We start from the raw sequence: 113,031 nt of genomic DNA on the forward strand, positions 1-113,031 counted from the left end.
GCAACGCCCAGCCCCGTGCTCACCAGCTGTGCAATGGTCGACATGCTGCTGCACTGGTAGCGCGGGCTCAGCCCGGGGTACTGCTGGTTGCGCCAGACCACGGTGGGGTGGTCCTGCATGGAGTCGTCCGGGGCGATCCATGGCACGTTGTGGTGAGACTCGCTCAGGCGTTCGCGCCATTGCGCCTGGCCACAGATCACATAGGACGTCGAACCCAGGCAACGGCCGACCAGGTGCTCAGGCGGCGTATTGGTCAGGCGCAGGGCGATGTCGGCATCGCGCCTGCTGAGGTTGGCGAAGGTGTTGGACGTGCCCATCTCCAGCGACAGTGCCGGGTAATTGGGCATGAACTCGGCCAGGGCCGGCAGCAGCAAGCTGTGCATGACCGCCTCGGTGCACGTCAGGCGCACGGTACCGCTGACCACCTGCTCGCCGCTGGTCATGGCGATGCGCGCGGCATCCAGTGCCTGCTCGGCGCGTTCGGCCTGCTCGGCCAGGGCCTGGGCCGTGTCGGTCGGCAGGTATCCCTTGCGGCTCTTGACGAACAGTGCGGTGCCCAGTGCCGACTCGAGCCGGCGAATCGAACGGAACACGGTCGATACATCGACCTTGAGCAGTTCGGCGGCCTTGGCCAGTGAGCGCCCGCGCTCCAGTGCCAGGACCAGGGAGAGGTCGGCGTGGGTGATCTGATATTGCATTGGTGCACGCTCTACTTGCCGAAATGCCAATGTCTGTTGCATTGAGGCCATTTTATAGTGGAACTGCCCCCGGGAATCAATGCGCTCGGTCGGGTAACCAATCCCCACGATGGGAAAGTTAAAAAAACAACAGCTGCAACCATCGTCGCCCGTGAGGCGCCAGCCGTATCTCCTATCGCCGCAGCCCTTCAAAGGATGTACACCATGACGTCGGTCACCCCGTGCGCCAGTTCTTCCAGCGAGATGAAAGACTTCCTCCAGGCCCATCCGGAAACCCAGTACGTCGATCTGCTGATCTCCGACATGAATGGCGTGGTACGTGGCAAGCGCATCGAGCGGGCCAGCCTGCACAAGGTGTACGAAAAGGGGATCAACCTGCCGGCATCGTTGTTCGCACTCGATATCAATGGCTCGACCGTTGAAAGCACAGGGCTTGGGTTGGACATCGGTGACGCCGACCGGATCTGCTACCCGATCCCCGGGACGCTGTGCAACGAGCCCTGGCAAAAGCGCCCGACCGCCCAGTTGCTGATGACCATGCACGAGTTGGAGGGCGAGCCGTTCTTCGCTGACCCACGCGAAGTGTTGCGCCAGGTGGTGAGCAAGTTCGATGACCTGGGCCTGGATATCTGCGCCGCGTTCGAGCTGGAGTTCTACCTGATCGACCAGGACAACCTCAACGGTCGTCCGCAGCCACCGCGCTCACCCACTTCAGGCAAGCGTCCGCAGTCGACCCAGGTCTACCTCATCGACGACCTCGACGAATATGTCGACTGCCTGCAGGACATGCTGGAAGCCGCCAAGGAGCAGGGCCTGCCGGCCGATGCCATCGTCAAGGAAAGCGCGCCCGCGCAGTTCGAAGTCAACCTGCATCACGTTGCCGACCCGCTGAAGGCGTGCGACTACGCGATCCTGCTCAAGCGCCTGGTCAAGAACGTCGCCTACGACCATGAAATGGACACCACGTTCATGGCCAAGCCGTACCCGGGGCAGGCGGGCAACGGCCTGCACGTGCACATTTCGCTGCTCGACAAGAAGACCGGCAAGAACATCTTTGCCCATGAAGACCCGCTGCAGAGCGACGCGCTGCGCCATGCCATTGGTGGCGTGCTGGAGACCATGCCGGCGTCGATGGCGTTCCTGTGCCCGAACGTCAATTCCTACCGCCGGTTCGGCGCACAGTTCTACGTGCCGAACGCGCCGAGCTGGGGCCTGGACAACCGTACCGTGGCTGTCCGCGTACCGACTGACAGCAGCGAAAACGTGCGCATCGAACACCGCGTGGCGGGCGCCGATGCCAACCCTTACCTGATGCTCGCCGCGGTCCTCGCCGGTATCCACCACGGCTTGACCAGCAAGGTCGAACCTGGTGCGCCGATCGAGGGCAATTCGTACGAGCAACTGGAGCAAAGCCTGCCGAACAACCTGCGCGATGCGCTGCGCGCGCTGGATGACAGCGAAGTCCTCAACCAATACATAAGCCCGGACTACATCGATATCTTCGTGGCCTGCAAGGAAAGTGAGCTGGCCGAGTTCGAAGTATCGATCTCCGACCTCGAGTACAACTGGTACCTGCACACGGTGTAAGCCCATGAGCGCATTTGCGGTCCCCTTGATCGGTGTCAGCGCCTGCCGTCAGCAGGTAGGGAAAAACTCGTCGCACACGGTGGGTGACAAGTATGTCGAGGCGGCCGGCTTTGCCGGGCTCCCGCTGATCCTGCCGGCCCGCGACGGCGGCAGCGACACGCAGGCATTGCTGGCCCGGCTCGATGGCATTCTTTTTACCGGCTCGCCTTCAAATGTCGAGCCGCATCATTACAATGGCGCCCCCAGCGCGGAAGGTACCCGGCACGATCTTGCACGTGACCGGCTGACCTTGCCGCTGCTGCAGGCGGCCATCGCCGCCGGCGTGCCGGTGTTCTGTATCTGTCGTGGTTTCCAGGAATTGAACGTGGCCCTCGGCGGCAGCTTGTACCAGCGCGTGCACGAGCTGCCGGGTTACCTGGACCACCGTGAACCTGAGGACGCACCCCTGGAGGTGCAATACGGCCCTCGTCATCCTGTCGGCATTGTGCCTGGCGGGGTGTTCGAGCGCCTGGGCCTGGCTGCGCAGTTCGAGGTCAACTCGCTGCACAGCCAGGGTATCGACCGCTTGGCCCCGGGCCTGCGTGTCGAGGCGCGGGCCCCGGATGGCCTGATCGAAGCGGTGTCGATGCCTGATGCGCCTGGCTTTGTGCTCGGCGTGCAGTGGCACCCGGAGTGGCGTTTTGCCGAAAACCCGGTCTCCAGGCGCCTGTTCCAGGCGTTTCGCGAGGCCTGCATTGCCCATGCTGCACGGTAGGGTCGTTACCCGAAGGTCTTGGATGACTGATACCGATACGCAAGCTTTCAATGAGTGAAAGCGCCTTGTTCGCAGGGCCTGTGACAACAATTCCAATAGTTACGGCAAATACTCATGAGCAATTACACAGAAGCTGGCCGCCCACCCGATGTGGCCGATTCAGGCAGCACTCAGCGCAGCAAAGGCCTGGCAAAAGGGCGTCTTGGCCTGTTGGCCAGCGTGGTGCTGGGCATCTCCACAATCGCCCCGGTCTACACCCTGACTGGGGCCCTTGGCCCCACCGTGCGGGAGGTCGGCCAGCACCTTCCGGCCGTCTTCATCGTTGGCTTCCTGCCTATGCTGCTGGTTGCCCTTGGCTACCGTGAGCTGAACGCGGCGGAGCCGGACAGCGGTACTTCCTTTACCTGGTCGGCCCGTGCCTTCGGCCCGATGATCGGCTGGATCGGTGGCTGGGGGCTGGTCGTTGCCACCACCATTGTGTTGTCCAACCTGGCCGGCGTGGCCGTTGATTTCTTCTATCTATTCCTGGGGCAGATCACCGGTCACCAGGGGTTGGCTGCCTTGGCGGATAACCTGCTGATCAACATCACCACCTGTTGCGTGTTCATCGCCATGGCCGTGTGGATCTGTTGTCGCGGCATGGCCACCACCATGACCGTGCAATATGGGTTGGTGGCCTTGCAGTTGCTGGTGCTGATCGGCTTTGCCTTCGCCGCGTTCGGTGAGACCACCGCGCCTGCCCCGCTGGAGTTCGACCTGGCCTGGTTCAACCCCTTCGGTGTGGAGTCGTTCTCGGCCTTTGCCGCCGGCCTGTCCTTGTCGATCTTCATCTTCTGGGGGTGGGACGTGTGCCTGACCGTCAGTGAAGAATCGATCGGCAGCGACGAGGTACCGGGCAAAGCGGCGACCTGGACCGTGCTGCTGATTCTTGGTCTGTATCTGCTCACTGCCATCGCTACCCTGCAATTCGCCGGGATCAGCGAGCATGGGCTGGGCTTGAACAATCCGCGTATCCAGGAGAACGTCTTTGCCCACCTGGCCGGGCCCGTCATGGGGCCGCTGGCGATCCTGATGTCCATCGCCGTGCTGGCGAGCACCGCCGCTTCGCTGCAATCGACCTTCGTCTCGCCAGCGCGCACGCTGCTCGCCATGGGTTACTACGGTGCGGTGCCTGAGCGCTTTGCCAAGGTTTGCCCGCGTTCGCAGACGCCACGTTACGCAACCATCTGTGCCGGCGTCGCCGCAGGCCTGTTCTACGTGACCATGCGTACTCTGAGCGAAAACGTGCTGGCGGACACCATCACCGCCCTGGGCATGATGATCTGCTTCTACTATTCGCTGACCGCGTTCGCCTGCGTGTGGTATTTCCGCCACAGCCTGTTCGACAGCCTGCGCCATTTCTGCATGCGCGGCCTGTGCCCGTTGTTGGGTGGGGTGATCCTTTCGGTGATCTTCGTGCGCACCGCCATCGACAGCGCGTCGCCGGACTTTGGCAGTGGCTCGCATGTGGCTGGCGTTGGGCTGGTGTTCGTGATTGCGGCGATCATCTCGGCACTGGGGATAGTGCTGATGATGCTGTCGCGGATGCGTGCGCCGGCTTACTTCCTGGGCGCTACCCTGCGACAGCAGGCGACCCTGCAGCTGCAGGACTGATGCTTGGGGCGCGCTGTGCGCCCCGTTCGCGACACACCTCAGCGCGAAAGGGCCGCACAGCGGCCCAGCTCTCTTCAGCCGATCAACTGCTTGAGCAATGCCCCGTGCCGCGCCTGCTGCTTGTTCAGCAGCAGGCGGTTGGAGCGGAACACCGCCTTCAATTCCTCCAGCGCGGCATCGAAGTCATCGTTGATGATGACGTACTCGTACTCGTCGTAGTGCTGCATCTCGCTGACGGCCTCTTTCATGCGGCCGGCAATGATCTCATCGCTGTCCTGTCCGCGCCCGTCCAGGCGCTGGCGCAGCGCCTCAAGGTTCGGCGGCAGGATGAAGATCGAGCGGGCTTCAGGCATCAGCTCACGCACTTGGCGGGCACCTTGCCAGTCGATTTCCAGAATCAGGTCATCGCCCCGGTCCAGCACTTGCTGCAGCGTGCTACGCGAGGTGCCGTAGAAGTTGCCGAACACTTCGGCGTGTTCAAGGAAATCGTTCTTGTCGATCAGCGCCTTGAATTCGTCATGACTGACGAAGTGGTAGTTGACGCCATGCTCCTCGCCCGGGCGCTTGCCGCGTGTGGTGTGCGAGACGGAAACGCTGATGCGTTCGTCTTCCTTGATCAGGGCGTTGACCAGGCTGGTCTTGCCGGCGCCTGACGGGGCCGAGACGATATAGAGGGTGCCGCTGCTGTGGTTCATGGTAGGGGTGGCCTTACTCGATGTTCTGTACTTGTTCACGCATTTGTTCGATCAGTACCTTCAAGTTGACCGCCGCTTGCGTGCTACGCGGGTCGAAGGCCTTGGAGCCCAGGGTATTGGCCTCGCGGTTGAGCTCCTGCATGAGGAAGTCCAGGCGCCGGCCAGCGGCCCCTCCGGACTTGAGCACCCGACGCACTTCATTGACATGGGTGCTGAGGCGGTCCAGCTCCTCTGCGACGTCGCTCTTTTGTGCCAGCAGCACCATCTCCTGCTCGAGCCTTTGCGGGTCGAGCTCGGCCTTGAGGTCGCCGAAGCGGTCGATGATCTTCTGCCGTTGTGCGGCCAGCATCTGCGGTACCAGGGCACGCAGTGTGGTGACCTCGCTAGCCATGCTGTCGAGCCGCTCGTTGATCAGGCGGGCCAGCTCTTGGCCTTCGCGCAGGCGCCCGGCTTTCAATTCGGCCAGGGCCTCGTCGAACAGTGCCACCGCTTCGGCATTGAGCGCCTGCGGGTCGCTGGCGTCGGCCACCAGCACGCCCGGCCAGGACAATACCTCCAGCGGGTTGAGCGGTGCCGGCTGCTTGATCAGGCCGGCCACTTCTTCGGCGGCGGCAACCAGTTGCGCGGCACGCGCGTGGTCGACCTTCAGGGGTTTGCCGTTGCTGTCTTCGTGCAGGCGCAAGGTGCATTCAACCTTGCCGCGCGACAGGCCTTGGCGCAGCCCCTCACGCACCGCCCCTTCCAGGTCGCGCAGGGCGTCGGGCAGGCGCAGATGAGGTTCAAGATAGCGGTGGTTGACCGAGCGCAGTTCCCAGACCAGGGTGCCTTGGCTGCCTGCGCGCTCGACACGAGCAAAAGCGGTCATGCTGTGCACCATGGTGAGTACCTCGCGTAGATGATGTGAACGGGAAAGCCTTTCGGCTGCAAGGCGCAGGATTGTAGCGCAGTGTGCCCTTGGCGCCCAATCCGCCCATGTTACAGAGCCCTCGTCTGCCGGTGGGAAAAGGCGACAGGCTGTGCGCGGCGCGACGATAAGCATGTCCTCACCGGGCTACGGGCTTTATAATGCCCGGCAGATTCAAAGTCCCAGTACAGGTATCCCAGATGAAACGTCCAAGTGGTCGCGCCGCCGATCAGCTCCGCTCGATCCGCATCACCCGCAACTACACCAAGCACGCCGAAGGGTCGGTACTGGTCGAGTTCGGTGACACCAAGGTCATCTGCACGGTCAGCGTTGAAAACGGTGTGCCGCGCTTCCTCAAAGGCCAGGGCCAAGGCTGGCTGACCGCCGAGTACGGCATGCTGCCGCGCTCCACCGGTGAGCGTAACCAGCGCGAAGCCAGCCGTGGCAAGCAGGGTGGTCGCACCCTGGAAATCCAGCGCCTGATCGGCCGCTCGCTGCGCGCCGCGCTGGACATGAGCAAACTGGGTGACATCACCTTGTACGTCGACTGCGATGTGATCCAGGCCGATGGCGGCACCCGCACGGCCTCGATCACCGGCGCCATGGTCGCCTTGGTCGATGCCCTGGCAGTGATCAAGAAGCGTGGTGGCCTGAAGGCCGGCAACCCGCTCAAGCACATGATCGCCGCCGTATCGGTGGGTATGTATCAGGGTGAAGCCGTACTCGACCTGGACTATCTGGAAGACTCCGCTGCCGAGACCGACCTGAACGTGGTCATGACCAGTGCCGGTGGTTTCATCGAAGTGCAGGGTACTGCAGAGGGTGCGCCGTTCCAGCCCGAAGACTTCAACGCCATGCTGGCGCTGGCGCAAAAGGGCATGAACGAGATCTTCGAACTGCAGCAGGTCGCTCTGGCCGACTGATTGAGCCTGCAGGTACAAAAAAGCCGACATCGATGTCGGCTTTTTCGTGCCTGAGCAGTGCTCAGATGGTCAACGTCCAGTCATAGTCGACGATCAGCGGCGCGTGCTGCGAGAAGCGCGGCTGTCGCGGCAGGCGCGCATTGCGCACGAAGCGCCGCAGGCCTGGGGTGAGGATCTGGTAGTCGAACCGGTAGCCCAGGTTGAGCATCTCGGCCTGCTCGTTGTCTGGCCACCAGCTGTACTGGTCACCCTCACGGCTGACTTCGCGCAGGGCATCCACATAGCCCATGTCGCCAGTGATCGCATCCATCCAGGCACGTTCAGGCGGCAGGAAGCCGGGCGACTGCTGGCTGTCACGCCAGTTCTTGATGTCGAGCTTCTGCTGCGCCACGTAGAACGAGCCGCAATAGATGTACTCACGACGCTTGCGCCGCTGCTTGTCCAGGTACTTGGCGAAGTCGTCCATCAACTTGAATTTCTGGTTCAAGTCGTCGTCGCCGTTCATGCCCGAAGGCAATAGCAGGCTGGCAATACTGACTTTGTCGAAATCTGCTTGCAGATAACGCCCGTAGCGATCGGCTGTCTCGAAGCCCAGGCCGGTGATGACTGCCTTGGGCTGCATGCGCGAGTAAAGTGCCACGCCACCTTGGGCGGGTACCTCCGCGTCGCAGGCATAAAGGAAATAGCCATCGAGCTGGAAAGCTGGGTCGTCGAGTTCAAAGGCCGAGGCGCGGGTATCCTGAAGGCAGATGACGTCGGCATTCTGGGCTTGCAGCCAACTGAGCAATCCACGCTCGGCTGCAGCCTGAATGCCATTTACGTTCACACTGATGATCCGCATAAATGGCCCCAAAAATCTCGTGCGTGTATGATACCCGAGCTCAACCCATTTAGCTAAATCCGTGGTGTCCGGGACTTTCCATGCAGCCGTATCAGCGCGACTTCATCCGTTTTGCCATCGATCGCGGCGTTCTGCGCTTCGGTGAATTCACCCTGAAATCGGGGCGTACCAGCCCGTATTTCTTCAATGCCGGCCTGTTCAACACAGGTTCTGCCCTGGCTCAGTTGGGGCGTTGCTATGCGGCGGCCATCGTCGACAGCAAGATCCCGTTCGACGTACTGTTCGGCCCGGCCTACAAGGGTATCCCGCTGGCTGCGGCCACCGCCGTGGCCCTGGCCGAGCAACATCAACTGGACGTACCGTGGTGCTTCAACCGCAAGGAAGCCAAGGATCACGGCGAAGGCGGCAGCCTGGTCGGCGCGCCATTGGCCGGTGATGTGCTGATCATCGACGACGTGATCACCGCCGGTACCGCCATCCGCGAGGTCATGCAGATCATCAATGCCCAGCAGGCCAAGGCCGCTGGCGTGCTGATCGCGCTCAACCGCGAAGAGCGCGGCAATGGCGAATTGTCGGCGATCCAGGAAGTGGAGCGCGACTTCGGTATCCCGGTAGTCAGCATCGTTTCGCTGACCCAGGTGCTGGAGTTTCTGGCCGATGATCCGCAGCTCAAGCAGCATCTGCCGGCGGTCGAGGCCTATCGGGCGCAGTACGGGATCTGACTGCGGCTCGGAATGAAAAAGGCGACCTTCGCGGGTCGCCTTTTTTTATGCGTTGCCTATACGGGCGCTATCGCCGGCAAGCCGGCTCCCACATGGTGGATTGCGCCGGCTTTTGGACGTTGGGCAAGTCAGTTGCTTCCACAGGTAAAGCGCGGGCCTGAAGAGCTACGCGGTCGTGATGGGAGCCGGCTTGCCGGCTCCACATGGATTGCGCCGGCTTTTGGGCGTTGGGCAAGCCGGTTGGTTCCACAGGTAAGCGCAGGCCTGAAGAGCTACGCGGTCGTGGTGGGAGCCGGCTTGCCGGCGATGGGCTGCGCAGCAGCCCCCATAGCGGAGCTGCAATAGCCCGAGCGCGATCGATCGGGCCAGCGAGCATCTGGAGCCACTTCCGGCGATCAGTGACGCTTGCGGTTGCTGATCAGGGTGCCCACGCCACTGTCTGTGAAGATCTCCAGCAGCACCGCATTCGGTACGCGGCCGTCGATGATGTGCGAGGTCGTCACGCCGCCCTGAACCGCATCCAGCGCGCACTTGATCTTTGGCAGCATGCCGCCGTAGATGGTGCCGTCGGCGATCAGTTCGTTCACCTGCTCGGTGGTCAGGCCGGTCAGGACCTGGCCTTGCTTGTCCATCAGGCCGGCGATGTTGGTCAGCAGCATCAGCTTCTCGGCCTTCAGTGCTTCGGCCACCTTGCCTGCCACCAGGTCGGCGTTGATGTTGTACGACTCACCGTTGGCGCCCACGCCGATAGGCGCGATCACCGGGATGAAGTCGCCTTTTACCAGCATGTTCAGCAGGTCGGTGTTGACGCTGACCACTTCGCCGACGTGGCCGATGTCGATGATTTCCGGCTGGGTCATCTCCGGCGTCTGGCGGCTCACGGTGAGCTTCTTGGCGCGGATCAGCTCCGCGTCCTTGCCGGTCAGGCCGATGGCGCTGCCACCGTGACGGTTGATCAGGTTGACGATGTCCTTGTTGACCTGGCCCCCCAGCACCATTTCAACCACATCCATGGTTGCCGCGTCGGTGACACGCATGCCGTCGATGAAGTGGCTTTCGATCGACAGGCGCTTGAGCAGGTCGCCGATCTGAGGGCCGCCACCGTGCACGACCACCGGGTTGATGCCCACGGCCTTCATCAGCACGATGTCACGGGCGAACCCGGTCTTGAGCTCTTCGCTCTCCATCGCGTTGCCGCCGTACTTGATCACCAGGGTCTTGCCGACAAAACGGCGGATGTAAGGCAGCGCTTCGGACAAAACCTCGGCTACATGGGAAGCGGCATCGCGATCGAGGGTCATGCAGGGCTCCTGTAAGGAACAGATAGTCGGTCAGAACGGCAGTTGCAGCTCAGGGGCAACTCGCAGCAACTGGGCGCGGAAAACATCCTTGATACGTTGCAACTCGGCGTCGGTTTCGGCCTCGAAGCGCAGCACCAGCACCGGTGTGGTGTTGGAGGCGCGAACCAGGCCCCAGCCTTGGGCATAGTCGACCCGCACACCGTCGATGGTGGTCAGGCTGGCTTGGCCCCAGTCGGCGTCGCGTTGCAGTGCATCAATGATGCTGAATTTACCCTCGTCGGTCACATCAATATTGATTTCCGGCGTCGAAATATCGTTCGGGAATGCGGCAAACAGGCTTTCGGCGTCCTGCTCGGCCTTGCTGAGGATCTCCAGCAGGCGTGCAGCGCTGTAGATGCCGTCGTCGAAACCGTACCAGCGCTCCTTGATGAAGATGTGCCCGCTCATTTCGCCGGCCAGCAACGAACCACTCTGCTTCATCTTCTTCTTGATCAAAGAGTGACCAGTCTTCCACATCAAGGCGCGGCCGCCGTGTTGCTCGATCAGCGGTGTCAGGCGGCGGGTGCACTTGACGTCGAAGATGATCTCGGCCCCCGGGTTGCGCGCCAGCACGTCCTGAGCGAACAGCATCAGCAGGCGGTCGGGGTAAACGATGCTGCCGGTGTTGGTCACTACACCGACGCGGTCTCCGTCGCCGTCGAAGGCCAGGCCGATATCGGCACCGGTTTGCTTGACCTTGGTGATCAGGTCTTCAAGGTTTTCAGGCTTGCCCGGGTCCGGATGGTGGTTGGGGAAGTTGCCATCCACCTCGCAGAACAGTGGGATGACTTCGCAGCCCAACGCTTCGATCAGCTGCGGCGCGATAACGCCGGCAGCGCCGTTGCCGCAGTCCACCACCACCTTGAGCTTTTTCACCAGCTTCACGTCAGCGACGATCTGCTGGAAGTAGCGCTCGAGGATCTCGACCTTCTCCACGCTGCCTTCGCCACGGGTCAGGTCATTGGTTTTCAGGCGGGTCAGCAGGGCCTGGATCTGTTCGTTGGCCAAGGTATCGCCGGCGATGACGATCTTGAAACCGTTGTAATCCGAAGGGTTGTGGCTGCCGGTCAGCATCACGCCGGACTTGCCGGCCAGGACGTTGGCAGCAAAATACAGTGCCGGGGTCGGCACCAGGCCAACATCGCTGACCTGGCAACCGGCATCGGCCAGGCCTTTGATCAGCTGTTCGACCAGCAGCGGGCCGGACAGGCGGCCATCGCGGCCAACGGAAATCTGTGGCTCGCCTTGGGCGAGCGTCTGCGCGCCAATGGCGCGGCCGATCCAGTAAGCGGTGTCGGCGTGCAGGGTCTTGCCGACCACGCCACGGATGTCATAGGCGCGGAAAATACTGTCGGGCAGTGCAGGGACCAGTTGGGCCATGTCGTTCATCTCTGGAAGCTCCATTAGTCAAAGGCTGTCTGGGCAGGCGCAAACTGAACGCTTGGACGGTGGTTTCATCAGAGAGTTCGCCATCCATGGCCTGAACGGTCGCCGGTCGGCTCAGTGGCTGCCGGAATGGCCGAAACCGCCGGTGCCGCGCTGGCTTTCGTCGAAGGCCTCGACGACTTCAAAGTGCGCTTGTACCACCGGTACCAGCACCAGCTGGGCGATGCGCTCGCCAACGGCGATGGTGAAAGGCGTGTTGCCACGGTTCCAGCACGACACCATCAGCTCACCCTGGTAGTCCGAGTCGATCAGGCCGACCAGGTTACCCAGCACGATGCCATGCTTATGGCCCAGGCCCGAGCGGGGCAGGATCATCGCGGCCAGGCCCGGGTCGCCGATATAGATCGAAAGGCCGGTAGGAATCAGCAGGGTCTGGCCCGGCTCCAGGACGGTGTCTTCCTTGAGCAGGGCGCGCAGGTCCAGGCCGGCGGAGCCAGGGGTGGCATATTGCGGCAGCGGAAATTCACTGCCCAGGCGTGGGTCGAGGATCTTGGCTTGAAGAGCGTGCATGTAACTTATTGAACCTGGTTGAGCCGTTCGGCGATGAAGGCGACCAGTTGCCGGGCAATCTTGCCTTTGCTGGTCTGCGCGAAGAGGGTTTGATGCTGCTGGCGGTCGATCACGGTCAGGGCATTTTCCTCGCTGTTGAAGCCGATGCTGGGGTTGGCCACATCATTGGCGACGATCAGGTCGAGGTTCTTGTCCTTGAGCTTGCGCGTGGCGTAATCGAGCAGATGTTCGGTCTCGGCAGCGAAGCCGACACTGAACGGGCGGTCGTCGCGGCCAGCAATGGTGGCAAGGATATCGGGATTGCGCACCATCTGCAGCAGCATGCCGTCGCCTGTCGTGGGATCTTTCTTGAGCTTTTGTGTGGCAACGACCTCCGGGCGGTAGTCCGCGACCGCTGCCGAGGCGATGAACAGGTCGCACGGCATGGCCGCCTCGCAGGCTGCAAGCATGTCCCGCGCGCTGACCACGTCGATCCGGTTGACCCGGTCCGGGGTCTGCAGATGCACAGGGCCGGTGACGAGGGTCACCCGAGCACCGGCTTCTGCGGCCGCCTCGGCCAGCGCGAAACCCATCTTCCCGGAGCTATGATTGGTGATGTAACGCACCGGGTCGATGTTTTCCTGGGTGGGCCCGGCGGTGATCAGCACGTGTTTGCCGGTGAGCGCCTGGCGCTTGAAGCTCTCGGCGGCGCACCAGGCCAGGTCGGTGGCTTCAAGCATGCGACCCAGGCCTACGTCGCCGCAGGCCTGGCTGCCGGAGGCCGGGCCGAACACCTGGATGCCACGGGTCTTGAGCAGCTCCAGGTTGGCCTGGGTCGCCGGGTCGCGCCACATGGCCTGGTTCATGGCCGGCGCCACGGCCACGGTGGCGTCGGTGGCCAGTACCAGGGTGGTCAGCAAGTCGTCGGCCATGCCTTGTGCCATGCGCGCCATGAGGTCGGCGGTGGCGGGGGCGATCAGTACGAGGTCGGCCCATTTGGCCAGCTCAATATGGCCCATGGCCGCTTCGGCGGCAGGGTCGAGCAGATCCATGTGTACCGGGTGGCCGGACAGCGCCTGCAGGGTCAGCGGGGTGATGAATTCAGCACCACCACGGGTCATGACGACGCGCACTTGCGCGCCGTGCTCCAGGAGTCGGCGAATCAGCTCGGCGCTCTTGTAGGCGGCAATGCCGCCCCCCACGCCGAGAACGATGCGCTTGCGATACAGCCGCTGCATAGGCTTGCCTTTTTCCAGAGAGAGCGGGCAGCGACGAACAGGATTGCCTGCGGCAGAACGTCGCATGTACGAGGCGAAATAGATTAACACAGGGCCTAAACGTGTCGCAGCAGGGCGCAGAGGAGATGCAATGAAGATAAGGGAGTGGCCAGCCGAGGAGCGGCCCAGGGAAAAGCTGATGCAGCGAGGGGTGGGCAGCCTTTCGGATGCCGAATTGCTGGCTGTGTTTCTCGGCTCTGGCGTGAGAGGCCGCAACGTGGTGGAGCTGGCGCGAGGGTTGCTCGCCAGGTTCGGCGGCTTGCGCCAGTTGCTCGAAGCTGACAGGGAAGCATTCGTGGGGGAGCTCGGGCTTGGGCCGGTGCGGTATGGCCAGTTGCAGGCACTGCTGGAGATCGGCCGGCGCAACCTTGCCACAGCGATCGAGCGCGACTGCGCCCTGGAGAGCCCTTCGGCGGTGCGCAGGTACCTGAAAGCCATGCTGCGTCATGAGCCCAGCGAAGTATTTGGCTGCCTGTTCCTGGATAGCAAACACCGGCCGTTGGCGTTCGAAATCCTGTTCAGAGGGACGATCGACCGGGCCAGCATCTATCCGCGGGAGGTGGTGCGCCGTTCGTTGATGCATAACGCTGCGGCATTGATTCTCTGCCACAACCATCCTTCGGGGAACAGTGAGCCGAGCCAGGACGATGTGCACATGACGCTTGCATTGAAGCAGGGGTTGGCGCTGATCGACGTGCGGGTGCTCGATCACATCATCGTCGGTGATGGGGAGCCGCTGTCGATGGTGGAGCAAGGGTGGATTATCGCTTAGTTGCTGCCTGTCTGCAGGCTCGACCAGCCGCCGGCAAGCCAGCGGTGGGTCGAGCCTGCAAAGCCGAGGGTCAGCGTTTCACCGAAACCTTGCTCAGGTCCAAACGCCCGAACGGGCTTACCTGGTACCCCTCGACCCCGTCGCGCAACAGCGCTGCCGCCGTCGGGTGCGCCAGCGGCACCCAGAGCGCCTGTTGCTGAATCAGCGTCTGCGCCTGCTGGTACAACCGGCTGCGCACGCTCTGGTCGTTGGTGGTGCGCCCTGCACTGATCAACTGGTCCAGCCGGCTGTCACAGAACCGCGCGAAGTTGGTCCCCGACTTGACCGCTGCACAGGAAAACTGCGGGCTGAGGAAGTTGTCCGGGTCGCCATTGTCACCGGCCCAGCCCATGAACAGCAGGTCATGCTCGCCGGCCTTGGCCCGACGGATCAGCTCACCCCATTCGATCACGCGGATTTCAGCCTTGATGCCGATCTTGGCCAGGTCTGCCTGGAGCATCTGCGCGCCCAGGCTTGGGTTGGGGTTGAGCAGGCTGCCCGACGGGCGGGTCCAGATCGTGGTGCTGAACCCCTCTGCGTAACCGGCTTTGCTCAGCAGCGCCTTGGCTCGCTTGAGATCCAGCGGGTAGCCCGGCAGGTCCTTGGCATAGCTCCAGGTGTTCGGCGGGTAGGGGCCGTTGGCGGCGGTGGCGGTGCCTTCGAAAACGGCCTTGAGGTAGGCCTGCTTGTCGAAGGCCAGGTTGATTGCCTGGCGCACTTCAGGTTTGTCCAGCGGCGGGTGCTCGCTGTTGATGGCCACGAAGGCTGTCATGAAGGCCGGCGTCGTGGCGACCTTCAGGTTACCGTCCTTGCCCGCTTCGGCAACGTCCAGGGGCTTGGGCGACAGGGCGACCTGGCATTCCCCACGCTTGAGTTTCTGCAGGCGTACGTTGGCATCGGTGGTGATGGCGAAGATCAGTGGATCGACCGCAGGCTTGCCATCGAAGTAGTCAGGGTTGGCGCGGTAGCGCACCACGGCGTCCTTCTGGTAACGCTGGAAGACGAACGGGCCGGTGCCGATCGGCTGGCTATTGAGCTTTTCCGGGGTGCCTGCCTTGAGCAGTTTGTCGGCGTACTCGGCGGAGTAGATCGAAGCGAAGCCCATGCTCAAGGTGGCCAGGAACGTGGCGTCGGCGTGGGTCAGGGTGAAGCGGACGCTGTTCGGCTCCGGGGCCTCGATCGATTTGATCAGGCTGCCCAGTTGCAGTGATTGGGCGTGCGGGTAGCCACCCGGTGCGGTCTTGTGCCAAGCGTGGGCGGGGTAGAGCATGCGCTGGAAGCTGAACAGCACATCGTCGGCATCGAGCGCGCGGGTTGGTTTGAAATAAGGCGTGGAGTGGAATTTGACCCCGTCACGCAGCTTGAAGTCGTACACCAGCCCGTCAGTCGACACTGTCCAGCTCTGCGCCAGGCTTGGGACGACCTTGCCTTGGCTTGCGTCGAACTCGACCAGGCGGTTCATCAGAACGTCGGCCGAGGCGTTGGTGGTGGTCAGCGAGTTGTACTGGACCACGTCGAAGCCCTCGGGGCTGGCTTCGCTGCAGATACTCAGTGGCGCGGCCTGGGCGATGCCGGCAGCAAGCAGGGTGGTGAGCATTAAGGAAAGGGCGGCGGCACGCATCGTGGCTCCTTGGCTGTCAGTGGCCCATCTGCCAGAGCAGTCTGGAAACGTCCTACCCTAGTGTGCGCATCAGCAAATGACCACCCTCTTTTTATGCGGGTTGGCGACGAGTGGTCGACAGTTCGCCGGGCTAGCCGCTATGCTGCTCGCGCACGATTTGTCTCCGGCAGATGCTCATCAGCAGTTGTTGCAATGCAGTCTTTCTGGTATAAAGCAGCGCTCTTTTCTAGGGGCTCGGCCTGTCGCATCAGCGGATCCGGTCGGTAAGACCTCCAGAATCACGGCGCCTGGCGCCAAAGACTGAGAGATTAAGCGGCCAACCCATGCCGGGTTGGGCATGTGGTTTTAGAGGGCTGAGTCATGTCGAGAGTCTGTCAAGTTACTGGTAAGGGTCCAGTAACCGGGAACAACATTTCCCACGCAAACAACAAAACCCGTCGTCGTTTCCTGCCGAACCTGCAGCACCACCGTTTCTGGGTTGAATCCGAGAACCGTTTCGTGCGTCTGCGCGTATCTGCCAAAGGCATGCGCGTCATTGACAAGCGTGGTATCGACGTAGTGCTGGCCGAGCTGCGTGCTCGCGGCGAAAAGTTCTAAGGAGAACGTCATGCGTGAATTGATCCGTCTGGTTTCGAGTGCTGGCACTGGCCACTTCTACACCACCGACAAGAACAAGCGCACCACCCCGGACAAAATCGAGATCAAGAAATACGATCCCGTTGTTCGCAAGCACGTGGTGTACAAGGAAGCCAAGATCAAGTAATTGATCGGCGACCTGAAAAAAACCCGCATCCGAAAGGACGCGGGTTTTTTTTTACGTGGATGCCAACAGCAGTGGATATCAGCTGATGCGCAGGCCGTCGATGGTGCCGTTGGCATCGACGCTGATCATCACCCGGTCGGAGCGTATGTCCAAGGTGGTGACGTCGCGTGGGCCGGCGGCGCTCAGCAGGCCAGTAAGTTCGAGAATGTAGGGTTTGACGCTTTCTACATACTGCGAGCCAATCACGTGACGAGCACGGTCGAGGATATCGGTAGTCATGGTGTTCTCCTTGAGTTGTCCCGAATTGGACGCATCAAGGATCCCGCCTTTGGCTTGCCGGACTGTGGTAGTTAATCACCACGCTGGCGTCGCAATCATTTCTGCTCGAACATCACATAAATCTTGCGGCACGGCTCCAGCACTTCCCAGGTGCCCTGGAAGCCAGCCGGGATGACGAACCGATCACCGGCACGCAGGGTCTTGGCCCCGCCATCCGGGTCGCGCAATACTGAAACGCCCTGCACGATCTCGCAGTATTCGTGCTCGGTGTAGTTCACCGTCCACTGCCCCACTTCACCTTCCCAGACACCCGCGGCGAACTGCCCGCACGGGCTGGAATAGTGGTTGTAGACAGCCTGGTCTGGTTCGCCCTTGAGGATTTTTTCTGCCGCGGGACGGTAGCGTTCAGCCTCGGTGAGGACCTGGGCGAAGTCGATGATGTTGGCGATGTTCATGGTGCGGCTCCTATTTTTGTTTAATAAAATGCACATCAGTAGGCTTTTGAGCCTCATGTGTCAAATATATTGATAGTTTGCACTGGCTGGTTTAGGGTATCGCTTGCCAGTGTGCGCTTGTCGCCCGGCCAGAATTCTGACAACGCCTGTGAGTTCTCAGTGCGGCGTTGCACCTAAACAAGAGGAGGAGTTTCGTATGACCACCCTGACTCGTGCAGACTGGGAGCAACGTGCCCAGCAATTGAAGATCGAAGGGCGTGCCTTCATCAACGGCGAATACACCGACGCCGCATCCGGTGAAACCTTCGACTGCCTGAGCCCGGTCGACGGACGCTTCCTGGCCAAGGTTGCCAGCTGCGACCTGGCCGATGCCAACCGCGCGGTGGAAAACGCCCGTGCAACCTTCGATTCCGGCGTCTGGTCGCAGCTGGCTCCGGCCAAGCGCAAAGCCAAGCTGATCCGCTTCGCCGACCTGCTGCGCAAGAACGTCGAAGAGCTGGCGCTGCTGGAAACCCTGGACATGGGCAAGCCGATCGGCGACTCCTCCAGCATCGACGTGCCGGGTGCGGCCAATGCCATCCACTGGACCGCCGAAGCCATCGACAAGGTCTACGACGAAGTTGCCCCCACCCCGCATGACCAGCTAGGCCTGGTTACCCGCGAGCCAGTGGGTGTGGTCGGTGCCATCGTACCGTGGAACTTCCCGCTGCTGATGGCCTGCTGGAAGATCGCTCCAGCCCTGGCCACCGGTAACTCGCTGGTACTCAAGCCATCCGAGAAGTCGCCGCTGACCGCTATCCGCATCGCCCAGCTGGCCATCGAAGCCGGCATCCCGGCCGGTGTGCTGAACGTACTCCCAGGCTACGGCCACACCGTCGGCAAGGCCCTGGCCCTGCACATGGACGTCGATACCCTGGTGTTCACCGGCTCGACCAAGATCGCCAAGCAGCTGATGGTGTACGCCGGCGAGTCGAACATGAAGCGCGTCTGGCTGGAGGCCGGCGGCAAGAGCCCGAACATCGTCTTCGCCGACGCCCCGGACCTGCAGGCCGCTGCCGAAGCTGCCGCCAGTGCCATCGCCTTCAACCAGGGCGAAGTCTGCACTGCCGGCTCCCGCCTGCTGGTCGAGCGTTCGATCAAGGACCAGTTCCTGCCCATGGTGGTTGAAGCGCTCAAGGGCTGGAAACCAGGCAACCCGCTGGACCCGCAGACCACCGTCGGTGCGCTGGTCGACACCCAGCAGATGAATACCGTGCTGTCGTACATCGACGCCGGCCACAAGGACGGCGCCAAGTTGCTGGCCGGTGGCAAGCGCACCTTGGAAGAAACGGGCGGCACTTATGTCGAGCCGACCATCTTCGACGGCGTGACCAACGCCATGAAGATCGCCCAGGAAGAAATCTTCGGCCCGGTGCTGTCGGTGATCGCCTTCGATACCGCCGAAGAAGCCATCGCCATTGCCAACGACACGCCCTATGGTCTGGCCGCTGGTATCTGGACCTCGGATATTTCCAAGGCCCACAAGACCGCCCGTGCCGTGCGCGCGGGCAGTGTCTGGGTCAACCAGTACGATGGCGGCGACATGACCGCGCCGTTCGGCGGCTTCAAGCAGTCGGGCAACGGCCGTGACAAGTCGCTGCATGCGCTGGAGAAGTACACCGAGCTGAAGGCGACCTGGATCAAGCTGTAAATCCACAGGGGCTGCGCTACAGCCCCAACAACAGCCGGGCCGGTTCACGCCGTCCCGGCTGTGTCGTTTCTGCTATTCAAGCATTTTGCCTGGGAGGCTGCTATGCGCTGGGGAACCTACTTTGCCGTGCTGGCATCGGTGCTGAGCGTCGGGCTCGCGCTCGGCGTGAGCATGCCGCTGGTGTCCCTGCGGCTGGAGGCCTGGGGCTACGGCAGCTTCGCCATCGGCGTGATGGCGGCTATGCCGGCGCTGGGTGTGCTGCTCGGTGCGAGCCTGGCCAGCCGCCTGGCCGGGTGGGTCGGCGTGCCTGCGGCCATGCGCTTGTGCCTGTGGGGCGGGGCGTTATCGATCGGCCTGCTGGCGGTGTTGCCGAGCTACCCGCTGTGGTTGGCGCTACGCTTGCTGATCGGTATGTCGCTGACCGTGGTGTTCATCCTTGGCGAGAGCTGGATCAACCAGTTGGTGGTGGAGCAGTGGCGCGGGCGCCTGGTGGCGCTGTATGGCAGCAGCTACGCCTTGAGCCAGCTGGCCGGGCCACTGGTACTGGGCTTTCTCGGCTCCGACGATGACTTTGGCTTCTGGGCTGCGACGGGCCTGTTACTGCTATCGCCCTTGCTGCTGTTGGGGCGTGGCGGCGCACCGAGTACCGAGGCCTGCAGCGTTACCTTCCGCGACCTGTTCGCCTTCTGTCGCCGACTGCCGGTGATCGCCTGGGCCATCGCGCTGTTCGCTTCCTTCGAGGCGATGATCCTCACCCTGTTGCCGGTGTATTGCCTGCAGCAGGGTTTCACCACCGAGCTGGCGCTGTTCATGGTCAGTACCGTGGTGGTGGGTGACGCGGTGCTGCAATTGCCGATTGGCGCCTTGGCCGACCACATGTCGCGGCGCGCACTGTTCACCGCTTGTGCGGTGACCTTGCTGTGTTCCAGCCTGGCGATTCCGTTGCTTTTGCACACGCCGGCGATCTGGCCGTTGTGGGTGCTGTTCGGTGCCAGTGCCGGTGGCCTGTTCACTTTGTCGCTGATACTGATCGGCGAGCGGTACCGGGATGATGCCCTCGTGCGGGCCAATGCCCATGTGGCGCAGCTGTGGGGTATCGGCTGCCTGCTGGGGCCGTTGCTGGCAGGTGCAGGTAGCCAGTGGCTCAGTGGCCATGCCTTGCCGCTGCTGATGGCGATTGGGGCGGCCGGGTTGGTGGTGTTGACCCGGCGGCGCGGTGCCTTCGAGCCCGCCGCCGCCTGAGGCCCTGGGCTAGAGCATTTTCTCCAGCCCGACGGCCTTGCTGATCCACGCATTGAACCGCCGCCAGAGCCCACCGGGCTCTGCCGTCAGGGTGTGCAGTCGGCCGTTGTCCTCGGTCACCCAGGCCAGCTTGTCATGCTCGAGCCTGACCTGATAACTGAGCGCTGGCGCCATGCCCTGAACGGCCAGCTCGCGGGTGTATTCGGCCAGCTCCGGGCTGTCCACCAGCACCCCGACCTCGGTATTCCACAGCACCGAACGTGGGTCGAAATTGAACGAGCCGATGAAGGTCTTGCGCCGGTCGAACACGATCGCCTTGCTGTGCAGGCTGGAATCCGAACCGCCTTGGTAACTCAGGCGTCCGGCACTGGGGTCGCCCGGCTGGCGGCGTAACTCGAACAGCTGCACGCCGTGTTCGAGCAGCGCCCGGCGGTAGGGCGCATACCCGCCATGCACCGCCGGTACATCGGTGGCCTCCAGTGAGTTGGTCAACAGCTTGACCGACGTACCGGCGTCCGCACGGCCGGTCAGGTACAGCAGCCCCGGCTCGCCAGGGACGAAATAGGCCGAAACCAGGATCAACTCGTGATGCACGTTAGCCAGGTCAGGGGCCAACTGCTGGCTCATCAGCAGCTGCGGATCCGGCTCGTCGTCTGCCAGCACCTTGCTCGGTGCGTCCCACAAGGCCTGACTGTGGGCCCAGATCAGCTCATTACGCCAAACATCCAGGCGTGGCTCTGACTGATAGGCCATCAGGCGGTCATACAGCGCCTTGTGTTGGACCCGCGCCTCGGCCAGGGACACTTCCAGGCGGTGGCGGCTGGCGGCAAGGTCGGCTGCATCCGGCAGTTGCCAGAGGAAGTCAGTGACAGGCCTGCTCAGGGCACTGTTCCAGTATTGGTCGAAGCTGTGCCCGAGCTGCTCGGCCACCGGGCCCACGCCGAGCATGTCGATGTCAGTGAAATTCAGGTTGGGCTCGGCATCGAAATATTCATCGCCCAGGTTGCGTCCGCCGACGATGGCCATGCTGTTGTCCACCAGGAACAGCTTGTTGTGCATGCGCCGGTGCTGGCGCGACAGGTTGAACAGGCGCCCGAACGCCCGCGTCACCCCTGTGCTGCGGCCCAGGTGCAGGGGGTTGAATACACGGATCTGGATGTTCGGATGGGCATCCAGGGTGCCCATGATGGTATCCAGGCCATCGCTGGTGGTGTCGTCGAGCAGAATGCGCACGCGTACGCCCCGATCAGCCGCGCGCAGCAGTTCATGGACAAGGGCGCGGGTGCTCAGGCCGTCGTGGACGATGTAGTACTGCAAGTCGATGCTGGCCTGGGCGTTACGGATCAGCTCGGCGCGGGCCCGGAAGGCCTCGTTGCTGTTGGGCAGCAGACGGAAACCGGACCGTCCCTCATAGGGTGCGGCCTGGCGCAATACCGAGCGGCCGAAAGCTGAATCTTTGGCCGGCAATGCCTGGCTGGTCTCGCGGGGTGTACCGACGCTGGCGCAGCCTGCAAGGCCTAGCAGCGCCAGCAGCAGGGGCAGAGCTCGCTGGAGTCTCAAAGGTGGATCGTCCTGTGCGGCAAGGGCTTGAGAGGTAGGACCGTCAAGGGCGGCGCAAAGTTACCCGTCGGTGTGACTTTCATCCAGTAGACGAAGGGCGGTTTCCCCCACTTTGCGTACCGCGTCCTCGATTTGCGGGGTTGGCCGCGCGGCGAAATTCATCCGCAGGCAGTGGCGGAACTTGCCAGAGGCCGAAAAGATGCTGCCCACGGCAACCTGCACGCCCTGTTCCAGTAAAGCGCGGTTCAGCCGCAGCGTGTCGAAATGTTCTGGCAGCTCCACCCACAGCATGAAGCCTCCCTGAGGCCGGCTGACGCGTGTGCCAGGCGGGAAGTAGCGGTTCACCCAGTCGCTCATCAGGTCGCGGCCGCGCTGGTACTGGCTACGCATGCGCCGTACATGGGGGTGGTAGTGGCCGCTGGCGATGAAATCGGCGATCGCCAGCTGCGGCTGGGTGGCCGTGCTGCCGGTGCTGATGTACTTCATGTGCAACACCCGCTCCAGATAGCGCCCCGGCGCCACCCAGCCGATGCGCAGGCCCGGGGCGAGCGTCTTGGAGAACGAACTGCACAGCAGCACACGACCGTCGTCGTCGAACGACTTGAGGGTGCGCGGGCGAGGGTAGGTGTAGGCCAGGTCGCCATACACATCGTCTTCGAGGATGGCGACATCATAGCGCTGGGCCAGGTTCAGCAGGGCCTTCTTGCGCGCTTCGGGCATGATGTAACCAAGCGGATTGTTACAGCTTGGCGTGATCTGGATGAGCTTGATCGGCCACTGTTCAAGTGCCAGTTCCAGCGCTTCCAGGCTGATGCCGGTGATGGGGTCGGTAGGGATCTCCAACGCCTTCATGCCCAAGCCTTTGAGGGTTTGCATGGCGCCGTGAAAGCTCGGCGAATCTACCGCGACAATGTCGCCCGGCTCGCAGACTGCGCGGATACTGCACGACAACGCCTCGTGGCAGCCGGTCGTCACCACCAGGTCCGCCGGGCCAAGGCGGCAGCCCGAGTCCAGCACCAGGCGGGCAACCTGCTCGCGCAAGGCGAGGTTGCCGTGGATGTTGTCGTAGTACAGCCCCGGCATGTCCTGGCGCCGGCTGAGCTGGGCCAGGCTGCGCAGCAGGGGCTTCAGGCTCGGGCTGTCGATGTCGGGCATGCCACGGCCGAGCTGTATGACGTCTTGACGAGGCGTGCTGCGTACCAGCTCCAGGACCTGTTCCCACTGCGAAATGTCCACTGGCCGCTGGGCCGGGCGGCTGACGGCGGGCAGTGCGGCGAGGTGGCGATGGTCGTTGACGAAGTAGCCGGATTTGGGGCGTGGCGAAACCATGCCGTTGTCTTCCAGCAGGCGGTAGGCCTGCTGCACCGTACTCAGGCTGACCCCGTGCTCCACGCTCAGGGCGCGCACCGATGGCAGGCGCTGGCCGGGGCGGTAGAGGCCCTGCTCGATACGGGTGCCGAGCAGCTCGGCGAGGTTCAGGTAGAGCGTCACGGCATACTCCTGTGGGCGATTGCCCGCCCGACCAGTACAGTTGCGTTGAAAATACAGCATTCAGGCAGAAAGTGGCCAATTCTGTATGGGAATAATAAGGGTGTATTGAATCTGTATTGCTGGTGCTGGCAACGCGCATGCTTTCTCCACGTAACCACTGAACGGGAGAACGCAGCGATGGGCGGGATGAGCGATGTGCGCTTGCAATTGTTGGCCAGGGAGCTGGAAGCCGGGCAGCAGGCCAAGGTGTTCAACGCCCCGCAAGGGATGGGGCGCTGGGGCCTGATGCTGCATCGCTGGCACACCCGCAGGGCGTTGCTGCAGTTGACTGATGCCGAGCTGCGCGATGTTGGGCTGAGCTGGGAGCAGGCCCTGAGCGAAGGGCGTAAACCCTTCTGGAAAGACTGACCTGCATGACCCTGCGCGGTCCTTGCTGGACCGCTCAGGTTTCAGGCCAATTCTTTGAGCCTGTGCCAGAGCATCCCCAACGCCAGCAGCGGCGAGCGCAGGTATTTGCCGCCAGGGAAGGTGATGTGTGGCACCTTGGCGAACAGGTCGAAGCGCCCGCTTTGCTGGCCGCTGATGGCTTCACCCAGCAGGCGCGCTGCCAGGTGAGTGGCGTTGAGCCCATGGCCAGAGTAGGCCTGGGCGTAATAGACATTCGGCTGGCTGGCCAGGCGGCCGATCTGTGGCAGGCGGTTGGCGCCGATGCCGATCATCCCACCCCACTGGTAATCGATGCGCACATCGGCCAGTTGCGGGAACACCTTGAGCATCTTCGGCTGCATGTAGGCGGCAATGTCCTGCGGATCGCGGCCGGAGTAATGGCAGGCACCGCCGAACAACAGGCGGTGGTCGGCGGACAGGCGGTAGTAGTCCAGTGCCACGCGCTGGTCACACACCGCCATGTTCTGCGGCAGCAGCTGGCGCGCGCGTTCCTCACCCAGCGGTTCGGTGGCGATGATGTAGCTGCCTGCTGGCAGCACCTTGCCGCCCAGCTCGCGGTTCAGGCCGTTGTGGTAGGCATTGCAGCACAGCACCAGGGTTTTGGCGCGCACCCTGCCTTGGGCGGTGTGCACTTTCACTTCAGGGCCGTACTCGATGCGGCTGACGTGCGATTGCTCGAATAGCTGCACACCGAGGCGGCTGGCCACGGCTGCTTCGCCCAGCGCCAGGTTGAGCGGGTGCAGGTGCCCTGAGCCCATGTCGATCAGGCCGCCCACATAACGGTCGGAGCCGACCACGCTGTGGATAGCGTCTTTGTGCACCAGACGCAGTTCGTGACGGTAGCCCAGGCTGCGCAATTCTTCGGCATCTTCGGCGAAGCCTTGCAGCTCGCCGGGCTTGTTCGCCAGGTCGCAGTAACCCCAGGTCAGGTCGCAGGCGATGGCGTGGCGCTCGACCCGCTCACGGACGATGTCCACGGCTTCCAGGCCCATCAGCTTCATGCTGCGCACGCCTTCTTCACCGATCACCGCACGGAACTGATCCAGCCCGTGGCCCACGCCCCGGATAAGCTGGCCGCCATTGCGACCGCTGGCACCCCAGCCGAGCTTGCGCGCTTCCAGCAGGATCACCGACAGGCCACGTTCGGCCAGCTCGATGGCGGTGTTGAGGCCCGAGTAGCCACCGCCAACGATGCACACGTCGGCGCTGTGCTCGCCTTGCAGGTACGGATGATCGGGGTGTGGCGCGCTGCTGGCGGCGTAGTAAGAGGCGGCGTGCTGCGCGCTGTGGATCATTGGCGGGTCCTGGGTGTCGAGACAGAGGAGGGAGGATAAGCCGGGTTTTCGGGGTCGGGCAACCGGCCTCATTCTGGGCAAGCCGGCGATGAGGCCTATAATCGAGCCTCAATCTTCAATGTGTTTGTCACCATGTCCTGCAACCGCCACAAGATCCAGTTCCTGCGTGAACTCATCCCTTCCTTCGAATGCGAGCCCGGTTGTCACGACTGTTGTGGCCCGGTAACCACGTCTGCCGAAGAGATGGCCCGCCTGCCGCGCAAGTCACAGGCTGAGCAGAATGCGGCACTGGAGCGCCTGGACTGTGTGCACTTGGGGCCCAATGGCTGCACCGTCTACGAAGAGCGGCCGATGATCTGCCGCTTGTTCGGCACCACCCCGCGCATGGCCTGCCCACGCGGCCGTGGCCCGGAACAGATGATCGAGCCGCAGGCCGAGGAGCTCGTCCACCGGTTCATCGCCACCACCCGGCAGGTGCTGGTCTAGCGTCAATCCGGGATCGGCAGGCAGAGGCTTTCCTTCACCTCCTCCATCACGATGTAGCTCTTGGATTCACGCACATGCGGCAGCTTGAGCAGGATGTCGCCAAGCAGCTTGCGGTATGAAGCCATCTCCGAAATACGTGCCTTGACCAGGTAATCGAAATCGCCCGACACCAAGTGGCATTCCAGCACGTGGGGCAGCTTGAGTACCGCGCGGCGGAACTCCTCGAACGTGTCGCCCGACTTGTAGTCCAGGCTGATTTCCACGAATACCAGCAGGCTGCCCTTCAGGTGCTGAGGGTTGAGCCGGGCGTTGTAGCCCATGATGATGCCCTCCCGCTCCAGGCGGCGCACGCGCTCGGTGCAAGGGGTGGTGGAAAGCCCGACTTTCTCGCCCAGTTCGGTGAAGGAAATGCGCCCGTCATTCTGCAGGATCCGCAGGATGTTGCGGTCGATCTTGTCCAGTTCACGCTTGCTCTGGTGCTGGGTTCTCATAGGGGATGCCCCTCCGTGAAAGGCGTTTTTGCCGAGAATTCTCGCCAAATATAGGCTTTTATATAGTGAATTGCACTGGCCTGTAATTTTTATACTGCGCGCATCCATGCCATTTCAACAAAAATGCGGTGCGCCGCGTGCGAGGGATCAACGATGCGAGTTCTGGTACTTGGTAGCGGTGTAATCGGAACCGCCAGTGCCTATTACCTGGCCCGGCAAGGTTTTGAAGTGACTGTGGTCGATCGCCAACCGGCGGTGGCGATGGAAACCAGCTTCGCCAACGCAGGCCAGATCTCGCCCGGCTACGCCTCGCCGTGGGCCGCCCCAGGCGTGCCGCTCAAAGCCATCAAGTGGCTGCTGGAGCGCCACGCGCCACTGGCCATCAAGCTGACCGGCGACGTCGACCAGTACCTGTGGATGGCGCAGATGCTGCGTAACTGCACCGCCAGCCGGTATGCAGTGAACAAGGAGCGCATGGTGCGCCTGTCTGAGTACAGCCGCGATTGCCTCGACGAACTGCGCGCCGAAACCGGTATCGCGTACGAAAGCCGCACCTTGGGCACCACCCAGCTGTTCCGCACCCAGGCTCAGGTCGATGCTGCTGCCAAGGACATCGCTGTGCTCAAGCAGTCGGGGGTGCCCTATGAGCTGCTGGACCGCGACGGCATTGCCCGTGTCGAGCCCGCCCTGGCAGGGGTCAAGGACATTCTCGCCGGTGCCCTGCGCCTGCCCAACGACCAGACCGGCGACTGCCAGCTGTTCACCACCAGGCTTGCTGACATGGCCCGCAAGTTGGGTGTCGAATTCCGCTTCGGCCAGGACATCCAGCGCCTCGACTTCGCCGGTGACCGAATCAATGGCGTATGGGTCGACGGCAAGCTTGAAACCGCCGACCGCTACGTGCTGGCGCTGGGCAGCTACTCGCCGCAGATGCTCAAACCGCTGGGCATCAAAGCACCGGTCTACCCGCTCAAGGGGTATTCGCTGACCGTGCCGATCACCAACGCCGACATGGCGCCTACTTCGACCATTCTCGATGAGACCTACAAGGTCGCCATCACCCGCTTCGACAACCGTATCCGTGTCGGTGGCATGGCTGAGATCGCCGGTTTTGACCTGTCGCTGAACCCGCGCCGGCGCGAAACACTGGAGATGATCGTCAACGACCTTTATCCTCGCGGCGGTGACCTGAGCCAGGCCAGTTTCTGGACCGGCCTGCGGCCGGCGACTCCGGACGGCACCCCGATCGTGGGGGCTACCGCGTTCCGAAACCTGTTCCTCAATACCGGCCACGGTACGCTGGGTTGGACCATGGCCTGTGGTTCCGGGCGCCTGCTGGCTGACCTGATTGCGCGCAAAAAGCCGCAAATCAGCGCTGAAGGGCTGGATATTTCACGCTATGGCAACACCCGGGAAGCCGCCAAGCAAGGCCATACGGCGCCAGTGCACCAGTAATCGCCTGGCGTCACCGGCCCATCGCAGGCCTGCCGGCGATGGGTTCAACACTGTTTTCAACCTGAATCACCATAAGGCTGCCGCCATGCGTCCCGCCCGCGCCCTGATCGACCTCCAAGCCCTGCGTCACAACTACCGTCTTGCCCGTGAACTGACCGGCGCCAAAGCGCTCGCCGTGATCAAGGCCGACGCCTATGGCCACGGTGCCGTGCGTTGCGCCCTTGCACTGGAAGCCGAAGCCGATGGCTTTGCCGTGGCGTGCATCGAAGAGGCGCTGGAGTTGCGTGCGGCAGGCATCAAGGCGCCGATGCTGCTGCTCGAAGGCTTTTTCCAAGCCAGCGAGCTTTCCCTGATCGCCGAGCATGACCTGTGGTGCGTGGTGCATTCGCTGTGGCAGCTTGAGGCCATCGAAAATACCCCCGTGCACAAGCCATTGACCGTTTGGCTCAAGCTCGACAGCGGCATGCACCGTGTCGGCTTGCACCCCAAGGACTATCACGACGCTTACCAGCGCCTGCTGGCCAGCGGCAAGGTTGCGCGCATCGTGCTGATGAGCCATTTCGCCCGTGCCGATGAACTGGATGCCGACGCCACTGGGCAACAGATTGCCGTGTTCGAGGCCGCCCGGCAGGGGCTGGCTGCCGAATGCAGCCTGCGCAACTCGCCCGGCGTGCTCGCCTGGCCTCATGCCCCCAGCGACTGGGTGCGCCCTGGCATCATGCTGTATGGCGCAACTCCGTTCGACGTGGCGCAAGCCCGGGCCGAGCGCCTGCAGCCGGTAATGACCCTGCAATCGCAGGTGATCAGCGTGCGGGAACTGCCCGCTGGCGAGCCCGTAGGCTACGGCGCCAAATTCATCAGCCAACGCCCCACCCGGGTCGGTGTCGTTGCCATGGGCTATGCCGATGGCTACCCCCGCCAGGCCCCGACCGGTACCCCGGTGATGGTCGCCGGCAAGCGCAGCCAGCTGATTGGCCGGGTTTCCATGGACATGCTGTGCATCGACCTGACCGACGTGCCCGAAGCGACCATCGGCAGCCCGGTCGAGCTGTGGGGCAAGCACGTGTTGGCCAGTGACGTCGCCATGCACGCAGGGACCATCCCCTACCAGATCTTCTGCAACCTCAAACGCGTGCCACTGGACTACGTCGGCGAATGACACGCTGAAGCGGACAGCCTGAGGGGCGGTGTGTTGTAAATACTGAACGGCATTGCCATCATATCGTTCACATTCACCCCGCCATCTCACCGTTTCAGGAGGCTCCAGCTTTGGACGTCGGCGAACGACTGCAAGCCATCCGCAAGCTCAAGGGCCTGTCCCAGCGTGAACTCGCCAAGCGTGCGGGCGTGACCAACAGCACCATCTCGATGATCGAGAAGAACAGTGTGAGCCCCTCGATCAGTTCGCTGCGCAAGGTGCTTAGCGGCATTCCCATGTCCATGGTCGAGTTTTTCTCCGTGGAACTGGAAGCGCAAAGCCAGGCCCAGATTGTCTACAAGGCCCACGAGCTGATCGACATTTCCGACGGCGCGGTGACCATGAAGCTGGTAGGCAAGTCGCATCCCAACCGCGCGATCGCCTTCCTTACCGAGGTCTACCCGCCGGGTGCCGACACCGGAGCGGAGATGCTCACCCACGATGGCGAAGAGACCGGCATCCTCCTGGAGGGCCGGCTGGAACTGGTGGTAGGCACCGAGACCTTCATCCTCGAAGAAGGTGACAGCTACTATTTCGAAAGCACCCGCCCGCACCGTTTTCGCAACCCGTTCGATGAGCCGGCCCGACTGATCAGCGCGGCAACGCCCTCGAACTTTTGATCCAGCGCAGTGCATTGATTCGGCAATACCCCTTTCCTGAGTAGGGTCGTTTCACGGCTTGTGGGTTCCCGCTATACTTTTCAACGCTCGCATTACCGTGGCCGCGGGCGTGATTAGCCACCATGAGGGTGTTCGCGTGAACCAAACCAAGAAGATGCTGGCCGTACCAGCAGCCGTATTCGCCCTTTGGGCAATGAGCGCAACCGCTGCGACCAATGATGACATTGCCAAACGCCTCGAGCCGGTGGGTCAGGTGTGTGTCCAGGGCCAGGAATGCAAGGGCATGGAGGTGGCCGCTTCGGCTGGCGGTGGCGGTGCCAAGACACCGGATGAAATCATCGCCAAGCATTGCAACGCCTGCCATGGCAGCGGCCTGCTCGGCGCGCCGAAAATTGGCGACACCGCCGCGTGGAAAGAACGTGCCGACCACCAGGGCGGCCTCGATGGGATCCTTGCCAAGGCCATAACCGGCATCAATGCCATGCCCCCCAAGGGCACCTGCGCCGATTGCTCGGATGAAGAACTCAAAGCAGCCATCCAGAAGATGTCCGGGCTTTGAGCCAGCGTTGAATTGCCGATAGCCCGCCTTCCATGGCGGGCTTTGTCTTTGCGCAGGCAACGACCGCTGTCGATTCCTGTCCAACCCCTGAACCTACGGAAGACTCAGGAGGCCAAGATGCACCTCTGCTCCATCGACCAGGCAGTCGAGCAGGTCTTGTCACGCTTGCCCGCCCACATTCACATGGGCCTGCCGCTGGGGCTTGGCAAACCCAATGCCTTCGTCAATGCGTTGTACGCCCGGGTGCGTGACCTGCCAGAGCGCCGCTTGACGATCTACACGGCTTTGTCGCTTGGCCGCCCACCCTTGGGCGACGGCCTGCAACGACGTTTCCTCGAGCCCTTCGTCGAGCGTGTGTTCGCCGATTACCAGGAACTCACCTACCTGGCCGACCTGCGCAACGACCAGCTGCCGCCCAACATCCGCGTCGAGCAGTTCTTCATGCAGCCCGGCGGCCTGCTGCACAGTGATTGCGCGCAGCAAGACTACGTCAGCAGCAACTACAGCCACGCAGCCCGCGACATCAACGCCAAGGGCCTGAACCTGATCGCGCAATTGGTCGCCGCCACGCCGGAAAGGCCGGTGCACTTGAGCCTGGCCTGCAACCCCGATATCACCCTCGACCTGCTGCCGATGATCGCCAAGCGCCGCGAGGCCGGCGAAACCATCCTCATGCTCGGTCAGGTGCATGCCGAGCTGCCCTACATGCCAGGCGATTCGGAGTTGGGCATGGAGGCGTTCGACCTGCTGATCGATCAGGTGGAACAGCGTCGGCTGTTCTCCACACCGAACATGCCGGTAACCACCCAGGACCATTGCATCGGCCTGCACGCCAGCACCCTGGTGCGTGATGGCGGCACCCTGCAGATCGGCATTGGCGCCATGGGTGATGCCGTGACCGCTGCGTTGCTGGCGCGCCAAGGCGACAACCCTGGGTATCGGGCATTGATGGGTGAGCTGGATGTAGGGCCCTGGCACACCCTGATCGAGCGTGAGGGCGGGCTGGATGCGTTCGCCCAAGGCCTCTATGGGTGCAGTGAGATGTTCGTCAACGGCCTGCTGGCGCTGGCCGAAGCCGGGGTGGTGCGGCGCCCGGCTGACGAGCAAGGCGTGCTGGTACATGGCGGCTTCTTCCTTGGCCCGCAGGCGTTCTATCAACGCTTGCGGGAGATGCCACTGGAGCAGCGCGCGCAGTTTGCCATGACGCGTATCAGCTTCATCAACGAGCTGTATGGCCAGGAAGAACTGAAGCGCCGCCAGCGGCGTGATGCCCGCTTCATCAACACCGTGTTCACCATGACCCTGCTCGGCGCGGGGGTAGCCGACCAGCTGGAAAGTGGCCGCGTGCTCAGCGGCGTGGGCGGGCAGTACAATTTCGTCGCACAGGGCCACGCGCTGGAGGGCGGGCGATCCATCCTGTTGCTGCGCAGTTGGCGTGAGGCGGGGGGCGAGGTCAGCTCCAACCTGCTCTGGGCCTACGGCCACTGCACCATCCCCCGGCACTTGCGTGACATCGTGGTGACCGAGTACGGCATCGCCGACTTGCGTGGGCAGACCGACAGCGAAGTGATCGCCCGGCTACTGGCAATCACCGACTCCAGATTCCAGGGCGAGCTGATCGAACAGGCCAAGCAGGCAGGCAAGCTCGCAAAAGACTTTCAACTCGATGCGCGGTTTACCGACAACACGCCTGAGCGACTTGAGCAGATCAGGGCGCGGCATGCACGGCTGTTCCCTGAGTACCCGTTGGGGACTGATTTCACTGCCGAGGAGCGGGACTTGCTGCGGGCGTTGGGTTGGCTCAAAAGCAAGTTCAGGTTGAGCGAGGTGCTGGAGCTGGGCAAGGCAGCGCTGGATGCGCCGGGGCCGGAGGGGTATGCGGCGCAGTTGGCGCGCATGCAGCTCGATGAGCCGCGAGGGCTGAAAGAAGAGCTGTATCAGCGGTTGGTTTTGGCAGGGTTGGCAGCGACGCGATAATTACGGGCCTGCTTTGCAGCGGACTGCCGGCACGCCAGCTCCTTTGGGAGCCGGCTTGGCGACGTTGAGGCCAGTACAGGCTCAATCGATGAAGCTGACCACGCCACCTTCCAGCGACTTCACCCGGGCCAGGGATTCAACGCGGTAACCTTGGCTATCCAGCTCGGCACGGCCACCCTGGAACGATTTCTCGATGACGATACCCAGGCCGGCAACGGTGGCACCGGCTTGCTTGATGATCGAGATCAGCGCCTGGGAGGCCTTGCCGTTGGCCAGGAAATCATCGATCACCAGCACGCGGTCGCTGCTGTTGAGGTGGCGCGGGGAGATGGCCACGGTGTTTTCGGTCTGCTTGGTGAAGGAATACACCGAGGCCGTCAGCAGGTTTTCGGTCAGGGTCAGGGACTGATGCTTGCGCGCGAAGATGACCGGAACGCCCAGCTTCAGGCCAGTCATCACCGCCGGCGCAATGCCCGAGGCTTCGATGGTGACGATCTTGGTCACACCGGCATCGGCGTAAAGGCGAGCGAATTCGTCACCGATCAGCTGCATCAGCGCAGGGTCGATCTGGTGGTTGAGAAACGCATCGACTTTGAGAACCTGATCGGAAAGCACGATGCCTTCGTCGCGAATCTTCTGCTGCAGTGCTTCCACTGTGTATCTCCGATGTAGCAAAGGTGGCCGCAAAGAGCGGCAGAGTTAAAGAGTAATGGTTGATCAGCGTTTGAGCATTGCCCGGATATCGGCCAGTGCGTTGTTGCCACGCGCGGCTTTGACTTCCACTGGCGCATCGTCCAGGCCTTCCCAGGCCAGGTCGTCCGGCGGCAGTTCGTCGAGAAACCGGCTGGGCGTGCAGTCGATGATTTCGCCATACTGCTTGCGTTTGGCAGCGAAGGTGAAGGCCAGGGTCTGGCGGGCGCGGGTAATGCCCACGTAGGCCAGGCGGCGTTCCTCTTCGATGGTGTCGGCTTCGATGCTCGAGCGGTGGGGGAGGATTTCCTCCTCCATGCCCATGATGAACACGTACGGGAATTCCAGGCCTTTGGACGCGTGCAGGGTCATCATCTGCACCCCCTCGGCGTTTTCTTCCTCTTCCTGCTGGCGCTCGAGCATGTCGCGCAGCACCAGTTTGCCGATGGCGTCCTCGATGGTCATGTCACCCTCTTCGTCCTTCTCGAGGGTGTTCTTCAGTGCTTCTACCAGGAACCAGACGTTGCTGATGCGGAACTCGGCGGCTTTGTCGCTGGCCGTTTGCTGGCGAATCCAGTTTTCATAGTCGATGTCGCGGATCATCTCGTGCAGCGCGGCGATCGGGTCTTCCAGGGCGACTTTGTGGCGCACGCCGTCGAGCCAATGCTTGAAACGCTGCAGACGCTCGGTATAACGCGCGTCCAGATGCTCGCCCAAGCCCAGTTCTTCGCTGGCGGCATACATCGACACGCCCCGTTCGGTCGCGTAGTTGCCGAGCTTTTCCAGGGTGGTCGAGCCGATCTCGCGGCGCGGTACGTTGATCACCCGCAGGTAGGCGTTGTCGTCATCCGGGTTCACCAGCAAGCGCAGGTAGGCCATCAGGTCCTTGACTTCCTGGCGGCCGAAGAAGCTGTTGCCGCCCGACAGGCGATACGGCACCTGATGGTGCTGCAGTTTCAGCTCGATCAGCTTGGCCTGGTAGTTACCGCGGTAGAGGATGGCGAAGTCACTGTAAGGGCGGTTGGTGCGCAGGTGCAGGGTGAGGATTTCCATGGCCACACGCTCGGCCTCGGCGTCCTCATTCTTGCAGCGGATCACACGGATCTCGTCGCCCACGCCCATCTCGCTCCACAGCTGCTTCTCGAACGCATGCGGGTTGTTGGCGATCAGCACGTTGGCGCAGCGCAGGATGCGGCTGGTGGAGCGATAGTTCTGTTCGAGCATGACGATTTTCAGGGAAGGGTAGTCCTCCTTGAGCAGCATCAGGTTCTCGGGGCGCGCACCACGCCAGGCGTAGATCGACTGGTCATCGTCACCCACCACGGTGAACTGGTTGCGCATGCCGATGAGCATCTTCACCAGCAGATACTGGCTGGCGTTGGTGTCCTGGTATTCGTCCACCAGCAGGTAGCGCACGCGGTTCTGCCAGCGCTCCAGCACTTCGGGGTGCTCCTGGAACAGCTTGACCGGCTGCAGGATCAGGTCGTCGAAGTCCACCGCGTTGAACGCCTTGAGCGTGCGCTGGTAATGGGTGTAGACGATGGCGGCGGTCTGCTCGCGCGGGTTTCGCGCTTTTTCCAGGGCTTCGGCGGGCAGGATCAGGTCGTTCTTCCAGGCACCGATCATGTTCTTGATCTCGTCGATGCCGTCGTCGCCGGAATACTCCTTCTGCATGATGTCCGACAGCAGCGCCTTGATATCGGACTCGTCGAAGATCGAAAAGCCCGGCTTGTAGCCCAGCTTGTCGTGCTCCTTGCGGATGATGTTCAGGCCCAGGTTGTGGAAGGTACATACCGTCAGGCCTCGGCCTTCCCCCGGGCGCAGCAGGGTGGCGACCCGCTCCTTCATCTCGCGCGCAGCTTTGTTGGTGAAGGTCATTGCGACGATGTACTGGGCACGGATGCCGCAGTTCTGGATCAGGTGGGCAATCTTGCGCGTGATCACGCTGGTCTTGCCGGAGCCTGCACCGGCGAGCACCAAAAGAGGGCCGCCGACGTAGTCACGGGCTTCCTGTTGCCTGGGATTGAGTCGGGACATGCTAGAAACCGGGGGTCGCCAGAAAATAGCCGCGCATTCTAACAGGCATGGGGCCATTGTGGCGCGACCGTCTGACGTCTGAGTCAGACTTTGTGTCGCGTATAGCATTAGTCAGGCTCATGCTATTCATGGAAAAAATCGTATTTGCTGGTTTAACCGCTTTCGAGCAGGATGCACGTCAAAATGCGTCGGGACGCACTGTGGGCAAGGATACGTCTAAAAGTGAAAATCATTTTCATTTATCCAGTAGCATACCCGGCCACCCTTTTGCCACCGTCCTCGCTTTAAGGAGCCCGCTTGTCCACGCCTGTCGAACCTTTGCGTTTGCTGTTGTTGGCTGATGAGCCGGAATGGGCCGCCTTGTTGCGCGAATGCCTGCTGCCGCTGAACGGCACAGCGGTACTGCTGACTGCGCCCAACTGGGCTGCAGTGGACAGCCTGTTCAGCCAAGACCGCCAGGCCGTGATCCTGGCCACCCAGGCCCTGCAACCTGCGCCGGGGCGTTGCGAACTGCCGACCATCCTGTTGCTGGACGAGGAGCCGCTGACCCCACCCACAGGCGTCAGCGACTGGCTGGTGCGCAGCCAGTTGAATACCGATGCGCTTCGCCGTTCCTTGCGCCACGTACGCGAACGTGGCGTGCTGGTGGCCACCTTACAGCGCCTGGCTGAGCAGGACCCGCTGACGGGCATCGCCAACCGCCAGGGTTTCCAGGCCCTGCTGACCGCCCGGCTGGCTGAGAACGACGGGCGCGGAGTAGCCCTCGGGCACCTGGACCTGGACAACTTTCGTCATGTCAACGATGCCCTCGGCCACCAGGGTGGCGACCGGCTGATCCTGCAGGTGGTGTCACGCCTGAAGCAGCAACTGGCGGCCGGCGACCAGCTGGCGCGCCTGGGCAGTGATGAATTTGCCCTGCTGATCGACACCCGCCGCGACAACGGCCGCGCCGAGCGCATCGCCGAAAGCATCGTCGAAGCCCTGGCCGAGCCTTACTGGATCGACGGCGAAAGCCTGTTGCTTGGCTGCAGCCTGGGCCTTGCCCACGCCCGCGCGCAAAGTGGCGCCGACCCATTGATGTGGCATGCGCACATCGCCATGCGCCAGGCCAAAAGCAGCCAGGGCTGTACCTTCCATGTGTTCAATGAGCGAATCAACCGCAACGCCCGCAGCCTCGCCGACCTGGAAGGCGAACTGCGCAGGGCCCTGCGTCGTGATGAGCTGGAGCTGCACTACCAGCCACGGCTGAACCTGGGCGATGGCAGCATCGTCGGCCTTGAGGCGCTGGTGCGCTGGCGTCATGCCGAGCGCGGCCTGTTGCCGCCGAGCGAGTTCGTGCCGCTGGCCGAGCAGAGCGGGTTGATCGTGCCGTTGGGCTACTGGGTTATCTCCCGTGCCCTGCGTGACATGCAGGCCTTGCGCGAGAGCGGCCTGGCCCCCCTGCACATGGCGGTCAACCTGAGCTTTCGCCAGTTCCAGGACAGCCAGCTGCTGGCGACCCTGAGCCGGCTGATCATCGAACATGGCGTCGACGCCCGCTGGCTGGAGTTCGAACTGACCGAAACGGCGGTGATGCGCCGCAATGAGCTGGTCCGCCAGACCATGGATGCTCTGGGGCGCCTTGGCGTACGCTTCTCGCTCGACGATTTCGGCACCGGCTTCTCCTCCTTCGTGCACCTGAACAGCCTGCCGATCACCTTGCTCAAGGTCGATCGCAGCTTTGTCGCCGAAATGGAGATGCGCGAGGAAAACCGCAAGCTGGTGCACGCGATGATCAACCTGGCGCACAACCTCAACCTCGAGGTGGTGGCCGAGGGCGTTGAAAGCCCTGAGCAGATGGCCTTGCTACGCGAGTTCGGCTGTGACCAGGTGCAGGGGTTTCTGGTCAGCAAGCCACTGCCGGTGGATGAGCTGGTGGCGTACCTGCGGCAGGCGTGTGAACGCAAGCTGACGCAAGTGCTCTAGCGCCATATCGCTGGCAAGCCAGCTCCCGCGACTGCCTGGTTCTTCAGGTCTGCGCTTTACCGTTGGGAGCCGGCCTGCCGGCGATGTGGCCCAGCAGTCAGGCCGAAACAGCAGCCTGTGCACCCGCTCCCGCCTTGCCCAGCATCCGCTTCATCCGCCACTCAAAGGCCAGGGTCAGCGCCACCGAAGCACACGCCAGCCCCAATGCCAGCCCCCACCACACACCGACTGCACCGCCACCCAGGTTGAAGGTCAGCAACCACGCACTTGGCGCTCCGACCAGCCAGTAGCAGCAAAGGCCGATCAGGAAGGTGGTCTTTGCATCCTTCAACCCGCGGATCGAACCCATGGCGATGGTCTGCACGCCATCGAACAGCTCGAACCAGGCCGCCACCATCAGCAAGCTCACTGCCAGCTGGTAGATCGGCGCAAACGCTGGATCATTGCCATCGATGAACAGGCTCACCAGCATCTCCGGGCGCAGCCAGAACAGTGCCGCGAAGGCGAACATGATCAGCGCGCCAAAGCTGATGCCTACCCGCCCGGCACTGCGCGCCGCCGGCAGGTTGCCGGCACCGTAATACAGCCCTACGCGCATGGTCACCGCATACGAAAGCCCGGTCGGCACCATGAATGCGGTAGAAACGATCTGCAGGGCAATCTGGTGGGCCGCAAGCTCGGTGCTGCCAAGTACACCCATGCACAGGGCGGCAAAAGCGAACAGGCCGACCTCCACCATGTAGGTGCCCCCGATCGGCAAGCCCAGGCGCCACAGCTCGCGCAAGGCCGGCAGCGAAGGGCGCGACAGGCCCTTGCGCAGCGGGTAGGCGGCATAGGCCGGGTGCCAGCGGATGTACAAGGCCAGCGCGATGGCCATGCCCATCGACACCACGGCGGTGACCAGGCCGATGCCCATCAGCCCAAGCTTGGGCAGGCCGAACATGCCTTCGATCAGCGCGACGTTGAACAGGTAGTTGAGCACCGTACCGATCAGGCTGATGACCATCACCGGGGTCGAGCGGCCCAGGGCGCTGGTGAAGCCACGCAGGGCCATGAAGGTCAGGTAGCCCGGCAGCGCCAGTGGCAAGAGGGTGAGGAATTCGGTGGCCGAGGCGACGTTTTCAGGCTGTTGGCCGAACAGCAGCAACACCGGCTTGAGGTTCCACAACGCCAGCGCGGCCACCAGCGCCAGCCCCCAGGCCAGCCACAAACCGTTTTGCGCCAGCCGGGTGGCGCCTTCGATGTCATTGGCGCCCTTGCGGATCGCCACCAGCGTGCCGACTGCAGCGATCACCCCCAGGCAGAAGATCGACACGAACGAATAGCTCGCAGCCCCCAGCCCACCGCCGGCCAAGGCCTGGGGGCTGATGCGGGCCATCATCAGGGTGTCGGTCAACACCATCAGCATGTGCGCCAACTGCGAGGCAACCAGCGGCCCGGCCAGGCGCAGCAAAGCCTTGAGTTCTTTAGTGGGCGCGACGTGCATGGGGTGGTCCTTCTGACTCTGTGAGCGAGGGACGATTCTGAGGCTTCGGTCAACTTTGCACAAAAGGATAAAAACGATGATTGGCATGAGTTGAACTCATGCATATATGATTCCATGCATCCCCTTTCTGCCCCCGTAAGCAGGTGCCCTATGTCCCGTCAGCTGCCTGCGCTGTATGCGCTGCGCGCATTCGAAGCCGCCGCCCGGCTCAGCTCGTTCACCCGTGCCGGTCAGGAGCTGTCGATCACCCAAAGTGCGGTCAGCCGCCACATCCGTACCTTGGAGGAGCACTTTGCCTGTCGCCTGTTCATCCGCAGCGGGCGCAGCCTGCAATTGACCGAGGCCGCCCGGGTGCTGCTGCCCGGCGTGCGTGAGGGCTTTGCCGCGCTGGAGCGCGCGTGCGACACCTTGCGCGGTGAGGACGACATACTGCGCATGAAGGCGCCGTCGACGCTGACCATGCGCTGGCTGCTGGCGCGCCTGAGCCAGTTCCGGCACTTGCAGCCGGGCAATGAAGTGCAGTTGACCAGCGCCTGGATGGATGTCGACCACGTGGACTTCAACCAGGAACCCTTCGACTGCGCGGTATTGCTCAGTGACGGCGCTTTTCCGCCGGACTGGGAGGTACGCCGGCTGTTTTCCGAGCTACTGATCCCGGTGGGCGCACCCGACCTGCTCAAGGAAGGCCCTTTGGACGAGCGCAGGCTGGCCGGCATCGAGCTGTTGCACCCGACCCCCGACAAGCGTGACTGGCGAGAATGGCTGGAGCGCATGGGGCTGGCAGACAGCGTTTCACTCAAGGGTGGGCAGGTGTTCGACACCTTGGAGCTGGGGATGATTGCGGCGGCCCGTGGCTACGGGATATCCATGGGTGACCTGCTGATGGTCGCCGAGGATGTTGCGCAGGGTCGTTTGAGCCTGCCATGGCCGACGGCGGTGCCCAGCGGCATGGATTACTACCTGGTCTGGCCGAGAACCCGGCCGGGTGGGGAGCGGTTGCGGCGGTTGAGCGTATTTCTGCAGGAAGAGGCCGCGGCGGTGAGCCTGCCGGCTGTGCAAATACTGCCGGCCGTCTGATTGCCTACGCCGGCTCCATCGCCGGCAGTCCAGCCGATGGGGGCCAGCTTGCCAGTGATTAGCGCCGGTACAGCTGTAGAAAACGTTTGCGAATATCCCGGCCCGACACTCAAGTATTTGCCAGCGACGCCGATCTAGTTGCACCAGCGTCCCGGAAGAGGGCGCGATTCTCCGTTGATAACAGCAGGTGGTCGGGGTGATCAGGATGATCCGGGCCGCCTGCCAGGAGCTCCCCATGTCTCAACCGCGTGCCCGAATCGCCTCGCAGCTTGGTATCGCTCTCGCCATCGTGCTGGCGCTGGTGATTACCGGCAGTACCTTGTTCGCCCTGCGTTCCCTGGACGACGCCAACCTGACCACTCGCCAGGAACACCTGGCCAGTGAAGCGCGGCTGTTGGCCGATCAGCTCGACACTTTCCATGGTTCGCTCAAGGACAACACCCAGCGCCTGAGCGGCCTGTTCGAGCGCCGCTTCGCTTCGGGGCTGTCGCTGCATGCCGGCGAAACCGTGCAGGTGGCCGGCCAGCCCACACCGGCGCTGTACCTGGGTGATCAACTGCTCAACAACGACTTCCACCAGGTCGATGAATTTCAGCAGCTGACCGCAGGTGTAGCGACCCTGTTCGTGCGCAGTGGCGACGACTTCGTACGCATCAGCACCAACCTGAAGAAACAGGATGGCAGCCGGGCCATCGGCACCCAGCTCGACCGCCAGCACCCGGCCTACGCAAAACTGATGGCAGGGCAGACTTATGTCGGCCGTGCCCTGCTGTTCGAGCGCAACTACATGACCCGTTATGTGCCAGTGACCGATGGCAATGGGCGGGTGATCGCGGTGCTGTTCGTTGGCTTTGACTATACCGACGCGCAAAACGCGCAGTTCGCCAACCTCAAGCGCTTCCGGATTGGCGATACCGGCTCGCTGGCCTTGCGCGACGAGCAAGGCAAGTGGCTGGTCCCCCCAGCCAATGCCGACCAGCCTCTGTACAGCGCCTCTGCACCCTTTGCCGAAGGCCCTTGGACGGTAGTCGCCAGCATGCCCCTGCAGGAGATCCGTGCGGTGACCTGGAGCGTTGGCTTGCGCCTGGCCATCGGCAGTTTGCTGGCAATGCTGCTGGCAGTGGCCGCCACGCTGTGGCTGTTGCGCCGCAAGTTGCGCCCGCTGGATGACCTGGTGCGCCAAGCCGAGGCGCTGGGTGCAGGCGACTTGAGCGCCCGCCTGGCCGTGACCAGCCATGACGAGATCGGCCAACTGGCACGCAGCTTCAACAAGATGGGCGAAGCGTTGGCGACCATGGTCGAACACATTCGCGGGGCTTCCGAGCAAGTCAGCAGCCGTGCCCGCTCGCTGTCTGGCCTGTCGGCCGGTGCCTGCGAAGGCATGGACCAGCAGTCCGGCGAAATCACCAGCATGGCCGGTGCGGTAGAGGAGTTCAGCGCTACCTCGATGAACATCGCTGACAACATGGCGGGCACCGAGCGCATGGCCCGTGACAATGCCCAGCAGACCCGCATCGGCCGTAGCGCGATGGATGAAGCGTCGAGTTCGTTGCGCCAGATCGCCGAGGCCCTGGGTGGCACTGCAACGGTGATGGACACACTGGGTGCACGCTCCCAGGAAATCGGTGGCATTGTCGGGGTGATTACCGCCATTGCCGAACAGACCAACCTGTTGGCGCTCAACGCGGCCATCGAAGCGGCGCGGGCGGGCGAGCAGGGCCGTGGATTTGCCGTGGTGGCTGACGAGGTTCGTGGCCTGGCGGCGCGTACGCGTCAAGCGACGGATGAGATCTCCGGGATGATCGCCAGTATCCAGCAGCAGACCGGCCATGCCATCAGCACCCTGGAGCAGGGCAACCAGCTGATGCAGGAAGGCCTGACACGCAACGACAAGGTGGCTGAAGCGCTGGCGCGTATTGACGAGCAAAGCCGCGTCGCGGGTGAGCAGTTCACGGTGATCAGCACTGCCACCCAGGAGCAAAGCAGCACCGCAACGGTGCTAAGCCGCAACCTGCAGAGCATTGCCCAAGCCAACAGCGAACAGCGTGACGTGGCCAATGAGCTGGCCTTTACCGCCAAGGAGCTCGAAGGGCTGGCGGCGCAGTTGCGCCAGGAAGTCGACCGGTTTCGTTGAGTAAACCGGGGCCGCGCCTGCGAATCTTCGTAGGCGCGGCCTTGTGTCGCCAAAGGGCGCACAGCGCCCCCAGCAACCCTGAGGCTTACACCAACTCCAGGTTCAATGCCTGCGCACAAGCCTGCACCGAGCGCTGCTCAGTCTGCGCGTACAACGCCAGCTCATCCAGTACCTGCAGCCCCAATGCCGCTTCGAAGGCCTCGCGGTTGGCGTTGCTGCCATACTCGGCCTGGGCATCGTCACCCAGGTTGGACTGGAAGATCCCCGCCGCGCTCACTGGCAGGAAGTCTTCGTAGACCAGCGCCTCGAAGTGCACATGGCCGGCCTCGATCAAGCCCTGCAGAGTGGTCGGGCGCTCAGCCTGCTCGCGTGCGGCCATGCCCTTCTCGGTCGCGAAATAGCGGAAGTACGCCAGCCCTTGCTCACGCATCTGTGCCAGGTCATCCGGAAACGCGGCAAAGTGCTCTTTCAGCAGTGCCATGTAGCGCTCGGCGTTGGCCTCTGCCGGTGCGCCGCCCAAGGCTGCACGGGTAGCGTCGAGCAGCGTGTCATACAGCTGCCGGCCTTTGGGGGTGAGTGCCGCGCCGCGCTGCTCGATCTCGCCGAAACGTGCGGTGTGGCTGCCTTCGCTACCGTGCTGGTCCCTGAACGCAACCTTCTCCTGCAGAGCCTTGAAGCTGGTCTGGCGCAGCAGGATCGGGTGGCGGCGAGTGGGCGGGCCTTCGACAACGGCTTTGGGCGGAATACCTTTGGCCGGCATGCCCAACTGGATCGCATCGATGTCCAGGGTGCGCGGGGTCAGGTGATTGATGTGCGGGCCCTTGAACGCCACCACGTCAGCGATCAGGCGGTGCTGATCGTGTAACTGCTGGTACTGCTCGGCGGTAACCGTAGCCTCCTGGTGCCAGCGGAAGGTGTGCAGGGCCTCCTGCACGAACGCCTCGGCGTCGTTCGCGTTCAGGCCGCCATCGCGCTCGCACTGGGTGATCAGCTCAAGGGCGCGGGCGGTGAAGATCTTGCGTTTGGCCAGGAGGCTCTGTGCCAACTCACGCAGTGCGGGATCGTCGATCAGTTCCAGGCGCAGCAGCGAGGTGAAGACGCGGAACGGGCTGATGTGCAGTGCCTGTTCGTGCACGGCGCGAAACGCGGTGGAGTGCACGGGCACGCCTGCGCTGCTGAGGTCGTAGTACCCAACCGGCTGCATGCCCATCACCGCGAACAACCGGGCGATGGTGGCCAGCTCTTGTGCTGTGCCGACCCGGATGGCGCCGTGGCGCTCCTGGTCCAGGCGCTCCACCTCGCCGGTCCAGCGCAGCGCCTGGGCCACCTCAGGCTGCTGGGCCATGACCTGCTGGTTGATTTCGCTCACCAGCGCCAGCAGCGTGCCGTACAGCGGCACTTCCTGTTTGTACATGAGCGACATGGCGGCAGAGAACTGCGCGCGGATGCTGTCGGGGCTGACGAAATCGTGGGCGGGCATCGCTAGCTTCCTGGTTGGGTTCGGACGCTTACATGAAAGCTGGGAATGCACTATGGCCACAAGCGAAAAAAAGTGGCTGTGTCATTCCTTTTTTGATCGACCTTCGAGGCCTTTCGCCGCAACGGCGATTCTCAAGCCTGCAACTGCTCCAGAACCCATTGCGCCAACGCCCGCACCTTCGGCACCTCTGCCGCATGCTCGGCATAGGCCAGGTAATGCGCCCCGGTACTGTTCATCGCATGGTTCCAAGCAATCACCAGGCTACCTTCGCTCAATTCCTTGGCCACCAGGTAGCGCGGTACCAGCGCTACCCCACAGCCCGCCTGGGCCGCACTCAGCGCCATGTAGAAAGTATCGAACCGTGGCCCGTGGTAGGCGCTGACGCTGTGCAGCCCCAGCTCCAGGAACCACTCGTGCCAGGCTTCGGGCCGCGACGTGCTTTGCAGCAGCACCAGCTCCGCCAGCTCGGCCGCATCCCCCAGTTCACGCCCGGCCAGCAGCTCCGGGGCGCACACCGGCACTACTTGCTCGCGGAACAATTCGATGCAGGTCGCCCCCGGCCAGGTGCCTTGGCCATAGAAAAACACCACATCCGCCGAGCCCTGCAGCAAGGCGAAGGGCTCCATCTCGTTACGGATGTCCAGATGGATGTTGCTGTGGCGCTTGCCGAAGCCTTTGAGGTGGGGGATCAACCAACGCACGCCAAAACTCGGTTGAGTGGCTACCTTCAATATCTCGGTCTGCTCGCCATAGGTCAGCACGTAGCGGCTGGACATGTCCACCTGGGTGAGGATCTTGTTGACCTCGGCCAGGTACAGGCTGCCAGCGGGGGTTAGTTGCAGGCGCCGGCGGATACGCAGGAACAGGTGGTGGCGCAGCATCTCTTCGAGCTGTGCGACCTGCTTGCTGACCGCGCTCTGGGTCAGGTGCAGCTCTTCGGCGGCACGGGTAAAGCTCAAGTGGCGGGCTGCAGCTTCGAAGCACTGCAGGGCGGTCATGGAAGGCACCAGGCGTTTGGACATAGCGGTCTCGGCAGCTCAAATCATTACCTGACGGAATGATATGCGGAATAAAGGTCGTTTGTTGCACTGGTGTGATCGGATTAATACTGATCCACATCATTTTTCCACCCCATCACCCGATGTAGGAGAAGCACAATGGTTGCTGGATTGCTCGAGCGCCTTGGCGTTGCCGCCACGGCTTACACCCAGGGCGACTACCCTGTTCACACCCCGATCAACGGTAGCCAGATCGCCTCGGTGAAACTGCTTGGCAAGGCCGAGACCACCGCCCGCATCGACCAGGCGCAGAGTGTCTTCCAAGCCTGGCGCAGCGTGCCGGCCCCGCGCCGTGGCGAACTGGTGCGCCTGTTCGGTGAGGTGCTGCGTGAACACAAGGCCGACCTGGGCGAACTGGTGTCGATCGAAGCCGGCAAGATCACTCAGGAAGGCCTGGGTGAAGTCCAGGAAATGATCGACATCTGCGATTTCGCCGTTGGCCTGTCGCGTCAGCTGTACGGCCTGACCATCGCATCCGAGCGCCCTGGCCACCACATGCGTGAGAGCTGGCACCCGCTGGGCGTGGTCGGCGTGATCAGCGCCTTCAACTTCCCGGTGGCCGTGTGGGCCTGGAACACCGCGCTGGCCCTGGTGGCCGGTAACGCGGTGGTGTGGAAGCCTTCGGAGAAGACCCCGCTGACCGCACTGGCCTGCCAGGCACTGTTCGAAAAAGCCCTTAAAGCCTTTGGCGATGCCCCGGCTGGCCTGGCACAACTGGTCATCGGTGGCCGCGAAGCGGGCGAAGCCTTGGTCGATGACCCACGCGTGCCGCTGGTCAGCGCCACCGGCAGCACCCGTATGGGCCGTGAAGTCGGCCCGCGCGTTGCTGCCCGTTTCGGCCGCAGCATCCTGGAACTGGGCGGTAACAACGCCATGATCCTGGCGCCGAGCGCCGATCTGGATCTGGCCGTGCGTGGCATTCTGTTCTCCGCTGTGGGCACCGCCGGCCAGCGCTGCACCACCCTGCGCCGCCTGATCGTGCACCGCTCTATCAAGGACGAAGTGGTTGCCCGTGTGAAAGCCGCCTACGCCAAGGTGCGTATCGGCGACCCGCGCAAGGACAACCTGGTGGGCCCACTGATCGACAAATTGTCGTTCGACGCCATGCAGGGCGCGCTGGCCAAGGCCCGCGACGAGGGTGGCCAGGTATTCGGTGGCGAGCGCCAGCTGGCCGACCAGTTCCCGAACGCCTACTACGTGTCGCCAGCTATCGCCGAGATGCCCGCGCAGAGCGACGTGGTGCGCCACGAAACCTTCGCACCGATCCTCTACGTACTGGCCTACGATGAGTTCGAAGAGGCCCTGCGCCTGAACAACGAAGTACCGCAAGGCCTGTCGTCGTGCATCTTCACCACCGACATCCGTGAGGCCGAGCGCTTCCAGAGCGCCTCGGGCAGCGACTGCGGTATCGCCAACGTCAACATCGGCACCAGCGGCGCCGAAATTGGCGGCGCCTTCGGTGGCGAGAAGGAAACCGGCGGCGGTCGCGAGTCGGGTTCCGATGCCTGGAAAGGCTACATGCGTCGCCAGACCAACACCGTGAACTACTCGCGTGAGCTGCCGCTGGCGCAGGGTATCGTGTTCGACTGATGCTGCATGGCCGGGGGCTTTGCCCCCGGTTCGCCGGCAAGCCGGCTCCCAGTGATCGTGCGGGCGATGCGATCCTTGTGGAAGCCGGCTTGCCAGCGATGGGCCGCACAGCGGCCCCAACAAGAACAATAGTGCTGGAGCCGGCCATGTCCGAACTGCGTCAACAATGCTTGTGGGAACACGTCAGCCAACCTACCGTCGCCGCTCAGGCCCTGGCCGGTGAACACAAGGCCGACGTCTGCGTCATCGGCGGCGGCATCACCGGCCTGTCGGCGGCCATCCACCTGCTCGAACAGGGCAAGTCGGTGATCCTGCTGGAGGCCTGGAAGATCGGCCACGGCGGCTCCGGACGTAACGTAGGCCTGGTCAACGCTGGCACCTGGATCCGCCCTGACGATGTCGAGGCAACGTTGGGCCGGAAGCAGGGCAGCCGCTTGAACAAGGTGCTCGGCGAGGCGCCAGGCGAAGTGTTCGCCATGATCGAACGCCTTGGCATCGATTGCCAGGCGCAGCACAAAGGCACCCTGCACATGGCGCACAACGCCACCGGCCTCGCCGACCTCGAAGCGCGCCATGAGCAATGGCGCCGACGCGGCGCCGATGTGCAGCTGCTGACCGGCGCCCAGTGCCAGGAGTACTGCGGCACCGACAAGATTTCCGCCGCGCTGCTCGACCGCCGCGCCGGCACCATCAACCCCATGGGGTACACCCAAGGCCTGGCCGCGGCGGTTGCGCGCCTGGGCGGCAAGTTGTTCCAGCAATCGGCCGTGGAAGGCCTGGAGCGCGAAGACGATGCCTGGCGGGTCAAGACTGCCCGCGGCTCGGTGCGCGCCGAGAAGGTGGTGATCTCGACCGGGGCCTACACCGAGGGTGATTGGAGCAACCTGCAGAAGCAGTTCTTCCGTGGCTACTACTACCAGGTCGCTTCCAAGCCGCTGCAGGGTGCTGCTGCCGACAAGGTTCTGCCACATGGCCAAGGCTCGTGGGACACCCGCACGGTGCTCAGCAGCATCCGCCGCGACGACCAGGGCCGCCTGCTGCTTGGCAGCCTTGGACGGGTGGATAACAAGCCTGCATGGTTCGTGCGCAGTTGGGCTGACCGCATCCAGAGCCATTACTACCCTGAGCTGGGCAAGGTCGAGTGGGAGATGCACTGGACCGGCTGCATCGACTTCACCCCTGACCACCTGATGCGCCTGTTCGAGCCGGCGCCGGGGTTGGTTGCGGTGACGGGCTACAACGGGCGCGGCAATACCACCGGCACGGTGATTGGCCGGGCGTTCGCCGAGTTTCTGCTCAAGGGTGAGGCGGACAGCCTGCCGATCCCGTTCTCGCCGATGACCGGGGTGAGTGCGCCATCGTTGCGCACCGCGTTTTACGAGTCCGGGTTCTCGCTGTACCACGCGGGGCAGTGTTTGCGGGTAGTGCTGTAGGTGTTTGTACCGGCCCTATCGCCGGTAAGCCGGCTCCCGCAGGGTTCTGCGGCGCTGCGGATGGCGCAGGTGGCACAGACTCATTTTGGGCGCCGCTTGCCGGCGATAGGGCCGGTGAATGCGTCAGCATTACCTGTGCAACCAGCTGAGAAAGCCACCTTTCTTGATCGCTGTCGGCTTTTGCAGCAGCAATGACTCCCGGCTCTGGCGCCGGAACCGCTGCAACTTGGTCAACGCCGTCTGCACCTCGCCGCGCTGTACCAGGCAGCTGCGCACCTGCTCCTTCTCGATGCGATACAGCACGCAGCTGGTCAAGGTACGGAATTCGGCAAACGAGTCATCCTCGTCGATGAGGCCCTCGATCCCCAGCACTTCCCCCGGCCCCATGCGCCCGGCTTCCACTAACGTGTCGCCATTGCGAATCGCCGCCGAAACCACGCCGCTACCGATCACCAGCAAGTGATCGGAATGCTCGCCCACGCCCAGAATCACTTGGTCTGCCAGGTACTCGACGGCAGTCATGCGCTGGCTCAAGGCATCGCGCTCCTCGTCAGTCAACGAACGGAACACCCGTACCTCGTCCAGCACTTCACGCTGACGGCTGCGCGGCGGCATGGCCAGGTCGATGTTCCACATCACGCCACTGGCCTCCAGGTGCCGATGTGCAAGGTCGAACAGCTGGTTGCGCGCCTCGGTCTTGCCGCCCATGTCAGCGACGAAGCCGCTGGCTTCGTACTCCACCGATTCCAGCGTCGAGGCCTTCACCGTCACTTTCGGCTTGGGTGATGCGAGTATCGCGCGGGTGCCTTGCAAGGCCTTTTCCAGCGCATCGAAGACCCGCTTCGGCCTTACCTTGGCGGGTACCACCACACTGATCGACACCCCATGCACATCGGCCGGGCGGCTGTGGTTGAGCAACTTGGCCTTGGCCGCCACCGAGTTGGGGATCACCGCCAGGCTGCCGGAGCCGGTGAGTAGGCGGGTGGCCCGCCAGTCGATGTCCAGCACCTTGCCTTCAGTGCCGTCGATCGAGATCGCATCGCCGATCTGATAAGGCCGCGTGGTATTCAGCACGATCCCGCTGAACACGTCGGCCAAGGTGCTTTGCAACGCCAGGCCAATGACGATGGCCATCACCCCGGAGGTGGCCAGCAAGCCCTTTACCGGCAGCTGCATCACATAGCCTGCAGCGGCGACCACCGCCGCCAGGAAGATCAGCGCCCCCAGCACATCCTGCAGCAACCGCCCGCCATGGCTGCCGCGCGCCCCCAGCAGCAGGCCGAACACCACCGTCACCGTGCGTGCGCCGAACAGCCACCAGCCGATCGCCAGCACCGTGGCCATCAGGTTGCGCGACACGTCGTCGACCCAGGGCGGCGGTTGCAACGGGCTCATCCCGGCAGTCAGCAGCACCCAGCTGAACAGCAGGAAAATCGCCAGCCGTGCACCGATACGCCATGCCCTGCGCTGAACAGGGATCAGTTGCCAAAGCACGAGGTCGAGCAGGATCAGGGCACAACCGAGCAACAAAGGGGACGACTGGATGAAAGCCAGCATGGTGGTCTCGGGTGTGAGGGGAGGGCTGTGTGTAGTAATAGAGCAGGTTGAGGTGGCCGGCAATGGGGGCGAGTGAACCTTACAGGCGCATTTCACCCGCGCGCCATCGACGGCTGTGGGAGTGCCGTCCAGCCTCCAGCGTGGCTCGCCTTCGATGATGGCGCCTGGAACCCCGCAATGCGGGCGAAGGTGGTATTTGCGAGCCGGCCCAGGGCCCACAATCATCGTTCACAAAACAGAACGCTAAAGCCAAAAATCACTATCTACCGCTCCAAAGGTGGTGGTTTTAATCTTCTCCCATCAACGCGAAACACCCAACTTACTGAACATCCAAACCCTTAGGAGCACGACCATGACCCACTTCAAATACAACCGCCTGAACAAAGACGACGCCGCCGTTCTGCTGGTCGACCACCAGGCTGGCCTGCTGTCCCTGGTCCGTGACATCGAGCCGGATGCGTTCAAGAACAACGTGCTGGCCCTGGCGGACCTCGCCAAGTTCTTCAACCTGCCGACCATCCTCACCACCAGCTTCGAACAAGGCCCCAACGGCCCGCTGGTACCGGAGCTCAAAGCACTGTTCCCGGACGCCCCTTACATCGCCCGCCCTGGCCAGATCAACGCTTGGGACAACGAAGACTTCGTCAAGGCGGTGAAGGCCACCGGCAAGAAGCAGCTGATCATCGCCGGTGTAGTGACCGAGGTGTGTGTAGCCTTCCCGGCGCTGTCGGCACTGGAAGAAGAGTTCGAGGTGTTCGTGGTGACTGACGCTTCCGGCACCTTCAATGCCATGACCCGCGACGCTGCCCACGACCGCATGAGCCAGGCTGGCGCACAGCTGATGACCTGGTTCGGCGTGGCATGTGAGCTGCACCGCGACTGGCGCAACGATGTCGAAGGCCTGGCGGCGCTGTGCTCGAACCACATCCCGGATTACCGCAACCTGATGACCAGCTACAACGCCTTCACCGCCGGCAAGTAAGCCGACCGCCTCGGGCACCGGCAGCGGTGCCCGCCCAGGGCAGCACACTCATCCAATCATCCGCCCGTCCGCCGTTGCACAGTGGATGCGGGCAAGCTCATCCCAAGGAACGCCGATGAACACCGCATTCCAAGACAACCGCAACGTGGTGACGCTGGTCATCCAGCACAAGGTCCGCGCCCAGGCACTGGCCAGCTACGAGGCTTGGCTCAAGCGTACGGTCAGCACCGCACGGCGCCAGCCGGGGCACCTCGACGTCAACGTGATCCGCCCGGACGACGGCGGGCTGCACTTCACCACCGTGGTGCGCTTTGCAGATGCCAGCTTGTTGCAGGCCTGGGTCAACTCCAGCGAGCGCCAGACGCTGGTCAACGAAGTGCTACCGCTGCTCGACGGCGGCGACCACACCCAGGTGCATGAAGACCCGGAGTTCTGGTTCACACCGCCCAGCATGACGTCCGCGCAACCGCCGCGCTGGAAGCAGGCCCTGCTGACCTACCTGGTGATCTGCCCGATGACCATGATCGTTCCGCAATTGCTGGCGCCGTTCTTCATCCGCTTCCCGCAGTTTGGCGGGATGGTCACAGGCAACCTGATCGTCAACCTGTTCGTGATCCTGCCCGTGGTGTTTTTCATCATGCCCTGGGTAACCCGTCGTTGCGCCAACTGGCTGCGCAGCTGATTCATCTCTCAACCAAGACACTTCAAGGAGATACAGACATGACTACGCTCGTTACCCGCGATGGCACTTCGATCTATTACAAGGACTGGGGCAGCGGCAAGCCCGTGCTGTTCAGCCATGGCTGGCCGCTGGATGCCGACATGTGGGACTCGCAGATGGAGTACCTGGCCAGCCGCGGCTACCGCGCAATCGCCTTCGACCGCCGTGGTTTCGGCCGCTCGGGCCAGCCGTGGAACGGTTATGACTACGACACCTTCGCTGACGACATCGCCCAGCTGATCGAGCACCTCGACCTGCGCGACGTGACCCTGGTGGGCTTCTCCATGGGTGGCGGCGACGTCAGCCGCTACATCGCCCGCCATGGCAGCGCACGGGTTGCCGGGCTGGTGTTGCTGGGCGCAGTGACCCCGGTGTTCGGCAAGCGTGACGACAACCCGGACGGTGTCGACACCTCGGTATTCGATGGCATCCAAGCTGGCCTGCGGGCGGACCGGGCGCAGTTCATCGCCGATTTCGCCACGCCGTTCTACGGGTTGAACCATGGGCAGCAGGTGTCTCAGGGGGTGCAGACGCAGACCCTGAACATTGCGCTGATGGCTTCGATCAAGGCCACACTGGATTGCGTCAGTGCGTTCTCTGAAACCGACTTCCGCCCGGACATGGCCAAGATCGATGTACCGACCTTGGTGATCCACGGTGACGACGATCAGATCGTACCGTTCGAGACTACCGGCAAGCGGGCTGCGGAGTTGATTCGGGGGGCTGAGCTGAAGGTGTACAGCGGGGCGCCGCACGGGTTCGCAGTGACCCATGCGCAGCAGCTGAATGAGGACCTGCTGGCGTTCCTGAACCGCTGAGCAGGCTAGGGCCGCGTTGCGGCCCATCGCCGGCAAGCCGGCTCCTACCTCGGCCGCATCGGCTTCAAGCCCTGTGCGGTGCCTGTGGGAGCCGGCTTGCCGGCGAAGAGGCCGGCCCGGCCAGCACAAAATGTAAACAGGGCTAACCTTCTTCAACCCACCGCACATCCATGCAATCCCTGGCCAGGCTTGAACCGGCATGCTCCGCAGTTGCCGCTGCCGCCGCCGCACCCAGACGGAGAAGACCATGTCCCAGGACCCCAACGACAAGACCCGTCGCCAGTTCCTTGCCACCAGTACCGTGCTCGGTGCCGCCGGCGCGCTCTGGTCCGCATTGCCCTTCACCGGCGCCGCCGGCTCCGCCCACGCATCCATCCAAGGAGGTTCCATGACCGCCGACCTGATCCTGTTCAACGGCAAACTGCATACAGTCGACCGTGAAAAGCCCACCGCCACTGCCGTCGCCATCAAAGATGGCCGCTTCATTGCCGTGGGCAACGACGCCGAGGCCATGGCCCACAAGGGTGCTGCCACGCAGATCATCGACCTGAAGCAGCGCACGGTGATCCCGGGCCTGAACGACTCGCACCTGCACCTGATCCGCGGTGGTCTGAACTACAACCTTGAACTGCGTTGGGAAGGTGTGCCGTCGGTAGCCGATGCCCTGCGCATGCTCAAGGACCAGGCGGCGCGCACGCCAACGCCGCAATGGGTGCGCGTGGTCGGTGGCTGGAACGAATTCCAGTTCGCTGAAAAACGCATGCCCACCCTGGAAGAAATCAACCAGGCTGCGCCCGATACCCCGGTGTTTCTGCTGCACCTGTACGACCGCGCACTGCTCAACCGTGCCGCGCTCAAGGCCGTGGGCTACAGCAAGGACACGCCAAACCCGCCGGGCGGTGAAATTCAGCGCGACAAGTTCGGCAACCCGACTGGCATGCTCATCGCCCGCCCCAACGCGATGATCCTTTACGCAACCTTGGCCAAAGGGCCTAAGCTGCCGCTGGAATACCAGGTCAACTCGACCCGCCAGTTCATGCGTGAGCTCAACCGCCTGGGCCTGACCAGCGCCATCGACGCAGGGGGCGGCTACCAGAACTTCCCGGACGACTACGCGGTGATTCAGGAACTGGCCGACAACGACCAGCTGACGGTGCGCATCGCCTACAACCTGTTCACCCAAAAGCCCAAGGAAGAGCTGGACGACTTCAGGAAGTGGACTTCCAGTGTCAAGCTGCACAGCGGCACCGACTTCCTGCGCCATAACGGCGCCGGTGAGATGCTGGTGTTCTCAGCCGCCGACTTCGAGGACTTCCTCGAACCGCGCCCGGACCTGCCGCAAACCATGGAAGAGGAGCTGGAACCGGTGGTGCGCCACCTGGTCGAGCAGCGCTGGCCGTTCCGCCTGCACGCCACCTACAACGAATCGATCACGCGCATGCTCGACGTGTTCGAGAAGGTCAACCGCGATATCCCGTTCAACGGGTTGCCCTGGTTCTTCGACCACGCCGAGACCATCACGCCTCAGAACATCGAGCGCGTGCGTGCGTTGGGCGGCGGTATTGCCATCCAGGACCGCATGGCGTTCCAGGGTGAGTACTTCGTCGATCGCTACGGTGCGAAGGCCGCCGAGCAGACCCCGCCGATCAAGCGCATGCTCGAAATGGGTGTGCCTGTGGGCGCCGGTACCGACGCCACCCGGGTCTCCAGCTACAACCCTTGGACGTCGCTGTACTGGTTGGTCAGCGGCAAGACGGTTGGCGGCATGGAGCTGTACCCGGAGGGCCTGAGCCGCGATACCGCGCTGCAACTGTTCACCCAGGGCAGCGCGTGGTTCTCCAGCGAGCAGGGCAAGAAAGGCCAGATCAAGGTTGGCCAGCTGGCGGACCTCGCGGCGCTGTCGCTGGATTTCTTCAGCGTTGATGAAGAGGCGATCAAGGGCATCGAGTCGGTACTGACTATCGTCGACGGCAAGGTCGTGTACGGCGCTGGCGAATTCGACAAGCTCGGCCCGCCACAGGTCCCGGTATTGCCGGAGTGGTCGCCAGTGGTCAAGGTGCCGGGGCACTGGCGCGTGGGTACGCCCTCATTGGCTGCAGCGGTGCACCAGTGCAGCGGGCCTTGCGGGGTGCATGCGCACAGCCATGAAAAAGCGCGGCATTCGAGTGTGCCGGTGAATGACTACCAGGGCTTCTGGGGGGCCTTGGGCTGTTCGTGCTTTGCGTTTTGAGCTGATGTGAAGAGTGGCTCCCCAGCGGTTATGCCAGTCAGTTAGGGTTATCAGGGCTGCTACGCAGCCCTTCCCCAACGCGACCGCGCAGTTCTTCAGGCCTGCGCTTTACCTGAGGAAGCGACCGTCTTGCCCAATTGCTAAAGGCCGGCGCAATCCATGTGGGGGCCGGCTTGCCGGCGATGGGCCGCACAGCGGCCCGCAATCGCTTGACTCACCGGTATCAACGCTGTCTGGTCTTGGCGATCTCGATATCATTCAAGGCCTTGGTCTTGAAGGCACCTGCAGTCGTGATGCTCAGGTCAGAAGCTGCCTGTGAGTGGGTATTCGATGATCAGGTAGATGCGGTCAATGTCGTCGCCTGCCTGGGCCTCGTTGGCGCGGTGGCTGACGTGGGAGAACGACAGGCTGAGGTCTTTGGCGGCGCCGGACTGCACCACATACTTGAGGTCGAGGTCGCGTTCCCAGTGGCGGCCACCTTGACCCTGCTGGCCCGTGTAGGCACCGCCTGCCGGAGCATGCGTGCCGTCAATGGCGCTGCCGCTGACATAACGCCCCATCAGGCTGAGGCCGGGCACACCCAGGGTGGCGAAATTGAGGTCGTAGCGCAGTTGCCAAGAGCGCTCGCCTGGGCCGTTGAAGTCGGCGTATTTGATCGAGTTGGCCAGGTAGATGGAGTCGCCCCCGACGAAATCGAACGGGGTGTTGCCCTCGATCTTCTGGTACGCCAGGGTCACGGCGTGGGCACCGAAGCGGTATCTGCCTGAAAGGCTGTAGGCGAGGGTGTCGATGGCGCCGGCACTCGCGCTGCCGGTGTCACGGGTCTGGTACAGGTTGCCGTCCAGGTACCAGTTGCCCTCGGCCAGGTTCAGGTTGAGATAAGCCTGGCGCCAGGTGTCCTGCAGCTGCCCGGCGTACAGCGCGCCGCCGAACGGGCCATCGGGGCCGAAGGTGGCGCCGGCCAGGCTGATGGCGCGGCCTTGGGTGGTGGCGCCATAGCCGCTGAAGTCGTCATGGGCCGAGCTGTTGTCCTGGTTGTTGAACGCGGTGAAGCGCCCCGCCTGCAGGTGCCAGCCGGGCAGGTCGGTGTTCTCCAGCAGCCAGCCGGTGGCGTATTCCGGGTGCAGGCGTTTGTCGCCGGTGTCGAATACCGGGGTTTGCACCGTCAATTCGCCGTAGCGCAGCTGTGTGTTGCCCAGGCGTAACTTCAGCGCCGCGCCGGCGCTGGAGTAGTCGGACTCGGCGCGGCCGTCGCTGTCACGTGGCAGCAACCCGGTGCCAGCATGGCCGCGGCCGCCGTCGAGCTTGAGGCCAAGGAAGCCATGGGCGTCGATGCCCACACCGAGAGTGCCTTCGGTGAAGCCGGAGCGAACCTCGCCGATGAAGCCTTGGGCCCATTCCTGGCGGTAGTTCTGGCCGCTACCTGAGGGCGAGCGGAAGTCGCTGTGCAGGAAATAGTTGCGGCTGAGCAGCGACCAGCCGGGCTCATCTGCCTGGCTGAGCGCGGGGCAAAGGGCGAGGGTGGCGAGCAGGGCGCGGCCTGGCCCGTGAGTGGCGCGGATCATGGGGGCTCCGGGTTGGATGATCCGGGACTGTGCGGCAAGCGTAGAACAGGGTCTTGTAAGCGTGTGCTGGTTCAGGCCATGTCGCTGATCGCGAATTCCTCCGCCAGGTGGTCGATCAGCGACCGCACCGACGGCAACAACCCACGCCGCGAAGGGAAAATGGCATGCACGATGCCGCAACGTGGGTGCCACTGCGGCAATAGCTCCACCAAACGGCCTTCGGCCAGATCTTCGCGCACAGCCACCCGTGGCAAGTGCGCGATACCCACCCCGGCCACCACGAAATGGCGCAGGGCAAACAGGTCATCGGTGACCATGCGCGGTGTGTGACGGATTACGATACTGCGGCTCATGTCCTCGCCCTGGAACAGTTCCCACTGGTAATCGCGCTGGGCGCTACCCCAGTGCACGCTGGGCAGCGTGCCGAGCAACTGCGGGTCGAAGCCCTTGGGCAACTGCTGCAGATACTGCGGGTGCCCCACCAGGCACTGGGTGCTGTTGCTCAGCACCTTCATCACCATGTCGGTGTTTTCCAGTGGCGGGAAGCGCACGCGCAGCGCGACGTCGAAGCCCTCGTGCAGCAGGTCGACGCGGCGGTTGGTGCTCTCGATGAACAGCTCTACCTGTGGGTACTTGAGCATGTAGCGGGTGAGCATTGGCCCGACCCAGGAGTTGAGCAGTGTGGTCGGGCAACTGATGCGCACCAAGCCGCGCGGCTCGCTGCGGTTGCGCTCGATGATTTCCGCTGCACCTTCGGCCTCTACACGCATGGCCAGGCAACGGTTGTAGTAGGCCTGGCCGATCTCGGTGAGCGAGCAGTGCCGGCTGGTGCGGTGCAGCAGGCGCACGCCCAGGCGGTCCTCAAGGTCGGCGATGCGGCGGCTGAGTTTCGACTTGGGCATGTCCAGCGCCCGCCCGGCCGGGGCGAAGCCGCCGTGCTCGACCACCTGGGTGAAATAGTAGAGGGAGTTCAGGTCTTCCAATGATCGTTCTCCAGGTGGAACGCTAAGGGCAATTTTCGCAGTCTACCGCTCTAAAGGTGATGATTTTAATCTGTGCCCATCAACGCGAAACACCCCAGATTGCTGAAAAGTTCATAAACCTCAGGAGCACAGAACATGAGCAAATTCACCTACAACCGCCTCAACAAAGACGACGCCGCCGTGCTGCTGGTCGACCACCAGGCTGGGCTGCTGTCGCTGGTGCGTGACATCGAGCCGGACAAGTTCAAGAACAACGTGCTGGCCCTGGCGGACCTCGCCAAGTTCTTCAACCTGCCGACCATCCTCACCACCAGCTTCGAACAAGGCCCCAACGGCCCGCTGGTACCGGAGCTCAAAGCACTGTTCCCGGACGCCCCGTACATCGCCCGCCCTGGCCAGATCAACGCCTGGGACAACGAAGACTTCGTCAAGGCGGTGAAGGCCACCGGCAAGAAGCAACTGATCATCGCCGGTGTAGTGACTGAGGTGTGTGTAGCCTTCCCCGCGCTGTCGGCACTGGAAGAAGAGTTCGAGGTGTTCGTGGTGACCGACGCTTCCGGCACCTTCAATGCCATGACCCGCGACGCTGCCCACGACCGCATGAGCCAGGCGGGCGCACAACTGATGACCTGGTTCGGCGTGGCGTGTGAGCTGCATCGCGACTGGCGCAACGATGTAGAAGGGCTGGCGGCGCTGTGCTCCAACCACATTCCGGATTATCGGAATTTGATGACCAGCTATAACGCGTTGACTGCTGGGAACTAATACGTAGCAACTTGACGGATGGCTCCTACAAAAGGGGCCATCTTTACTTGATCCATAAGTATTGTCAGCGGCACTAGCTGGTGGAGGAACCCTGTCGATGGCTGGATCATCATCATCGGGTGAGACCTCCACACCCTGGCTTGGGGGTGTATGAATATCAAGCATGATTACAGGGCCACTGGTGACAGTGGCCCTTTTCTTTGTTCGACAGCACACAGTATCGCTTGTAGAGCAGCTTCCCATGTCGATGTTTGTTCAGTGCCTTTGCACCGCACTGCATGATGAAGGCGAGCCTATTGGTGCCATTGGTGTAAGCGACCTCCCGCGCCTCGAACGGCCCGGTTGATGTACCCAGCGCTACTTTCACATATCGCTAACTGGCGTCTTGTCGTTTCTAGAAAATGTGACGGACACCCAAAAGATGGGCTGAGACTAATGCCAGACAGTTAGCGTTATCAGGGCTGCGCAGCAGCCCCCTAGCAGCGCTGTAATAGCCCGAGCGCTCGACGGGGCCAGCGAGTACTTGGGGCCGCTTTGCGGCCCATCGCCGGCAAGCCCGGCTCCCACATGGATTGCGTCAGCTTTTAGAGATTGGGCAAGACGCTTGCTTCCTCAGGTAAAGCGCAGCCTGAAGAACAGCTCGGTCGGGGTGGGAGCCGGCAAGCCCGGCTCCCACATGGATTGCGTCAGCTTTTAGAGATTGGGCAAGACGCTTGCTTCCTCAGGTAAAGCGCAGGCCTGAAGAACAGCGCGGTCGTGGTGGGAGCCGGCTTGCCGGCGATGGGGCGCAAAGCGGCCCCGGATCACTTAACTGGCTGGCATTACGCCTGAGCCCTCTTTGTCTTCGACGTACAAGCCTCAATCCGCATCCGAATCGAACAATCGCTCCAACTCCATCCGCGCTTCCTTGGCCGTCTGCATCACCTTGGCCCGGTCATCACGCACCTGCCCCTGTGCCTCCAGCACTTCCTCGTCATGCTGGGCAAACCGATCGATGCGGTCCGCCGCCTGTTCACTGCTCAGCCCCAACCCGACCAGCGCCCGGCGGGTCATTTCCAGGCTCGAATAGAACGTCTCGCGAATAGGCTCTGCACCAACGTCCACCAGCTTGTGCACATGCTGCCGGTTACGCGCGCGTGCCAGTACTTTGAGGTGAGGGTACAGGCGCTTCACTCGCTCTGCCGTGCGTATGGTCACCTCCGGATCGTCGGTGGTAATGATGAAGTATTCCGCTTCGCCGACCTTGGCAGCGTGCAGCACTTCGGGGCGCTGTGGGTCGCCGTAAAACACCGGCGCCTGTTCGAACATACGGGTCATCTCGATGGCGTCCACCGAGGTTTCCAGGGCCACGAAAGGGATTTTCTGCGCACGCAGGATGCGTGAGACGATCTGCCCCATGCGGCCCATGCCGACGATCACCACGCGCGGGGTACCGGCATCGATGGCTTTGTATTGCTCAGGTACTTCACGCGCAGGCTGCGTGCGCTTGAGGGCACGGGCGCAGCCAAGCATCAGCAGCGGGGTGATGGCCATCGACAGGGTGATGGTCATCAGCAGCAGGTCGTAGGTCTGGGTGTCGAACAGGCCCTGGTCCTTGCCCAGCTTGAACACCACGAAGGCAAACTCACCACCGGCGGCCAGTACCATCCCCAGGCGCAGTGCGCTGGCGCTGTTCAGGCCACCGGCCAAGCGGCCGACACCGATCAGCAGCACCAGTTTGACCGTCACCAACAGCAGGGTCAGGCCCAGCAGAACGAGCGGCATTTCCAGCAGCAGGCGCAGGTTTGCACCCATACCCACACTCATGAAAAACAGCCCCAGCAGCAGGCCTTTGAACGGTTCGATCTGTGATTCCAGCTCATGCCGGTATTCCGAGTCGGCCAGCAGCAAGCCCGCGAGGAAGGCGCCCAGGGCCATGGAAATACCGGCTTCCTCCATCAGCCAGGCGGTACCGATCACCACCAGCAACGCGGTGGCGGTGGACACTTCAGGCAGGCCGGTGCGGGCCACGATGCGGAACACCGGGCGCAGTAGGTAGCGCCCGCCGACGATCACCACTGCGATACTGGCGAAGACATTCAGGCCATGCTGCAGGCTGTCACCGTGGCTGGTGTCCGGGCCGCTGGCAGCCAGCAGTGGCACCAGGGCTATCAGCGGGATCGCGGCAATGTCCTGGAACAGCAGGATGGCGAATGCCAGGCGGCCATGCGGGGCGTTGAGCTGCTTGCTCTCGGCCAGGCTCTGCAGGCCCAGGGCGGTGGAAGACAGGGCCAGGCCAAGGCCGACCACGAGGGCGGCCGAGAGTGACTGGCCGAAACCGAACAGGGCAATGGCGCCGATCAGTGCACCGGTCAGCAGCACCTGTGCCGTACCGACGCCGAACACTGACTTGCGCATCAGCCACAGGCGCTTGGGCGACAGTTCCAGGCCGATGATGAACAGCAACAGGACCACGCCCAGTTCGGAAATGTGCGCCACGCTTTCGGTGTCGCGGATCAGGCCCAAGGCCTGTGGGCCGATGGCCACGCCCGCCAGCAGGTAGCCGATCACGGCGCCCAGTTGCAGGCGTTTGGCCAAGGGTACGGCAAGGACGGCGGCGAACAGGAAGATCACCGCGGTTTGCAGAAGGCTGCCTTCGTGTGGCATTGGCTCGAACTCCATGAGCTGCCGGGGCAGCGTTAGACAGTGTGGCGGGCAATTCTGGGGATTGCGGCTGTCTAAGACAATCTGCCGCAGGAGAGAAACATTGTCCCACCAAGTGTGACAGTTTTACCTGGCGCTTCCCGGGCAACGCGGAACGCTCAGCTCAACTGCCGCCGAACTGGGCCCGGTACTGCGCCGGCGTCATGCCTAGCCGCTCGCAGAACACTTTGCGCATATGCCGGTCACTGCCAAAACCACATTGCGCCGCCACCACCTTCAAAGGACGGTCGCTGCCTTCGAGCAGTTTGCGTGCCTGATCGATACGCGCGTTCTGCAGGTACTGCAACGGCGTGATGCCCACCTCACGCTGAAAGGTACGAGCGAAATTGCGCCCGCTCATTGCCACCAGGTCGGCCATCTTCTGCACAGTGAAGGCTTGGTCGATATGGTCGACGACATACGCTTGTACGCGTGCTATCACCGAGCCATCCCGTGGCACCGCAGCGAGCAGCGGACCATAGGGCGTCTGCCCACCCTGGCGATGACGGGCGACCAGCAGCACCTTGGCCACCTCCAAGGCCAGCGCCTTGCCGTGATCTTCTGCCACGATGGCCAACGCCAGGTCGATACCTGCGGTGATACCACCTGAAGTGATCAGGCCACGGTCGACCACATAGATCTGCTCGGTCTCGACTTTCGCTTCGGGGAATGCGCGGGCCAGGCGTTCCACATAATTCCAGTGGGTGGTACAGCGGTAGCCGCTCAGCAGCCCGGCCCGCCCCAGCAAGAACACTCCGGTGCAGATGGCGCCGAAGCGTTTGGCACTGTGCACGGCGTGCCCAAGCCAGCGCTCCAGCGTGGGCAGGGCGACGTCATAGGCTCCTGGCCCACCGGGCACCAGTAGCAGGTCGACGTTGCCTGGCAGGTCCTCCAGGCGCAGGTCTGCGATGACGTTCAGGCCACAGGACCCCCGAATGGCACTTTGGCTTTCAGCCACGGTGATCAGCCGATAGCGCCTGTCTTCGGGCAAGAACCGGTTGGCGATGGCGAAGGCGTCCATGGGCCCCGTGACATCCAGCAATAGCACATCGTTGAACAGCACCATGGCCACGGTGCGATGAGCGCGACTTTCCTGCATACCTCTTACGCCTTGAATGCTGGCCGCTGCTGCGGCCCGAAGCTGAATTCGGCTTGCATTTTAAGGTATCGGTAAGGCCTTGGGGCCAGCAGTGCACAATTAAGAACTCTTCAGGTTCGGCTCAGGACTTTGTCATGCACCGAGGGTGAGACTTTCTGCATTGAACAGGAGAGTCGCCATGAACCCTGGTTTGCCCGAAGACAACCCTCATTCCCCCGGTGCCCTGACCCCCACACGGTTACGCCAGGCCAAGGAACTGATGCTGCGCAGTTCGCTGTCGATCATAGAGATCGCAGGGGTGTGCAACCTCACCCGGAGCCACTTCTCCCGTGCCTTCAAGGTCAATACCGGCCTTTCGCCCCAGGCCTGGCGACTGCTGGCGCGGATGGAGAAGGCGAAGCGTCTGTTGGCCACCGAGGCGCCCATTACCCATGTGAGCCTTGAGTGCGGTTTTTGCGACCAGGCCCATTTCACTCGCGCCTTCAGCCGCCTGGTAGGCCAGCCGCCCAAGGCCTGGCGCCGATCAGCGCGCATCGATGCCCATCCTTAAGACGTTTTTATCCACAGGTATAAGCCCTCGGAACAGTGCCGAGGCCATTTTCCCTACCCAAGGAGTTACCCCAATGAGCCAACCCGATTACAAGCGCCTGAACAAAGACGACGCCGTGGTGTTGCTGGTCGATCACCAGACTGGCCTTATCTCACTTGTGCAGGACTTTTCGCCAAACGAATTCAAGAACAACGTTCTGGCGCTGGGCGACCTGGCCAAGTTCTTCGGGCTGCCGACCATCCTTACCACCAGCTTCGAGCAAGGTCCCAATGGCCCGCTGGTGCCTGAACTGAAAGAGATGTTCCCGGACGCGCCTTACATTGCCCGCCCTGGCCAGATCAATGCCTGGGACAACGAAGACTTCGTCAAGGCAATCAAGGCCACCGGCCGCAAGCAACTGATCATCGCCGGTGTGGTTACCGACGTGTGCGTAGCGTTCCCCACCCTGTCGGCACTGGCCGAGGGTTTCGAGGTCTTCGTGGTGACCGATGCCTCAGGCACCTTCAATCAAACCGTGCAGCAGGCGGCGTGGGTCCGCATGACCGAGGCGGGCGCGCAGATGATGAACTGGTTCTCGGTGGCCTGTGAGCTGCACCGTGACTGGCGCAACGATATCGAGGGGCTGGGCAATCTGCTGTCACAGCGCATTCCCAACTACCGCAACCTGATGAACAGCTATGCGGCGTTGAGCGCGCGTTGATGTGACGCGAGGGCCGCTAGGCGGCCCAACCGCCGGTCAAGCCGGCTCCCACTTGGATTGTGCCAGCTTTCGGGGGCAGTCCAAGTGCAGGGCCGATCGAGCTTGAGCAACTGGGCTAGCTGAGGGCGCTTGCCGGCCATTGGCCGGTGCCGAAAGGAGAGTTCAGGGCTGCTGCAGCGCGAGGGTAAGCCGAATCCTGCACCCACCCAGTGCCGAAACCTGCGCCTGCAACTGCCCCCCATGGGCCTGTACCACCGAATTGCAGATCGCCAGGCCCATCCCCAAACCGCCGCTCTTGGTCGTATAGAACGCGCCGAATACCTGATCCCGCTCCTCCGGAGCGATGCCCGGGCCGTTATCATCGACGCAGATCTGCACTTTGTCTGCCAGCACCTCGGATGAAATCTGCAGCAATCCATCGCTGCGATAGCCCGCCAGCGCCTCCAGCGCATTGGTGATGAGGTTGAACACCAACTGCTGCAATTGCACGGGGTCGGCCATCACGCTTACCCCGGCATGCAATCTGGTCTGCACCTCCACCTTGCATTTGCCGGCATCCCCAGAGGTCAGCCGCACTACTTGCAGAATCAGGTCGTCCAGCTTCACCGCCTTGAGCTGCATCGGCGTTTGTTTGGCCAGCGAGCGCAGTGCCCGCACGATGTTGGCGGCGCGCTCGCTGTCGTTGCGAATGTCTTCCAGGCCGGCAATGGCTTCCTTCAGATCAGGTGTTTCGCGCTTGAGCCAGCGCAGGCTGGCTGCGGCATTGGCGGCGATACCCAGAAGCGGCTGGCTGATCTCGTGGGCGATGGATGCCGAAAGCTCGTTCATCACCTGCTGGTGCGCACTGCTGGCAAGCTGCGCACGTGAACGGCGCAGTTCGGCTTCCATCTGCGAGCGAGTCTGGTTGTCTTCGGCCAGGCGCGTATAGAACTTTGCCGTTTGCAGCGAAACCGCCGCTTGCGAGGCCAGAATCTCCAGCATGGCCAGGCGCTGGCTGCCGAACAGGTTCGGCACCAGGCGGTTCTCCAGGTAAACCAAGCCGATCAGCACACCCTGGATCACCAATGGCAGGCACAGTACCGAGCGCGCATTGCGCGCCTGCAGTTCTTGGCGGAAGGCTTCTGGGCATTCGCTCAGGGCATCGTCGAGCACCAGTGGTTTCTTGGTGCGCATGGTGGCGTTGATGATCGACAGCGGGGCCTGGGTCAGGAATTTCTGGCAGTTGTCCATCTGCACATGCAGGCCGACATCATCGATATAGGCCAGGGCGGCCATCTGGAACTCCGCGCCGCTGACGATCAGCAGTGCGCCGTGATCGGCGCCGGAGTGCTGGGTCAGGTGGCCCATCAGCGTCTCGATGAGGCCTTCGAGCAACACCTCTTCGGACAGCGCCCGTGCAGCTTCGATACCCGCTTCCAGGTCCAGCCGCGCCTGGCTGGACGAACGGTGGGTTTCTTGTACCGGCTGGGTGCGCAGGAACGGGTGCAGTGTCTCGAGTTGGCGCACTTTGCCAGTTGCGCCCCAGATATGAAAACAGTCGCGGGCAATGCGCAGGTGCAGGTTGGCGCCAGAGATCAAGCCGTTGGGGATGCATACCTCGGCCAGTTGTTCGTGAGCCAGTGCCTGCTCATGAATGAACCCGGCAGTGGTGGCGGCGATCTGTGCCTGATCGAAGCAGCGGATGGCGGCCATGCCGTCGTTATTGAGTTTGGCGATGACCCCTTCTATCAACAGCAGCTTGTTGCGGAAGGTAACCGGGTTGAAGTTCGCCCAACTGGCAAAACGCACGCGCGCGGCCTGCAGCGCGGCCAGTTTGCTGGCAAGGCTGCCAGGTGCCTCGGGGCTGCCCAGCGCCAGGCCATGGAACAGGTAGTAGTCCGCCAGGTTGATGTGCGCAGGTGCCGCCCAGGCATGCTCGCCTGCACAGGCAAGGCTGTGTATGGCCTGCTTGATGTTGCCCAGGTAGAAGGCCGACATGCCGCTGAACAGGTGTTTGAAGAACAGGGTCGTTGGTGATCTTACCTCCCCGGACGAGCCTGAGCAGGGGGTGCCGCACAGGTCGGCGACGAATGCTTGTTGGGCCAAGAGGATATGTTCAATGTCGCTGTAGTTGTACCTGCGCACGGTGGCCAAGCCTTGTGCCACTTCATCGGCAACTTCCGGCAGGTAGCGCCCCATGAACAGCGAGTCCGAGACCAAGTGATTGCAGGCATAGCAACTCATTGCCAGGTCGCCGCTCAAGCGGCCTGAATCAACAGCCTCCAGGGCGGTGCGCCGGGCGAATTCCATGGGGGCAGTCCAGGCACTGACCTGGTCCAGGGCAAGCAGGGCGCTGGTCAGGTCTGCCTCGAAGCCGTGACGCTCGATCAGTTTCAGTGCCGCCAGGCAGCAGGCATGCCCATCGTGGTAGGCACCGAAACGCTCGGCGATCATCACCCCGTACCAGGCCAGCCCATAGGTGCTGCCGGGCGCAACGCCCTGGCTCAGGGACAACTCCACGAGCTTGGCCAAGTGCAGGAAACAAATATCGTCCTGGACGAAAAAAGACGATGAAAGGGTCGCCAGCAGGCCAACGGCGACCGTCACCTCCTGCGCATTGCACCGCGGCAGTGACTCCAGGCAGTGGCGGCCTTTGCGCTCGATCAGGGCCTGCACAACGGCGAAGCTGGCCTCGACCTGAGCCTGATTGCTACCGCGGTCCAGGGTAATGCCCAGTAGCTCGAGGCCGTATAGCGCTGCACTGATGGCCGCCTGGTAGTCGCAGTGCAAGGTATGCAAGCGTGCCTGCAGCCTGCAAACCTGCGCCTGGTCAAGGGGCGTTCTCGCCCGTTTCTGGCAATCGGCGAGACGGGCCTGAGCCTGCGGCATGCGTGACAGCTGCATGTCGCACTCCGCTGCCAAGCAGGCGATGCTAAAAGCGTGTTGCGCATGGGCGGAAGGTGTCCCGCTGACGCGCAGCATATGGTCGGCGGTGTGCAGGTAGCCTGCCGCCTGGTCAATGGCACCACTGTCGCGCGCTCGCAGGGCGGCCTCGCGCAGTAATGGCAGGAAGGCCTCGCAGGTATTCGTTTCAAACGCCTGGCCGCCGGTGCGTTGCAGCTGGTTGGCAATATCGAAGACGGCATCGTTCAGGTCGTCTTGCCATGTGTGCAGCATGGCGTGCGCGATCTGCGCATGCAGCTGTGCCCGTTCACGCAGCGGCGTGAGTGCGTAGGCGGCGCCCTGTACACGGTCATGGGCGAAACCCAGGCCCTTGTTACCCGGCAGCAGGAAGCCCGCGGCAGTCAGTGCTCGGAGCGATTCGGCGCAGAGCCCGGCAGGCAGCCCCAGGATGTGCTCAAGCAGCCGCTCATCGCAACGGTTGCCCACCGCGCTGGCAATGCGCAGCGTATCGCGCTGGTCAGGGGGCAGGCGCACCATGCGCTGAACCATCAGGTCGGCGACGTTATCCGCGTAACGGTGGCGCGACACCGCTTCCAATGACCATGACCAGCGCATGGCTTGGGTGTCGAACGTAAACAGCCCATCCTCGACCATCGCGGTGAGGATCTGGTTGATGAAAAACGGGTTGCCCGCGGTCTTGTCGTGCACCAGTTGCGCAACCTCCAGAGCAGCCTCGGGCTGCACGTGGTAGCGCTCGCCGATAAGCGCTGTCACAGCGCTCACGGTAAGCGGGCGCAGGTTCAAGGTGGTGCTGCGTACCGGGGCTGCAGGCGTCAGGGCATTGCTGCTGGGGTGGGCATCGTTACGCCGGGCGAAAATCAGCAAGAGGTTGCCCGGCGGTTTGGCGAACAGCTCCGCCAGCAAGTGCTGGGTGCCATCGTCGGCCCACTGCATGTCGTCCAGGAACAGCACCAGCGGGTGGCCCGGCCGGCTGAGTACATGGAGGAACTCGACGATGGCCTTGAGCTCTTTCTGCAAGGCCAACCGCGAAGGTTTTTCCGGCAGTTCAGGCAGTGGGCCGATGATCAGGTTGAGGTCTGGCGCCAGCTTGCCCAGCAGGCGGCCACGGCCTTTTAGCCGGCGCAGGATCTCGCGGCGCAGCGTTTCGAGGTCCTGGCTGTTTTTGGCCAGCAACTGCGTGGCCAGCGACCGCAGAATTTCGATCCAGGGCGCGTAGGGCATTGCCTGTTCGAGGCTGTTGCATTTGCCGATGGCCCAATAGCCGTGGGCATCGGCCCTCAGCGCCGTCTCGACAAGGCGCGACTTGCCCATGCCGGTCGCACCGCTGATGAACAGCGCTTGCGGTGTGCTGTCACGGCGCAAGGCTTTCATCAGCAGAGCGATCACCTTCTGCTCGGCATCGCGACCGTACAGGCGTTCGCGGCTGGGCGCGATACCGTCCGCGCTGCCTGGTTCAAAGCCTTCGATGGCCTGCGTGGTGGCCCACTGCCGCTGACAATGGTCAAGGTCGATGGCCAGGGCACGTGCGCTCTGGTAACGGGCATCAGGTTCTTTGGCCAGCGCTTTGGCGAGGATGTCGCTTAGCGCCAGCGGCACCCTGGCATCGACTTCGTTGGCTGCCCGCGGCTGCACGCCGGCATGTAGCTGGCGCCAGTGCAGCTTGTCGCGCCCGCGCAAGGGTAGCTCGCCCAGGAGCAACTGGTAGAGGATCGCGCCCAAGGCATAGATGTCGCTGCGCTGATCGCGGCTAGTGCCATGGGGGCAGAGTTGCTCCGGTGCCAGGTAGGCCCAGTTGCCGATGGGCGTTTGCTGTGCGCTGCCCTGTGCTTGAGTGTCGGCGCTGAAAAAACCAAGCCGCACACGCTGCGCTTTGCCGATGCAGATATGTTCCGGTTGTAAGGCCCCATGCAGCACATTGTGCTCATGAGCCTGCGCCAGAGCCTTCGCAGCGTTTACCGCAACGCCGAGAAAAGTCGAAAGCGCCGCCGGGCCTTGGGCGATGAGGACCGCGACCGAACGGCCTGCCGGGTATACCAGCAATGAGCCTTCGGCGCAGCGCAGAAAAGCCGAAGGGAGCACCGCCCACTCAGGGTCAAGGTGCAGGCGGTAGTCGCGTTCCAGGCGTTGGCAGGCGGCGGGCGCTTCGACCGGGGCGCGCACGGCGAGCCAGGCCAGGCGTGTGACAGGGTCGTGCAGGCGGAAGTAAGTGAGGTCGCCTAGCTGGCCCCGTTGCGTGATGTCACACCGGTTCAACCAGCCTTCGTCAATAGACTGAACGTAGTCGACGTGCCCGTGCACAAGGCGTTCATCGAGCATCCATCACCCCCTGCTTGGCGACATCCAGAGGCGCGAGTATACGCAGCGAAACCCTTGCCCTTGATGCAGGGAGGCAGCTTGGCAGGATTGGGCACCATCTTGACCGTTATGAGTCCCGGTGCAGCGGCGCACGCTTGTATAGTCCTGATGCCAACCTATCCCTCGGGATAATTGTTAGATCGCGCCCGCTGGCCTAGATTGCACAAGGCCGCGCAACCGCCCGTGCCCGCGAGAGAAGCCCATGATCCGATTAGGCAATGCCCAAGTATCGTTGGAGCGGCGAGAAGCCTTCGTCGACGGCAAGCCGGTGCCTTTGGGCGGGCGCGCGTTCGAGGTGCTGGCCACCTTGATCAAGGCCAAGGGCCGCGTGGTCGGCAAGGACGAGCTGTTCAGCCAGGTCTGGGCGGGCACGGTGGTTGAAGACAACAACCTGCAGGTGCAGGTCTCTTTGCTGCGCAAGGCCTTTGGCGCCCCGGGTCTGATCCAGACGGTACCACGGCGTGGCTACCGGCTGGCTGTCGACGTTGTCCTCGATCTGCCGCGCACTGCCCTGGGTAAGCCACCCTTGGAGGACGCGGCAGAGGGCCTGGTAGATCTGGGCCACAGTGCAAGCGTACCGGTGCTGGTGGTGGATGACGACCCGGCGGTGCGCAAGGCTCTGGCGCGGCTGTTCCGTTCACAGGATATCGCGCATCGGTTGTATGCCTCGGCTGAAGAACTGTTCGAAGGCCAGGCAGATACGCCCTACGCGTGCCTGTTGCTGGACATGAACCTGCCGGAGGCCAGCGGGCTGGAGGTCCAGGATGTACTGCGTCGGCTCGACCTGCCCTGGCCGGTCATCTTCATGACCGGTTACGGCACCATCCCCATGACGGTGCAGGCCATGCGCGCAGGTGCGGTGGAGTTTCTGACCAAGCCCTTTGACGAAGCGCAGTTGCTGACGGTACTCGACGCGGCGCGCGCACGGGCCTTGGTGCAAGGTCGCAAATGGCATCGAGCGCGGCAGGTGAAGGAGAAATACCAGCGCCTTACCCAGCGTGAGCGTCAGGTGTTCTCGTTGGTGGTCGATGGCCTTTCGCACAAACAGATTGCCAAGCAGATCGGCACCAGCGAGGTGACCACCAAGGTCCACAAGAAGAACATCATGAACAAGATGCAGTCGCGCTCACTGGTCGAACTGGTCGCCATGCACAACGTCATCGAGTCGTGTGCCGAGGGCCAGGGCCCGGCATGAACGGAGTGGTGTGTATCGTTGATGACGATGCTTCAGTGCGAAAAAGCTTGGCCAACCTGTTGCGTTCGGCCGGGGTTGCCACGTTGCTGTTCGCCTCGGGTGAAGAGTTGCTGGCCTCTGAGCTGGCACCGATGGCCGGGTGTGTGCTGTTGGACCTGAAGATGCCTGGGCTGAGCGGCCTGGAGGTTCAGCGGGAACTGGCGCGGTTGGGCTGGCGGTTGCCGGTGATCTGTATGTCGGCGCACTGGGATGATTTGGCGGTGCAGGCGTCTATGCGCAACGGGGCATTGGCATGCCTTGGCAAACCATTCAGCGAAGAGGTTTTGCTTGGGGTTGTCGAAGAAGCCCTGACAAGTGCAAGGCATTTGTGAACTTCAAGCCAGATGCTTCAGCGTCGACCTGTTCGGCAAGGGTCCCGAGCGCATGCCTCAGGGATAACGCGTTCGTCAAGAACAGCCAGCGTTAACCTTCAGTGCCCCATCGCCGGCAGGCCGGCGATGGGGCGAGGGGCTCAGCCCAGGCCGAGCAGATCCACACCCAACTGGAAGGCCACCCACAACGCCAGCCCGGTCGCGAATGCCAGCGCGATGTTTTCGAACAGGTTGTTGCGGTATTGCTTGCTGAGCAGCGACTTTTGGTTCGACATGATCAGCAGGCCCAGCGAAATGACAGGCAAGCCAATGATGTTCAACGCACTGACGCCAATGGTCAGGGTCACGAAGTCGGGCATGCCCGGGATCGACCAGATCAGCGGCGTCACCAGAATGAACAGCATGAACCACTTGTGCATCGGGTCCTTGTGGAACTCTTTGCCGTAACGCTCACGCCGCTGCGGGCGGACATGCTGGAAGGCATCGGTAATCAGCATCGGGAAGGCCGTGGTCTTGCCGGAAATGCTGGCGAACAGCGTGGCGAACACACCGATGAAGAAGATGTACCAGCCGATCGGGCCGAAGAATATTTCCAGTGCCTTGCCCAGGTCGCCGAGGGTTTTCACTTCGATGCCGTTTGGCCGCAGTATTTCCGCGCCGACGATCCAGATGGCCAGGTTGATGACGATACCGATGAACACGGCGAACAGCAGGTCGTTGCGCTGGATGCGTTTGTGTTGCGGGCCTACCCAGCCCTTCTGGCGCATCACGTAGGGATGCACGAAGTTGGCCACCGAGCCTGCCACCGCGCCGATCACCGACACCGCCACCAGCAGTGCACCGTGCACGCCTTCGTCGGCGGGGATGCTGAAGCCGATGGTGCCTTTGACGATACCGGCCACATCCGGGCCAGACATTACGGCCAGTGCCAGAAACGCCAGCGTCATCACCGCCAGCAGCAGCTTCATCACGCCTTCGATCATCGCGTAGATGTTGCGCCCGACCAGCATCCACACCGCCAGCACCACAGCCATCGAGCACAGCAGCGGGTAGTCGATGCGCAACAGCATCGCCAGCGCTTCGCCTGCGCCCTTGATCATGTAGGCGTTCATCAGGTGGCCCATCAGCAGCGCGTAGGCCAGCATGAACCAGGCAAATACGGGGTGCAGTTGCGCGTACCCCTGGAGAATGGTCATGCCTTGGTTATTGCACAGCTGGAAGCGGGCGATGATGTTGACGATGAGGTATCTGAGCAGCAACGAAACGGCGAGTACCCACATCATGGCGTAACCGTAGTTGGCGCCTGCGACGGACGAGGTTATCAGATCACCTGCGCCAAGCCAGGACAACACCGCGATGATGCCTGGACCCAGCAGTTTGATCAGCCGTGTTACGCGGCTTTGAGAGGGTGCGGCAGCACTGCCCTCGGCCGAATGAATGCTCGACATGGGTATGTCTCCGTTATTGTTCTTGTTTAAACGAGCGCAGTCGAACACAGTAGATAGGATGTCGTACAACCACATTTTGTTTTCAAATGTGTCTAAGTATTACAGGTTTTAGGTAACGCCTTGTCGCTACAGGTCTCGCGAGCAGTTGCTTTGAATATGCCAGTATCCTGCAAATGCAAAAGGCCGCTTGCACGGCCTTGTTCGATCTTGCATGGGCATTCAGTTCTGGTTGCCTTGAGCGTTATCGGGCTGGTAGTAGCGAATGCTCCGGACTTGGCCAGTGCTGTCTCGGTAGGTCATGGTGGCCGTGCTTGGCTGGCCCTGGATCGTGGCCGAGGGGACCAGGCTGATCACCTGCGCGATGTCCAGGTTCATGCCGTAGTGGTAGGGCGTCGCTTCGGTGGACTGAGCAAAGGTACCGGCACTGGTGCCCAGTGCAAGGGTGGCGAGGGTGAGTGCGAATACGGTGCGAAGGGTCATGGTCGTTCTCCAGATTCAGTAAGGGGTGGCGACGATTGCTTTCTGTCTGGAGCTAATATTGCGCGCAATTATTTTGCGCACAAAATATATTGCCGCTATGGCTAGTATTGAGTGCGCATATGAAGGGCCCGCCGCAGGGCTAGTGACTTCCGGGCCGGTACTGCAGGGCTTCGGCCAGGTGCGCCTTGGCAATCGTACTGGCCCCCTCCAGGTCAGCCAGCGTGCGGGCCACCTTCAACAGCCTGTGGGCGGCGCGCAGGGAAAGTGTCAGGCGCTCGCAGGCACTCTCCAGCCAGGCCTGGTCGGCAGCGCACAATTCGCAGTGCCGGCGCAGCCCCTCGAGGTCCAGAAACGCATTGGCACAGCCTTGCCGGCGGTACTGCACCTCGCGTGCCTCGGCCACCTGGGCGGCCACATCGGCGCTGGTCTCGCCGCAAGGTTGGTTGTTGAGCGTGGTGGTTTCACGCGCCACGGTAAGGTGCAGATCGATGCGGTCCAGCAGCGGGCCGGAAAGCTTGTTGCGGTAGCGCTGGATCTGTTCGGTGCTGCAGCGGCAGCGGCCGGTGGGGTCGCCCAGGTAGCCGCAAGGGCAGGGGTTCATGGCCGCCACCAGTTGGAAGCGCGCCGGAAAGCGTACTTTGTCCCGTGCCCGGGCAATCACGATCTCGCCAGACTCCAGGGGCTCGCGAAGCACCTCAAGTACACGACGCTCGAACTCCGGCAATTCATCGAGAAACAGTACCCCATGGTGCGCCAAGGTGATTTCACCTGGTTGTGGCCGGCTGCCTCTGTAGGATTCCTAATTTGCTGCGACACCCCCATACTAGAGGCCTTTAGTCCTCGAAACTGCGTTCGTCAATAGCTGCGACGTAAAACCTAAATAGCTGCGACGGTCCTATAAATGGTCGGAAATAGCCGCGACAAAACTAAGACGGGTTCGGTTCGTCCTATCAAACCCACGAAACGAAGCGTCTCCGGAGTTTTCCCATTCCGCGGGGAAGGTGGCATCCCGTACGAGTCCACGCTGGAACGAGACTTCATTGTTCGAACTGAGTTTTCGAAGGATGTCCGCAGCATCATCTCACAGCCGGTCAGCATTCCCTTCAGCAGCAACGGTCGCCCTTACAAATACACCCCAGATTTTCTCGTCCACTTTGATCTCGGAGATCGAAGCCTCGACAACTGGCCCAAGCCGATGTTGGTTGAGGTAAAGCCAGAGGCCGATTGGCGCAAGAACTGGCGAGCCTGGCTTCCCAAGTGGAAGGCTGCTTGGCGGTATGCAAATGAGCAGGGTTGGATATTCCACATCTATGACGAGTCGAGAATTCGTGATACCGCGCTTCAGAACATCAAGTTTCTGGAGCGTTACGCACGGATGACGTTTGCGCCAGAAGACAGCAACTGGATCATTAACACGGTAAGGGAGATGGGCGTGGCTCCGGTCCATTACCTATTGGCATTGCATTCCTGCGACCGGTATCGAGGCGAGGGGATCAGTCATTTGTGGCATCTCATCGCTACGCGACGGCTGGCCTGTGACATACGCCTTCCGCTAAACAATTTCCTCGACGTATGGGTGGCGTGATGACGGACGACAATTCACTGGATGCGCAACTGACCCCGTACGAGCCTGATCGGCTTCAGGTAATAATCGAGGTGGGGGCGCTTGTCGCTCACGGCGATTCTGCTTACCGGATCTCGCAGATCCTGGATTTTCGAACTGTGGTCGGGATTGAACTGGAGTCGGGTAGGGCCGCTGCGTTGCCAATCGAAGGCATACGCGCGATCAAGCGAGAGAAAGTCGAGGGACTCTACGCCAATTACGATATCGCACTGATCGGCAGTGAGGACTGGTCAGAGGCGCAGAGACGCTTTGCCGCTATCGAGCCGCTTCTGGGGAGCATAGTGATTGGTCGACGGGACGTTGAAGCGAGAAGCGCAGCGGTTGGCGTTGATGTCGCGACCTTGTATCGCTGGATCAAGCGTTACAAGGAGTGGGGAGAGAAGCTCGCTCTTATTCCGCGCCGAAGGGGATGGAAGGAGGGCAACTCACGCCTTTCAGATGAAGCCAACAAGATCATTGAGGATGTGATTCGTAATTTTTTCCTTAAGAATGACCGGCCAACGGTACTAGCGACAATCGATAGAATCGTCGAGACCTGCGAAGCCGCGCAGATCCCTCCGCCGGGAGTGACTGCAATCCGCGCACGAATCAAAGGCATCCCCGACAAGGCCTATCTCCGCGGCCGAGGCTATGCGGAATTGGCGCGGAACAAATACACGCCGACGCCTGGCTCATTTCCCGGTGCGGACTATCCCCTTGCCGTTTTGCAAATCGACCACACACCGATGGATATCATCTTGGTTGATGATGTTCATAGGCGTCCTATCGGTAGGGTGTGGATCACCTTCGCGATTGACGTTTATTCTCGAATGATCACGGGTCCAGTTCGATCAAGGCTGACTTTCGGCCAACGGCCTTTCTGATTGAGCCCGAAGCATTGCCGATCAGTTCATTGGTTTTGTATCGCCTCGTACGCGAGGGCTTTTCTCTGGCTCAAGTGAGAGCCATGGTCGCATCTTCGCCGCTGTACAGCGCTGCCTCGGTGCTGGATCGAATTCTTGGGAGCTCGGACCGGCGCGGCCAACGTCAGAAAAAGCAAGCGCGTCGCGTTCGGCTCAACGCTCGTCAGAGCGCAACCGCTTTCCAATACGCCCAGGCGTTAGAGCGTGCAATAGCAGTTTTTGGTAATCAGCAGTTGGCTGAGCAATGGCTCGGGCGACCTTGTAACTACCTCGCTGGTAAGGTGCCCTTGGACGTTATCGAAAACTGGTGGGGATTTAAGAGCGTTGAGGACTATCTTCAAAAGATTGAGCTCGGCATTTATTGCTAACCGGTGCTGCGACGCGATATCGAGCGAAATCTCGTATTCTGCCGGACGGGTCCACTCCACCAGGCAAACTGGTTGCCCCGCAACAGCTTATCCTCGCTGCCGGTGTACCTAAGGCTGATTCGGAGGTGCGAGAGGCGAGGTGGTGCGAAGCGTTTCAAGTGTTTTTTCTATCCACTTGATTTCCTTTTCGCCAATCAGTGTTGCTGCGTAACAGATAAAGTCGATAGTTGCTGTTCTATTTCTCTCACCTGCTACAACGTACTCGATCACTGCTTGGCAGGGCGTCGTTGTAGAGCGAGTGAGGAGGTTATCATTCTTATCAGGCTCTATGTGCTGAACAGTACTACTCAGCTCAGAATCTTCGGAAGTGAGTATCTCCGACTTTCCCCGTTCAACCAATAGTCCATTGCGGTTGATTTTTACATCGCTTTTGACATCTGTTCCAGATGTCAAATGAACGCGTTTGATCACCAGGTCAACGCCACCATTGAATCGCCCCTGGTTTCCTAGACACTCTCCAAGCTCAGGAAATAGCGTTTCTCATACTCTACAGGAGACAGCTGCATAGCACTGCTGTGTCGACGCTTGGGGTTATAGAACATCTCGATGTAATCGAAAATATCACTTCGGGCTTCGTCACGCGTTGCGTAGATCTTTCGTCGGATTCGCTCCCGCTTCAAAAGCCGGAAAAAACTCTCGGCTACGGCATGTCGTGGCAGTTTCCCCGTCGGCTCATGCTGCTGATCACATTGTTGGCCTTCAGGAAGCTTTGCCAATCTGAGCTACTGAACTGACTGCCTTGGTCTGAGTGAATCATCACTTGCTGCTGTGGCTTGCGTCGCCACACGGCCATCAGCATGGCGTCAGCCTGCTGATCATTGTCATGCTGACGCTGCTCTTGGGGCTTGCTGTAAACCTTGATCCAGGCGTAAAGGCTGTGCACGGACATACCCAGGCGCTGGGCGACCTCGGCGACAGGTTTGCCTTTTTCGGTCACTTGCTTGACCGAGGCGGCTTTGACATGCCTGGCGATCGTTCCTCCAACAAAGTAATGGCAAGGGGCTAGCAGTATACAGACAAGTCTGTATACTTCCGCGATCACGCCAATCACAAGAATGAGAAACATGGAAATGGACTTCTTACTCGATCTGTCCGAGGGACAGACTGTTGCTCCCTGTGCACATCAATCTTTCGTCACCCTGTTACGCCAGCGTGCCGAAGAGACGCCTACTCGGCTTGCTATGACCTTTGGTGATGGCCAAACCCTGTCGGCCAGCCTCACGTACCAAGATCTTGATCGCGCAGCCCGTGCCCTTGCCAGCCGGCTTCAGGCCATGGGGGTAGTGGGTAAGCGAGCGATAATCTTGATGCAGCCCAGTGCGCAATATGTGATGGCGATTCTCGGTTGCTGGTACGCACGACTGACTGCGGTGCCGGTTTATTCACCGAAGATAAATGCGTCCTACGAGCGCGTCCGGCTGGTTCTCGAAGACGCGGGGGCCGAAGTGATTCTGTCGACTCAGTCTGTCATCGATGGGTTGCAGCAAGGGGAGTGGCCGGCTCTGCAAAATGGCTCACTGCGGGTGCTGGCGGTCGATGGTGTTGACCTGCAGTCCCCTGGGTCGTGGGCAATGCCCTACATCGAGCCACAGACATTGGCCGTGCTGCAGTACACCTCAGGCTCCACCGGTAAGCCCAAAGGAGTGCGCCTGCAACACCGGCATCTGCTGAAGAACTCTGAGATGATCCAGCGCGCGATGGCTAGCAGCGAGCATGATATTGGGGTGGCCTGGCTCCCGCCGTACCATGACATGGGCCTGATTGGCAGCTTGTTGCAGCCGCTGTATTGCGGCTTTCCGGTGCATCTGATCGCGCCGGCGACATTCCTCCAGCGCCCGCATCGCTGGCTGGAGATGATCTCCCGGCTCAAGGCCACGGTCAGTGCGGCTCCCAACTTCGCCTACGATCTGTGTGTACGGCGTCTGCGGCCTGAGCAATTGGCCGCGCTTGATCTATCCAGCTGGCGGCTGGCCGCCAATGGGGCGGAACCGATCCGCGCCGCAACCCTCGACGCTTTCGCCGAAGCCTTCGCGCCAGCCGGCTTCTCTCCGGCGGCTTTCCAGCCGTGCTATGGCATGGCTGAAACGACGCTGCTGGTATCCGCCAGTGACCCTCACAGCACGCGCCGGGAGCTGCTGGCTAATCCGCAGGCCCTTAAACTGGGCCTGTTACAAGTCACCGAGGGTGATGGAGTGCGCCTGGTGAGCAGCGGTCGTCCTGATCGCGACGCGCAGGTGAGGATTGTCGACCCCCAGCGCCATATGCCCTTAGCCGAGGGACAAGTCGGTGAAATTTGGATTGCCGGCCCGATGGTCGCCGATGGTTATTGGAACAACGCCGAGGCGACGCGAGAGACCTTCCTCGCCGGACTCCCTGACAGCCAGGAGATGTGGCTGCGAACCGGTGACCTGGGGGCGATGTGCGACGGAGAGTTATACGTGACCGGTCGGATCAAGGACCTGATCATTATCCGTGGGCATAACCACTACCCTACTGATATTGAATCAAGCGTCATGCTGGCACACCCAGCTATCAAAGCCCATGGCGTGGCGGCTTATGCCTACGAGGAAGAAGATGGCGAGGAAGCGCTGGGCCTAGTGGTGGAGGTCGAACGCGGTGCCAAGGGCTTGGATCTGACGCATCTGCGTGAGGAAATTCTGCACTGTGTTTCCCAGGCGCATCAGCTCAAGGTTTCAGCGCTGTTGCTGACTGCCCCTAATAGGATTGCTCGGACCTCCAGCGGCAAGATCCAGCGCGGCGAGACACGTGACAGGGTGCTTTCCGGGGAGATTGCCGCCTTGGAGCAGGGGGGCTGCCTATGATCTTGCCCCAGTACCTCAAAGCATTGGAAATGGAACAGCGCCTGGGCGACCCGGAGCGCGCCGACAATCTGCTTTCCTTTGCCAGGGCCTTGCAGTTGGACGAGGAGGATGCCTTCCCTGAGGCACAGGTCAGCGCCTTGAATGCGATGGGCATGCCAAGTTGCTATGTGCCGCGGGCGTTGGGGGGGGAGTTCACTGATTGTGAAGGTTTCGTCGCCCTCGGGCGCGTGCTGGCGCGGCGTAACATGTCGGTGGCCGTCGCCTATAGCACTATGCTCTGGAGCACACTGAGTTGGTTGGGCGGCAGCGATCGGCAGAAGCGCGACGTTGCCGGCTGGATCATGCACAACGCCAGCTTTCCTTGCCTAGCTTACTCGGAGTCCGATCATGGCGCCGACCTGGTCTCTAACCGTCTCACGGCAACACTGAACAGCGACGGTAGTTATACCCTCCGCGGCGAGAAATGGCCGATCAATCGAGCGATCCGCTCTGACTTCTTGGTATTGCTGGCGCGGACGGACGAGCGCAACAACCTACGAAATCATTCGTTATTCATCATCAAAAAGGATCAGCTCGACAGTCGCCGCTATTACTACCTGCCACGAGTCAAGACTCATGGACTAAAGGGCTGCGACATTAGTGGTATAGGTTTTCGTGACTGCGTGGTGCCCGCCAGCTGTTTGGTCGGGGATGTCGGTCATGGGCTCGAGCTGGCCCTCAAGGGATTCCAGATCACGCGTACCTTCTGTACATCGCTTAGCCTGGGGGTTGGTGACACCGCCCTTAGGTTGGTCGCCGACTACGCCAGCCGGCGTACGCTCTACGGCACGGCCATCAGCAACCTTCCTCACACCCGCGATGTGATGGCTAACAGTTACTTGTCGTTGTTGATGGCTGAGTGTGTGTCGATTGTTTCTGCACGAGGCCTACACATCTGCCCGCAGGTCTACTCATCGTGGTCGTCGATCGCCAAGGTGCAAGTCTGTCACCTGATCGATTATGCCAATGCCCAACTGGCCAGTGTCCTTGGCGCGCGTTTCTACATGCGCGACCAGCAGGGCGTAGGCGTGTTCCAGAAATTTTTCCGCGATGGGGCGGTAGTGTCGATCTTCGATGGCAGCAGTCATGTCTGCCTCGACAGCCTGGCGAGCCTGCTGGAAAGCTTGGTGCGTCCGGGTGAGCAAGCCGAGGCCAGTCGCTGCATGGAGCTGCTCTTTGATCTGCGGGCGCCATTGCCGGCGCTGGACCATGGACGGGTAACGCTGTTCTCCCGCGAAGGTGACCCACTGATCGGTCAGCTGCCGTACCTGCTGCAGCGTCTGGAGGCACTGCCGACTGATCAACAGACACCGCCGGCGATGTTGCAGCGGTTGCAGGTGGCAGGTCGGACATTCCTTTCGCAGGCCATGCAGCTCAAGGAGCAGATCACCAGCAAGAACGGACCGCGCGGAGCACGCAATAGCGCTCTCCGCTTCGCGTTGGCGGAGCGCTATTGCGCGGTCTACTCCGTCGCCGCGTGCCTGGGTGTCTGGCTCTACAGTCGCGATGTGCTTACTGAGGAGCATCGTAGCGGTCACTGGCTGCTGGCGGTGCTCGAGCGAGGCTTGCAATCGCACTTTCATGCCGGAGGCCTATGCGCCGAACGGGTCGATCAGCTTTACGAGGCCATGACCGCCCAACGTTGCGACAACCAGATGTTCTCGCTGCTGGCCTGGCCGCTGGCGGCGCACGGTCTGGCCGAAAGCGTGCATGAATCAATGGATAAAGAGGAAATGGACAATGCAAACAGCGCTGCGTGACCTTGCTTTCTATCGTGACAAACTCAAGTCGATGATCGAGCCCGAATTGCGCTTGCCTGCCGGTTCGCTGATCTGCGATCGCAACCTGTCGGAATACGGTCTGGACTCGATCGTTGCTTTAACGATTGCCGGTGACCTTGAGGATGAGTTGCGTATCCAGTTGCCACCGACACTGCTCTGGGACTATCCGACGGTCGATGACCTGGCTGGATATCTGTGTCGCACAGTTGAGCAGGTCGGGGCTCCGGCATGACTAAGTGTATCGATATCGCAGGTGGACAGTTGTCTTGGCCATTGGCCAACGAGCAGGCTGGGCTGTGGTTTATGCAGGAAAGCCAGCCGAGACTGGGAGCTTTCAACCTGTTGTTCAGCCTGAAAGTGTGCAATCGACAGGCGTCGTGGCCAGATTTCCAGTCCTTGCTGACAGACCTGGTGAGTGATTACCCGGTGCTGCGTTCGTGTTTCGAGCAGAGGTCGGATGGTATCACCCAGATGGTCCGGGACCAGATGAGTTTCGACATTCGCCACAGCGATGCATTCGGTCTCGATGATGCGGTGCTGCGGGAGCGTGCCCGCCAGGACGCTCGGTTGCCCTTCGATCTGCGAGAACCGCCGTTGTGGCGTCTGCATGTCTACCGTTGCGACGATGACAGTTGGCTGGTGATGTTTGTCGTACATCACATCCTGCTCGACTTTTGGTCGTTGGGGCTGCTGCTTAAGGAAGTCTTTGCGCGTCTGGGACAGCAGCAGCGTACCCTAGATGTGCAGGCCGGTATCGACTTTGCCGAGTATGCCCGACAGGTGCTCGAACCATTCCGCCTGAGCGCGCTGGAGGCCTATTGGGCACAGCGCTTCGCCACTGCGCCAGCTTTGCACGAGATTCCGCTGGATAAGCCGCGTCCATCACAGCGCATGTTCGCTGGTGCCAGCGAAACGTTCGTTTTCGATCGTGCCAGCAGCGCAGGTATCACCAGGCTCGCCCGCGAGCACCACGCTACACCGTTCATGGTGATGCTGGCGGCCTACAGTGCCTTCCTGGGGTACTGGTCAGGACAGGAGCAGGTGGTGATCAGCACACCTGTAGCCAACCGCATGGCACGGCGCTGGCGAGACACTCTCGGACAGTTCGTCAATACTCTGTGCCTACCCGTGGCGGTCGATCCCCATTGCAGTTTCCTCACGTTGCTGGCGCAGGTGCGCGAGCACGTAGTCGGTGCGCTGCGTCACCAGGACATGCCGCTGCACAAGCTGGTGGAGACGCTGGCTCCTACCAGGGACGGTAGTTATGCCGCCCTGGCCCAGCTGGGCTTTTCCTGGGAGCGCTTGCCAGTTCTGGCTGACTTCGAGCATTTCTACGCGTCCTCTCCGGCTACCAATGAAGGAATACAAGCGACGGATTCCCCATTGACGCAGTGGCAACTGACCGCCTTCCCGGTTCCCCAGCAGGAGGGGCAGCTTGACCTGCAGTTGGAAATGGGAGCACTGGTTGATGAATGTTTCGAGGCTGTCTTCAAGTACGACAGTCAGTTGTTCGAGGCGCAGAGCATCAGGCGCTTGCGTGACGGGCTGCGGGTCTTCGTGGCAAGACTGGTGGATGCTCCGGGGCTGACGATTACGCAGCTGTTGCAGCCACGGGCCGATCAGCTCGATAACTGGCGGGCTCTGGGCGTGGGCGTGACCGATGCATCGGTGCAACCTGGTCTGCTTGATTGCCTGTCCCGATGGGCTGAGCAACAACCAGGGAGTATGGCGGTTAGCGATGCATACACCCGTCTTAGCTATGCCGAGCTGTGGCAGCGCAGCGAGCATCTGGCCAGACATCTGCAGGCTCATGGCGTGGGCCCAGGGGATCGGGTCGGATTTCGCTTGAGCCGCGGGGCTCAACTGGTGCCGGTGATCTTGGCTATCTGGCGTCTGGGCGCAGCCTATGTGCCGCTTGATCCACAGTTCCCTGAAGACCGCCTGATTTATATGGCTGAGGACGCAGGTGTACGTCTGATTATCAGCGACCATGGCGTCGAGGCCCCAGGCGCCTGCCCGCCTTGGATCAGCCTCGATCGCTTCGAGGCGACTCCAGCGGAGGGCGACCTGCCTGCCCTCAAGGCTGCTTCGGGCAGTGCCTACATCCTCTACACTTCGGGCTCGACCGGCAAGCCAAAAGGCGTGCAGGTAGGCCATGTGGCTTTGCTCAACTTCCTTCTCGGCATGCATAACCTGTTCGCGCTGGAACCTGGCAACTGCCTGCTTGCGGTGACCACGCCGTCATTCGATATCTCCTTACTCGAACTGTTCTTACCGCTGCTTGTGGGCGCTTCGGTGCATGTTGCCAGCCAGGAACAGGTGCGTGACGGCGCCTTGTTGGCCAGCGCTATCGAGGAACATGCGATCACACATCTGCAAGCCACACCCGCGACCTGGCAGATGCTGCTGGGCCAGGCTGAAACCTCCAAACTAGAGGGGGTCACAGCACTGTGCGGCGGCGATGTGCTGCCCGAGTCCCTGGCCGATCGCCTGCTGGCAAGTTGCGCCGCGTGTTGGAACCTCTATGGGCCGACCGAGACCACGGTTTGGTCGTCTGCTGCGCGCCTGCGGGTAGGCCATCCACCGACCATTGGTAGGGCGATCCGCAACACCGAGCTGTTGGTGGTGGACGAACACGGTGTTCCGGTCCCACCAGGAATGGCCGGCGAGCTTTGGATCAGTGGCGCCGGATTGGCGGAAGGCTATTGGGGGCGCCCCGACCTGACGGCTGAGCGTTTCATCGAAGAGGGCCCCTTTGGCCAGCGTTGGTACCGTACCGGCGACCGGGTCCGCTGGAACCCTCATGGAGAGTTGGAACACCTCGGACGCCTGGATTTTCAGGTCAAGTTGCGTGGTTATCGCATCGAGCTTGGCGAGGTCGAGGCCGCTTTGTGTGCCTGCGCGGGGGTCGCACAGGCAGCGGTATGCCTGAAAGAAACCCCGCAGGGACCGGCACTCGTCGCATATCTGGTTGCTCAGCTAGGCCACGAACCGCGGGTGGAGGATCTCAAACAATCACTCAAGCGTATGCTTGCCGCCTACATGGTGCCTGGCCACTATGTCTATCTCGAGCGACTGCCGATGACTGCCAACGGCAAGGTGGATCGCCAGCGTATGCCTGCGCCGGTCCTGGATCAGCAACTCACGCCTTTAATTGCTCCACGTGATGAGCTGGAGCGGCAGCTGGCGGCACTGTTCTGCCAGACGTTGCGTCACCACGCGATCAGCATCGATGACGATTTCTTCGCACTGGGCGGGCATTCATTGCTGGCGGTGGAGCTGATTAACCAGATTAACCGCAGCCAACAGGCTGAGCTGACCGTAGGCGATCTGCTGAGCTACCCGACGGTGGCCGAGATGGCCGCGCGCCTTCGTGAATACCGGCCGCTGCTGGAAAGCAACTTGGTCACCCTGCGCAAAGGTACGGGTCGGCCAGTCTGGTTGTTCCACCCGATCGGTGGCAACGTGGTCAGTTATCGGGAGTTGAGCCGCCACCTGCAGACTCCGCGGCCGGTTATTGCAGTGCAATCTCCGGGGCTGGGCGCTGATGGTGAGGCCGAGGTCACCATTGAGGCAATGGCTACCCGCTATATTGTCCAGCTACGCGGGGTTCAGCCGCAGGGCCCATATTTGCTGGGCGGTTGGTGCTTTGGTGGGGCGATCGCCTATGAGGTTTCCCGTCAGTTGCAGGCGGCCGGCGAAACCGTCGAGGGTGTTTTCCTGATTGATACCCGCGCGCCGGTCATCGCCAACATGCCCGCTGATGCCGACGATGCGACCCTCATGAGCTGGTTTGCCCGAGACCTAGCCGCGCCGCACGGCGTGCGCCTGTACATCGATCCTGCTGAGTTGCGGCTGCACCCGGCCGAAACAGCCTTCGCCTATCTGCTGGAGCGTGCCCGGCGTGCAGGAGCGCTGAGCCCTGAGGCCGATGCGCAACAACTAGCGCGCCTATTCGAAACCTATTTGGCCAACGGCATTGCCTTACAGTTATACCTGCCGCCTGCAACCCAAGGACGTTTCCTGCTGCTGCTGGCCCAGGATGAGACCGAGGATTTCGGCCCGTGTCTGGGATGGGAGCCCTTGCTGGGCGATGGCCTGCACACGGAAGCATTGTCCGGCGACCACAACAGCATCATGTATGTCCCCCAGGTCCAGGCCGTGGCGGAGCGTGTTAGCCAGTATTTCAACCTTTCCCTCTGCGTGGAGCACACAGCATGATCCGTGCCGAATATTCTTGCCTGCTTCCTGTGGACCAGCACCAGCTGTTCGCCTATATCAGCGACCCTTCCAACGACGTGCACTGGCAAGGGTCTTGCGTCGAGGCTCAGTTGGCAAGCAGTCCGGCTCGCTTGGGGACCGAGTACACCATTGTGTTTAGTTTCCTGGGGCGCCGGATGAACTTTCGCTGCCGTATCACTACCTTTGAACCGCCGCATAACTTTGGCTTCAAGGTGCTTGAAGGCTCCTTCCTGTATGAGGGGCGCTACAGTTTCACTGCTCAAGGTGAGGGGACGCGCCTCGACTGGCAGTTTGATGTTGAGCCCGGACGGTTCTTCGGCATTCTACCTATCTCTCTGCTGCGCAAGGTACTGATCTCCCAGATCGAGAAGGACTTCATTCGCGCCGGTCAACTGGTCGCTATGCAATCGCCTAACAAGGAATGGGCACATGACTAATTATGCTGCGTTCGTCATCCGCTATCGTCGCTGGGTGATCACCCTTACCTTGTTGATCACCGCGGTACTTGGCGTCTTCGGCGCGGGTCTGAAGATTGTAATCGATCCAGCGACCCTGGCCCCTCAGGGCCATCCGCTAATAAAGGCCACCAACCATGTCGAGGAAGTCTTTGGCTCCAAATACCTGATGATCATCGGCATCACTCCTAAGCAGGGCGATCTCTACCAGCCAGCGGTGCTCGATGCGGTACGTGGCATCACCCGCCAGCTTGATGCCCAGCCTGGCGTGGTCCGCACCACATTGCTCAGCCTGGCGAGCCGACAAGCTAAGGGTATCAAGGGGACGGAAGAAGGCTTTGAGGCTCGTGCGTTGCTAGGTTCGACCGATACGCCCACCGAATTGGCGCAACTGCATGAGGCTTTGGCCAGCAACCCAGTGTATCAACAGACCGTGGTCTCAGCTGATGGTCGTACCGCAGCCATCTTGGTTGAGCTCAAGGAGCGTTCCGATGGCTTTACCGCGATGGTCGAACCGATCCGCAAGATAGCCGATGCTTATGCCTCCGACGCTCTGACCATTCGCTATGGCGGTAACCCGCCCTACCTGGAAAAGACCGAGGAATATGCCAACCGCATCAACATCTTGTTCCCGATAGCGATCATTGTAATCGGCTTGCTGCACTTCGAAGCGTTCCGCACCCGCCAGGGACTGATCCTGCCTCTGGTCACGGCGCTGATGGCGGTCATGTGGGGAACCGGTTTCATGGGTGTGCTTGGACAGCCGATGGACATCTTTAACTCACCGACGCCGATCCTGATCCTGGCTGTGGCCGCTGGGCATGCGGTGCAACTGCTTAAGCGCTACTACGAGGACTATTCACGGTTGAGGGCCGTGGGTGATTTGTCGCCCGAGGAAGCCAACCGGCAAGCTGTCATCAGCTCCATGGCTGGTGTTGGCCCGGTAATGCTAATGGCTGGTAGCATCGCTGCGATTGGCTTCTTCTCACTGTTGGTGTTCGACATCGCCACGATCCGTGCCTTCGGCATCTTCACCGGCATCGGTATCCTCAGTGCCATGTTGTTGGAAATGACCTTTATCCCGGCCATCCGCTCACTGCTCAAGCCCCCAGGCGACAAGGTTTTGGATAAGGAGCAGCGTGCGCGTATCTGGGACCGTATCCCGGCTGCGGCGGCCTCCTGGGTGATCCAACCGCGTAAACGGACAGCAATGTTCGCCGCTTACCTGCTTGCTGCCCTCGGCCTGACCTGGGCTATGCAGGGCGTGGTGATCGACAACTCAAGCAAGAATTTCTTTGATTCGGGCCTAGCCCTGCAGAAGGACGATGCCTTCCTCAACGATGCACTAGGTGGTACCAATAGTTTATACGTCATGGTGGAAGGTACTCAGGCGGACGCTATCAAGCAGCCCGAGGTGCTGGCCGCGATCGCCAGTCTCCAGCGTTATGCCGAAGCCCAGCCTGAGGTCGGCAAAACCTTGTCAATCGTCGACTTCATTTCACGTATGAATGCAGCGATGAATGCCGATGCCCCGGCCTTTGACCGCGTGCCCGTCGAGCGCAATCTGATTTCCCAGTACCTGTTGCTGTACTCAATGTCGGGCGAACCGGGCGACTTCGATTCCTATGTCGATTACAACTACCAGCGTGCCAAGGTCACTTTGCTGCTCAAGACTGGCAATAATGCCCAGGTTAAAACGCTGCTGGGCAAGCTCAAGGCCGAAGCCGAACGTACCTTCCCAGCGACGGTCACTGTGTCCTTTGGTGGCGATGTGGCACAGACGGTAGCGCTCACCGAAACCCTGGTTAACGGCAAGCTACGCAACATCGTGCAGATTGCCCTGGCGATCTTCGTAATCTCGGCGCTGGTATTCCGATCTGTCTTTGCCGGCTTCATAGTGCTAACTCCACTGGCTTTGTCGGTAATTGCGGTGTTTGGTGTGATGGGCCTATTCGGTATCCCACTGAATATTCCCAATTCGCTAATCTCCGCAATGGCGGTAGGCATTGGCGCCGACTATGCGATCTACATGCTCTATCGCCTGCGCGAGCAGTACCGACTGAGCCAGAGCCCACCGCAAGCGGTGCGCGAGACCCTGGCCACCGCAGGCAAGGCGTCGCTGTTCGTAGCCACCGCAGTAGCTGGCGGCTACGGCGTGCTAGCACTGTCCTTCGGCTACAACGTCCACCTCTGGCTATCGATGTTCATTGTCATCGCCATGCTGGTGAGTGTAACGGCTTCGCTGACATTGGTGCCGGCGTTGGCAATGTTGTTCCGTCCAGCCTTCATTTTTGGCAGAGGCCATGGCAATTTGGCCTCGCAACTCAACCTTGGTTTGGCTATTGTGGTCACATTAGGACTGGCAGCGTATGGCGACCCTGCTTTGGCGGAAGAGATTCCGAGTGCCGAGCAAATCATGCAGCGTAGCTATCAGGCCGGCAAAGTGCTCGATTCCAGCAGTAATGCAACTTTTACTCTAATCAACGCCAATGGGGAGCGCCGCGAACGTAAGACGATAGGGATGACAAAGCTGCAGTCTGGTCCTGCCCAGGACAATATGCGCTACGTGAAATTCGTCGCGCCGCAAGACATCAAGGGCACTGCGACCTTGCTGGTGGAGCAGAGTGCCGCCGACGACGACATGTGGATCTATCTGCCCGCCTTGGGCAAGGTCCGACGGCTATCGGCGTCGAACAAGCGCGACAGTTTCGTCGGTACTGATTTCAGTTACGGCGATATCGTTGGCCACAATCCGGCCAACTGGCGGCATCGGCTGCTGGCCCAGGAAACCCTGGACGACGGCACTTCGGTGTTTAAGATCGAGTCTGTGCCATCCGACGATAAGGAAGCTACCGACTCAGGATACTCGAAGATGCTTAACTGGGTGCGCGCTGATAATTTCATGGCTGTGCGCACGGAGTTCAGTGATCAAGCCGGCCAGCCGCTCAAACGCATCGAATCTTCGCAGATTGAGGCTGTAGGGCAACATGGCAAGTGGCAGGCCATGCGCTCTGTCGCATACAACCTGCAGACTGGTCATCGTACGGAGATCGTCTTCGATGCATTCCAAGCTGAACAAGGAGTAGATGAGCGCTACTTCAAGTCCCAGGGGTTGGGAAGATGAGGCGACTGGGCCTGCTGTTGCTGGCCCTGTCTGGCACAGCCCAAGCCACATTGCAATTGGACAGTTCAGTCTCTTTGCGCGGAGGCTTGTGGAGTGGCGACCGGGCATTGACCGACGAGACGGATGTCAAAGTTGCTTCGCTCTGGGTGCGCGAGCGTCTTAGCTCCAGCGATCAGGGTCAGTTGGTATTTGACGGCTGGGCGCAGCAGCGCAGTATTGGCGGACAGCGTCACGGTCGTGTGCGAGAAGCTTACTGGCATCACGAGTTCGGCGATTATGACTTGCGTATCGGGCGGCAGATCGTGGTGTGGGGGCGCGCCGATGGAGTCAACCCTACCGACAACCTGGCGCCTCGGGACTTCACCCTGTTGGTTACGGAGGATGGCGATCAGCGTTATGGGGCCGATATGCTCAACCTGATCCGCTACGTTGGTGATGGTAGTGTCGCGCTGATGTGGTATCCCGAAGCGCCCAGCCATACCATCCCGCTGGTACCTCTGGCAAATGTCGACTATCACATTCGCCAATCCGGCCGCTCTCAGTGGGCGGCCAAGTGGGAGTGGTCAGCATCTAACATGGACGGCTCTCTGTCCTACTTGGATGGTGTCGATCCATTGCCAGTACTGACTCCTGGCTTGTTGACCAGCCAGGGCGCCACAGTGCAGGTGCAAGCCCAGCGTAGCCGCATCTTAGGGATGGACTTTAGCATGGCCCAAGGCGCAATGGTCTGGCGAGCGGAGGGGGCCTATTCCAGGCCAGACAGCAACGGTCGGGAGGACTTCTTGCACAAGAAACCGCAGTTGTTCATGGTGATGGGTGGTGAGTGGACGTTCCGCAATAATGCAACCCTAGGTCTGCAGGCCACTTACACTCACGTCTATGATTTCAGTCGGCCGCAGCGGTTGGAGTGGTTTGCTCAGGAAGTAGCGCTGCGGCAGATTGCGACTAGTGGCCAGACGGCAAGCGATCAGTACGGGTTCACCTGGCGCTTGGCCAAGCGCTGGCTGAATGACAACCTGTCGATTGAAGCCAGTGGTGTGGCCAACCTGCAAAACGACAGTGGCATTGCACGTTTGAAAGCTTCTTATATGCTGTCGGATCATGTGCGCCTTCTGGGCGGCGTCGATGGTTACTATGGTCGGGAAGATACTTTTTTTGGCCAACTGCGCGACAACCACACAGTGTATGTCCAGACCGAATACGGCTTCTGATCACTCCAACTATTGTTGTTGCAACTGCAGCAGCATGAGCACGACCTGCATGGTGCTCGCCAGGGGATCGCCCTTGACGCCTATGGTGGTGAGGTTGCGGGTGCCTTCAAGCAGAGTCAGGCACTGTAGGGCCAGGGTCGCACTGCGTTCGCCGTAGCCCGCGCTGAACAGTAGCGCGGAGAACAGGTCGACCAGGGTCTGCTTGTGTTTGAGGCAGACTTGGTGAATCGGATGGTCGCAGTTGGCATAGACCGTCGCGGCGATGCCGAATAGGCAGCCGCGCACCTTACTATCGATGAACTTGCTGCGATACCACACCAGCAGCGCTGCCATTTGCTGCGGCAGCTGTGGCGGGACATTGACCAGGCATGACTGGATTTCGCCGATGATGACGTGGTGATAATGCTCCAGCACCTGGGCGATTAATATCTCCTTAGAAGGGAAGTACTTGTACAGCGTCATTTTGCTCACGTTGGACTCTTTGATTACCCGGTCGATACCTACCGACTGCAAGCCTTCATGCAGGAACAGCTCCAGTGCGGTGGTGATCAATGCCTCTCGAGCTTTGGACATGAGGTCCTCTCCTGTAAACGAATACGGCATCAGACTCATGCTGCGGCACGAAGGCTCGGGTGCATGAGAAGGCTCCAATGGTAAGTCACTTTGGACCTTCGTTCTGGGGCATCTGGTGAGTCCGGGGGCATCAGCTCCCTACCGAGCCGGTCAAGGCTAGCTTAGAACGTGGTGCCGGCAGGTCGAGTTCGTTGCGTAGCGGGCAAGCCAGGGTGAGGTGATGCAGTAGTGCAGTGCGCAGTTGTTGTAGCTCGTCGAGGCGCTGCTCGACCAGCGTCAGTTTGTCGCGTAACAGCGCCTCCACGGCTTGGTCGGGATCTGAGGAATGCCACAAGTGCTCGACGTTGTTGCCGATCTCATTGAGGCTGAAACCTAGGCGCTGAGCATTGCGAATGAAATGCACCAATTGAGCAATTTCGTCTGGATAGTCGCGGTAGCCGTTGGCTAGGCGGCGGGCCTGAATGAGGCCGCGTTCTTCATAGAACCGCAGAGTATCGCGGCTTACGCCACAGATCTGGGCGAGTTCACCAATGCGCATGAGAATTTCCTTATTCGGGCTTGACCTTGGAGCTTACCCCAGGCTTTAGCCTGATGCCTTCGTTGATTCGAAGGAGTAAGGGTAATGTGGACCACCGCTCAATATCGCAAGTTGGTACGTGCCAGCGGTATATACGATCTGCTCATCACCATTGGTTTTGTGACACCTTGGAGTTTCGCTTTATTGCATCAGTGGTTAAGTTCGTTGCACGACATACTTAATTTGAGTGGTCAGGTTCCATTGTTTGATCCGATGCATGTGATGATGGCCAACCTGATGGGATCGATTGTATGTGTTTGGTCCTGGCTGAGGATTCGCGATCCGCAGCAACGGTTTGGCCATTACGACGCCGTCGGACGGATCTTATTCGCTTCCTGGCAGTTGTATGCCTTAGCTCATGGGGCGTCCGCTTTGCTCTGGGTGATCCTGATGCTTGAGGTACTATGGGCGATTGTGCAACTGGCCCCGGTCAGGTCGCAGCATGCACTGGCATCTCGTTGGGCCTGATGCAGGTCATGGCGTACTGCTTGGTGCCACTACTGAAATCTACTGTGTCGAGCCATTGCTTTCGGGTCATGATAGTGACCGGTCCAATGACGAACGGCTCGACGCACTCCATCTCGGCTGTGCGCGCCGGGAACGAGTGGGTGAAATTGGTTGTTGTCTGCTTGAGGATCTGCTGGACGTGCTCATCGATTGCTCGCAAATTCTGCGTAGCATCCTCGACCAATTTCCCTTCGGCATGAAGGTCGGCCACCGTTTGACGCAGCAGCGCCACCAACTCGTTGGTTTCTACCTTTATCGCCAGTCGAGGGACCTCTTTCTGCCAAGCTTGGGCCAGTGCCAACAGGGCCCGGTTGGTAGCAGTTTTAAAGTGCCTTTGGCGCCCATTCTGAGCAGTTACGAAGTCGAAAGGCCCAGCCTTTTCAGGCTTGGTTTTGGCCTCTGGAGGGCGTGGCAGGTGAAGCCGGTCCAATTCCTCGATCAGCTTCGCCAGGGCGTTTTTTCTGTTCAATTCATTCATAGTTTTGGCTACTTAAGAGTGATGCGAAAAAGCTGCCTAGGGTGTAGCTGGGCTGGTGGTCAAATGGGGGCGCTCACCAAACCGTGACCAAAGTCGCTGGCATCAAACTCAGGACTGAAGCAGTCCCTACGAGCACTAGCAACCAAGTTGGAGGCAACGGCTTGGGATAACTGAGGTGAGCGCAGATCCCGCAGATGCTCCCACCACAGTGCAGCAACCCCCGCCACGTGAGGGCAAGCCATGCTCGTCCCGCCCATTGACTTGAGGCTGCCGCCCGGCCATGCCGACAGCACATTGACACCAGGAGCCGTCAAGTGAGGCAGGCTATTGGAGAAATCTGCAATGGCGTGCAAGGGGTTGGGATGTGCTGCGGCAGCGACTGACAGTACACCTTCAGCGGCTGCAGGAAGCGAAGTCGAGATCCGGTAATCGTTGTTGATAGCGCGCCGGCTCTCGTTGCCGGCGGCGGCGATGACGAGGGGTGTGGCATTGAAAACTGAGTGGCTTTTGAACACACCCATCAACGAATCGAACAGCCGCAGGTTTCCGCAAAACACATCAAGTGCTTCGGAGGTGGCGAGGTCAGCTGGCCAGCCTTTATTGATTTTCTCCTCAACCTCTCCTGGAAAATCAAAGCCGAGGGACATTGAAATGATATTGGCTCGCTGGGCCAGCGCCCAATGCATTCCTTGGAAGAGGATGTCAGAATCCGCACTGTGCTTTCCAATCACTTTCGCGATGAAAGCCTTCTTCACCCCTCGCGCAATGCCAATGCGACGGCCATCGATATCCCGGCCGAAGATAGTTCCTGCGCAATGAGTGCCATGCCCGTTCCAGTCGCCGTCTCCCTCGCCGGTAAAATCTTGCTCCTGCAGCTCAATACCGTCGAACGCTGGATGGGTACGATCAATGCCAGTGTCGAGCACCGCCACTCTGACGCCAGCGCCGGTGTAGGGGGAAAGATGGGCGTTAACCGCTGCTACGCCCCATGCATCACCCGCGTGTTCAGGTTCTACAGCCGGATTCAGCGGCCTGATAAGCTTGGTTTTCATCGGTCTAGAGATCGCGAGAATTCCAGGATCTCTACCCAATTCCGCGGCTTCGTGACGCTGCAAACGCTCGATGATGAGCGATGGTCTCTCGCTACCGGCCTCTGCCACGCTTCGTTTCATCGAGCTAGCTGAAGAGAGCGGTTTTTTCAGGATGATGTACTTATCCATTTGCTTTCCTTGCAAACCACATTGGGCACTTTAAGCGTCGGTGGAGCATGAAGCTCCCGAGATGAGAGCTTATACCCTGATAGGGAGCGCAACCTGTGGCTGTATTTCAACCAGGGCCGAGTAGGCCTCTAGAATTTCAGTGAACAGGTTGGGGTGCTTGGGTGCTTCCAAGGTGATGATCATGGCGTACCTGATCTTCTCCGCCTTATCTGCCGTACCGCCTTTGTGCCGTGCGTTGTAATGGATGTCGAAGGTTGCATCCTTCAGGCTTGAGCCATACATTGACTTGGAGTCGTGAAGTACGGTCTCCCATTTCCCAGCATCCGAGCGCAGTTCTTCCTCCGTCGCAAACGTCCTTTTCTGAAAGAACGACTTAGACTTGGCATTGGCTGCACCTTCTTCGATCTTGTCCTTGTGGGGGCGGAAGGTCACTTCAAGCCCTGCTCGCGTATACGAGGCGGAGTCTTGAGGGTCCGTTGTCGAGGCGAATGAGAAGGTGGCTTTGACTTTCACTTTTCCTGTGAGCGCTTCCGGAGGAAGGGGGATGGGTGCCCGGATGTATTTACCAGGCTTCAGCTCTCCTTGATACACGATGCGGGCTACACCTGATGGGCAAGTGATCACCTGCATGAGGTCTTCGGGGATTTTTCCCCAGCCAACATCGATCGTATCGTGGCCATTGCGATCAGCTGCATGGATCAGCAATGCCTTGATCGCGAGCGGCGACAAGTCTGGCCCCAAAATAGCCCGTACACCCACCGCTGCGCGAAGTACGTAAGGCGCTGCGAAGCTGGTGCCTAGCAGCGGGACCAGGGTCGGTTTAATGCCTGGAACAAGCGTGTGGAAGTATTGTTTCCCGCCCCCGAAAGCCATGAGGTCTGGCTTGATGACGCCGGGGCTACGCCCCGGACCGCGTGCGCTGTAGGAAGCTCGTGCCCAAGCATCGCTGGTGCAGTTCGCGGCGCCTACAGTGACCGCGTTAACGCAGTCTGAGGGTACCAGCACCCTATCCAATTGGACTATTGAGTCGCGAGTGCCGTTGTTCCCTGCGGCAATGGTCATGAACGTGTTGCCATCGCTTAGCAGGTGGTCAATCACCGAGGTCCATGCGTGAACATCATCGTCTTCGATGGCGACATCGGGGCCAATGCTCAGATTGATGAACTCGTACTGTCGAGATAGTAGGACTTCCTCGACATGACCCAGCGTGCGATACAGCTCCAATGGATTTTCGAGGCTGGCTCCCTCATCTAGGACGCGCAGATGGTCCACGAATGAGTAGGGCCGATTTGCGCTACCTTCGGGCTCGATTGGACCAAAGAGAAACGCGAGGTGGCCGCTAGGCCATGTTCCGGTCCTTCTGGATCGTCACCCGCCTTTTCATCAAGGACTCGATAGCTTTTCAGCCACCTGCCGATGGAGTGTTCCTGCGGAAGCCCCGCATCGAGAATCGCAACCCGTGGATCAGAAGACAAAGGTGCTTGTGTTGGAAGCGTGCACCCAACAGCCGGCCCGCTACGTTTTGTGGTCGGTAACAATCCCCGCATCTTGGGAACCGGCCTAATCACTCGCAGGAAGACGAACTCCGCCAGCAACAGTGTGCTTGCTTGCTCCCCTTGTACTGGAACGAACCACAGATTCCCGACTTCGAATCCCAGATCGCTATGAACGGTTACACCTCGCTCAGTAGCAAACGCTACGAATGCCTGCTGAATGAAGGTGCTGTCTTGGTCGGGCAGCATGTGGAGGCCGCATTCGAAATACGTGTCTTGGACTGAGCCAGGGTTCACGATCCGACCTTCAGGCTCAAATGCGAGGATGCTTTCGATCCTAGTCAGTTCGAGGGCTTCATCTGACTCGCGCTCGACGGTTTCCATCCACTGACTGAAGGCCCTAAAGGCCCTGCGCTTACCAGCGACAAAAATCTCGGTGGTCGTCGTTTCTTTTGGTGCTGTCTTCCTCGTCCAGCTTTCAGGAGTGACCTTGACCTTCCGGCTTCCGATCGACTCAAGGCCCACCGCCCGCAACATGTTGGCCGGGTAAAGGGACTTGGCGATATAGCTCGGGTTCAGGACTAGCCTAGCAACACCAAAATCCTGAGGGCATGCGGCCGGAGAAAGATTGTCGAGCGATGCTGCTGCTTCGTTCGCTTGCTCAGAAAGTCGTTCCTTAGCTCGCTGGAAGGTGTACGCATCGGCCTTATCAATTTTCCTACCAACACCCTTAATGCTTTGTGTCAGGAGCTCACCCCGACCAATGAGGAAGTTCGTTTGGCTCATGCAGTGGTACTCGTCCGTGATGATCGTTTAACAGGAGTTGAAGCAACAGAGCGGTGCTTGCGAATCGTGTCCCGGCTCACGCCAGTTATGTCGTGGATAGCGCGTTGCGAGAGAGATGTTTCGTTATCAAGTAGTACGGCGAACTCAATCTGTTCTGCGCGTTCCAGATATGGCGTCTTCAGGCGTACGATATCCTCAACCAGCTTCTCGGCATTACTGCTGCCTAGCGCCAGGGACCGACGAAAGCGCTGCATATCACGCTCAATATCACTGAAAGAATGTTTCTGGAAGGCATACGAAAGTACCCCTATCCATTTTTCAAAACGCGGAAGGTCCGTCCCTAGGAAGCGCTTGATCGCCACAGCTACCGCCTCCGCATCAGGCGTTTTGAACTCAATCACCAGGTCAAATCGGCGCCATAGGGCGGGGTCAATGAGCTCAGGGTGATTCGTCGCTGCAAGCAGCAGGCTCGATGAAGGCCAGTCATCAACTTCTTGAAGGATGACGGTGACCAGGCGCTTCAATTCGCCGATGTCGCTGTCGTCGCTGCGCCGTTTCGCAATCGCATCAATTTCATCGAGGAACAAAACCGATGGCGTTCGCTTGGCGTAATCAAGGGCGGCTCTGAGGTTCGCACCGCTTTTGCCAAGGAGGCTGCTCATGACCGCAGTCAGATCAAGCACGAATAGCGGCACGCCAAGTTGGGCTGCTATCCACCGCGCCGTGATGGTTTTTCCTACTCCTGGAGCGCCAACAAACACCGATGATCTAGTGGGCTGCAGGCCAAGAGAAAGCAGTTTATTGGTCTGCTTTCTCTCTTTAATCAGCTGCGCGAGGCTGGTTTGCACAACCTTGTCCAGCATGGGTGCCGGAAACTCGGGTCCATCATTGAAGACCTTGAGGAGCGATAGCTTCGACTCATCGTCTACAGGCAACACGCCCCCTTCGATTTTCGATGGGGCTTCTCGGCGCATAAGGTGTCCATTACCGCTGGGCGCGATGGTGCGAAGGAAGGTTTCCAGCTGCTCAGCCAGCTCTGGCTCCATTCCGCGGTACTGTCTGACAAGACGTGCAACAAAGAGCCGTACATCCTCGCTTTTTTCGCTGAGGGCCAGTCTGGCTACCTGGACTAAATCCGATTTTACTTTGGTCAACTCGTCCGTTTTCATCTGAATGATCTGATTTTAGGGCCTTTCGGCCACACATTGAGTGGACTAGATAGTAGCAGGTTGCGCGGTATTCGTCCTGTTGGCAATAGCTGGTTAAGCCCCCTGAATTATAGGGGGCCGACGACCGGCAGGGGCCTGGCCATTGAGTTGGCGAAAGGCGGCAAGATCAGCCAGTCGCATCTATTTCGATTTTTTCGCATTTAATTCGATAACCTACAGCCTCCGCCGACCAGCGCGGGCCCGGACGCTGAGTGGTGCGGATGGCGAAACGGCCGTTGCGGCCAGCTATCAAGGGGTTTGTGCCCGCTTACCGACTGGATGGCTGCCACTTCCAGCGCTTCATGTTCATCCAGCGGCGGCAGCAGGCCGGGCAGGCGGCTGGCGAGCAGTGTCTTGCCTGTGCCGGGCGGGCCGGTGAACAGCAGGTTATGAGCACCTGAGGCCGCCAGCAGTAACGCACGCTTGGCGGCTACTTGGCCCTGCACCTCGCTGAGGTCGGGGTAAGGGCGGCTGTGCAGCAATAGACCGTTAGCGGCAAAGGGAGGCAGAGGTACCTGGCCGTTGAGGTGCGCCACCAGTTCCAGCAGGTGCCCCACCGCGTACACCACCAGCCCACCCGCCAGGCTCGCCTCTTCGGCGTTTTCCCGCGGCACTACCAATGCCCGGCCAGCCTCGCGCGCCGCCAGTGCCGCAGGCAGCACGCCCTGAACCGGGCGCAGCTTGCCAGACAGCGCCAGTTCGCCCAGGCATTCGATATCGGTCAATGTGGCCACCGGCACCTGACCGTCAGCGGCAAGGATGCCCAGGGCGATGGCCAGGTCGTAGCGCCCGCCATCCTTAGGTAGGTCTGCCGGTGCCAGGTTCTGGGTGATGCGCCTTTGCGGGTAGTTCAGCCCGGAGTTGACGATGGCGCTGCGCACCCGGTCCTTGCTTTCCTTGACCGTGGTTTCGGGCAGGCCGACCAGCGTGAGATTGGGCAGCCCGTTGGCCAGGTGAGTTTCGACGCTGACCGCCGGTGCCTGCACGCCAACCTGGGCGCGGCTGTGGACGAGGGCAAGGGACATGGACGCTCCGTTGTCGCGAAGAGGGGGCCGCTTCCTGCGGCATTGCCAAGCATAGCGAGGCTCAGGAGGCCAGGAGCAAGAAGAGTGCATCCTCGTTTTTCACGTCAGCACAAAAATGGATCCAATAACTTTGCGCCCGGCAAATCTATGGCTTAGTGTTTAAACGTTACTTTCCTGCCATCGGATGGCAATGCATCGCCTGCAAATGGACTTGAGGTACTGCCCGTGCAATCACTCACTCGCACCCGCCAGCAGATCCTGGAACGGGTCAAGGCCAATGAGTTCACTGAACTCAACCGTTTCTTCGATACCCTTCAGGCGCAGTGGCGGCAAGCGCGCCCTGGGGAGTGCCCGGCCTACCTTGAGGCCGTTCAGGGGCACATGCTGGTCGACTGGGATGTCGAAGGCAGCAAGGCCCTGACCCAGCGCCTCAGAGCCTGGATCGAAACCTGCCCCAAGGCCTATCACCCCCAGGTGGCCATGGGCTTTCACTGCTTCAATCGTGCTTGCCATATTCGCGGTACGGCTCCCGCCCATGAGGTGTCTGCAGCGCGCTGGCTGGCCGCCGAGCAAGCCTGCGAAATGGCAGCGGCGCACTTTCTGAGGGCCATCGAGCGATGCGCGCAGCCCGTAGCGGCGGCGATCGGTATGTTGCAAATCAGTGCGCACTTTCGTGAGCCAGGCTGGCTGGTGGAGCTGTTTCATGGCCGGCCGGCGCGCTTTCGGCCCAGTGCCCATGCCGATGTCGAAGTGCAGGAGGCCGCTGCACCGTTGCTGGTCAAATATGGACTGGCACCGCTGGTCGAGCTGCCGCACGTGTTGCCTTCGAGCTTGAGTCTGCGCCCGCTCGCCGAGCAGGGGTCTGCGCGGGACTACTGGCTGCGGCATGCCTTGAACGGGTTCCCTGGCTGTTTCGAGGCGGTCGAGGCCTATGCCAGCTACCTGACACCCCGTTGGGGCGGTAGCTATGAGGCCATCGATGCCGTGGCCAGCGGCCCTTTGTGTCGGGACTGGCCTGAAACCCTGCGTAATGCGATCCGCTGGCTGGCGCTTGAGGATCAGTTCCGGCTGCCGCCTGCCGATCAGGCGCAGCAGGTCGCGGCTTGGCAGCGCGTCTTCGAGCGGTGGATGCAACGCGAGCTCAGGCCAAAGGAACGCGCCACGCTCATGGCGTGGCGAGGGGCCTTTCGCCGCTATTCGCTGCAAGATTACCCCGGTGCGATGTGCGACTTCGTCGCCTCTGTCGCGCTATACCCCGACCAGGGCTTCGTACCGGCCATTGGCGAGCCGTTCTACAGCGTTGTCTGCCTGGTAGTGACCCATGGTGTGCCTGACGATGCGCAGAGCCTGCGTATCGCCATCGAGCGGTTAAGCGAAAACCGCAGGCAAGCGGCGGCCTGTGCGTTGCGCTCGGTTGGGCACCAGTTCGGCGTGTGGGGTTTCAGGCAGTGCGTCGAGCAGGCGCGTATCTGGCTGCACGCTGCGGTGAAACGCCAGTGCGGGCGCGAGGGGCTGGGCTTTGATGTACTCGAGGTGGCGCGCCTGCTTTGGGCCGCCAAGTACCACGAGGCCGCGTATTTTCTATACAGGCAGTGTGCCGAGTGCAAGCTGCCCGATGCCGCCGCCGCGCTTTATGCGCTGCATTGCGGTCGGCTCGAGAATACGCCGGAACACTACATCGATACTGGGATTGCTGCGCATTGGCTGCTGTGTGCCGCGCAGTCAGGCAGCCAGGTAGCCAAGTACGAACTGGCCTGCCAGCGCATGCGTGATGAACAGAGTTTGAGCGAGCGTAGCGTGATGCTGGCGGTCAGGCGCTTGTTGCTCGATTGCCTGGGCAACGAAGCGCTCGATGCCCATGCCCGCTTGCAAGTGGCCATTTTGCAGCGCCAGTTCGGCGACCCCCGGGAACGTGCGGAGGCGGTCGCCTATTTGCTGGATCTGGTGCACTACCCCGATTGCGCGATAGCCGGGCGAGCCAGCGCGGAGCTTGGCCTGGCCTGGATGCACGGGCATGGTACGCGCAAGCCGAGCCGCTTTGCGGCCATCGAGTGGGCCAACCGTGCTGTCGCGCTGCAGCCGGGGGATGCGACCATCGAGGGCATTCAGGCGCAGATTCGCAACGCGCACAACCTGTTCAGGACGCTGTTCACGGTGTGCGGCGCAACGCTGTTTCGCGGGGACCTGCACGCCAGCGAGCTGCCGCCCAAGCCAAGCAGCCAGGCGCCCGGCCGGGTGCGGGCTCCCGCGTGAGGGCAGGGCGCGGGGCTTACTCCTGTGACGCAGGTGCCATGCGCGCTTCCAGCTCGGCGACCTGTTTCTCCAGGGCCTCCAGGCGCGCACGGGTGCGGGCCAATACGACCATCTGGCTGTCGAATTCTTCGCGGCTGACCAGGTCCAGCTTGCTGAAGGCACCTTGCATCAGCACCTTGAACTGGCTTTCCAGTTCAGCGCGGGGCTGGGCGGTGTCGCCGCTGAACAGGCGCGAGGCCTGGTCGCTGAGGGCATCGAGAAGGGCTTTGGGCGCGAGCATGATCGGCTGTCCACTGCAGATGGGTAATGGCCGGCAGTGTAACACGGGGCCGGTTTGGCGTTCCGTTGCACATTTTTCGAGCAGCCCCTTGCACTGCCGTGCACCAAGGTTGTGCATCTTTTCAATGCTGGCGACTGGCCAATCCTCAATCTTTCACTCAACTGCCTGTTTTTCAGCGCTTTAACAGAACTGGCAAGGTTTCTGCAAAGACCTGTACGAGCCATGCACTGATGCAGTTCCTTGTGACCAGGCAGTGCGCACGCGGAGCCGGATGCCGACGACGCGTTACAAAGCCAACCGCTGCGCTTAGACTTGAGACGGGTTTGTTTTCCTGGGGCAAGTCCACCAAATCGGGAGAGAGTTTCATGAAGCTAGTCACAGCCATCATCAAGCCGTTCAAGCTGGACGACGTGCGCGAGTCACTGTCGGAAATCGGCGTGCAGGGCATCACCGTCACCGAAGTCAAAGGCTTCGGTCGGCAGAAGGGTCACACCGAGCTGTATCGCGGTGCGGAATACGTGGTCGACTTCCTGCCCAAGGTGAAGATCGACGTCGCCATCGACGACAAGGACCTCGATCGAGTGATCGAAGCCATCACCAAGGCTGCCAACACCGGCAAGATCGGTGACGGCAAGATCTTCGTGGTGAATCTGGAGCAGGCAATCCGCATCCGTACCGGCGAAACCGATACCGACGCGATCTAAGCGCCCAAAAAAAGCCTCACCAAACCCAACGCCCCAGGAGAAAACAACATGACTCTGCGTAAGATCGCAGGGCTAGGAGCCCTATTGTCCCTCGTAATGCCGGGCATCGCCCTGGCAGAGGAGGCTGCCGCCCCTGTACTGAACTCCGGTGACACCGCCTGGATGCTGACTGCCACGGCGCTGGTGCTGTTCATGACCATCCCGGGCCTGGCCCTGTTCTACGGCGGCATGGTGCGTTCGAAGAACGTACTCTCGGTGATGATGCAATGCTTTGCCATCACCGGCCTGATGAGCATCCTCTGGGTCGTTTACGGTTACAGCATGGCCTTCGATACCACGGGTATGGAAAAGGGCGTGCTCAACTTCAATTCCTTCGTCGGCGGCTTCTCCAAGGCGTTCCTCAGCGGCGTAACGCCGGACGGGCTGACGTCGGCTGCGGCACTGTTCCCTGAAGCGGTCTTCATTACCTTCCAGATGACCTTCGCCATCATCACCCCGGCGCTGATCGTGGGTGCCTTCGCCGAACGCATGAAGTTCTCGGCGATGCTGGTGTTCATGGGCATCTGGTTCACCCTGGTCTATGCACCGATCGCGCACATGGTCTGGAGCGGTGATGGCGCGCTGATGTGGGACTGGGGCGTGCTCGACTTCGCTGGCGGCACCGTGGTGCACATCAACGCAGGTATCGCTGGCCTGGTCTGCTGCCTGGTACTGGGCAAGCGCAAAGGCTACCCGACCACCCCGATGGCCCCGCACAACCTGGGCTACACCCTGATGGGCGCAGCCATGCTGTGGATCGGTTGGTTCGGCTTCAACGCCGGCTCCGCCGCGGCCGCCAACGGTACTGCCGGCATGGCCATGCTGGTGACCCAGATCGCTACCGCTGCTGCAGCGCTGGGCTGGATGTTCGCCGAGTGGATCGGCCACGGCAAACCGAGCGCCCTGGGCATCGCCTCTGGTGTGGTCGCCGGCCTGGTTGCCATCACCCCGGCTGCCGGCACCGTGGGCCCGATGGGCGCCCTGGTGATTGGCCTGGTGTCTGGCGTGCTCTGCTACTTCTGCGCTACCAGCCTCAAGCGTAAGCTGGGGTATGACGACTCCCTGGATGCCTTCGGCGTGCATGGCATCGGCGGCATCATCGGCGCCATCCTCACCGGTGTGTTCGCGGCACCGGCCCTGGGCGGCTTCGGCGCGGTCACCGACATCGGTGCGCAGGTCTGGATCCAGGCCAAGGGCGTGATTTTCACCGTGGTCTACACCGCCATCGTCACCTACGTGATCCTCAAGGTGCTGGACGTGGTGATGGGCCTGCGGGTCAACGAAGAAGAAGAGTCGGTCGGCCTCGACCTGGCTCAACACAACGAACGTGGTTACAACCTGTAACTGCGACGCTGGAAAAACTTGCCCGGCTTGCCGGGCATTTTTTTGCCTGTTTTTCGCCATTTTCCGCAGAGCAAACGGTTTATCAGTCACGTTCGCGACGTAGGCAAAAAACTTACAACTCGCAGGGCGTTCATGGAGCTTTGCTTTTTCCACGGGCGCGCTAGAATGCGCGCCGAGAGGTGTTGCACGAGTTGTCCGCACGCTTCGTCAGCCTTTGCTAGGCTTGCCAATAGCGTGTGGCCAGCAAGGGCTGCAAGGTTTTGTCGGGTCCTGCCAGGAGCAGGGCCTGCTGGGCGGGGCGTCCCATCAGGAGTGCCGTCTCAAGGGCAGTGGCCAACCCACGGCCAGTTGAATTTTCACTGGTGGCTGCCGGTCTACGGCTGCACTGGTCTATAACTAACCTGCTTTTCGCAAGTCATGAGGTAGAACATGAGCGACGACGATCTGGAAAATGATGACCTCGAAGTAGGCGACGAAGACGAGGCTGATGATGGCCTCGAAGCTGCGGCTGACGATGTTGCCGAGGACGCTGGCGATGACGACAGCAGCCCGGCACCGGTCGCCAAGGGTAAATCCAAGGCAGCTGTTTCGGTAGACGAGATGCCGAGCATGGAAGCCAAGCAAAAGGAGCGTGATGCCCTGGCCAAGGCGATGGAAGAATTCCTTTCGCGCGGTGGCAAGGTGCAGGAAGTCGAGGCCAACGTAGTCGCCGACCCGCCCAAGAAGCCGGACAACAAGTACGGCAGCCGCCCTATCTGAGTGGCTGAATACAAAAGAGCCCGCCGTCGCTGCGGGCTTTTTTGTGCCTGACGAAAATTGCAGTTATTTCTTACACAAAAAGTAGGTGTTTTCAGCTAGGCCATTTTGTCGCTTCCAGGCAAGCATTGCTCACTGATTCTGGAGGTGTTTATGGACAAACTGGTTCGTCGTTGCAAGCTACGCAAGGAAGACTTTTCTAGAGTAGAGGACCCTTTTTTTGCTAAGGGAAACGTAGAGCGTGCTCTTAAAGGGAACAGTCGCCTTGACGGTAAGGATGAGTTTCTCAGGAGTTGCGGCATCACCCTTCAGCGAGACCTTTCCGCCAAAGATATCGAGGTAGCAGTCGAAGAAATCAGAAGCGGCAGGTGGCTATTTTTGACCAACGAACCATTCAAGCCCATGAGGATAGATGGTTACCAAGGTGCAACTCAGTGCTTTCCTCTGCCAGGGCCGTTCAAGCAGCAGGCCGATGATGAGAGAGGGCCTGGTAAGTGGCGCACGATCGACATCGATTATGACGGGTTGAAAAATACATTCGCGATGCTGCAAAACCGCCTAGGCTCGCTGGGTGACGAGGGTCGTCTCTTCGGCTCGGAAGGCAAGGATTATGACAACACCACCCGTGTCGTAACCCAGCAATGGGTTCCCCTCGATGGTAATGATGATCATCTGGCATCACGATCTGTTATTCGTCGCTATGGGGAATTGCGAGCTATAACGCAGCGGTATTCTGAAGGAGATGATAAGTGGCAGGTCAGTGGAAAATCTTGGCACTGGCAGCCAGTTCTTCCTTTTGAAACCTACGAACACCGAGAAAAAAATGATGCCCGGAGGACGAAAAGAAGAGCGTTGGGTATTGCAATTGTGGGGCATTCTGGATGCCCTTTCTTTGCTGCTCTACATCGTAGCCAGCGTGCGGCGTAGCCATCTACCTTTCTTTACTGACTTGCAGAGCATGTTGAGCTTATGGCGAGAGCAAGGTCTGCTAACCGTTATGCTCATTTTGATGAATCTGGTTCTGCACGTTTCGATCATTCTCAGCACTGTGCTTCTCCTCAGTGGCAGAAAGTCTGGTGTGTATTTAGGGCTCGCGCAGATACCCTTTAGGCTGCTTTTCGCTGCACCTTCGCTCTCGATATTGTTGATCTGGGCTAGCTTCGTACCCGATTACGATCCGTGGCTGATGCTTGGTTTCATAGGGCTTTCAGAGCTGATCAAGGGCGGCACCTCCTGGTGGTGGCTGCATCGCCAACGATCGCATCACCGGTTAGCCAGCAATTGAACAGTCTTTGTTGTGCCTGTGAGATTTGTATGGCCTGTGCCGGCCTCTTTGCGGCGGTTCGGCGCCCCGACACGCCCGCTCCCACAGGAACCGCACAATGCCTAAGGGCGGTGGTATTACTGTGGGAGCGGGCTTGCCCCGCGAATGGGGCGCGAAGCGGCCCCTGTCAGCGCCAGCGCGCGAGCACGTCGGGCAGCTGGGACAAGCGCTGGATCTCGGCATCCGGCGCCCGCTCGCCCGCCCAGGCCTTACCCTGCGGGTTGAACCAGACGGCGCGCAAACCGGCACGCTGGGCCCCGGCGATGTCGTCGCCTGGGTGATCACCAATATGCACCGCCGCACTGGCTTCAGCCTCGCCACGCTTGAGTGCTTCCATGAACGGCGCCGGGTCTGGCTTGCCGATGCCCAGGTCCTCTGCACACAGGGCAAAGCGGAAGTAATCCGCCAGCCCCAGACGGCTTACATCGGCGTTGCCGTTGGTGACCACGCCCAAGGTGTAGTGATGGCGCAGAATCTCCAGCACCGGCTGCACTTCAGGGAATACTTCGACCTGATGGCGTGCATGCAGGAACACTTCAAAGCCCTCGTTGGCCAGTTCTTGTGCCTGCTTCTCGCTGTAGCCGACTTCTTCCAGGGCGTGGAACAGCACACGCCGGCGCAAGGCGCTGATTCGGTGCTTGAGGCCTGGCTCGGCCTGCACCAACCGCTCGCGGATGGCGAACAGGTGCTCCACGGGCACGCCGCCAAGTATCGGGGCGTTGGCCTGCAGCCAGTCGCGCAGCACGACTTCCGCGCTGGCAATCACTGGCGCGGTATCCCACAGGGTGTCGTCAAGGTCGAACGTGATCAGCTTGATGCTCATGAGTCTGTGCCTTTGCTGCGTTTGGCCCGTGGGTGGGCGCTGTCGTACACCGCGGCCAGGTGCTGGAAGTCCAGGTGGGTGTAGATCTGTGTGGTGCTGATGTCGGCATGGCCGAGCATTTCCTGCACCGCCCGCAGGTCCTGGGACGATTCCAGCACATGGCTGGCGAATGAATGGCGAAGCATGTGCGGGTGCAGGTGCTGGCCCAGTTCGCGCTCACCGGCTGCCTTGACCCGCATCTGGATAGCCCGTGGCCCAAGGCGGTTGCCTTGGCGGCTGATGAACACGGCGCCGTCACGCGGGCTGCCGATACCGCGCAGTCGCAACCATTGCTGCATGGCCTCGCGCGCCTTGCGGCCCACAGGCAGCACGCGCGCCTTGCCACCTTTGCCGAGCACTTGCACCAGGCCGGCGGCAAGGTCCAGGTGTTCGAGGTCGAGGTTGGTCAGCTCGGACAGGCGCAGGCCAGAGGAGTAGAACAGTTCGAGGATCGCCTGGTCGCGGCGGGCGATGAAGTCGTCGTCCACGCCGCCGTCGAGCAGTTGCAGGGCGCGGTCGGTGTCCAGCACCTTGGGCAGCCGGCGCTCGCCTTTGGGCGCGCTCAGGCCGCTGGCAGGGTCGTGCTGGCAAAGGCCTTCACGGTTCAGGTAGCGATACAGCCCGCGTACCGCCGACAGCAGCCGCGCCAGGCTGCGCGAGGACTGCCCATGATGATGCTGACGGGCGATCAGTTGGCGCAGTTGCTGGATCTGTAATGCGCCCCAGCCAGCGATGCCTTGGGTGTTGCAGTATTCGATGACCTTCTGGAGGTCGCGACGGTAGGCCAGCAGCGTGTGCTCGGACACTTGGCGCTCGTTGCGCAGGTGAGCGCAATAAGCCTCCAGCTGGCGTTCCATCAGCGCACCGGGCGCAGGGGCTGGGTCACGCGCGGGACCACGCGGGCGAGCACTTCGGCGATGTAGCCAAGGAACAGGGTGCCGACGCTGCTTTTGTAGTGTTGCGGGTCGCGGCTGCCGATCGCCAGCACGCCGTGCAACCCTTGGTACTCCAGGGCAGCAACGGCGCTGGAGCCCACTTCCTGATGCTGCTGCTCACCGAACAGGAACACCAGTTCGTGCTCACGCAGGTTGCCACTGACTGTCTTGCCACCGCCCAGCAGGCCGCCGATGGCCTGTTGGGCCTCGGCATTGCTGGCCCAACGGCCGACCGGCGCTGCATGGTCACCGAACAGGATCAGGCTGACGAACGGTACCTGGAACTCCTGGCGCAGGCTGTCTTCGACCGCCATGACCACTTCTTCCAGGCTGCCGGCATCGAGCAGGTCCAGGATCAGCCGGCGCGTCTTGTCGAACAGCCGGTCGTTGTCCCGGGCCACGTCCATCAGTTGCGACAGGCGATGGCGCATCTCGATGTTGCGATCGCGCAGCAGTTTGAGCTGGCGCTCCACCAGCGACACGCTGTCGCCACGCTGGTGAGGGATACGCTGCTCGACCAGCAGTTCATCATGTTCGGCAAAGAAGGTCGGGTGGGCGCGCAGGTAGGCGACCACCGCTTCGGCGTCGAGCTCACTGGACAGCTGGGGTACAACCTTGGGCTGATCGGTCATGGCAGTTACTCGCTTAGAGACGAACCTGTCCTTCGTAGACACGTACGGCTGGGCCAGTCATCAACACGGACGTGCCGGGGCCGGCCCACTCGATGTGCAGGCGCCCACCAGGCAGGTCCAGGGTCACCGGAGAGTCCATCCAGCCCTGGCTGATGGCTGCCACGGCAGCTGCACAAGCACCGGTGCCGCAGGCCTGGGTCTCGCCGGCACCACGTTCCCATACCCGCAGGTTGGCGCGGTGGCGGTCAATGACCTGAAGGAAACCGGCGTTCACCCGCTGCGCAAAGCGTGGGTGGTTTTCGATTTTCGGGCCTAGGTCATGGACCGGCGCAGTATGTACGTCATCGACGCGCAGCACGGCATGCGGGTTACCCATGGACAAGGCAGCGATAGCGTGCACTTCGCCGTCCACCTCCAGCGGGTAACTGAGCGCCTGCTCATCAGCGTCGAATGGGATTTCGGCGGGATTGAAGCGCGGCGGCCCCATGTCGACACACACCTGGCCATCGTTCTGCACGTCCAGTTCGATGATGCCGCCCTTGGTTTCCACACGGATGCGCTTTTTCGCGGTCAAGCGTTTGTCCAGCACGAAGCGTGCGAAGCAGCGTGCGCCGTTGCCGCATTGCTCCACTTCCGAACCGTCGGCATTGAAGATCCGGTAGCGGAAATCCACTTCCGGATTGTTCGGAGCCTCGACGATCAGCAGCTGGTCGAAGCCGATCCCGGTGTGGCGGTCGCCCCATTGCTTGGCGTGCTTGGGCTGGATGTGTGCGTGTTGGCTGACCAGGTCCAGGACCATGAAGTCATTGCCCAGCCCATGCATCTTGGTAAAACGCAGAAGCATGGGGTCACTCCGGCAGCAGGCTTTCGCCAGCGTACAGTTCGGCAATGGTCTCGCGACGGCGGACTTCGAAAGCCTGATCGCCGTCGACCAGGATTTCCGCACAACGGCCACGGGTGTTGTAGTTCGAGCTCATGACGAAACCATAGGCGCCCGCGGACTGCACAGCCAGCAGGTCACCTTCGGCCAGGTTCAGCTGGCGGTCCTTGGCGAGGAAATCGCCGGTTTCGCAGATTGGCCCGACCAGGTCGTAGGCACGGCCTTCGCCTTCGCGTGGGATGACCGCGCTGACGCCCATCCAGGCCTGGTAGAGGGCCGGACGGATCAGGTCGTTCATCGCCGCATCGATGATGGCGAAGTCTTTGTGTTCGGTGTGCTTGAGGTATTCAACGCGGGTCAGCAGGGCACCGGCGTTGGCCACGATGTAGCGGCCAGGCTCGAACACCAGGGCCAGGTCACGATCACCGACGCGCTCGCGGATGGCCTTGATGTAATCGGCTACCAGCGGCGGCTCTTCGTCGCGATAGCGCACGCCAACACCGCCGCCCAGGTCCAGGTGGCGCAGGTGGATGCCGCAGTCGGCCAGGCGGTCGACCAGGTCCAGCAGGCGGTCGAGGGCGTCGAGGAATGGGTCTACGCTGGTCAGCTGCGAGCCGATGTGGCAGTCGACACCGACCACTTCCAGGTTTGGCAGCTGCGCGGCACGCACATAGATGGCTTCGGCGTCGGCGATGGCGATGCCGAACTTGTTCTCTTTGAGGCCGGTGGAGATGTACGGGTGGGTACCGGCATCGACGTCCGGGTTGACCCGCAGCGAGACCGGGGCCACCTTGCCCATCTCGGCGGCTACCACCTGCAGGCGCTCCAGTTCGTCGGTGGATTCGACGTTGAAGCAATGCACGCCGACCTCCAGGGCCCGGCGCATGTCTTCGCGGGTCTTGCCGACGCCGGAGAACACCACGCGGTCAGCCCGCCCACCGGCGGCCAGTACCCGCTCCAGCTCACCGCCGGAAACGATGTCGAAGCCTGCGCCCATGCGGGCCAGCACGTTCAGCACGCCAAGGTTGGAGTTAGCCTTGACCGCGAAGCACACCAGGTGCTCGACACCTTGCAGGGCATCGGTATAGCTGCGGTACTGGGCCTCGATGTGGGCGCGCGAGTACACGTAGGTGGGGGTGCCGAACCGTTCGGCGATGGCCGACAGGGCCACGCCCTCCGCGAACAGTTCACCGTCGCGGTAATTGAAAGCGTTCATCTGATTTCCTTACTGCTCTGGCGTTTGCTCGGGCTCGATTGGCTGTTCATCCTGTGGCTGGACAGGCTGAGCGTGCTGGTGCTGATGCGACTTCTGGCTGCCCTTGCCGTCCTTGCCGTCTTCTGGCAGGTAGAGGGGGCCTTTCTGACCGCAGGCCGAAACGAGGCAGGCAACCGCGACCAGCGCCGCGAGCGAGGAAATCAGGCGCTTCATGGGTGAAATCCTTTGAAATATGCAGTATTGCGCCCGAGTATACCGAGCGACTGCCGGATTGCCTATGCAAGAGCCGGTCCGCCGGGCGGGCAGAAATTGGCCCCGAGCGGCGAGCGGCAAGCGGCAAGAAAAAACGTTCAGGTGTAGGCTGAGCTTTTTCCTGCCGCTTGAAGCTCCCCGCTTGCGGCTGGCGCCAAGCGCCCGTATCGTGCCCGACCTGCCTGTAACGCAGCCAATTTCGAGGTTCCTGCAATGAGTTTGAGCGAAGCGCGTTTCCATGATCTGGTCGACGCCACCCAACAGGCCCTGGAAGACCTGTTCGACGAGAGCGGCCTTGACCTGGACATGGAGAATTCCGCCGGCGTCCTCACCATCAAGTTCGACAATGGCAGCCAGCTGATCTTCAGCCGCCAGGAGCCGCTGCGTCAGCTTTGGCTGGCCGACCGCTCCGGAGGCTTCCACTTCGACTACGACGAAGAGAGCGGCAAGTGGGTCTGCGAGAAGAGCGAAGAGCTGCTGGGCGAGATGCTCGAGCGGATTGTCTGGGAGCGGGCCGGCGAAAAGCTGGACTTCGACGAGATCTGAAATGAGCGCCCAGGCGCGGCCGGCCAAGCCGCTTTACAGTAACGTCAGCCCAGCAGTGCCGTCGCCGTGCATCAGCGTGTGCCGGCTGAATGAACAGCGCGTTTGCACCGGCTGCCATCGCCATGTCGAGCACATTCGCGAGTGGCGCTCGGCTGATGACGAACGGCGCCGGCAGATTTGCCGCGAAGCCGAGGCCTTGCGCACGCAGGGTTGAGTATTTGCCCGGCTGTGGTAGTGTCGGGTTATGCGTCGGTGACGCCAAAGCACTCATCAAACCCCGCCCTCTGGGCGGGGTTTTGCTTTATCTGCCCTTAGAAAACCACCTGTTCAATGGAGTCTGACTGGATCATGAGCACCAAGCCCTCCCTCATCCTTACCCGATTGGACGTGCAGCGTCTCGAGCGCCTGATCGACAGCCTCGACGAAAGCACCCCAGGTGTGCTCGCCCTGCAGGAGGAGCTGGACCGCGCCGAGCAGGTGGTCGGTCACGAGGACGTGCCGGCCGGCGTGGTGACCATGAACTCGCGCGTGCACTGCCGTGAAGAGGCCAGTGGCAAGGACTACCACCTGACCCTGGTGTACCCGAAGGATGCCGGTGGCGAAGGCAAGGTCTCGGTCCTGGCGCCGATCGGATGCGCGCTGCTGGGCTTGTCGGTGGGTGAACAGATCGATTGGCCGGCGCCGGGCGGCAAGACCCTTAAGCTCAAGCTGCTGGAGGTGGAATACCAGCCGGAAGCGGCAGGCGATTTCGACCTCTGATCCCCCATGGCTTTCAGGGCGTGTTCCGCGCCCTGATAGCGCAGGCATCGATGCAGTTGTCGACGATCCTGCTGCGCAGCGACCAGTCCGTGTTGATGATGTGGAAGTTCTGGATGTAACTGTCGATACCTGTTGATTCGAACCATTCATCGACCTTGTCGCTGAAGTCGTCCGGCGAAAACCACCCTTTGTTGTATTTGGCGCACTGGATGGAACGCAGGGTGTAATCAGGTTTATAGCGTTGCGCCCGCTTGTCCATGAAGGCTTTCAGCTCTTCGGTGGACGGTGTGTTCTCACCCATCCAGCCATGTTCCACGCCTGGCCAGTGCTGCCCGCGGGCGGAGTTGTTGTACGCAATCACCACGGTCTTGCCTGGGTGTTCAATCCAGAGTTGATCCAGCGTCAGGGTGTGCAACGCCCAGGGGATGATGCGCTGGCCCAGGTGCTTCTCCAGCATCTCCTGCAACCAGGCATGTTCCTGGTCGCTGAAGTTGTCGAACCCATGGAAGTCGAGAATGATGATTTCACGAACGTTTGCCGGGTCTTCGTAAAAGCGGTTCAGTTCCAGGGCGATGTCGCCCTGTACGGTGCGCCCCGATGTACTCAGGTGGAACAGCTTGTAGCGATAAGGCGAATCGGGCGTGTACTCGCGGTTGGCGCGCACCCGCAGATCAAGCACGCGGATGCCGCCGCGAACCTGTTCGATGCAGGAAACGTCCTGGGTCACTTCCTGGGGCGGGACGATGTTGTCCGCCTGCTTGTCCATCCCAGAGTCATGGCTGCCGGGGAGAATCAGCTGATCGATACGCAGGCGGCCTAATTCGGGCAGGGCGCCCATCCAGTTCTGCTTGTCCATGACGCACTCCAGTCATTGATTGAGTGCCCAAGGATGTTGCCGCCGTGTGCGGCCGTGCAGAGGGAAAGCGCACCGGGGTCAAGGTGCGAGCGACGCCTGCAACTGCTCCAACCCGTCGTTCAGGGCTTTTTCCAGCTCCCGCTTGTAGCGCAGGTAGAGGAGGGTCGAACCCTGTTCGTCATCGAGCAGTTCGGACAGGTCCAGGTCAGTGATGTAGCAACGATAATGCCCGGCATCGCGGCGCTGGCTCAGAATCTGCCTGGCTACCACGGTGTACAGTTCATCGCCGTGGTCCAGTTCGGAGAATTCCAGTTGGTCGCAGTAGAGCGTGACGTGCACGTCATCGCCGGTGCCGGCCTGGAGGATGGCCTGAACTTCATAGTAGGGCTGATCGTTGACGATGTCTGGCGTCGGTCGGGGCTCGATGCTGCGTGCCTTGCCCGTGCCCGAGGGCAGTAGCTGAGCATAATCGATGTACAAAGATGCCTGGTGCAGGTTATCGAGCGGCACGCGGGCGTCGTGGCGCATTACCACCGAGCGCAGAAAGCGCTGCAGGGGCAATAGCAGGTGATTCTCGTCGTGCAATGGCAGGCGTTGCTGCCATAACGCGTTGTACTCATCCAGCACATACAGGTCGGCCCAGCCCTCGAGCAGGCGGTAGAACACCTGAATGCAGCCGGGGCGGCCTTGTTCCAGCAGCAGCGAAAGGTCGTGGTCCTGCAGTGCGTTGGCATCCAGATAAAGTGGGCTGTAGGCGCTGCGTTCTTCGCTTAGGTAATCGAGCACGGCATCGTGATCGGTCAGGGTGGCGAGGCTGACCTGGCCGGGCACCAGTTCCAGTGCGTGGGTGTACTGCGCCACCTGCAGCAGGTAGCGGTGGTTGCGGCCCTGGTCGAGCAGTAATTGCACCGTGTCGAAAATCTCCTCGACCCGCTGGCTGATGGCTTGCGCGCGGTTGTGGCAGAAGCAACGCACCCGCACGCGCGGCCGGTGGCTGCGCTGGCCGAGGCTGTTGAGGAAGTCCCGCATGCAGCGCAGCAGGGCGTGCTCGCCGTCGTAGCGCTGCACCAGCACCTCGTTCCAGCTGTTGAGGGTGACCTGATCGAGGGTCAGCACCAGGTTTTCGCGCACGCCTGCATAGCTCAGCGAGTCGGTGCGCTCGGTGGTCATCAGGATGTTCAGGTCGCGGTGGTGGCGCAGCGGGTCGACGCCAACGTTGACCAGCAGCAGGATCTCTTCGGCCACGCTGGGCTGCAGCAATCGCACTTCGCTGACGGCCTCAAGCGGCAAGGGAATGCTTTGCTGCAGGCTGCCAAGCAGGTTGAACAGCTCGAATTCGCTCAAGTCGCTGACGCCGGGGTGCAGCGCAAAGCGCGTAGTGCTGTCGATAACGCCGTTGCGGTGGGCCCAGGTCAGCAGTTCGAGCAGCTCCCGGCAACGCTTGATCGGGCTGAAATGCTCCCACTCGTGGACGCCCAGGTTGCCGTTGTACAGGCCCCAGTGGTGGCTGCCGGGTTCCTTGCGGTTGGGTGACTGAACCAGTGTCAGGGTGTCCTCGGCGAGGTCCGGTGCGATGCCTGGGTTGATCACCTCTATCTTGCCGGCGCGCCGCTCGAAGGCTGCGTACAGGCGCCGGCCCAGTACGTTGAGGTCGCGTTGGTCGGCGCGGCTGTTGGCGTTCTGGTTTTGCGCGAACTGGCTGAGAAAGCGGTAGCTGTGGTTGAGCTCGGCGACCAGCTCGCGGCGCTCGACCGCCACCTGGCGTACCTTCCACTGGCTACGGCTGTCGAGTAAGGCCAGCTGGCGCTCGTCCCAGCCCCACTCATCGGCCAGGCGCTTGAGCAACCGACGCTGCCAGCCGTTGCTGCGTGCGCGGTCCAGGCCGCTGAGCTTCTTGTTGACCTTCAGGTAAAGGCTGCGCCTTGCCAGCTCCAGCCGCCTGGTTTCACCGCGCGCTAGCAAGTAGCGTTCGATGCGCCGGTAAACCATGACATAGGGGTCAAGCGCGTCGAGGTCGAGGTGGTTGGCGAAGACCGCCTGTTTGTAGTCCAGGCTCAGGCAGCGCACGGCTGGGTGTTCGCTGGCGTAGACCTCGGTTAGCAACAGCTTGAGCAGTGACTTGTAAGGTGAGTCGATACCTTTGAACAGCTGCCACAGGCCAGCACCGACGAACTCGCCGGCCGGGATGTGGGCCAGGTTGCCCAGGTCGAGGGCATCGGTGCTGCGGATGAAACGCTTGGACAGCAAGGTTTCGGTATAGCTGCTGTAATTGCGCTCTTCATACACCGGCACCAGCCACCAGAGCGGTGTGCGCCCGGCCAGCCAGATGGCCGTGCGGTAGAACTCGTCGAGCAGCAGGTAGTGCTGGGTGGTACCACAGTCGTCGGAGCTGAGCTGGCTGTCGCGCTGGCCTCGGGCGAAGCTTTGCGGGTCGATCAGGAAGCAATGTGCTTCGGCGCCGAGGCTGGCAGCCCAGGCTTCGAGCAACTGGCATTTGCGCCGCAGCTCTTCGAGCTGGCTGTCACCCAGGCCGGGGGCATGACAGACCCACAGGTCGATGTCGCTTTGCTCGGCCTGGGCCAGCGTGCCAAGGCTGCCCATCAGGTACAGGCCGTGTATCGGGCGGTTGGGGTTGCCCAGGCGTGTCTTGTAAGTGAATGACCGCGCCAGCCGTTGGCCCTCGGCGACCAGGTTGGCATCGGGCTCGAAGCCCGACACGCCGGCCGGTGTGCTACCCGAAACATACCCAGGCAACAGGGGATGGTTGACGTGAAACAGCAGCGGTAGCAGGGTCAAAACCTGTTGCTGGCGGGTCGAAAGCCCATCCATGGCGCGCTGTAGCCGGCCCATGTTCAGCTGCAGGAACCGCGCACGCAATTTCGCCAGCACCTTGCGGTCGATGCCGTCTTCGATATCAGGGCGAATCTCGTGGGGATGGGTCATTGCGAACTCAGGGCAGGCCGGGGGAACTTTGGCGAGTTTAGCCTGAGTAATGCACTCGGATAAGCGGCAGTTGGAGTTTTGACGCCATTTTTCTCGCGCCTTTGTGTGCCCCATCCCCGGCTTGCCGGCGATGGGGCCGGGCAGGTTACGCCGGCTGGGGCGACTTGAGGATGTTCAGCAGCAGTTGCACGCTTTCGACCGCGTCATGCCCAAGGCTGGTGAGGTAACCGCCATCAGGCTGATCGGTCAATTGCTTTTCATGCAGGCGTCGAGCCGCTGCGACCAGCGCGGGTGAGGCATTGGCGTGAATCTTGATGCCTTCCTGGCTGCTGTCCAGATTGAACAGGGCAAGGACTTCCAGTTCAGCAATCAGTTCGGGGGTGAAGGACATGGCGACTCCTGACTTCCAGACGAGGATGGCGGCACCGCCAACGGTGCCTGACCCTGGAGTGTAGTCGGGTTATTCGTCCGCGCCTTGATCTGCCTCAGGGGGTAGCTCGGGCAACGCGCGCAGGGCGGTTTCGTACCATTGGGTGTTGAACGGGCGGTCCTCGTCGAGCATGTTGTCGATCTCGATGGCCAGCACGTGGGCCATGAGGTTGAGGATGTCTTCGCGCTCGTAGCCGACGAGGCTCAGCTTGTTGAACGTCGCCTTGGCGGCCGGCGGTTCGCCGCTTTCTATCTGGTTTTCGATGGCCTGGGTCAGCGTCGCCTCGGCGAAGGCTTCGTCGTCATTGTCGATGTCGGTGGGCTCGCTCATGGCGCTACTCCTGTGATTGGGCACACAGTGTGCCACGCCCGAGTCGGCAATGCCCGGTCATCGACCGGGTGCATGACGCTGGTCAGGCGCAGGCGTAACGAGCTATAAAAGCCCGGCCAACCCCTTACGGCCTGGAGGCTGTTACCCCATGCTCAAGCTTCACGGATTCTCGGTCAGCAACTACTACAACATGGTCAAGCTGGCCCTGCTGGAAAAAGGCTTGCCGTTCGAAGAGGTCACCTTTTATGGCGGCCAGGCACCGCAAGCGCTGGAAGTCAGCCCGCGCGGCAAGGTGCCAGTGCTGGAAACCGAACACGGCTTCATCAGCGAGACCAGCGTGATTCTCGACTATATCGAGCAGACGCAGGGCGGCAAGGCGCTGTTGCCGGCCGATCCATTCGAACAGGCGAAAGTGCGTGAGCTGCTCAAGGAGATCGAGCTGTATATCGAACTGCCGGCGCGTACCTGCTATGCCGAGTCGTTCTTTGGGATGGAGGTCGATTCAGTGATCAAGGAGCGGGCGCGTGCGGATCTGCTGGCGGGCTTCGCCACCTTGAAGCGCAATGGCCGTTTTGCGCCCTATGTGGCCGGTGAGCAACTGACCATTGCCGACCTGATGTTCTGCTTCTCGGTCGATCTGGCGTGTGCGGTAGGCAAGAAGGTGCTGGGCATCGACTTCCTCGCAGACTTCCCGCAGGCGAAGGCGTTGCTGGAGAAAATGCGCGAGAACCCGCACATGGTGAAGATTCTGGCGGACAAGGAGGCGGCAATGCCGGCCTTCATGGAGATGATCCGCAGCGGCAAGCGCTGATCTGAAGAGGGGCTGCTGTGCAGCCCAATCGCCGGCAAGCCGGCTCCTACAGGGATTGCGCACCGCTTGAGAGCGGCGCGGTCATTGTGGGAGCCGGCTTGCCGGCGAACGAGGGCGAAGCCCTCGCAATGGCGCTTAGCGCGAAGCCAGCAATGCCTTGCCGCGCACAACGGCAGCGCGCACCTGGGCAGGCGCAGTACCACCAATGTGGTTACGGGCATTCACCGAGCCTTCCAGCGTCAACACGGCGAATACGTCCT

99 protein-coding genes and 6 pseudogenes (2 of these 105 cut by a window edge) are annotated in these 113,031 nt (G+C 61.5%); 53 read left to right on the forward strand and 52 right to left on the reverse strand.

The features are described 5' to 3' along the window. A protein-coding gene (locus ACIPZC_RS01095) for a LysR family transcriptional regulator (RefSeq protein ID WP_241806746.1) crosses the window boundary here: on the reverse strand, positions 1-698 show its 5' portion. The gene continues 175 nt to the left of window position 1, outside the view; 698 of the gene's 873 nt are visible here — the first part of the coding sequence; its start codon is at positions 696-698; its stop codon lies beyond the left edge, outside the window. A 243-nt stretch (positions 699-941) separates the two neighbouring features. Between ACIPZC_RS01095 and ACIPZC_RS01100 the strand changes: the two genes are divergently transcribed. The 3 genes from ACIPZC_RS01100 to ACIPZC_RS01110 all read left to right on the forward strand — a co-directional run bounded on the left by ACIPZC_RS01100 (position 942) and on the right by ACIPZC_RS01110 (position 4,692). Then, a complete protein-coding gene (locus tag ACIPZC_RS01100; protein WP_372490517.1) occupies positions 942-2,285 on the forward strand; it encodes a glutamine synthetase family protein in 1,344 nt (447 codons plus the stop codon). A gap of 4 nt (positions 2,286-2,289) precedes the next feature. Continuing rightward, on the forward strand, positions 2,290-3,039 hold the full coding sequence (locus ACIPZC_RS01105) for a gamma-glutamyl-gamma-aminobutyrate hydrolase family protein (protein WP_400624243.1): 750 nt from the start codon (positions 2,290-2,292) through the stop codon (positions 3,037-3,039). Positions 3,040-3,153: 114 nt separating this feature from the next. After that, positions 3,154-4,692 (forward strand): APC family permease, encoded by a 1,539-nt coding sequence (locus ACIPZC_RS01110; RefSeq protein ID WP_241806750.1) that lies wholly within the window; start codon positions 3,154-3,156, stop codon positions 4,690-4,692. Between the two features lie 74 nt (positions 4,693-4,766). Here ACIPZC_RS01110 and gmk read toward each other — a convergent pair whose 3' ends face one another. Both gmk and ACIPZC_RS01120 read right to left on the reverse strand, forming a co-directional pair. Beyond that, on the reverse strand, positions 4,767-5,387 hold the full coding sequence (gene gmk / locus ACIPZC_RS01115) for a guanylate kinase (protein WP_400624246.1): 621 nt from the start codon (positions 5,385-5,387) through the stop codon (positions 4,767-4,769). 13 nt (positions 5,388-5,400) lie between these two features. Next, positions 5,401-6,264: a YicC/YloC family endoribonuclease gene (locus ACIPZC_RS01120; RefSeq protein ID WP_241806753.1), complete on the reverse strand. Its 864-nt coding sequence runs from the start codon at positions 6,262-6,264 to the stop codon at positions 5,401-5,403. A gap of 227 nt (positions 6,265-6,491) precedes the next feature. Between ACIPZC_RS01120 and rph the strand changes: the two genes are divergently transcribed. Beyond that, positions 6,492-7,214: a ribonuclease PH gene (rph, locus tag ACIPZC_RS01125; protein WP_012312130.1), complete on the forward strand. Its 723-nt coding sequence runs from the start codon at positions 6,492-6,494 to the stop codon at positions 7,212-7,214. 61 nt (positions 7,215-7,275) lie between these two features. Here rph and ACIPZC_RS01130 read toward each other — a convergent pair whose 3' ends face one another. Further along, positions 7,276-8,055, reverse strand: a complete 780-nt coding sequence (locus ACIPZC_RS01130; RefSeq protein WP_012312131.1) for an exodeoxyribonuclease III — start codon at positions 8,053-8,055, stop codon at positions 7,276-7,278. 80 nt (positions 8,056-8,135) lie between these two features. Between ACIPZC_RS01130 and pyrE the strand changes: the two genes are divergently transcribed. After that, entirely contained in the window at positions 8,136-8,777 is a 642-nt protein-coding gene (gene pyrE, locus ACIPZC_RS01135; protein ID WP_011536401.1) for an orotate phosphoribosyltransferase, read from the forward strand. A 395-nt stretch (positions 8,778-9,172) separates the two neighbouring features. Here the strand turns inward: pyrE and argB are convergent, their stop codons facing one another. From argB to coaBC, 4 genes and pseudogenes are all read right to left on the reverse strand, one after another. Beyond that, a complete protein-coding gene (gene argB, locus ACIPZC_RS01140) occupies positions 9,173-10,078 on the reverse strand; it encodes an acetylglutamate kinase (RefSeq protein WP_241806754.1) in 906 nt (301 codons plus the stop codon). Positions 10,079-10,108: 30 nt separating this feature from the next. After that, a pseudogene (locus ACIPZC_RS01145) lies at positions 10,109-11,482 on the reverse strand (phosphomannomutase/phosphoglucomutase); the annotation flags it as partial. 135 nt (positions 11,483-11,617) lie between these two features. After that, positions 11,618-12,073: a dUTP diphosphatase gene (gene dut / locus ACIPZC_RS01150; RefSeq protein ID WP_012312134.1), complete on the reverse strand. Its 456-nt coding sequence runs from the start codon at positions 12,071-12,073 to the stop codon at positions 11,618-11,620. Positions 12,074-12,078: 5 nt separating this feature from the next. Then, positions 12,079-13,290, reverse strand: a complete 1,212-nt coding sequence (gene coaBC / locus ACIPZC_RS01155; RefSeq protein WP_241806755.1) for a bifunctional phosphopantothenoylcysteine decarboxylase/phosphopantothenate--cysteine ligase CoaBC — start codon at positions 13,288-13,290, stop codon at positions 12,079-12,081. 130 nt (positions 13,291-13,420) lie between these two features. Here coaBC and radC point away from each other — a divergent pair, with 130 nt between their 5' ends. Next, complete coding sequence (gene radC, locus ACIPZC_RS01160; protein WP_267820049.1) at positions 13,421-14,101, forward strand: DNA repair protein RadC; 681 nt, start codon at positions 13,421-13,423, stop codon at positions 14,099-14,101. Between the two features lie 70 nt (positions 14,102-14,171). Here the strand turns inward: radC and ACIPZC_RS01165 are convergent, their stop codons facing one another. Next, the gene (locus ACIPZC_RS01165) at positions 14,172-15,761 is read right to left on the reverse strand and encodes an ABC transporter substrate-binding protein (RefSeq protein WP_400624254.1); all 1,590 of its coding nucleotides are present in this window, start codon (positions 15,759-15,761) and stop codon (positions 14,172-14,174) included. 360 nt (positions 15,762-16,121) lie between these two features. On the opposite strand from ACIPZC_RS01165, the gene rpmB reads away from it, so the two are divergent. Together rpmB and rpmG are read left to right on the forward strand one after the other, a co-directional pair. Beyond that, positions 16,122-16,358, forward strand: a complete 237-nt coding sequence (gene rpmB / locus ACIPZC_RS01170) for a 50S ribosomal protein L28 (RefSeq protein ID WP_012312138.1) — start codon at positions 16,122-16,124, stop codon at positions 16,356-16,358. A gap of 10 nt (positions 16,359-16,368) precedes the next feature. After that, positions 16,369-16,524 carry a 50S ribosomal protein L33 gene (rpmG, locus tag ACIPZC_RS01175; RefSeq protein ID WP_003253507.1) on the forward strand — a complete coding sequence of 52 codons (156 nt, stop codon included), beginning with the start codon at positions 16,369-16,371 and terminating at the stop codon, positions 16,522-16,524. A 78-nt stretch (positions 16,525-16,602) separates the two neighbouring features. Here rpmG and ACIPZC_RS01180 read toward each other — a convergent pair whose 3' ends face one another. Together ACIPZC_RS01180 and ACIPZC_RS01185 are read right to left on the reverse strand one after the other, a co-directional pair. Next, entirely contained in the window at positions 16,603-16,803 is a 201-nt protein-coding gene (locus ACIPZC_RS01180) for a hypothetical protein (protein ID WP_241804938.1), read from the reverse strand. A 95-nt stretch (positions 16,804-16,898) separates the two neighbouring features. Continuing rightward, positions 16,899-17,258: a cupin domain-containing protein gene (locus ACIPZC_RS01185; protein ID WP_241804939.1), complete on the reverse strand. Its 360-nt coding sequence runs from the start codon at positions 17,256-17,258 to the stop codon at positions 16,899-16,901. A gap of 196 nt (positions 17,259-17,454) precedes the next feature. Here ACIPZC_RS01185 and ACIPZC_RS01190 point away from each other — a divergent pair, with 196 nt between their 5' ends. Beyond that, complete coding sequence (locus ACIPZC_RS01190; protein WP_400624259.1) at positions 17,455-18,948, forward strand: aldehyde dehydrogenase; 1,494 nt, start codon at positions 17,455-17,457, stop codon at positions 18,946-18,948. 102 nt (positions 18,949-19,050) lie between these two features. After that, positions 19,051-20,190, forward strand: a complete 1,140-nt coding sequence (locus ACIPZC_RS01195; RefSeq protein ID WP_241804941.1) for an MFS transporter — start codon at positions 19,051-19,053, stop codon at positions 20,188-20,190. Positions 20,191-20,199: 9 nt separating this feature from the next. Here ACIPZC_RS01195 and ACIPZC_RS01200 read toward each other — a convergent pair whose 3' ends face one another. Further along, positions 20,200-21,750 (reverse strand): phospholipase D family protein, encoded by a 1,551-nt coding sequence (locus tag ACIPZC_RS01200; RefSeq protein WP_400624263.1) that lies wholly within the window; start codon positions 21,748-21,750, stop codon positions 20,200-20,202. Between the two features lie 60 nt (positions 21,751-21,810). After that, complete coding sequence (locus ACIPZC_RS01205; protein ID WP_400624266.1) at positions 21,811-23,241, reverse strand: PLP-dependent aminotransferase family protein; 1,431 nt, start codon at positions 23,239-23,241, stop codon at positions 21,811-21,813. Between the two features lie 177 nt (positions 23,242-23,418). On the opposite strand from ACIPZC_RS01205, the gene ACIPZC_RS01210 reads away from it, so the two are divergent. Continuing rightward, entirely contained in the window at positions 23,419-23,649 is a 231-nt protein-coding gene (locus ACIPZC_RS01210; RefSeq protein WP_241804944.1) for a DUF1127 domain-containing protein, read from the forward strand. A 41-nt stretch (positions 23,650-23,690) separates the two neighbouring features. Here ACIPZC_RS01210 and ACIPZC_RS01215 read toward each other — a convergent pair whose 3' ends face one another. Beyond that, positions 23,691-24,983: an NAD(P)/FAD-dependent oxidoreductase gene (locus tag ACIPZC_RS01215; protein WP_400624269.1), complete on the reverse strand. Its 1,293-nt coding sequence runs from the start codon at positions 24,981-24,983 to the stop codon at positions 23,691-23,693. Between the two features lie 132 nt (positions 24,984-25,115). On the opposite strand from ACIPZC_RS01215, the gene ACIPZC_RS01220 reads away from it, so the two are divergent. Beyond that, positions 25,116-25,469 (forward strand): YkgJ family cysteine cluster protein, encoded by a 354-nt coding sequence (locus tag ACIPZC_RS01220; protein WP_400624272.1) that lies wholly within the window; start codon positions 25,116-25,118, stop codon positions 25,467-25,469. A 2-nt stretch (positions 25,470-25,471) separates the two neighbouring features. On the opposite strand, the gene dadR is transcribed toward ACIPZC_RS01220, so the two are convergent. Beyond that, the gene (gene dadR / locus ACIPZC_RS01225) at positions 25,472-25,960 is read right to left on the reverse strand and encodes a transcriptional regulator DadR (protein ID WP_003258963.1); all 489 of its coding nucleotides are present in this window, start codon (positions 25,958-25,960) and stop codon (positions 25,472-25,474) included. A 153-nt stretch (positions 25,961-26,113) separates the two neighbouring features. On the opposite strand from dadR, the gene dadA reads away from it, so the two are divergent. The 5 genes from dadA to ACIPZC_RS01250 all read left to right on the forward strand — a co-directional run bounded on the left by dadA (position 26,114) and on the right by ACIPZC_RS01250 (position 31,769). Further along, positions 26,114-27,415 (forward strand): D-amino acid dehydrogenase, encoded by a 1,302-nt coding sequence (dadA, locus tag ACIPZC_RS01230; RefSeq protein WP_400624275.1) that lies wholly within the window; start codon positions 26,114-26,116, stop codon positions 27,413-27,415. An 85-nt stretch (positions 27,416-27,500) separates the two neighbouring features. Beyond that, positions 27,501-28,574 (forward strand): alanine racemase, encoded by a 1,074-nt coding sequence (alr, locus tag ACIPZC_RS01235; RefSeq protein WP_400624278.1) that lies wholly within the window; start codon positions 27,501-27,503, stop codon positions 28,572-28,574. A gap of 110 nt (positions 28,575-28,684) precedes the next feature. Then, positions 28,685-29,233 carry a cupin domain-containing protein gene (locus tag ACIPZC_RS01240; protein ID WP_241804949.1) on the forward strand — a complete coding sequence of 183 codons (549 nt, stop codon included), beginning with the start codon at positions 28,685-28,687 and terminating at the stop codon, positions 29,231-29,233. A 154-nt stretch (positions 29,234-29,387) separates the two neighbouring features. Further along, entirely contained in the window at positions 29,388-29,792 is a 405-nt protein-coding gene (locus ACIPZC_RS01245) for a cytochrome c5 family protein (protein WP_241805183.1), read from the forward strand. A gap of 117 nt (positions 29,793-29,909) precedes the next feature. Next, positions 29,910-31,769: an acetyl-CoA hydrolase/transferase C-terminal domain-containing protein gene (locus tag ACIPZC_RS01250; protein ID WP_400624281.1), complete on the forward strand. Its 1,860-nt coding sequence runs from the start codon at positions 29,910-29,912 to the stop codon at positions 31,767-31,769. An 81-nt stretch (positions 31,770-31,850) separates the two neighbouring features. Here the strand turns inward: ACIPZC_RS01250 and ACIPZC_RS01255 are convergent, their stop codons facing one another. Both ACIPZC_RS01255 and rep read right to left on the reverse strand, forming a co-directional pair. Next, positions 31,851-32,423, reverse strand: coding sequence for a xanthine phosphoribosyltransferase (locus ACIPZC_RS01255; RefSeq protein WP_241804951.1), 573 nt, complete (start codon positions 32,421-32,423; stop codon positions 31,851-31,853). Between the two features lie 63 nt (positions 32,424-32,486). Continuing rightward, the gene (gene rep / locus ACIPZC_RS01260; RefSeq protein WP_241804952.1) at positions 32,487-34,496 is read right to left on the reverse strand and encodes a DNA helicase Rep; all 2,010 of its coding nucleotides are present in this window, start codon (positions 34,494-34,496) and stop codon (positions 32,487-32,489) included. A gap of 297 nt (positions 34,497-34,793) precedes the next feature. On the opposite strand from rep, the gene ACIPZC_RS01265 reads away from it, so the two are divergent. Continuing rightward, positions 34,794-36,461, forward strand: coding sequence for a putative bifunctional diguanylate cyclase/phosphodiesterase (locus ACIPZC_RS01265; protein WP_400624286.1), 1,668 nt, complete (start codon positions 34,794-34,796; stop codon positions 36,459-36,461). 97 nt (positions 36,462-36,558) lie between these two features. Here the strand turns inward: ACIPZC_RS01265 and ACIPZC_RS01270 are convergent, their stop codons facing one another. Then, positions 36,559-37,947: a NorM family multidrug efflux MATE transporter gene (locus ACIPZC_RS01270; protein ID WP_241804954.1), complete on the reverse strand. Its 1,389-nt coding sequence runs from the start codon at positions 37,945-37,947 to the stop codon at positions 36,559-36,561. A gap of 150 nt (positions 37,948-38,097) precedes the next feature. Here ACIPZC_RS01270 and ACIPZC_RS01275 point away from each other — a divergent pair, with 150 nt between their 5' ends. From ACIPZC_RS01275 to ACIPZC_RS01285, 3 genes and pseudogenes are all read left to right on the forward strand, one after another. Continuing rightward, a complete protein-coding gene (locus ACIPZC_RS01275) occupies positions 38,098-39,024 on the forward strand; it encodes a LysR substrate-binding domain-containing protein (RefSeq protein ID WP_267820081.1) in 927 nt (308 codons plus the stop codon). A gap of 235 nt (positions 39,025-39,259) precedes the next feature. Further along, positions 39,260-40,300 (forward strand): annotated as a pseudogene (locus ACIPZC_RS01280) (Cache 3/Cache 2 fusion domain-containing protein); the annotation flags it as partial. A 135-nt stretch (positions 40,301-40,435) separates the two neighbouring features. After that, positions 40,436-41,158: a methyl-accepting chemotaxis protein gene (locus tag ACIPZC_RS01285; RefSeq protein ID WP_400624815.1), complete on the forward strand. Its 723-nt coding sequence runs from the start codon at positions 40,436-40,438 to the stop codon at positions 41,156-41,158. Between the two features lie 85 nt (positions 41,159-41,243). Here ACIPZC_RS01285 and ACIPZC_RS01290 read toward each other — a convergent pair whose 3' ends face one another. Together ACIPZC_RS01290 and ACIPZC_RS01295 are read right to left on the reverse strand one after the other, a co-directional pair. Beyond that, positions 41,244-42,638, reverse strand: coding sequence for a VOC family protein (locus ACIPZC_RS01290; RefSeq protein WP_400624290.1), 1,395 nt, complete (start codon positions 42,636-42,638; stop codon positions 41,244-41,246). A 131-nt stretch (positions 42,639-42,769) separates the two neighbouring features. Continuing rightward, positions 42,770-43,660 (reverse strand): LysR family transcriptional regulator, encoded by an 891-nt coding sequence (locus ACIPZC_RS01295; protein WP_241804958.1) that lies wholly within the window; start codon positions 43,658-43,660, stop codon positions 42,770-42,772. 135 nt (positions 43,661-43,795) lie between these two features. Here ACIPZC_RS01295 and ACIPZC_RS01300 point away from each other — a divergent pair, with 135 nt between their 5' ends. Together ACIPZC_RS01300 and ACIPZC_RS01305 are read left to right on the forward strand one after the other, a co-directional pair. Beyond that, positions 43,796-45,286 (forward strand): aldehyde dehydrogenase family protein, encoded by a 1,491-nt coding sequence (locus tag ACIPZC_RS01300; protein WP_400624293.1) that lies wholly within the window; start codon positions 43,796-43,798, stop codon positions 45,284-45,286. Between the two features lie 146 nt (positions 45,287-45,432). Next, positions 45,433-46,719 carry an NAD(P)/FAD-dependent oxidoreductase gene (locus tag ACIPZC_RS01305; protein WP_400624296.1) on the forward strand — a complete coding sequence of 429 codons (1,287 nt, stop codon included), beginning with the start codon at positions 45,433-45,435 and terminating at the stop codon, positions 46,717-46,719. A 129-nt stretch (positions 46,720-46,848) separates the two neighbouring features. Here the strand turns inward: ACIPZC_RS01305 and ACIPZC_RS01310 are convergent, their stop codons facing one another. Then, on the reverse strand, positions 46,849-48,276 hold the full coding sequence (locus tag ACIPZC_RS01310; RefSeq protein WP_400624299.1) for a mechanosensitive ion channel domain-containing protein: 1,428 nt from the start codon (positions 48,274-48,276) through the stop codon (positions 46,849-46,851). Positions 48,277-48,628: 352 nt separating this feature from the next. Between ACIPZC_RS01310 and ycaC (ACIPZC_RS01315) the strand changes: the two genes are divergently transcribed. The 4 genes from ycaC (ACIPZC_RS01315) (at position 48,629) to ACIPZC_RS01330 (ending at position 53,027) form a co-directional block, all read left to right on the forward strand. Next, a complete protein-coding gene (ycaC, locus tag ACIPZC_RS01315) occupies positions 48,629-49,258 on the forward strand; it encodes an isochorismate family cysteine hydrolase YcaC (RefSeq protein WP_400624302.1) in 630 nt (209 codons plus the stop codon). Positions 49,259-49,373: 115 nt separating this feature from the next. Further along, complete coding sequence (locus tag ACIPZC_RS01320; RefSeq protein WP_400624305.1) at positions 49,374-49,940, forward strand: antibiotic biosynthesis monooxygenase; 567 nt, start codon at positions 49,374-49,376, stop codon at positions 49,938-49,940. A gap of 38 nt (positions 49,941-49,978) precedes the next feature. Then, positions 49,979-50,797, forward strand: coding sequence for an alpha/beta fold hydrolase (locus ACIPZC_RS01325; RefSeq protein WP_400624308.1), 819 nt, complete (start codon positions 49,979-49,981; stop codon positions 50,795-50,797). Positions 50,798-51,185: 388 nt separating this feature from the next. Continuing rightward, positions 51,186-53,027 (forward strand): amidohydrolase, encoded by a 1,842-nt coding sequence (locus ACIPZC_RS01330; RefSeq protein WP_400624817.1) that lies wholly within the window; start codon positions 51,186-51,188, stop codon positions 53,025-53,027. A gap of 302 nt (positions 53,028-53,329) precedes the next feature. Here the strand turns inward: ACIPZC_RS01330 and ACIPZC_RS01335 are convergent, their stop codons facing one another. Continuing rightward, complete coding sequence (locus tag ACIPZC_RS01335; RefSeq protein WP_400624311.1) at positions 53,330-54,592, reverse strand: OprD family porin; 1,263 nt, start codon at positions 54,590-54,592, stop codon at positions 53,330-53,332. A gap of 71 nt (positions 54,593-54,663) precedes the next feature. Then, positions 54,664-55,575, reverse strand: a complete 912-nt coding sequence (locus ACIPZC_RS01340) for a LysR substrate-binding domain-containing protein (RefSeq protein ID WP_400624313.1) — start codon at positions 55,573-55,575, stop codon at positions 54,664-54,666. A 135-nt stretch (positions 55,576-55,710) separates the two neighbouring features. On the opposite strand from ACIPZC_RS01340, the gene ycaC (ACIPZC_RS01345) reads away from it, so the two are divergent. Next, entirely contained in the window at positions 55,711-56,340 is a 630-nt protein-coding gene (gene ycaC, locus ACIPZC_RS01345) for an isochorismate family cysteine hydrolase YcaC (protein WP_400624316.1), read from the forward strand. Between the two features lie 858 nt (positions 56,341-57,198). On the opposite strand, the gene ACIPZC_RS01350 is transcribed toward ycaC (ACIPZC_RS01345), so the two are convergent. Continuing rightward, the gene (locus tag ACIPZC_RS01350; protein WP_400624319.1) at positions 57,199-58,986 is read right to left on the reverse strand and encodes a monovalent cation:proton antiporter-2 (CPA2) family protein; all 1,788 of its coding nucleotides are present in this window, start codon (positions 58,984-58,986) and stop codon (positions 57,199-57,201) included. A 160-nt stretch (positions 58,987-59,146) separates the two neighbouring features. Continuing rightward, the gene (locus ACIPZC_RS01355; protein WP_400624322.1) at positions 59,147-60,121 is read right to left on the reverse strand and encodes a GlxA family transcriptional regulator; all 975 of its coding nucleotides are present in this window, start codon (positions 60,119-60,121) and stop codon (positions 59,147-59,149) included. Between the two features lie 178 nt (positions 60,122-60,299). Here ACIPZC_RS01355 and ACIPZC_RS01360 point away from each other — a divergent pair, with 178 nt between their 5' ends. Together ACIPZC_RS01360 and ycaC (ACIPZC_RS01365) are read left to right on the forward strand one after the other, a co-directional pair. Beyond that, the gene (locus tag ACIPZC_RS01360) at positions 60,300-60,671 is read left to right on the forward strand and encodes a helix-turn-helix domain-containing protein (RefSeq protein ID WP_400624325.1); all 372 of its coding nucleotides are present in this window, start codon (positions 60,300-60,302) and stop codon (positions 60,669-60,671) included. A gap of 73 nt (positions 60,672-60,744) precedes the next feature. Further along, on the forward strand, positions 60,745-61,371 hold the full coding sequence (gene ycaC, locus ACIPZC_RS01365) for an isochorismate family cysteine hydrolase YcaC (protein ID WP_012312177.1): 627 nt from the start codon (positions 60,745-60,747) through the stop codon (positions 61,369-61,371). A gap of 162 nt (positions 61,372-61,533) precedes the next feature. Here ycaC (ACIPZC_RS01365) and ACIPZC_RS01370 read toward each other — a convergent pair whose 3' ends face one another. Then, positions 61,534-66,591 (reverse strand): AAA family ATPase, encoded by a 5,058-nt coding sequence (locus ACIPZC_RS01370; RefSeq protein WP_400624328.1) that lies wholly within the window; start codon positions 66,589-66,591, stop codon positions 61,534-61,536. 241 nt (positions 66,592-66,832) lie between these two features. Here ACIPZC_RS01370 and ACIPZC_RS01375 point away from each other — a divergent pair, with 241 nt between their 5' ends. Together ACIPZC_RS01375 and ACIPZC_RS01380 are read left to right on the forward strand one after the other, a co-directional pair. After that, positions 66,833-67,825 carry a response regulator gene (locus ACIPZC_RS01375; RefSeq protein WP_400624331.1) on the forward strand — a complete coding sequence of 331 codons (993 nt, stop codon included), beginning with the start codon at positions 66,833-66,835 and terminating at the stop codon, positions 67,823-67,825. Beyond that, a complete protein-coding gene (locus tag ACIPZC_RS01380; RefSeq protein ID WP_400624333.1) occupies positions 67,822-68,196 on the forward strand; it encodes a response regulator transcription factor in 375 nt (124 codons plus the stop codon). The genes ACIPZC_RS01375 and ACIPZC_RS01380 overlap by 4 nt, the downstream gene beginning before the upstream one ends. 140 nt (positions 68,197-68,336) lie before the next feature. On the opposite strand, the gene ACIPZC_RS01385 is transcribed toward ACIPZC_RS01380, so the two are convergent. From ACIPZC_RS01385 to ACIPZC_RS01395, 3 genes and pseudogenes are all read right to left on the reverse strand, one after another. Next, positions 68,337-69,644, reverse strand: coding sequence for an Nramp family divalent metal transporter (locus tag ACIPZC_RS01385; protein WP_267820102.1), 1,308 nt, complete (start codon positions 69,642-69,644; stop codon positions 68,337-68,339). Positions 69,645-69,863: 219 nt separating this feature from the next. Beyond that, complete coding sequence (locus tag ACIPZC_RS01390) at positions 69,864-70,124, reverse strand: DUF2790 domain-containing protein (protein ID WP_400624336.1); 261 nt, start codon at positions 70,122-70,124, stop codon at positions 69,864-69,866. 139 nt (positions 70,125-70,263) lie between these two features. Then, positions 70,264-70,911, reverse strand: a pseudogene (locus tag ACIPZC_RS01395) (ATP-binding protein); the annotation flags it as partial. A 114-nt stretch (positions 70,912-71,025) separates the two neighbouring features. On the opposite strand from ACIPZC_RS01395, the gene ACIPZC_RS01400 reads away from it, so the two are divergent. From ACIPZC_RS01400 to ACIPZC_RS01410, 3 genes are read left to right on the forward strand one after another with little or no spacing between them, the layout of a single operon-like run. Continuing rightward, positions 71,026-71,709: a heteromeric transposase endonuclease subunit TnsA gene (locus tag ACIPZC_RS01400; protein WP_400624339.1), complete on the forward strand. Its 684-nt coding sequence runs from the start codon at positions 71,026-71,028 to the stop codon at positions 71,707-71,709. Beyond that, positions 71,709-72,611: a helix-turn-helix domain-containing protein gene (locus tag ACIPZC_RS01405; protein WP_400624342.1), complete on the forward strand. Its 903-nt coding sequence runs from the start codon at positions 71,709-71,711 to the stop codon at positions 72,609-72,611. Before ACIPZC_RS01400 ends, ACIPZC_RS01405 begins: the two co-directional genes overlap by 1 nt. A 35-nt stretch (positions 72,612-72,646) precedes the next feature. Beyond that, complete coding sequence (locus ACIPZC_RS01410; protein ID WP_400624819.1) at positions 72,647-73,018, forward strand: antitoxin Xre/MbcA/ParS toxin-binding domain-containing protein; 372 nt, start codon at positions 72,647-72,649, stop codon at positions 73,016-73,018. 108 nt (positions 73,019-73,126) lie between these two features. On the opposite strand, the gene ACIPZC_RS01415 is transcribed toward ACIPZC_RS01410, so the two are convergent. From ACIPZC_RS01415 to ACIPZC_RS01425, 3 genes and pseudogenes are all read right to left on the reverse strand, one after another. After that, positions 73,127-73,489 carry a hypothetical protein gene (locus ACIPZC_RS01415; RefSeq protein WP_400624345.1) on the reverse strand — a complete coding sequence of 121 codons (363 nt, stop codon included), beginning with the start codon at positions 73,487-73,489 and terminating at the stop codon, positions 73,127-73,129. Between the two features lie 35 nt (positions 73,490-73,524). Next, positions 73,525-73,883: pseudogene (locus ACIPZC_RS01420) on the reverse strand (IS3 family transposase); the annotation flags it as partial. 75 nt (positions 73,884-73,958) lie between these two features. Then, positions 73,959-74,144 (reverse strand): annotated as a pseudogene (locus ACIPZC_RS01425) (hypothetical protein); the annotation flags it as partial. Here ACIPZC_RS01425 and ACIPZC_RS01430 point away from each other — a divergent pair. From ACIPZC_RS01430 to ACIPZC_RS01460, 7 genes are all read left to right on the forward strand, one after another. Continuing rightward, complete coding sequence (locus ACIPZC_RS01430) at positions 74,143-75,900, forward strand: fatty acyl-AMP ligase (protein WP_400624348.1); 1,758 nt, start codon at positions 74,143-74,145, stop codon at positions 75,898-75,900. The pseudogene ACIPZC_RS01425 and the gene ACIPZC_RS01430 overlap by 2 nt on opposite strands. Next, the gene (locus ACIPZC_RS01435) at positions 75,897-77,699 is read left to right on the forward strand and encodes an acyl-CoA dehydrogenase family protein (protein ID WP_400624351.1); all 1,803 of its coding nucleotides are present in this window, start codon (positions 75,897-75,899) and stop codon (positions 77,697-77,699) included. Before ACIPZC_RS01430 ends, ACIPZC_RS01435 begins: the two co-directional genes overlap by 4 nt. Then, positions 77,680-77,952 (forward strand): acyl carrier protein, encoded by a 273-nt coding sequence (locus ACIPZC_RS01440; RefSeq protein WP_400624353.1) that lies wholly within the window; start codon positions 77,680-77,682, stop codon positions 77,950-77,952. Before ACIPZC_RS01435 ends, ACIPZC_RS01440 begins: the two co-directional genes overlap by 20 nt. Then, on the forward strand, positions 77,949-81,941 hold the full coding sequence (locus ACIPZC_RS01445) for an amino acid adenylation domain-containing protein (protein WP_400624357.1): 3,993 nt from the start codon (positions 77,949-77,951) through the stop codon (positions 81,939-81,941). Before ACIPZC_RS01440 ends, ACIPZC_RS01445 begins: the two co-directional genes overlap by 4 nt. Further along, on the forward strand, positions 81,938-82,399 hold the full coding sequence (locus ACIPZC_RS01450; protein WP_400624360.1) for an SRPBCC family protein: 462 nt from the start codon (positions 81,938-81,940) through the stop codon (positions 82,397-82,399). Before ACIPZC_RS01445 ends, ACIPZC_RS01450 begins: the two co-directional genes overlap by 4 nt. Then, complete coding sequence (locus tag ACIPZC_RS01455; protein WP_400624362.1) at positions 82,392-85,541, forward strand: outer membrane lipoprotein-sorting protein; 3,150 nt, start codon at positions 82,392-82,394, stop codon at positions 85,539-85,541. Before ACIPZC_RS01450 ends, ACIPZC_RS01455 begins: the two co-directional genes overlap by 8 nt. A 107-nt stretch (positions 85,542-85,648) precedes the next feature. Continuing rightward, positions 85,649-86,752 (forward strand): hypothetical protein, encoded by a 1,104-nt coding sequence (locus ACIPZC_RS01460; protein WP_400624365.1) that lies wholly within the window; start codon positions 85,649-85,651, stop codon positions 86,750-86,752. Positions 86,753-86,761: 9 nt separating this feature from the next. Here the strand turns inward: ACIPZC_RS01460 and ACIPZC_RS01465 are convergent, their stop codons facing one another. Continuing rightward, positions 86,762-87,325, reverse strand: a complete 564-nt coding sequence (locus ACIPZC_RS01465; RefSeq protein WP_400624368.1) for a TetR/AcrR family transcriptional regulator — start codon at positions 87,323-87,325, stop codon at positions 86,762-86,764. A gap of 130 nt (positions 87,326-87,455) precedes the next feature. After that, positions 87,456-87,863: a MerR family DNA-binding transcriptional regulator gene (locus tag ACIPZC_RS01470; protein WP_400624371.1), complete on the reverse strand. Its 408-nt coding sequence runs from the start codon at positions 87,861-87,863 to the stop codon at positions 87,456-87,458. Between the two features lie 84 nt (positions 87,864-87,947). Between ACIPZC_RS01470 and ACIPZC_RS01475 the strand changes: the two genes are divergently transcribed. Further along, positions 87,948-88,370, forward strand: coding sequence for a hypothetical protein (locus ACIPZC_RS01475; protein WP_400624374.1), 423 nt, complete (start codon positions 87,948-87,950; stop codon positions 88,368-88,370). On the opposite strand, the gene ACIPZC_RS01480 is transcribed toward ACIPZC_RS01475, so the two are convergent. From ACIPZC_RS01480 to ACIPZC_RS01505, 6 genes and pseudogenes are all read right to left on the reverse strand, one after another. Then, positions 88,333-88,887 (reverse strand): hypothetical protein, encoded by a 555-nt coding sequence (locus tag ACIPZC_RS01480; RefSeq protein ID WP_400624377.1) that lies wholly within the window; start codon positions 88,885-88,887, stop codon positions 88,333-88,335. The genes ACIPZC_RS01475 and ACIPZC_RS01480 overlap by 38 nt on opposite strands. A 59-nt stretch (positions 88,888-88,946) precedes the next feature. After that, a complete protein-coding gene (locus ACIPZC_RS01485) occupies positions 88,947-90,107 on the reverse strand; it encodes a S8 family peptidase (protein WP_400624380.1) in 1,161 nt (386 codons plus the stop codon). A 69-nt stretch (positions 90,108-90,176) separates the two neighbouring features. Next, the gene (locus ACIPZC_RS01490) at positions 90,177-91,379 is read right to left on the reverse strand and encodes a S8 family peptidase (protein ID WP_400624383.1); all 1,203 of its coding nucleotides are present in this window, start codon (positions 91,377-91,379) and stop codon (positions 90,177-90,179) included. Further along, a complete protein-coding gene (locus tag ACIPZC_RS01495; RefSeq protein ID WP_400624386.1) occupies positions 91,358-92,386 on the reverse strand; it encodes a hypothetical protein in 1,029 nt (342 codons plus the stop codon). The genes ACIPZC_RS01490 and ACIPZC_RS01495 overlap by 22 nt, the downstream gene beginning before the upstream one ends. Further along, the gene (locus ACIPZC_RS01500; RefSeq protein ID WP_400624389.1) at positions 92,383-93,555 is read right to left on the reverse strand and encodes an AAA family ATPase; all 1,173 of its coding nucleotides are present in this window, start codon (positions 93,553-93,555) and stop codon (positions 92,383-92,385) included. The genes ACIPZC_RS01495 and ACIPZC_RS01500 overlap by 4 nt, the downstream gene beginning before the upstream one ends. Positions 93,556-93,767: 212 nt before the next feature. Continuing rightward, positions 93,768-94,619 (reverse strand): annotated as a pseudogene (locus tag ACIPZC_RS01505) (YifB family Mg chelatase-like AAA ATPase); the annotation flags it as partial. Between the two features lie 225 nt (positions 94,620-94,844). Between ACIPZC_RS01505 and ACIPZC_RS01510 the strand changes: the two are divergent. Next, complete coding sequence (locus ACIPZC_RS01510; protein WP_400624392.1) at positions 94,845-96,872, forward strand: DUF4034 domain-containing protein; 2,028 nt, start codon at positions 94,845-94,847, stop codon at positions 96,870-96,872. Between the two features lie 16 nt (positions 96,873-96,888). On the opposite strand, the gene ACIPZC_RS01515 is transcribed toward ACIPZC_RS01510, so the two are convergent. Further along, on the reverse strand, positions 96,889-97,152 hold the full coding sequence (locus ACIPZC_RS01515; RefSeq protein WP_241804976.1) for an accessory factor UbiK family protein: 264 nt from the start codon (positions 97,150-97,152) through the stop codon (positions 96,889-96,891). 365 nt (positions 97,153-97,517) lie between these two features. Between ACIPZC_RS01515 and glnK the strand changes: the two genes are divergently transcribed. The 5 genes from glnK to ACIPZC_RS01540 all read left to right on the forward strand — a co-directional run bounded on the left by glnK (position 97,518) and on the right by ACIPZC_RS01540 (position 101,280). After that, complete coding sequence (glnK, locus tag ACIPZC_RS01520) at positions 97,518-97,856, forward strand: P-II family nitrogen regulator (protein WP_002555808.1); 339 nt, start codon at positions 97,518-97,520, stop codon at positions 97,854-97,856. A 48-nt stretch (positions 97,857-97,904) separates the two neighbouring features. Further along, entirely contained in the window at positions 97,905-99,239 is a 1,335-nt protein-coding gene (locus ACIPZC_RS01525; protein WP_241804977.1) for an ammonium transporter, read from the forward strand. A gap of 429 nt (positions 99,240-99,668) precedes the next feature. Beyond that, entirely contained in the window at positions 99,669-99,998 is a 330-nt protein-coding gene (gene sutA, locus ACIPZC_RS01530; protein ID WP_241804978.1) for a transcriptional regulator SutA, read from the forward strand. Positions 99,999-100,148: 150 nt separating this feature from the next. Continuing rightward, positions 100,149-100,922 carry a hypothetical protein gene (locus tag ACIPZC_RS01535; protein ID WP_400624396.1) on the forward strand — a complete coding sequence of 258 codons (774 nt, stop codon included), beginning with the start codon at positions 100,149-100,151 and terminating at the stop codon, positions 100,920-100,922. 70 nt (positions 100,923-100,992) lie between these two features. Continuing rightward, positions 100,993-101,280, forward strand: coding sequence for a hypothetical protein (locus tag ACIPZC_RS01540; RefSeq protein WP_400624398.1), 288 nt, complete (start codon positions 100,993-100,995; stop codon positions 101,278-101,280). A gap of 166 nt (positions 101,281-101,446) precedes the next feature. Here the strand turns inward: ACIPZC_RS01540 and ACIPZC_RS01545 are convergent, their stop codons facing one another. From ACIPZC_RS01545 to ACIPZC_RS01570, 6 genes are read right to left on the reverse strand one after another with little or no spacing between them, the layout of a single operon-like run. Beyond that, the gene (locus tag ACIPZC_RS01545; RefSeq protein WP_400624400.1) at positions 101,447-102,142 is read right to left on the reverse strand and encodes an HAD family hydrolase; all 696 of its coding nucleotides are present in this window, start codon (positions 102,140-102,142) and stop codon (positions 101,447-101,449) included. After that, positions 102,139-103,038, reverse strand: coding sequence for a tyrosine recombinase XerC (gene xerC / locus ACIPZC_RS01550; protein ID WP_400624402.1), 900 nt, complete (start codon positions 103,036-103,038; stop codon positions 102,139-102,141). The genes ACIPZC_RS01545 and xerC overlap by 4 nt, the downstream gene beginning before the upstream one ends. Next, on the reverse strand, positions 103,038-103,748 hold the full coding sequence (locus tag ACIPZC_RS01555; RefSeq protein WP_400624404.1) for a DUF484 family protein: 711 nt from the start codon (positions 103,746-103,748) through the stop codon (positions 103,038-103,040). The genes xerC and ACIPZC_RS01555 overlap by 1 nt, the downstream gene beginning before the upstream one ends. 13 nt (positions 103,749-103,761) lie before the next feature. Then, entirely contained in the window at positions 103,762-104,592 is an 831-nt protein-coding gene (gene dapF, locus ACIPZC_RS01560) for a diaminopimelate epimerase (protein WP_241804984.1), read from the reverse strand. A 4-nt stretch (positions 104,593-104,596) separates the two neighbouring features. Next, positions 104,597-105,844, reverse strand: a complete 1,248-nt coding sequence (lysA, locus tag ACIPZC_RS01565; protein WP_267820121.1) for a diaminopimelate decarboxylase — start codon at positions 105,842-105,844, stop codon at positions 104,597-104,599. A 9-nt stretch (positions 105,845-105,853) separates the two neighbouring features. Beyond that, a complete protein-coding gene (locus ACIPZC_RS01570; RefSeq protein WP_012312193.1) occupies positions 105,854-106,057 on the reverse strand; it encodes a lipoprotein in 204 nt (67 codons plus the stop codon). 252 nt (positions 106,058-106,309) lie between these two features. Between ACIPZC_RS01570 and cyaY the strand changes: the two genes are divergently transcribed. From cyaY to rnk, 3 genes are all read left to right on the forward strand, one after another. Next, positions 106,310-106,642, forward strand: a complete 333-nt coding sequence (cyaY, locus tag ACIPZC_RS01575; RefSeq protein WP_012312194.1) for an iron donor protein CyaY — start codon at positions 106,310-106,312, stop codon at positions 106,640-106,642. A 1-nt stretch (position 106,643) separates the two neighbouring features. Continuing rightward, on the forward strand, positions 106,644-106,856 hold the full coding sequence (locus ACIPZC_RS01580) for a DUF1289 domain-containing protein (RefSeq protein WP_241804986.1): 213 nt from the start codon (positions 106,644-106,646) through the stop codon (positions 106,854-106,856). A 134-nt stretch (positions 106,857-106,990) separates the two neighbouring features. Further along, a complete protein-coding gene (gene rnk, locus ACIPZC_RS01585) occupies positions 106,991-107,401 on the forward strand; it encodes a nucleoside diphosphate kinase regulator (RefSeq protein ID WP_241804987.1) in 411 nt (136 codons plus the stop codon). 13 nt (positions 107,402-107,414) lie between these two features. Here the strand turns inward: rnk and ACIPZC_RS01590 are convergent, their stop codons facing one another. The 4 genes from ACIPZC_RS01590 to ACIPZC_RS01605 form a co-directional block, all read right to left on the reverse strand. After that, a complete protein-coding gene (locus ACIPZC_RS01590; protein WP_400624408.1) occupies positions 107,415-108,257 on the reverse strand; it encodes a hypothetical protein in 843 nt (280 codons plus the stop codon). A 78-nt stretch (positions 108,258-108,335) separates the two neighbouring features. Next, a complete protein-coding gene (locus ACIPZC_RS01595) occupies positions 108,336-111,200 on the reverse strand; it encodes a class I adenylate cyclase (protein WP_400624410.1) in 2,865 nt (954 codons plus the stop codon). 145 nt (positions 111,201-111,345) lie between these two features. After that, on the reverse strand, positions 111,346-111,591 hold the full coding sequence (locus ACIPZC_RS01600) for a TIGR02647 family protein (RefSeq protein WP_012312198.1): 246 nt from the start codon (positions 111,589-111,591) through the stop codon (positions 111,346-111,348). Positions 111,592-111,660: 69 nt separating this feature from the next. Then, positions 111,661-111,960, reverse strand: coding sequence for a hypothetical protein (locus ACIPZC_RS01605; RefSeq protein WP_400624412.1), 300 nt, complete (start codon positions 111,958-111,960; stop codon positions 111,661-111,663). A 148-nt stretch (positions 111,961-112,108) separates the two neighbouring features. Here ACIPZC_RS01605 and ACIPZC_RS01610 point away from each other — a divergent pair, with 148 nt between their 5' ends. Further along, entirely contained in the window at positions 112,109-112,771 is a 663-nt protein-coding gene (locus ACIPZC_RS01610; RefSeq protein WP_267820130.1) for a glutathione S-transferase, read from the forward strand. Positions 112,772-112,906: 135 nt separating this feature from the next. On the opposite strand, the gene argH is transcribed toward ACIPZC_RS01610, so the two are convergent. After that, positions 112,907-113,031, reverse strand: the final stretch of a protein-coding gene (gene argH, locus ACIPZC_RS01615; protein WP_241804992.1) for an argininosuccinate lyase. Its footprint extends 1,270 nt past the window's final position; only the last 125 of its 1,395 coding nucleotides appear in the window; its start codon lies beyond the right edge, outside the window; its stop codon occupies positions 112,907-112,909.

Origin of the sequence: Pseudomonas sp. NPDC089743, from assembly GCF_044748785.1 — a bacterium.
GTDB classification, from domain to species: Bacteria; Pseudomonadota; Gammaproteobacteria; order Pseudomonadales; family Pseudomonadaceae; genus Aquipseudomonas; species Aquipseudomonas putida_X.

Bases quoted from the DNA above. Each gene is read 5' to 3' on its own strand.
- ACIPZC_RS01100 (WP_372490517.1), top strand. From the start codon at position 942: ATGAAAGACTTCCTCCAGGCCCATCCGGAAACCCAGTACGTCGATCTG.
- ACIPZC_RS01105 (WP_400624243.1), top strand. From the start codon at position 2,290: ATGAGCGCATTTGCGGTCCCCTTGATCGGTGTCAGCGCCTGCCGTCAG.
- ACIPZC_RS01110 (WP_241806750.1), top strand. From the start codon at position 3,154: ATGAGCAATTACACAGAAGCTGGCCGCCCACCCGATGTGGCCGATTCA.
- gmk (WP_400624246.1), bottom strand. From the start codon at position 5,387: ATGAACCACAGCAGCGGCACCCTCTATATCGTCTCGGCCCCGTCAGGC.
- ACIPZC_RS01120 (WP_241806753.1), bottom strand. From the start codon at position 6,264: ATGGTGCACAGCATGACCGCTTTTGCTCGTGTCGAGCGCGCAGGCAGC.
- rph (WP_012312130.1), top strand. From the start codon at position 6,492: ATGAAACGTCCAAGTGGTCGCGCCGCCGATCAGCTCCGCTCGATCCGC.
- ACIPZC_RS01130 (WP_012312131.1), bottom strand. From the start codon at position 8,055: ATGCGGATCATCAGTGTGAACGTAAATGGCATTCAGGCTGCAGCCGAG.
- pyrE (WP_011536401.1), top strand. From the start codon at position 8,136: ATGCAGCCGTATCAGCGCGACTTCATCCGTTTTGCCATCGATCGCGGC.
- argB (WP_241806754.1), bottom strand. From the start codon at position 10,078: ATGACCCTCGATCGCGATGCCGCTTCCCATGTAGCCGAGGTTTTGTCC.
- dut (WP_012312134.1), bottom strand. From the start codon at position 12,073: ATGCACGCTCTTCAAGCCAAGATCCTCGACCCACGCCTGGGCAGTGAA.
- coaBC (WP_241806755.1), bottom strand. From the start codon at position 13,290: ATGCAGCGGCTGTATCGCAAGCGCATCGTTCTCGGCGTGGGGGGCGGC.
- radC (WP_267820049.1), top strand. From the start codon at position 13,421: ATGAAGATAAGGGAGTGGCCAGCCGAGGAGCGGCCCAGGGAAAAGCTG.
- ACIPZC_RS01165 (WP_400624254.1), bottom strand. From the start codon at position 15,761: ATGCGTGCCGCCGCCCTTTCCTTAATGCTCACCACCCTGCTTGCTGCC.
- rpmB (WP_012312138.1), top strand. From the start codon at position 16,122: ATGTCGAGAGTCTGTCAAGTTACTGGTAAGGGTCCAGTAACCGGGAAC.
- rpmG (WP_003253507.1), top strand. From the start codon at position 16,369: ATGCGTGAATTGATCCGTCTGGTTTCGAGTGCTGGCACTGGCCACTTC.
- ACIPZC_RS01180 (WP_241804938.1), bottom strand. From the start codon at position 16,803: ATGACTACCGATATCCTCGACCGTGCTCGTCACGTGATTGGCTCGCAG.
- ACIPZC_RS01185 (WP_241804939.1), bottom strand. From the start codon at position 17,258: ATGAACATCGCCAACATCATCGACTTCGCCCAGGTCCTCACCGAGGCT.
- ACIPZC_RS01190 (WP_400624259.1), top strand. From the start codon at position 17,455: ATGACCACCCTGACTCGTGCAGACTGGGAGCAACGTGCCCAGCAATTG.
- ACIPZC_RS01195 (WP_241804941.1), top strand. From the start codon at position 19,051: ATGCGCTGGGGAACCTACTTTGCCGTGCTGGCATCGGTGCTGAGCGTC.
- ACIPZC_RS01210 (WP_241804944.1), top strand. From the start codon at position 23,419: ATGGGCGGGATGAGCGATGTGCGCTTGCAATTGTTGGCCAGGGAGCTG.
- ACIPZC_RS01215 (WP_400624269.1), bottom strand. From the start codon at position 24,983: ATGATCCACAGCGCGCAGCACGCCGCCTCTTACTACGCCGCCAGCAGC.
- ACIPZC_RS01220 (WP_400624272.1), top strand. From the start codon at position 25,116: ATGTCCTGCAACCGCCACAAGATCCAGTTCCTGCGTGAACTCATCCCT.
- dadR (WP_003258963.1), bottom strand. From the start codon at position 25,960: ATGAGAACCCAGCACCAGAGCAAGCGTGAACTGGACAAGATCGACCGC.
- dadA (WP_400624275.1), top strand. From the start codon at position 26,114: ATGCGAGTTCTGGTACTTGGTAGCGGTGTAATCGGAACCGCCAGTGCC.
- alr (WP_400624278.1), top strand. From the start codon at position 27,501: ATGCGTCCCGCCCGCGCCCTGATCGACCTCCAAGCCCTGCGTCACAAC.
- ACIPZC_RS01245 (WP_241805183.1), top strand. From the start codon at position 29,388: ATGCTGGCCGTACCAGCAGCCGTATTCGCCCTTTGGGCAATGAGCGCA.
- ACIPZC_RS01250 (WP_400624281.1), top strand. From the start codon at position 29,910: ATGCACCTCTGCTCCATCGACCAGGCAGTCGAGCAGGTCTTGTCACGC.
- rep (WP_241804952.1), bottom strand. From the start codon at position 34,496: ATGTCCCGACTCAATCCCAGGCAACAGGAAGCCCGTGACTACGTCGGC.
- ACIPZC_RS01270 (WP_241804954.1), bottom strand. From the start codon at position 37,947: ATGCACGTCGCGCCCACTAAAGAACTCAAGGCTTTGCTGCGCCTGGCC.
- ACIPZC_RS01275 (WP_267820081.1), top strand. From the start codon at position 38,098: ATGTCCCGTCAGCTGCCTGCGCTGTATGCGCTGCGCGCATTCGAAGCC.
- ACIPZC_RS01285 (WP_400624815.1), top strand. From the start codon at position 40,436: ATGGCCGGTGCGGTAGAGGAGTTCAGCGCTACCTCGATGAACATCGCT.
- ACIPZC_RS01290 (WP_400624290.1), bottom strand. From the start codon at position 42,638: ATGCCCGCCCACGATTTCGTCAGCCCCGACAGCATCCGCGCGCAGTTC.
- ACIPZC_RS01295 (WP_241804958.1), bottom strand. From the start codon at position 43,660: ATGTCCAAACGCCTGGTGCCTTCCATGACCGCCCTGCAGTGCTTCGAA.
- ACIPZC_RS01300 (WP_400624293.1), top strand. From the start codon at position 43,796: ATGGTTGCTGGATTGCTCGAGCGCCTTGGCGTTGCCGCCACGGCTTAC.
- ACIPZC_RS01305 (WP_400624296.1), top strand. From the start codon at position 45,433: ATGTCCGAACTGCGTCAACAATGCTTGTGGGAACACGTCAGCCAACCT.
- ACIPZC_RS01310 (WP_400624299.1), bottom strand. From the start codon at position 48,276: ATGCTGGCTTTCATCCAGTCGTCCCCTTTGTTGCTCGGTTGTGCCCTG.
- ycaC (WP_400624302.1), top strand. From the start codon at position 48,629: ATGACCCACTTCAAATACAACCGCCTGAACAAAGACGACGCCGCCGTT.
- ACIPZC_RS01320 (WP_400624305.1), top strand. From the start codon at position 49,374: ATGAACACCGCATTCCAAGACAACCGCAACGTGGTGACGCTGGTCATC.
- ACIPZC_RS01325 (WP_400624308.1), top strand. From the start codon at position 49,979: ATGACTACGCTCGTTACCCGCGATGGCACTTCGATCTATTACAAGGAC.
- ACIPZC_RS01330 (WP_400624817.1), top strand. From the start codon at position 51,186: ATGACCGCCGACCTGATCCTGTTCAACGGCAAACTGCATACAGTCGAC.
- ACIPZC_RS01335 (WP_400624311.1), bottom strand. From the start codon at position 54,592: ATGATCCGCGCCACTCACGGGCCAGGCCGCGCCCTGCTCGCCACCCTC.
- ycaC (WP_400624316.1), top strand. From the start codon at position 55,711: ATGAGCAAATTCACCTACAACCGCCTCAACAAAGACGACGCCGCCGTG.
- ACIPZC_RS01350 (WP_400624319.1), bottom strand. From the start codon at position 58,986: ATGCCACACGAAGGCAGCCTTCTGCAAACCGCGGTGATCTTCCTGTTC.
- ACIPZC_RS01355 (WP_400624322.1), bottom strand. From the start codon at position 60,121: ATGCAGGAAAGTCGCGCTCATCGCACCGTGGCCATGGTGCTGTTCAAC.
- ACIPZC_RS01360 (WP_400624325.1), top strand. From the start codon at position 60,300: ATGAACCCTGGTTTGCCCGAAGACAACCCTCATTCCCCCGGTGCCCTG.
- ycaC (WP_012312177.1), top strand. From the start codon at position 60,745: ATGAGCCAACCCGATTACAAGCGCCTGAACAAAGACGACGCCGTGGTG.
- ACIPZC_RS01370 (WP_400624328.1), bottom strand. From the start codon at position 66,591: ATGCTCGATGAACGCCTTGTGCACGGGCACGTCGACTACGTTCAGTCT.
- ACIPZC_RS01375 (WP_400624331.1), top strand. From the start codon at position 66,833: ATGATCCGATTAGGCAATGCCCAAGTATCGTTGGAGCGGCGAGAAGCC.
- ACIPZC_RS01380 (WP_400624333.1), top strand. From the start codon at position 67,822: ATGAACGGAGTGGTGTGTATCGTTGATGACGATGCTTCAGTGCGAAAA.
- ACIPZC_RS01385 (WP_267820102.1), bottom strand. From the start codon at position 69,644: ATGTCGAGCATTCATTCGGCCGAGGGCAGTGCTGCCGCACCCTCTCAA.
- ACIPZC_RS01390 (WP_400624336.1), bottom strand. From the start codon at position 70,124: ATGACCCTTCGCACCGTATTCGCACTCACCCTCGCCACCCTTGCACTG.
- ACIPZC_RS01400 (WP_400624339.1), top strand. From the start codon at position 71,026: ATGGTCGGAAATAGCCGCGACAAAACTAAGACGGGTTCGGTTCGTCCT.
- ACIPZC_RS01405 (WP_400624342.1), top strand. From the start codon at position 71,709: ATGACGGACGACAATTCACTGGATGCGCAACTGACCCCGTACGAGCCT.
- ACIPZC_RS01430 (WP_400624348.1), top strand. From the start codon at position 74,143: ATGGAAATGGACTTCTTACTCGATCTGTCCGAGGGACAGACTGTTGCT.
- ACIPZC_RS01435 (WP_400624351.1), top strand. From the start codon at position 75,897: ATGATCTTGCCCCAGTACCTCAAAGCATTGGAAATGGAACAGCGCCTG.
- ACIPZC_RS01440 (WP_400624353.1), top strand. From the start codon at position 77,680: ATGCAAACAGCGCTGCGTGACCTTGCTTTCTATCGTGACAAACTCAAG.
- ACIPZC_RS01445 (WP_400624357.1), top strand. From the start codon at position 77,949: ATGACTAAGTGTATCGATATCGCAGGTGGACAGTTGTCTTGGCCATTG.
- ACIPZC_RS01450 (WP_400624360.1), top strand. From the start codon at position 81,938: ATGATCCGTGCCGAATATTCTTGCCTGCTTCCTGTGGACCAGCACCAG.
- ACIPZC_RS01455 (WP_400624362.1), top strand. From the start codon at position 82,392: ATGACTAATTATGCTGCGTTCGTCATCCGCTATCGTCGCTGGGTGATC.
- ACIPZC_RS01465 (WP_400624368.1), bottom strand. From the start codon at position 87,325: ATGTCCAAAGCTCGAGAGGCATTGATCACCACCGCACTGGAGCTGTTC.
- ACIPZC_RS01470 (WP_400624371.1), bottom strand. From the start codon at position 87,863: ATGCGCATTGGTGAACTCGCCCAGATCTGTGGCGTAAGCCGCGATACT.
- ACIPZC_RS01475 (WP_400624374.1), top strand. From the start codon at position 87,948: ATGTGGACCACCGCTCAATATCGCAAGTTGGTACGTGCCAGCGGTATA.
- ACIPZC_RS01480 (WP_400624377.1), bottom strand. From the start codon at position 88,887: ATGAATGAATTGAACAGAAAAAACGCCCTGGCGAAGCTGATCGAGGAA.
- ACIPZC_RS01485 (WP_400624380.1), bottom strand. From the start codon at position 90,107: ATGGATAAGTACATCATCCTGAAAAAACCGCTCTCTTCAGCTAGCTCG.
- ACIPZC_RS01495 (WP_400624386.1), bottom strand. From the start codon at position 92,386: ATGAGCCAAACGAACTTCCTCATTGGTCGGGGTGAGCTCCTGACACAA.
- ACIPZC_RS01500 (WP_400624389.1), bottom strand. From the start codon at position 93,555: ATGAAAACGGACGAGTTGACCAAAGTAAAATCGGATTTAGTCCAGGTA.
- ACIPZC_RS01515 (WP_241804976.1), bottom strand. From the start codon at position 97,152: ATGCTCGCGCCCAAAGCCCTTCTCGATGCCCTCAGCGACCAGGCCTCG.
- glnK (WP_002555808.1), top strand. From the start codon at position 97,518: ATGAAGCTAGTCACAGCCATCATCAAGCCGTTCAAGCTGGACGACGTG.
- ACIPZC_RS01525 (WP_241804977.1), top strand. From the start codon at position 97,905: ATGACTCTGCGTAAGATCGCAGGGCTAGGAGCCCTATTGTCCCTCGTA.
- sutA (WP_241804978.1), top strand. From the start codon at position 99,669: ATGAGCGACGACGATCTGGAAAATGATGACCTCGAAGTAGGCGACGAA.
- ACIPZC_RS01535 (WP_400624396.1), top strand. From the start codon at position 100,149: ATGGACAAACTGGTTCGTCGTTGCAAGCTACGCAAGGAAGACTTTTCT.
- ACIPZC_RS01540 (WP_400624398.1), top strand. From the start codon at position 100,993: ATGCTCATTTTGATGAATCTGGTTCTGCACGTTTCGATCATTCTCAGC.
- ACIPZC_RS01545 (WP_400624400.1), bottom strand. From the start codon at position 102,142: ATGAGCATCAAGCTGATCACGTTCGACCTTGACGACACCCTGTGGGAT.
- xerC (WP_400624402.1), bottom strand. From the start codon at position 103,038: ATGGAACGCCAGCTGGAGGCTTATTGCGCTCACCTGCGCAACGAGCGC.
- ACIPZC_RS01555 (WP_400624404.1), bottom strand. From the start codon at position 103,748: ATGACCGATCAGCCCAAGGTTGTACCCCAGCTGTCCAGTGAGCTCGAC.
- dapF (WP_241804984.1), bottom strand. From the start codon at position 104,592: ATGCTTCTGCGTTTTACCAAGATGCATGGGCTGGGCAATGACTTCATG.
- lysA (WP_267820121.1), bottom strand. From the start codon at position 105,844: ATGAACGCTTTCAATTACCGCGACGGTGAACTGTTCGCGGAGGGCGTG.
- ACIPZC_RS01570 (WP_012312193.1), bottom strand. From the start codon at position 106,057: ATGAAGCGCCTGATTTCCTCGCTCGCGGCGCTGGTCGCGGTTGCCTGC.
- cyaY (WP_012312194.1), top strand. From the start codon at position 106,310: ATGAGTTTGAGCGAAGCGCGTTTCCATGATCTGGTCGACGCCACCCAA.
- ACIPZC_RS01580 (WP_241804986.1), top strand. From the start codon at position 106,644: ATGAGCGCCCAGGCGCGGCCGGCCAAGCCGCTTTACAGTAACGTCAGC.
- rnk (WP_241804987.1), top strand. From the start codon at position 106,991: ATGAGCACCAAGCCCTCCCTCATCCTTACCCGATTGGACGTGCAGCGT.
- ACIPZC_RS01590 (WP_400624408.1), bottom strand. From the start codon at position 108,257: ATGGACAAGCAGAACTGGATGGGCGCCCTGCCCGAATTAGGCCGCCTG.
- ACIPZC_RS01595 (WP_400624410.1), bottom strand. From the start codon at position 111,200: ATGACCCATCCCCACGAGATTCGCCCTGATATCGAAGACGGCATCGAC.
- ACIPZC_RS01600 (WP_012312198.1), bottom strand. From the start codon at position 111,591: ATGTCCTTCACCCCCGAACTGATTGCTGAACTGGAAGTCCTTGCCCTG.
- ACIPZC_RS01605 (WP_400624412.1), bottom strand. From the start codon at position 111,960: ATGAGCGAGCCCACCGACATCGACAATGACGACGAAGCCTTCGCCGAG.
- ACIPZC_RS01610 (WP_267820130.1), top strand. From the start codon at position 112,109: ATGCTCAAGCTTCACGGATTCTCGGTCAGCAACTACTACAACATGGTC.